This window comes from Nakamurella sp. (genome assembly GCF_044224575.1).
GTDB lineage: Bacteria > Actinomycetota > Actinomycetes > Mycobacteriales > Nakamurellaceae > Nakamurella.
This window is the reverse complement of sequence record NZ_JBGAKE010000008.1, coordinates 112,612-225,054: the sequence shown is the minus strand read 5'-3', so window position 1 is coordinate 225,054 and position 112,443 is coordinate 112,612. Positions and strand designations below refer to the sequence as shown.

The following is a 112,443-nucleotide window of genomic DNA, read 5'->3' as shown; positions in this document are numbered from 1 at the left end:
CCGACTACCGTGACGTGGCGGCTCGCGCCCGGTCCAGCAACGCCGGGTCGTGGGCGTTGACGAGGACCAGGCCAGGGTCTGCGTGGGCCCAAAGTTCCTGCAGCTGGACGTGGTTCGCCCTGACCCGGGACCAGTCGGCGGCGACGAGGCGTTCCATGGCGAGCAACGACCGAGGTGCGCGGCCATGGTCGTCGATCTGGGCCCGGTCGTAGAAGGCGTCGCCGACGTGGAGGACCCAATGGTCACCGGCATCGACGGCGACGGCGGCATGGCCCCGGGTGTGGCCGGGGAGCGCGATGAGCACGACACCGGCCGTGACATCGGTGAGTTCGACTGCACTGGGAAATCCCCGCCATGGCTCCCCTTCGGCAGGGTGGTGCACCATGATCGTGGGCCGGTGGGCTCGCTGGGCGCGCCGGTAGCGGCCCTTCTCGACCTGGGTCCGGGGGTGGAGCGAAGCCTCATTCTCCGCGGCCGTGAGATGCACTCTTGCGTGCGGAAAGTCGGCCAGGCCACCGGCGTGGTCGGCGTCGAAATGGGTGAGGACGATGTCGCGGACATCGCCGGGGTCGTAGCCAAGGGCCTGGACCTGGCGGACGGCCGTTTCATGCTCCGCGAAGACCGGCCGGACGAAGTGTCGAACGAGTCCCAAGCGTCGGCCGGGTGCGGCTGCGTCGAACAGTCCGAGTCCGGAGTCGACCAGGGCCAGTCCGCACCCGGCCTCGACGAGCAGGACGTGGCACACGAGGCCTCTGGGCGCGCCCAAGGGCGCATGGTCCCGCAGTTGAGGTGGTGGACCTTCATCCGAGGGCTGCCGTCATCGCAGCATTCCTGACCGAATCCGGACCGACGGGGCACGCGTCGACGGACCCTTGTCGGACGCGCTTCCAGCGATGCTTCATGATCCTCGAGACACTCAGGTTTCGCGTCCGCTTTCCACGCTCACCCACAAGCCGGGACCCTACAGCCGACCGGTGATCAGCGCGCCGGCAGGATTCGGACATCTGACCGCGGATCCTGAACGGCATCGTCACTCGGCCGAGGGGGTTCATGACTTGACCGGCCACGTCGGGTGCCGGTGGGCCCGCGGCCTTCGGGCAACAGGCCCGGCCGGGATTTCACCCGACAACCGCTGACGGGCCGTCCGAGAGTGCGCCAGGCACAACCCGCAGCTCTGCACCGAGTTCGAACCGGACACCGATCGGAACAACATCGCCAGTCATGCCGATCAGGGGGGCGAACCGGGCTCAGGTGATTGACTGACCTGGGTGAGGCGACCTTCGCGACCAACTCGCCGGACGCTGCCGGCGCGTCTCGCCGAGGCCGCCCCCGTCGGCCGGGTCAGTACCCCCGACGAGGACTACCAGTACGTCTCGCTGCCGCGCAGATGGAACCGTTCGCCGGGCCGTGCGGAGCTGCCCGGTCAGGGCCGGATACCTCAGCTCATGAAGCCGTGCAGCTTGCGATCCCGACCCGCGCGACAAGGTCGGGAAGCGACCACTGACCTGCGCCAAGCGCGCCCGGCAGGATTCGAACCTGCGACCGGAGGATTAGAAGTCCTCTGCTCTATCCAGCTGAGCTACGAGCGCCGGAGGCTCGAGCCTAACGGTTCCGCGGGACATCCACGGCCCGGCCTCCGTGTCCACCCAGTGTGCAGAAAGTGCCCCCATCCGCGGCGTTTGGGGGCACTTTCTGCACACTCGACGCCCGGGCGCCGCGCGGCGGGGGGGCCGGAGTTAGTTCCGTTCCGCCTGCCCGCGCCGCCAGTAGCCCATGAAGGCGACCTGCCGCCGGTCCACCCCGCGGTCGGTCACCACCGACCGGCGCAAGGATTTGACGGCCGCGGCTTCCCCGGCCATCCAGGCGTAGAACGCCTCACCGGACGCGTCGGGGCTGTCCCAGAGGAGTTCGTCGTCGACGTCGATGTCGTCCAGGGGTTGGTCGCCGGCGGCTCGGATCGCGTCGAGCAGACCGGCGTGCCCGTCCAACCAGGCGGCCACGGCCGGCCCGAGGATGTCGCCGTGTGTGCCGGCGCCGCGGGCGAGCCAGTGCAGGCGCGCGTTCACCGGCAGGTCGACCGGGAGCCGGTCCGCCGGGTCGGGCACCTCGACGAACGCCCGGGCGGTGACGTCGGGCCGCCCGGCCAGGGACTCCATGGCGCCACCGGGGCGGAAGTCGATCCCCTGATGCCGGTCGTGACTCCGCACGTCCGGGCCCACCAGGATGATCTCGTCACCGGGCTCGACGGCCCGCAGCCACCGCACGGCCGGACCCGGTTCACCGTGCGCACTCTCGTGGTCGACCAGCACCACGTCGACCTCGCAGTCTCGGGGGCGAACCCGGCGGACCGTGTAGGTCCGCACCACCGGCCGGACATCGTTCGCCATCTCCCGCCACCGCTCGTACCAGGCGTTCCCCGTGAGGTCGTCCAGCATGTCGGGACGCTCGGGGAGGACCAGCTTGATCCGTTGGTCCAACCCGTCGTCACCGAATTCGCGCAGGTCCGGTGCGGTGAAGGTGACCTGCCGGAACGATGGTGTCAGCCGCTCGACCCTGCTGACCTGAACCCGGAACGGCCGATAGGCGGGTCGGCCCGGCTCGAGCGCCGGCATCACGTCCGCAGGTAAGGTTTGCATGTCCTAAGTATGCACTCCGTCACCGGGAGCGACCCCGGTCCCCCGCCGTGCTTCCATGGAACCATGAGCCACTCCATGGTCTCGGAGACCGTCGAGGTCACCGGCCACGACGACACTCCGATCGAGACATACGTGGCGCATCCGGCCAACGACGCCCGCCGGGGCGCCGTGGTGGTGATCCACCACATGCCCGGGTTCGACCGGGCGACCAAGGAGATCGTGCGCCGATTCGCCGAACTCGGCTACGACGCGGCGTGCCCGAACCTCTACCACCGCGAGGCGCCCGGCGCGGACCCGGACGACGCCGCGGCGGCCGCCCGGGCCACCGGCGGGGTGCCGGACGACCGGCTGCTCGGCGACGTCGCCGGCGCCGCCCGCTACCTGCGATCGCTACCCACCAGCAACGGCCGGGTCGGCGTGATCGGGTACTGCTCGGGCGGCCGGCAGGCCGTGCTGGCGGCCTGCCGGCTGGACGTCGACGCCGCGGTCGACTGCTACGGCGCGTTCGTCACCGGCACTCCACCGGAGGGCTACCCGCTTCAGGTCCGCAACCTGGTGCCATTGCTCGGTGACCTGCGCTGCCCACTGCTCGGCCTGTTCGGGAACGACGACCGGTTCCCGTCGCCCGAGCACGTCGACGAGTTGGAAGGGCTCCTGCGCGAGCACGACAAGCAGTTCGAGTTCCATCGCTACGACGACACGGGGCACGGGTTCTTTGCGGTCAACCGGCCGGGTTACCGGGTGGCGGCCGCCAACGACGGCTGGGACCGGATCACCGCCTTCTTCGCCCATCACCTTTCCGGGGAATGAAATGTGCACCTACGCCACTGCCGTCGCCCAGATCACCGGCAGCGCCAAAGGACCGGGTGGGCAATGGTTTCCGGTCAGTCGGATCACCGCGTACTTCGATCATCCGGTGCACGCGATGGCCGAGCACACGCTCAACATCGACTTCGCCGACCCGGCCAACGGCCCTTCCGCGAGGATCGCTCTCGAACTCACCGCGGCGTCGGCCCGTGAGCTGTTGACCGCGATCCGGGCGGCATTGGATGCGGTGCCACCCGAACTGGTGGAGTGATCTGCAGGGGCGCCCGCAGCCGGCCGACGTGGTGAGCATCTCATGCGAGTATCCGGACAGTTCCTCGAACGTCTCCTCGACGGTTGCACCATGGACGGAGGGCCGCCGCCCGCGGCCGGCGTGAGGATGTGAACGAGATGTCGCTGACCCATGACGAGCAACACCGGCTCGACGAGATCGAGTCGAACCTTCGCTCGTCCGACCCGACACTCGCCCGCCGGCTCGCCCCGTCGTTCGACCCGGCCCGCGACCGCCGGGTCCTGATCCGGTGCGTCGTGCTCCTGCTGCTCGGCACCGCGATCATGGTCGCCGGGGCCGCTGGGGTCACCGGCGTCCTGTCCTACGGCACGGTGTTCGCCCTGCTCGGAGTCGGCCTGATGGGGCTGGCTCTTCGCCGGCTGCGACACCTGTACCCGCCGCCTTCCGTACGCGGTCAGTAGCCGTCGGTCGCAGGGTCTTCCGCCGCGGCGGTTCCTCCCCGCCATCTGCGCGGTGCTACCCGAAGCGCCCCTACAGCCAACGGGGCGCGACCACCGGTTCCCCGGTGCTCGACGTCACCCCGTCGCCACCACGACCGGCGGCCCATCGGGCCAGTTGCGCGGCCGTGCCGGTGACCGTCAGCGGGCCGGCGACGGTCAACCCCGATACAGCACGGTCGGTCGGCGCCAGGGTCAGCTCGCCGGCCGTCCCGGACCGGGTCCACCACGTGGTGATGTCCACCAGAAGCCGGTCGACCAGCTCCGGCGGGAAGTCCTCGAACCGCCCGCCGCTGCCCAGGTCGACCGCGTGCAGCCAGACCTCGCGGACCCGCATCCACGGGGTCACGGACACCGGCACCGTCCGGCCCTGGGCGGTCCGGACCGGGAAGTCCCAGCGATCGGCCGGGAATTCCCGCCAGGCCGCGTCAAGGTTCGTCGCCTCGACCCGGTGCAGTTCCCGCAGCGCCGCCGGCGACAACGCCGACCCCTCGGCGATCTCGACGTTGCGGGCGTCCATCGACGCATACATCGGGGTTTCGCGACCCGTTCGGCCCCACTGCACCAACCGGCCCAGCGCGCGGGCATTGAACCCGACATGCGCGACGACGTGCCGCCGGTCCCAGCCGGGCAGCAGCGACGGCGCGTCGAAGTCCACGTCGGGCAGTTCACACAGGAGTCCGTCGTAGTACTCGGTTCCCCGCTGGGCCAGTTCGAGATCGGCCGTCACGGACGCATGGAGTGCGGGCATGCGATCCACCTTGCCACCGCGACCCGGTCAGCCGGCCGCACGACTCCGGGTCGCCCCGGTCAGCACCGTCACCAGCACGACCAGCACCCCGGCGGTCACGTACAGCGGCGCCGGGATGAACGTGTCGGCCAGCACCAGCACCGCCGCGATCGATGTCGCCCAGGGGATGATCCGCGGCCGGCCCGGGTGCGCCCGCAACACCGCGATGACGACCAGGAAGATCGCGACCGGCACGGTGGTCAACGCGGCCGACAGCGGGTAACTGATGCCGTGGGTCTCGTGCTGCTCGTAGGCGACGGCGACCACCAGGCCGGCACCGACCGCAGCGCCGGCGGCGAACAGGAAGTAGTGGCCGTAGCCCCACAGGAACGCCGCCCGGGCCGCGTTCATCTCCGGGGCCGACTCGTGGTCGAAGTAGATCCACCACAGGCAGAACATGGTCACGATGGCGGCGATCGCCATCCCGATGATCGTCGACGACGCCCCCGAGGTCGTCAACGCGTCCTGGAAGGCCAGCGTGGCCGCGGTCACCGACTCGCCCAGCACGATGACCGTGAACAGCCCATACCGTTCGGCGATGTGGTGCGGGTGGTAGGTGGTCGCGGCGGGACGCTCGGCGATCACCGGCACCGTCAGTTCCAGCGCCGCGCCCATCAGGAACCCGGCGATCAGCCAGACGCCGTGCGGAAGAAACAGCAGCAACACCCAGTAGACCTGCACCATCGCGACGCCGACGGCATACCGGGTGGCCGTGCGCCGGTGCGGCGGATCGGCTGCCGCGGCCCGCAGCCACTGGGTGACCAGGGCCAGCCGCATGATGACGTAGCCGATGACGATGACGGTGAAGTCCTGGTCGGCGAACACCCGCGGGATGCCGGCGGCGATGACCAGCGACCCGGCGATCTGGACCAGCACCAGCACCCGGTACGGCACGTCGTCGGTGTCGTAGGCGGAGGCGAACCAGGTGAAGTTCATCCACGCCCACCAGATGGCGAAGAACGTCATCAGGTAGGCGACGACGGCCGAGCCGACGTGGTTCTCGATGAACCCGTGGTCCAGCCCCGCGGCCGCCTGGGCGACGGCGACCACGAAACACAGGTCGAACAGGAGCTCCAGCGGCGTGGACACCCGGTGGGTCTCGCCCGGGTGCCGCGATCGCATGGGGACGTACCACGGCCGGACGGCGGTCTGCTCGGTCACGGATCTGGACCCTAACGAGCCGACCGGGCTACCGGTCACCGGGGCCGCAGGCGGTCCCATCGCCGTTGCCGTCGAGCCCGAGCGGGTCCTTGCCCGGGGTATCCAGCACGATGCCGTCCGGCAGCAGCAACCGGGCCTCGGTGCAGGTCCAGTAGATCGACATGTCGCCGACACCGTGGCCGGCGTGGCTGGGCGGTGTCTGCGGCAGGCACTGGGTTCCGTGTCCGTAGCCGGCGACACAGCCATTGGTCAGCCCGTTAGGGAGGACCTGGGTCGGGTCGACGATGGGAGCGGGTTGCAGTGTCACGCCTGCGGCCTGCTGCTTCACGCCCTCGTTCACCCCGGCCGCGTCGGCGTCGACCCATTGATTGGCCAGGCTCGGCGCGGCGGCGCTGGTCGTCTCGGGAGGCGCCTGGCCGGCGGCCTCGGCCAGGCCGATCTGCCGCCGGTCGGCGGCCGCCGCGTTCGGGTCGTCCGCGCCGGAGCTCGCATTCCCGGCCGGCGGCACGGACGCCGGATCGGCCGGGGTCGACCCATCGGCGGGCCCGGGGGCGACCGCCTGGCCCGGATCAACCGCCGCGGCGCCCGCACCGATCCCGCCCCCCGAATCGGCGCTCGCGGGCGACGCCGGCGTCAACGGGGTCGCGGTGGACGGGGCGCCGCCGCCGCCCAGCACCGACGATGCGCCGTTCGGCCGAGGGACGGATCGGTCGGCACCGACGTTGATCCACAGCATCAGAATCGCGGCCAGTCCCAGCACCAGCAGGGTCCCGGCGAGCCAGGGGCGCCTCATCCGACCTTCACCCACGCGGCGACCGACGGTACGCCCTCGGAGTCGAGCACGGTCAGCATGTAGGGGCCCGGCGGCAGCAGGTTGGCGTTCGCCGGCACCGTCGCCTGCCGGTTCGTACCGGTCCCGGTGATCGGCAGGTCGACCAGCCGCGCGTTGGTGTCGGTCTGGTGCGTGGCCGATGACGGTGCCGTGAGGGACGCCGCCACCACGTCACCGGTGACCGCCAGATTGACCTGCTGACCGTAGGTCAGGGTCGCCGCGGCCGGATTCACGGTCGGCCGGGTGCCCTGGAACAGGTAGGGCGGTGAGTAGACCGAGATCCGCAGTTCGAACGAGTTGTCCGCCGGGTTCGAGCCGAGCACGGCCACCCGCCCGTCGGGCAGCAGAACCGCCGAGGAGTGGTAACCGCGGCCGACCGGATCGTCGGCGGTGTCCAGCCACTTGTTGGCAATCGGATCGTAGGTCGACGACGAGATGACCTCGGCGCCACGGTTGCCATGGGCGCCACCGGTGGCCAGGACGGTCCGGTCGGGAAGGGTCACCAGGTTGATATAGGTGCGACCGCCGCCGGGCACCGACGGCGCCGGCGCGTACTGCGGGGTGGCGCTGTTCAGGTTGATGATGTCGACCAGGTCGGTGCCGTCCGCGTACTGCTCGGTGTTCCCACCGCCGACGATCATCACCTTCTGGTTCTGCGCCGGCGGCAGCAGCACCGAGCCGGCCTGGTCGCGCAGGTTCACCTCGCGCAGCCCGGGCACGTCAGCCACCTTGGCCGTCTTCCAGTCGTAGATGCTCGCGCCGGTACCCGGCCGCTGGTTGCCGAAGGTGTGGCCGCCGCTGTAGAACATCCGGCCGTCGGCCATCAGGAACATGTGCGGGTAGGTACCCCAGTACGTCCAGGTCTGCGGCACCTCGTTGATGCCCAACCAGCGGAACTGGCTGGACGAGAACATTTCGGTGTTCGTCGGGCCGCTGGACTGGGCGTTGAGCCCGCCGGCCGCCCAGACGTCGCCGTTGCCGAGTTTGGTCAGTGTCGGGTACCAGTGTGCGTCGGCCATGTCGGAGATCTTGGTGAACTTCATGGTGGCCGGGTTGAACACGTAGCTGAACTTGGCGCCCTGGAAGTTGATCGCGCCGCCGGTGCCGGGGAAGTTCGCCGTGCCCCCCGCGATGAGCACCCGCCCGTCGGCGAGGGTGACGTGTCCCGAGCAGAACATGTCCTCGGGCACGGTCAGGTTGGTGAACGTGTTGGCGACCGGGTCCCACACGGACGCCTTGAAGGTCCCCGCCCGGAACTGGTCGGCCTGATTGCCGGATCCGGCGATGAGCAGCAGGCGACCGTCCTTGAGCATGGTGGAGTGGATCGTCCGCAGCGGCAGCTGGGTGTCCGAGACGGTCCACTTGCCGATCACCGCCGGGTCGGTCGGGTCGGTCGGGTCGTTCGGGGGCTGATCGTCGTGCAGCTGGAAGGAGTAGCCCGTGGTGTCCAGGTCGCCGTTCGCGTAGATCGACACTCCGAAGCTGACCCGGTCGGTGTCGGCCGGGATCGCCGGGGTCGCCACCTTGACGGTCGACCAGTCCGCCGACGCGGGCAGCGACTGCGGATCCATCCAGTACTGCCAGCCGGCCGGGGTGTGCCGGAACAGGGTGATCGACTGGCCGGCGGCGGTCGACCGGTACTTGACCGAGAAGTCGTAGACCTGGCCGGGTGTGACGGTCGGCGCGCAGCCGGCGGCTTCCCCGGCGATCAGCTTGTAGTCGCCGGATTGCCGGTTGGACATGGAGATGCGCCAGGTGCGGCCGGCCGATCCGGCCGGCACGTCGTTGATCAGTTGCTGGTTGATGGTGTTCTGGCCCCAGCCGACCATCTGGAAACAGGTGGGCACTCCCGCTCCGGCGGACAGGTCGCCGTTGGTCGCCAGTTCGGCGCCCGGGTCCGGCGTGCTGCCGCCGGCCGCCGCGATCGAGTAATCGTCGGTGACGACGGTGCCGTTGCCGACGATCGACAGGCCCCAGCTCAGCTGGTCCGTCCCGGCCGGTAGCGGCGGCGTCTCCACCTGCACCTGGGTGAAATTGGCCGCGGCCGGCAGCGTCTGCAGATCGGTGTAGTACGTCCAACCCGCCGCCGAATGCCGGAACAGCGTCAGGTTCACCTCACGCGTCGAGGTGTACCAGACCCCCAGCTGGTACTGCTGGCCACCCACGACGGCCGGTGCACAACCGGCCGACTGGGTCGGCAACAGCTTGCGATCCCCGGACGTCCAGCCGGCGATCGTCATTGACGCGGCGCGCCCATTCCCGCCACGGCCGGTCACCGCGCTCACCGCCGAGGTGTGCGAACCCCATCCGTAGTCGCTGAAACAGGTGAAATTGCTGGCATCACCGGCCGACAGGTCACCGTTCGGAACTCCGTTCACCGGAGTCGCCTGGCCGGCCACCGCGGCGATCGAGTAGTCGTCGGTGACGACGGTGCCGTTACCGACGATCGACAAGCCCCAGCTCAGCTGGTCCGTCCCGGCCGGCAAGGGCGGCGTCACCACCTGCACCTGGGTGAAGTTCGCCGCGGCCGGCAGCGTCTTCAGGTCCGTGTAGTACGTCCACCCGTCCGCCGAGTGCCGCGCCAATGTCACGTTGACCTCGCGCGTCGAGGTGTACCACACCCCCAACTGGTACTGCTGGCCGGCGACGACCGCCGGCGCGCATCCGGCGGACTCGGTCTGCTGTAGCTTGCGGTCGCCGGACGCCCACCCGCTGATCGTCAACGACGCCGCCCGGCCGACCCCGCCGCGACCGGTCACCGCAGTGACCGACGACGCGTGCGAACCCCACCCGTAGTCGCTGAAACACGTGAACGCGCCCGGACCAGCGGCCGACAGGTCACCGTTCTCGATCCCGTTCACCGGGGCCGCCTGACCGGAGGCGATCGGGCCGAACAACGGCAGGCTCAGGACGGCGACGAGCACGATAGCGACCCGCTGCCGGATCGACATGACGCGCAGTGAGCGCGGTCCCCGGCTCACGCCGCGATCCCCCGGGCCGGTGGCAGGACGTGGAGAACGACCGACCGCAGAGGCCGACCGCACGGCAAACAGGACATACGAGACTCCGACCACGGGGCCACCTTTCGGTGACAAACCCGAATGAGCACGACAGCAACGGACAGTGATGTTCGGCGCAGCCCAGGATCGTCAGATCGGCCGCATTGCCCCCGCCTGATCGCGCTCAGGGCCGACAATAGTCACGCTGCGACACGCAGCCGGTGCCGTGAACCCTGATATTTACCAAGTCGTAACTCTGCGTGCGGCCCTAATCACCCTTTCGGACCGACAAGGGACACATGACGGCCCGGCGCGGCGCGGGCCCGGCGATCGGTCCGGCTCCCTCAGAAGCCGCCGAAGTCACCGCCCCCGCCGAAATCGCCGCCGCCGAAGTCGCCGCCCCCGAAGTCGCCACCACCGCCCATGTCGCCGCCGAAGTCACCGCCCTGGTCACCGGAGTAGTCGGCGCCTTGGTTGTCGGCGTTGCCGGCATCGAATCCCGCGTCGTATCCGGCGTCGTAGCCGCCCTCCCACGCGCCCATGCCGGCCATCCCGGAGAACAGGGTGGACGCGACGAGGTAGGTGCCGACACCCCAGGCACCGGCCACCAGCGCAGGCTTCCACCACGGTTCCGAATACCAGCCACGCGGCACCGGCCGCCCGGCCACCATGCCGCCCGGGTAGTAGTGCTGGGTGGCGCGCCCCGGGTTCGGGGAGGCCTCGTACTCGTGCCCCTCGACGTTGACCCGGCGTTCCTCGGTGACCGCGCCGGCTTGCTGCTGGCCGGGCATGGCCGGCAGATCCGGGCCCGGGTCCAACCCGAGCGAGGTGCGGGCGGCGCGGACGTAGTACAGGCCCTCGTAGGCCGTCTGCTGGGCCAGCCGGTACTGCTGCACCGATGTGGCCTGCTCCACCTGCGAGCCGGCCGCGGTGTACCGCTCGGATGCGTCCGCCAGGGCCTGTCGCGCGGCCGGCTCGTCCCGCGGGTCGAGGGCGTACACCTGGCCGCCGAGCCGTTCGACCCAGCGGCGGGCCTCGGCCCGGGAGTCGTCGAGCGAACGGGTTGCGGTCACGGTCCGCTGGCGCATGTACCACACGCCGGCGACCACGATCGCGGCGATGATCACGATCCACAGGAGCGAGTCCACGTCAGTTCCTTTCGGCTGCCGGCGGCCCGGATGCCCGTCGGTCGTCCCTCCGGGCAACGCCCCGGCTCGGCGAATCGTTCCGCCGGCCGCTCATCGTCGTCGCTTGCGGGTGCCGAAGATCGACCGGCCCAGGGAGCCGCCGAGCGAGCTGCCGAGCGAGCGCATGAAGGAGGTCACCGCCGGATTGCCGAGCACGTCCGCGAGCCCGCCGCCCGGATCCGCCGGCGCCGAGCGGGGCGCCGGGCGCGGCGCCGGTGCCGCCTCGTCGAGGTAGGGGTTGTACGGCTCGGGGGTCAGCGTCGGCCACCCGTCGGCACCCACGGTCGGTGCGGTCGGCGTCGGCACCGGAGCGGACGGTGCCGGTGGCGGGGGCGCGGCGGGCGGGGTCAGCCGGGCGGTCAGCATCTCGTAGGCGGATTGCCGATCCACGTCCGGCCCGTACTTGCCGGCCATCGGCGAGCCGGCAACGGCAGCGGCCACGACGGCGGCCGGGGCCGGGGCCATCAGGGTGCGGGGAGCGCGGACCCGGGTCCAGGCGACCGGGGTCGGCGAGCCCCGCTCGGAGAGCACCGTGACGATGGCCTCCCCGGTGCCCAGACCGGTCAACGCGGCCGACAGGTCGTAATCCTTGGTCACCGGGTAGGTCTTGATGGTGGCTTTGAGCGCCTTCTGATCGTCAGGGGTGAAGGCGCGCAACGCGTGCTGGATCCGGGCGCCCAGCTGGGACAGCACCGGTCCGGGCACGTCGGTGGGCAGCTGGGTGCAAAAGAAGACGCCGACGCCCTTGGACCGGATGAGCTTCACGGTTTGCTGCACGGCCTGCAGGAATGCCTTGGACGCATCGGCGAACAGCAGATGGGCCTCGTCGAACAGGAACACCAGCTTGGGCTGGTCGACGTCGCCGACCTCGGGCATCTGTTCGAACAGTTCGGCCAGCAGCCACATGAGAAAGGTGGAGAACAACGCCGGTTTGGTCTGCAGCCCGGCGGCCTCGAACAGGGTGACGACACCGCGCCCGTTCGCGTCCACCCGCAGCAGGTCGGCGACGTCGAGCTCGGGCTCGCCGAAGAACCGGTCGCCGCCCTGCGCGTCGAGATTGGTGACCGCCCGCAGGATGACCCCGGCGGTCGCCTTGGACACCCCGCCCAGCGCACGTAGGTCCTCCTTTCCCTCGTCGCTGGTCAAGTGCAGGACGACGGCCCGCAGGTCCTTCAGGTCGAGCAGCGGCAGGTTCCGTTCGTCCGCCCAATGCACGATCAGGCCCAGGGTCGACTCCTGCGTCTCGTTCAGGTCGAGCACCTTGGACAGCAGGATCGGGCCGAACGAGTCGATGGTGGCCCGCACCGGCACCGCGGTGCCCTGGCCGTTGAGGGAGAGCAATTGCACGGGCACGCTCGCCGGGGCCCAGTCGTCACCGGTGTCCGCAGCCCGCTCGGCGATCTTCGGGTTGGTCTCGCCGGGCACCATGAGTCCGGTCAGGTCGCCCTTGATATCCGGCATGAACACCGGGACCCCGGCCGCGGACAGCTGCTCCGCCACCAGCTGCAGGGTCTTGGTCTTGCCGGTGCCGGTCGCACCGGCGACCAGGCCGTGCCGGTTGAACATGGACAGCGGGATCCGTACGAGGCAAGTCGGGTCGGCGGTGTCGCCGATCACCACCGATCCGAGGACAACCGCCGGAGCGGCGGTGTCGTAGCCCTGCGCGATCCGCTGCGCGGCCGATCCGTCGCCGCCCGTCGATGCTGTCACCGCCCGAGCATGCGGCATCCGACCGCCATCCGCAGGCGCCACCCCGGACCCGGCCTGCTGTCACTGTCTGTCCTTGTTCTGGGTCGGACTACTGTCACCATCCGTGAACGATCGACTGGTGTGGGTGGACTGCGAAATGACCGGCCTGGATCTGCGGTCGGACCGTCTCATCGAAATTGCTGCGCTGGTGACCGACAGCGACCTGAACATCCTCGGTGACGGCGTCGACGTCGTGATCCACGCCAACGACGCCGCCCTGGCCGCGATGCCCGACGTGGTCACCGAGATGCACGCGAAGTCCGGTCTGACCGATCGGGTTCGCGCCTCGACCGTCTCGGTCGCCGAGGCCGAGAAGATGGTTCTCGATTACATCCGCCAGCACGTGCCCGAACCGAAGTCGGCGCCGCTGGCCGGCAACTCGATCGCCACCGACCGGGGATTCATCGCCCGGGACATGCCGCTGCTGGACGACTACCTGCATTACCGGATGGTCGACGTGTCCAGCATCAAAGAACTGTGCCGGCGGTGGCACCCACGGATCTACTTCGGCCAGCCGGCCAAGGAGATGTCACATCGGGCGTTGACCGACATCACCGAATCAATCCGGGAACTCGCCTACTACCGGGGGACGGCATTCGTGCCGGCGCCCGGCCCGACCGGCGAACAGGTCCTCGCGGTGGCGACCGAGGTGTCGACGCGCTACGCGGACGTCCTTGCTCACCCACCGGCCGAGACGCTGGTCCAGGGTCCCGCCGACACCCTGTAGACTCCTTCCGGTCCGTGCGGCGCAGATGCGGCGCGCAGATCGTGGTGGGCGTAGCTCAGCTGGTAGAGCTCCGGCTTGTGGTGCCGGTGGTCGCGGGTTCGAGTCCCGTCGCTCACCCCACGTTTTCCCGGTTCAGGTCATCGGCGAACGATCTTCGTCGATGGGCCTGACCCCTGGTTGTCGGCCCAGCGATCGAATAGTGGCGTTCAGGGACGCCGAGGGCTGTGGATGCTGGGCCGGGCCACGTCCCCCGGGCGCGGATCATCCTCGATGGGATCCCGAGCCGTCGGCCGCCACCCGGCCGGCAGGGATTCCATCAAGGCCTTGACAGCCCCCATGTGCCGTTCGTACGAACTCTCGTCGAGCCCCATTCGCCCCCCCTTCATGCGTCCCCGGCCTCCGACCGTACGGACCGACCCGGTGGGCCAACAAGATCGGTCACGCTGCAGCGTCCGACAACCACCCGGTCATCCGGCCATTACACAACGCAACGAGGACTTGCCACCCTTTCGTGTGCCCCCACCGAGGGATGACCTCCCACGATGGGGGGACACCACGCCGCGCGACCGTCGTTTCGACTCTTCCGAGCGGGGTTCACACCTTCGGCGATCGGCGCTCCCCGCTACGCGGGTCGGCCCGTCCCGCCGGGTGATCGCGCCACGCCCCACGCGTGGGCTCACCCGCCGGCGAAATAGTCCATGCCCATCGCGGTCCGCACCCGGTTCAGCACGTCGCCGGCGATCGCGGTGGCACGGGCGGTGCCGTCGACGAGCACCCCGGTGAGGTGGCCGGGGTCGGCCAGCAGAGCAGCGCGCCGGCGCCGGACCGGGGCGAGCGTGTCGTTGATCGCCTCGGTCGCCCGACGCTTCAACTCGGCCGCTCCCCCGTCGCCGATCTCCGCCGCGACGTCGGACGGATGCTGGCCGGTGAGTTCGCCGATGATGGACAGCAGGTTGGCCACCTGTGGGCGGCTCGTCGGCTCGAACGTGATCCGCCGGTTCGAATCGGTCTGTGCGCCGCGCACGATCGCGGCGGTCCGGTCGGCGGTGTCGCCCAGGCCGATGGTGTTGCCCCGGGTCTTGGACATCTTCGCACCGTCGGTGCCGAGCAGGTTCGGGGTTCCGGTCAGCAGCGGCTCGGGCGGGGTGAAGACCGTGCCAAAGCGCTCGTTGAACCGGCGGGCGATCAGTCTCGCCGTCTCCAGATGCGGAAGCTGGTCCCGGCCGACAGGGACGACGGTGCCACCGACACCCAGGATGTCCGCGGCCTGGTGCACCGGATAGGTCAGCAGCAGGCCGCCCAGCGGGCGACGGGCCGCCAACGATTCGGCCTTCACCGTCGGGTTCCGACGCAGTTCGGCGTCGGTGACCAGGGACAGGAAGGGCACCATCAACTGGTTCAGGGCGGGCACCGCCGAGTGCGGGAAGATCACCGTCCGGTCGGGGTCCAGGCCGGCGGCCAGGTATTCGGCGACCAGGGTGCGGACCCGATCCCGGAGCGGGCCGGGATCGGATCGATCGGTGATCACCTGATAGTCGGCAATGACGACGACCACCGGAACACCCAGGTTCTGCAGGCGCACCCGGTTGGCCAGGGTGCCGAGGTAGTGGCCCAGGTGCAGCGGCCCGGTGGGCCGGTCGCCGGACAGGACCCGGAACGCGTCCGGGTGCCGGGTGATGCGGTCGTGCAGGGAGATGTCATCGGGGGCGGTGGCGGACCGGTCGAGGACGGTGGTCGTGGTCATGGCGGGCTCCTTCGGTGCGGGGCCGCCACCACGGTCGTTCGCGTTCACCGGAAGGAGAAGCGGTGAGGAAAACAGGTCCTCGACGGCCGCGTTGCGGCGGCCGGAGGTCGGGGACATCACGGAACGCCGTCAGGCGTTCCGCCACCAGCTCTGGTGCGTGGTCATCGACCGGGATGTCATGAGGGCACCATAACAGCAACGAGCGGCCGTCGGCATCCGTGAATTCGGGTGCGGACGGCCGCTCGTCGGGGCTGCGGGCTGGACTCCGGTCGCCATGCCGTGGCTGCCCGGCACGGCGACCGGAAGACTCGTCGGGGCTACTCGCCGCTATCCACCACTGACCACCGCGGGGAGCCGCTCGGACTCCTCGTCGGTGAACAACCGCGACCGGATCAGGAACCGCTGCCCGGTCGGCGACTCCACGCTGAACCCGCTGCCGCGCCCGGGAACCACGTCCACCGTGAGGTGGGTGTGGCTCCAGTACTCGAACTGCGACTCCGACATCCAGAACGGGATCGGTTGCGGCAGGCCCGCATCCAGCTCGGCGAGGCGGACATCGGCGCCGCCTGTCCGGAACTCGCCGAGCGGGTAGCACATCGGGGCGGACCCGTCGCAGCACCCGCCCGACTGGTGGAACATCAGCGGTCCGTGCAACTGCGTGAGCTCGGACAGCAATGCCACCGCCTTGGGCGTGAGCGCGACCCGGGCGACCGGATCCGGTGTCGCGCCACCGGCCACCGATCGGCCCGAATCCTCCGACATGTCATGCGGCATCAGAAGAATCCGACGGCGCTCTGGGCGTAGGAGACCAGCAGGTTCTTCGTCTGCTGGTAGTGGTCGAGCATCATGTGGTGGTTCTCGCGGCCGATGCCGGACTGCTTGTAGCCACCGAACGCGGCGTGCGCGGGGTACTGGTGGTAGCAGTTCGTCCATACCCGGCCGGCCTCGATGCCCCGGCCCACCTGGTAGGCGGCGGAGCCGCTCCGGGTCCACAGACCGGCGCCCAGCCCGTACAGGGTGTCGTTGGCGATCTTCAGCGCATCGTCCTGGTCGGCGAACGAGGTCACCGCGACGACCGGCCCGAAGATCTCCTCCTGGAAGATCCGCATCGAATTGTCACCCTCGAAGATGGTCGGCTTGACGTAGTAGCCGCCGGCCAGGTCGCCGCCCAACTCGTTGCGGTAGCCGCCGGTGAGCACCTTGGCGCCCTCGGCCTTGCCGATCTCGATGTACGACAGGATCTTTTCGAGCTGATCGTTCGACGCCTGCGCACCGATCATGGTGTTGAGGTCGAGCGGATTGCCCTGGATGACCTTCTCGGTGCGGGCCACCGCGTCGGCGAGGAAGTCGGTGTAGATGGAACTCTGGATGAGCGCCCGGGACGGGCAGGTGCAGACCTCGCCCTGGTTCAGCGCGAACATGGTGAAGCCCTCGAGGGCCTTGTCGTAGAAAGCGTCCCGCTGCGCGGCGACGTCCTCGAAGAAGATGTTGGGCGACTTGCCGCCCAGCTCGAGGGTGACCGGGATCAGGTTCTCCGACGCGTACTGCATGATCAGCCGGCCGGTGGTGGTCTCACCGGTGAACGCGATCTTGCGGATCCGCTTCGAGGACGCCAGCGGCTTGCCGGCCTCCACGCCGAAGCCGTTGACGACGTTGATCACGCCGGGCGGCAGCAGGTCGCCGATCGTCTCCATCAGCACCAGGATCGAGGCCGGGGTCTGCTCGGCCGGCTTGAGCACGACCGCGTTGCCGGCGGCGAGCGCCGGGGCCAGCTTCCACACGGCCATCAGGATCGGGAAGTTCCAGGGAATGATCTGCCCGACCACACCCAGCGGCTCATGGAAGTGGTAGGCAACGGTGTCGGAGTCGATCTGCGAGATCGAGCCCTCCTGCGCCCGGATCGCCCCGGCGAAGTACCGGAAATGATCGATGGCCAGCGGGATGTCGGCGGCCAGGGTCTCGCGGACCGGCTTGCCGTTGTCCCAGGTCTCGGCGACGGCGATCTTCTCGAGGTTGGCCTCGATGCGATCGGCGATCTTGTTCAGGATGACCGCGCGCTCGGCCGGCGAGGTGCGGCCCCAACCCGGGGCGGCGTTGTGGGCGGCATCCAGGGCCAGGTCGATGTCCTCGGCGGTGGACCGGGCGACCTCGGTGAACACCTGACCGGTGACCGGGGTGACGTTCTCGAAGTACTGACCCTTGACCGGAGCGACCCACTCCCCCCCGATGAAATTGTCGTAGCGGGGCTTGAAAGTGACCTTGCTGTCCGGCTGTCCCGGAGCTGCATAGACCGTCACATCGACCTCCTCGTCGGTTCAAGCACGTCCCATCCGGGCTGTGCGATGAGCAAGACCGTAGGAGCGGCATCGTTGCGCCAACGTTGCGCCTCGGTGAGCCCGATCACGTGACCGCTGTCACGGGCCGGACGCGCTTTGGACCGGCCGGCCTGTATCACCGGTGGCCGCCGGGTGCTCTTGACCGCACACAGCCTGGGGGGGAATGTGATGAGTGTTTCGACCGGATCGATGACTGCGCCGATCACCGCACGCCGACTGATCGGCCGGGACGCCGGCTTCGCCGCGCGGGCGCTCGACGCCGGTGCCATCGTCGCGCACGCGTTCGCCAACTTCTACGCGATCACCACCCGCGCCGACGAGGCGACGGTGCGCCGGGTCAACCTGATGAAGGGCCGGCCGCCGACCCAGGTCGGCAGCATCACGGCGCCACCGAATGCCATCCGGGATGCCTGGGACTTCGGCGAGTTGCCCACCGGACTGACCCGGCGACGGATCCTGCAACTCGTCGACGCGTTTTTCACCCTGGGGCCGTTCGGGTTTCGTGGACCGGCCGCGGAGCACATCCCGCCGCACCTGACCATGGCCGACGGTCCGATCATCACCACCCAGGTCATTGCGCCCGGATATGCCTGTGCCAGCAGGGACTTTCTGGCGACCGCGCTGCGCATCACCGGGGACGATTTCCTGTACGTCACCTCGGCCAACCGGTCTCGGCACGTCGCCGGGGCAGCGGACTCCCCCGCCCACTGGCGGGCCGCGGGGCTGCGGGCCGAGTTCGGCGCCGAACCCGGGTTCCTGCTGGTCGAGCACGAGAACGAGGCCACCGCCCGGGCCCGATATCCGCGGTACCTGCCGATGTCCACCACGATCCTGGCATTCCATCGGGTCGAGCACGTCACGGGGGACCGGCGACCGCAGCTGGTGCTGGAGCGGCAGGGCTCCATGCCCGTCGATGACGTGCGCGCGGTACTGGACGACTTCGGGTTCGGGCTGGTGTTCGGACCGAGGGCCCGGAACCGGCCCACCGTGCGGGACTACTCGCAGCGGCTGGCCGACCGGTAGTCCCGGCCGGTGGTGACCGCGGGCCCGGACGCCGGCGTCCGGCGGGTCCGGTCAGCGCCGGACCGGCGCGCCGCCGAGTTCCCGTTCGATCCGGAGCAGATGCTCGACCAGCACCGGACGGCTGGACGGGGGCGCCACCCGCACCGCGTGCCGCCAGACCAGGATGTCGTCGCGACTGAACGGGCGGTTCACGAACTTCAGCACGGCCGGGACGTGACCTGAGCCGAGCACCGCCGCGCGCAGGTCACGGTGCAGCGCGTCGCGTTCCGCCTGGACCTCAGGTGACTCCGAGGACGGCAGGATCGGTCCGGCGTAGGCGGCCACCGCTGCCGCGAGGTCACCGCGCACCAGGGCGTTGCGGACGGCGTCCACATCGGTGGCCAGGTGGGTGGTCAGCCGGTACGGGCGGCCGGACAGTCCCAGACCGGGCAGGAGGGCCCGCAGCCGGCTCAGCTCGGCCCGCACCGTGACCGCGGGCACGTCGCGTTCGTGCAGCGCCACGGCCAGCTGATCCGCGCTGTACCCGGAACGGTGCCGGGCCAGCAGGAACAACAGCTCCGAGTGCCGGACCGACAGCTCGGTGCCGGCGGCCGGGTCGTTCCGCGTGGCCAGCATCGCCCGGTCCCGGCCCAGCACCCGCAGTCGCCACTGCCCGGTCAACGTCGGAGTTTTCGGGGTCGACCGACGCGCCGGCTTGGCGTCCCGGCGGGTCAGCGCCAGCATCCGCAGTTCGGTCTCCGCGGCGGCCGCCGCCGCCCGAACCAGGCCCAACACCGCCGGGGCGGCGACATCGTCGCGTCCGGTCAGATCGAGGGCACCGAGCACCCGCCCCGTGGTCGGATCGTGGATCGGCGCGGCGGTGCAGGACCACCCGGCGACGTTGCTGGCGAAGTGCTCGCGGGCGAACACTTGCAGAGAATGATCCAGACGCATCGCCGCGGCCGGCGCATTGGTACCGGCGGTCCGCTCGTCCCAGCGGGCGCCGGCGACCCAGTTCATCGCCTCGGCCCGGCTGCGAAGCGTGGCGTCACCCTCCACCCAGAGCAGCCGGGCATCCGCGTCCGCGACCACGACGATCGCACCGGCCTCCTCGGCCTCCTCGATGAGCAGGCGCCGGATCAGCGGCATCACTGCGGCGAGCGGGTGCGCCGAGCGGTAGGCCTCCAGCTCCGAATCGAGCAGGTCGACCTCGGGCAGCACACCGTCCGGGCTGACCCCACTCGCGCGGGACAGCCGCCAGGAGTCCGCGACGACCGGGCGGACCGACGCGACGTCACCGGTGCTCAGGAAGGCGTCGTAGGCGCGTTCGAGCTTGTTGCGCTCGCTGAGCACGTTGGAGCCGGTGGGCAGCGCGAGGAACGGCCCGGCGGCCGGGCGGCGCGCGCCCGGCTGGGCGGTCGCCGGTGGTCCACTCGCTGACGCCATCGGTTCCTCCGGTGGGCGGGCAGCACCGTCGCAGGACCCGCAGCTGATCCGCCTAGGGTACCCGGCGTTGGCAAGACCCCCGCCGAGCTGCGCAAAGGTGACGGCCACAACCCGTTCGGGCGGCCCCCAGCCGAGTCAAACCTGACACGTCGTGACGGCACACCGAGAACCCGCCCCCGAACCGCGGGCTCCACCGGCGCCGGCGCTCCCCCGCGGCTTCCTGCGCGTGGCCGGCCGCCCTTCCGTGCCGAGCACGGTGGTTTCGCCCACCAAGACACCTGCTGACCAGCGGTTTCGTGTTGTGACCAGTAGCCAGGTACAGTAATCGCCGGTCCCGGGGCAGCCCGAGATCACGCGCCATTAGCTCAATTGGCAGAGCAGCTGACTCTTAATCAGCGGGTTCGGGGTTCGAGTCCCTGATGGCGCACCACGTTTGCCCGGGTGAGACCGAGTACCAACGACGGTCCGTGGGCATTTGCGCGGCGGACCCCCCTCATCCTGGGCCGCCAATGCTCCGCGAGCGCGTCGCGAGCCAGGGCGGGCAACGGATTCGTCCCTGTCGAGCGCACTGGGCTTCGTCGGCAGCACGCCGATCCGCTGCACGCTCCACGGCCCTGCGACGCAGCGGGGGCGCCCGCACGGCCAGCCCACAGATCCCGCGAACCGGCTCGGGCCGATCTGACCAATCTGCGGCCCGGCTCGCCGACCGCCGTGTCGTGGAAGGGCTCCGCTCGGGATCGAAGGAGATGCCGTGGGCTGGGAGCAGGACGTCGGCATCGACATCGGACGTGGGTGCAACTCCATCGGCCGGACGGGGCGCATCGAGCGGGCGGATGACAATTCCCTCGACCGCGGCCACACCGGGGCCAGCTCGTGCACATCAGTGAAGAAGCCGCGGACGATGATGAACATGCACTTGGTCGGTATGGTGAAAGCCAAATTCCCGTCGGCGATCTCGCCGCCGTGGGCTGCGGGGACGATGAGGTGACGGCCACCCTCGCCGCGGCCAGGACCGGGTGTCCCGATGTCCCCGAGGTAGCTCACCCGCCAAGCGTCGGACCGATGAGCGGCCGGTGCCGGAAGTCGTCCATCAAATCCAGCAGCCGGGGTGGCGCCTCGATCACGAGGGACCGGTCGTACGCAGGTCGGCGACGGTCAGTCCGCAGCTGACATCAGAGTTCGGGGTCGTGATCAGCGAGGTCGGACTTGCGGCGATCCTCGAACACCTACTGGACGTCGTACCCCGTGCCCGAGATCCGGCCGAGCCCGGCCTTCATCGCGTGCACGGTGACCGCCGGCAGCGCCCACAGGTACGTCTGGACAGCCCGCTGCGAGCACAGCTCCGCATCCGGTGCCTTGCCGTCGCCGCGCCCGGCGAAGCGTGACTCGGCCGCGCTCGGAGCGGAACGGGTCCGGCCTTCCTGCAGAAACGGCGCCCCGGGGTCGGTGGCACCGCACACCGGGGTGCGCGTGACGGACCCGAGCCGGACGCGATCACCCGCGCTAGGTTCGGCCGGGTCATTCCCGGGGCGTGACCGGGGTTCGCCCCGCGGTGGGTCCCCCCCGACGAGGGCGCAGGAGGAGCCGGTCATGAAATTGCTGACGTCGACGTCGGCGCTGTTCTGGGGGCTGCAGTTCGCGCTGCTCACTCCGGCACTGGCGCTGGTCCTGGTGTCGGTGTACGGGGCGACCGGCACCCAGGTCGGGGTGGTCCTGGCCGTCTATAACGCCAGCGGCTTCCTGGCCGCGGTCCTCGTCCCGGCGTGGGCCGACCGCCGGGGCGACTATCTGCGGCCGATGCTGGGCTGCGCGCTACTGGGTCTGGCGTTGGCCGCCGTGCTGGCGTCCACGTCGTCGTTGACCGTCGCGGTCGCTGCGCTGGCCGCGCTCGGTGGACCCGCCAGTGCCGGCAGCTCGCTGCTGTTCGCCCACCTCAAACACTCCGGGGCCCGCCCGCGCGAAGTGGTGAACAGCCGCGCGGTGTTCTCGGTCGCCTGGGTGGCCGGCCCGCCGGTGGCCGCCCTGGTGATGGGGACATTCGGGGACGCCGCCGTGCTGTTCGCCGTCGTCGCGGTGGCGGTCCTGGTCGTGACCAACACGGTCGTCATGGTGGCTCGCCGACCCGCCCCGCCGGGGCCGTCCACGCCGGGCACCGTGACCGGCGAGTCCGGGGCCGGCTGGCCCAGGAGCTCGGTCGTCGTCGTCATCGTCGCATTCGTGGCTCTGCAGATGGCCAACACCGCGGCGGTGGCCGTGATGGGGTTGTTCGTCACCGACCGGTTGGGTCTGCCGATCATCTGGGCCGGAATCGCGCTGGGTGTCGCGGCGGCACTGGAGATCCCGGCGCTGCTGCTGATCGGGCGGCTCACCAGCCGGGTCTCGAGCCTGACCCTGATCGTCACGGGCTGCGCCGCCGGCATCGCCTACGGGCTCGGGATGACCGTCGTCGGTGGACCCGTCGGGCTGCTGGCCCTGCAGGTGCTCAACGCCTGGTTCGTCGCCGTGGTGGCCGGTGCCGGTCTGACGCTGTTCCAGTGCATGATCCCGCGCCCAGGGCTGGCGTCCGGGACCTACAGCAACACCTTCCGCTTCGGCGCGGTGCTGTCCGGGCCACTCCTGGGGTGGGCATCCTCGAGCGCGATCGGCTACAGCGGCGTCTTCGCCGGGTGCGCCGCAGTGACGGTGCCCGCGCTGGTGGCCGTCCTGGTGGTGGGCCGCAGGCAACGGACTGTGCCCGGCACCCCCACCGCTATCCGCCTGGCGGGGACCACTCGAACCCCGGCCCCGTGACCGAACGGGACACCACGACGCCTCCGGACACCCCGGGCGGCGCCGCCCAGCGGCTGGTCAACGACGCTTCAACCGTGCTGTAGCACGGCGAACGTCCAGGTGGTTCAGGCGGCCGGCTGACCCACCGGCGTGACGACGAGCCACCGTCGCCGAACTCGGTCACGTCGTGACAGGTCACCACGTCCTTGCCTGCAGGGGCGTCGTCGACATGGGGTCAGTGACCTGTCACCCGACGACGTCCGCAATGAGCTCCGAGGCGGCGGGATCAGCGGATGCGGGCAGTTCGACGACGAAGCGGGCACCCCCGGCGGGGGCATCCTCCACCCAGACGGCACCCGAATGCAGGTGAACATGCCGGGCGACCAGGGCGAGGCCCAGCCCGCTTCCGGACTCGTCTCCGCGTTCTCCGGCGTGGCGACCGCGAGCGAACCGCTCGAACACCCGGGTCCTGAGGTCGGACGGCACCCCCGGGCCGGCGTCGTCGACTTCCAACCGGGCCCTGCCCTGCCGTTCGGTGACCGTCACCTTGGCCACGCCGCCACCGTGCCGTTCCGCGTTGTCCAGCAGGTTCGCCACCACCCTGACCAGCCGACGGCGGTCGGCGTAGACCGGGGGCGGCGGTCTCTCCACGACCAGCGGAAAGGTCAGGTTGCTGGTTTCCCTGACCTTGGCGACCAGGATCGCCAGATCGATCGACTCCATCGCCCGGTCATCGACGTCCTGATCGGCGCGCGATATCTCGAGCAGATCCAGGAGCATCTGGCGGAACCGTTCGATCTCGCCGGCGAGCAGATCGACGGCCTGACCGGCCACCGGCGGCATCTCGCCCTGCCGATGCCGAAGAACCTCGATCGCGTTGACCATCGTGGTCAGCGGCGAGCGAAGTTCATGGCTGATATCGCCGGCGAAGCGGGCGTCCAGGCGGACCCGCCGCTCCAGCGCCTCCACCGTCGCGTTGAACGTCGACGCCAAGGGGGCGAGATCCGGGTCGCTCCGCTCGGGCAGCCGGACGTGGAGGTCACCGCCGGCGACCCGGGCGGCCGACTGCGTCAGCTCGGTGAGCGGGCGCAGGGCGCGTTTACTGGTCCACCAGCCGAGGCCGACTCCCAGCAGACCGCTCGCCGCGGTGCCGGCGACCAGCACCAGGATCAGAAAGTTCTGGATCCGCCCGAGCTCCACCAGCGGAAATAGCTCAACGAACACGGTGCCGGCGCTTCCCCCCTGGAGCGAGACCGCCAGCACCCTGATGCCATCGATCTCCGTGACGAGCCACCTGGTCTCACCCGGCTCGGGTGCGAGCAGCTGCGCCGGCAGGACGGCCGGGTCGACCGCCCGCCCGCCGGTGAGCAGGCCCTCCCGCCTGGCCAACAGGATGGACGAACCGGGATCGACGACCAGCCCACTGAGCAACTCGTCGAGGCTGTTGGAGCCGGCGCGCGACGACGCCTCCACCAGCCGGACGTTCACCTGGGCTTGCAGGGTGGCGCTCTGTCGACGCTGTTCGAGCATGTAGGTGGTGGCGAGCTGCCAGGTCGCCACGGCAACCAGGCCGGCCACCGCCACCGACGCCAATCCGAAGGCGATGGCCACCCGCCATCGCAGCGACAACCTGATCCGCCGATTCGTGGCCACGATTGATCAGCCCCTCATGGGGATGAGCTGAAGCGGTAGCCCACTCCGCGCACGGTGGTGATCAGGGCGGGGTTGTCGGGGTCGGCTTCCACCTTGCGCCGAAGCCGACGAACATGGACATCGAGCAGCCGGGTGTCGCCGAAGTAGTCGTAGCCCCACACCCGCTGGAGGAGCTCCTCCCGGGTCACCACCACCCCATCGGCCGTGACCAGCTCGGCCAGCAGTCGAAATTCCGTCCGGGTCAGGTGGACGTCGGCCCCGCCACGGCGAACCCGTCCTTCCATCGGCCAGACCTCAAGGTCTTCGACCTGCACCCGCGACTGAACGGTGCCGTCGCCGATCGGTCGGCGACGACGCAGCAGCGCCCGAATTCGGGCAGCCAGTTCGCTGGCGACCAGGGGTTTGGTCATGTAGTCGTCCGCGCCCGCCTCAAGCCCCGCGATCACGTCGGCGGTGTCCGATCGTGCGGTCGTGATGATGATCGGGAGGTCGCCCCTGGACCGGAGCAACCGGCAGACCGTGAGCCCGTCGACCCCGGGCAGCATCAGATCGAGTAGCACGACGTCGATGTCGGCCGCCTCGAGCCGTTCCAAGGCCAATTCGCCGGATGGTGCGTCCCGCACATCGAATCCCAGGTCGCTCAGGGCCAGCCCGAGCGCCAGGCGGATGCGCTCGTCGTCCTCGACCAGCAACACACGGGTGGTCGGGGAACCAGGCTTCGGTGGTACCGGTGGCATTGTCACAGCATCGCCGACGGCACCAACCCCACGACGATGCCCCCGGTCGACGGTGACGATGCCAACCGGCACACCCCTACGTCGTCCCGACGAGCAGTTGCCCGCGCAGTTCGATGACGCTGTGATATCGACGCTCCGGAAGTCGCAGCAGAGCATCGAGCACCGGCGTGGGCGCGTGCGCGGCCACTGCCGCGGTCAACAGATCTGCTCTGGTCACCGGTCTGACGCAGAATGCTGCCGATACCGCTTCGACCACCTGGTCGACGCACTCGGCCCCGGTCACTCGGCAACCCGGGAAGGACTACCGGCCGGATCTGCCACCAGCGCCGATTCACCGGTGACGAGCGCCTGATCGAGCAGTCGTTGGACCGCGGACCGATGCAAGAACTCGGGGAACGCCTCCTCCGGAACCTGGCCTTCGAGATCCCGCGTGACCGCCGCCACCACTTCCCGGACCACATCGGCCGGAAGCGCCCAAGCCAGAGTGCCGAGAAGGTCGCGTACTTCACGGTCCAGTGCACCGTCGGTGCAGTTCGCCAGAGTCATCGCCGGTCCCTCCTGTGCCCCACCCGTTCCATCGTCGCAACGCGGACGGGATCTTGACCTGACGAACACCTGACGATCGAGTGTTTGTCAGACCTCCGGTTCGGGTAACCCCCGACCGTCCTCCCCGCGCCACGATCGGGGGCGGCAGATGGGCCCGCACTCGGACACCATGACAGCAACGGAAGGTGCCGATGCGAGCAGATGGCCGTGGCGGCTGGAGCGTCCTGCGCGATGCCGTCCGCACCCAGCTCTGGCCGATTCCCGCGATCGGCATCGGGCTGGCCGTGTTGGCCGGGGTGCTGCTCCCCCGGCTGGACGCCCGGATTGACGACAACCTGCCGCCGGCGGTGACGGACTACCTGTTCGGCGGCGGTGCGGACGCCGCCCGAGCGGTCCTCGAAGCCGTCGCCGGATCCCTGATCACCGTGACGTCGCTGACCTTCTCGCTCACCGTGGTCACCCTCCAGCTGGCCAGCAGCCAGTTCTCACCGCGGCTGCTGCGCACCTTCAGCAGCGACCGTTTCGTGCAGATCACCCTCGGGGTGTTCCTGGGCACGTTCGCCTATGCCCTCACGGTGCTCCGCACCGTGCGCACCGCCGCCGACGACCAGGAGCTGTTCGTCCCGCAGATCGCCGTGACGGTGGCCTTCGGACTGGCCGTGGCCAGCGTGTTCGCACTGGTGATCTTCCTGGCGCACCTGGCCAAGGAGATCCGGGTCGAGACGATGCTGGCCACCGTGCACCGGGACGCCACCGGCACCCTGCGCCGAATCCTGTCCGACCGCGACTCAGCTGGGCCGGCGCCCGGCGTTCCGGACATCCCCGCGTCGAGCGAGGTCGTGGCGGCCCCGTCGTCCGGCTTCCTGGTCTGGATCGACGAACCCGCGCTCGTGCGGGTGGCCCGGCAGGCCGACGCGGTCCTGACGATCACCGCGCCACCGGGCAGCTCGCTCATCGAAGGCGTGCCGATCGGGGCATGCTGGCCCCGTCGCGGCGGGACATTCGACGCCGGCTCGCTGCGCGAGCTTCAGGACGGGATCGCCGCGGCCATCCACACCGGACCCGAACGCACCGCCGCGCAGGACGTCGCCTTCGGCCTTCGGCAGCTGACCGACGTGACCGTCAAGGCCCTGTCCCCCGGCATCAACGATCCCACCACCGCGATCCACGCACTCGGACACGCCAGCGCCCTGCTCACCGAATTGGTCGACCGGGACCTCGGCCCCCGCATTCTCGGCGACGACGACGGCCCGATCCGGGTGGTGCTCCACCGGCCCGGCTTCGCCGACCTGCTCGACCTGGCCATCGCCCAGCCTCGCCGCTACGGCGCCGATGATCCGGCGGTGCTCGGCCGCCTGTTCCAACTGCTGGCCGAGGTCGCCTGGCAGGCGACCGACCAGGACCAGCGGCGGAGCATCGCCGAGCAACTCGGACGGTGCCGCGTCACCACCGACGCCCAACCCTTCGACGATGCCGAACGCGCGCAACTGAGCCGGCTTGCCGATCAGGTCATCCAGGCACTCGCGGGTCGCTGGCCCCATTCGGCCTGACCGCATCCGGTCCCGGCCCGCTCCGGGCAGCGGACCGGGTTCGCGAGCGGCGGCGTGGCCGATCGACGACCAGTGCCAGCAGCAGCAGCGCGGCGTGGAAGACCTGGCCGGCGTAGGGAGTCACGTTGGCCAAGGACAGGCCGTTGTCGACGATCGACATCAGCAGCAGGGCCAGCAACGTACCGCCGACCGAACCCCGGCCGCCGGTCAGATGGCCGCCGCCGAGCAGCACCGCCGTGACCACCGTCAGTTCGATCCCGATGCCGGCGGTGGGGAGGCCCGTGCCCAACTGCGAGGTCCGGATCAGCCCGGCCAGCGCCGCAGCCAGCCCGGAGACGACGAACAGGGCGATCACCCAGTGCCGCTCCCCGGGTCCGTCCAACCGCTCGGCGGCCGGCATCGACCCCACCTCACGACTCCGCCGGCCGACGGCCGACCGCGACAGCACGGCCGCCACCAGCGCGATGGCCGCGAAAATCAGCGTGGGCACAGCGATGCCGAGTATCGGCCGAAGGGTGCCCAGCGAGCGAAAGCCGGGCAGGGCAATGGCAAGTCCGCTGGGCACCAGGTAGGCCAGGCCCCGCAGCAGCGCCATCGACGCGAACGTCGCGGCGATGCTGTTCACCTCGCCCTCGGTGACCAGTAGGCCGTTGACCACGCCGATCAGCGCTCCGGTGGCGATGGCCAGGAGCACCGCCGGCAACAGGCCCGAGTCCGGTGCCGTGCCGGCCAGGACGATGCCGACGAAGCCGGCGGCGGCGCCGACCGACAGGTCGACCTGGCCGCTCATCATCAAGAACGTCGCCGGCAGGGCCACGATCCCGACCAGGGCCACGTCGTTGACCAGGTTGACCATGTTGTCCACGGTCAGGAAGTACGGAATGGTGGCGGCGAACGCGACGAAGGCCGCCAGTCCGGCGGCGGCCAGCACCACTCGCGTCAGGACCGCCTGCCGGTCGCGGGATGTCGGCGGCGCCATCATCGAGCCGGACAATCGCCGACGTCGTAGAACTCGGCGATGGAGTCCGCCGTGACGAAGGTCGTCTCGACATACATGTCGGCGGGGACGACCTTTCCGGCAATCGCGTCGAGCAGGGCCGGCACGGCCACCTCGCCATACCGATCGGGGAACAGGGCAGCGTCACCGATCCACCACGGCTCGGCCACGATCCGGCACCTGGCCCGCTGGTCGGCGCCGACGGCGGCCAGGGTGATCCGATCCGCCCGGCTCGCGGGCACGGCCGCCGCGGCACCGAGTGCGGTGCCGTCGTCGACCGCGGCGACCAGGATCTCCGCATCGTCCGGCAGGGCCGTCAGTTCATTGGCGAACGCCTCGTAGGCCCGATCCTGAGTGCTGACGTCCAGCAGCACCGGGCCGGCGGCCGGCATCGGGCATTCGGTGGCGAAACCCTGCTCGATACCGTCGGTCCGCCGCGCGCCCATCGGGTTCGCGGGGTCACCGGCGATGATCACGAAGGCGTCCTCGGGACAAGCCGTCCGCAGCCGGGCCGATCGGCCCAGCGCCTGCCCGACCAGGAAACCCGCCCGTCGATCGTCGGCACCGACGTGCGCTGACTGGCAGCTCACGGGAGCGGCGGCGACGGTGATCAGCGGTACGTCCTGCGGGCCGGCGGCACACAGGGCGTCCCCGACGTCGCCCGGTTGCAGGCTGATCCATCCGTCGACGTGCTGGGTGGCCAGCCGACGAGCGCAGTCCAGCGCCAGGCTCGCGTTCGCCCCGGGGTCACAGCGAATGAGCTCGGCGCCGGCCGCCCGCACCTGGTCGACCACCGAATCGGTCACGGCCGCGCTGAACGGGTCGGAGCCACTTGCTGCGACCATCCCGATGCGGACACCGACGGCACTGTCCGGAGCGACGGTGCGGAAGGTCACCACGGTGCCGGTCGGTTCGGCCGTCTCCGACGCCTGGGTGCCGCCTCCTGTTCCGGTCACCGGCGGCCCGGTCTCCGAGGGTGCGGTCGACGAAGGGGGCGGTGAACTGGCGGTAAGCGGTGACGATCCGGCGCTTGGAGCCGATCCGGTCGTGTCCACACCCGGCTCGATCGAGGTGCAGCCGGCCAGCAATCCGACCGCGATGACCGCGACCAGCCGGGCCGCCGGTCGGCGGTACCACCGCCGCCCCCGTCGGGTGGTGCCGAGGCCCCTCTCGGGCCCCACGGCGACGTAAAGTGACAAGCCACCACCGCCCTGCGTCGTCGACTTTCTCGGAGTGCTCTCCACTCAATCAGAATCGAGGCCGGTCATGCGCTCCGGTCGAGCAGCCAGGATGCTGGCCGCCCTGGTCGCCGGCTCGCTACTGGTCGGCTGCGGCGCTCAAGCCCCGTCGGACCAGCCCGCGGTCGACACTCTGGTCCGCATGTACGACCAACGCTCCGGGGTGTGGCCCACCACCGGGTGGTGGAACAGTGCAAACGCGGTGAACGCGTTGACCAACTACATGATCGTCTCGGGTGATCACCGCTACGCCTGGGTGCTGGACAACACGTTCGCCAAGAAGCGCAATGCCGCACGTGGCAACTTCATCAATGACTTCACCGACGACACCGGCTGGTGGGCACTGGCCTGGATCAGCGCCTACGACCTGACCGGCGACGTCAAGTACCTGCAGACCGCGCAGCGTGACGTGGATTTCATGTGGGGCAATCAGGACGACGTGTGTGGCGGCGGGTTGTGGTGGACGGTCAATCGTGGCTACAAGAATGCGATCTCCAACGAGTTGTTCATCCAGGCGGCCGCCGAGCTGGCGGTGCGCCTGGGCGATGCGGGCGGGGTGTATCTCGATCGCGCCGGCACCGTCTGGGACTGGTTCGAGGCGTCCGGAATGATCAACGATGATCTGCTGGTCAACGACGGTCTCGATGCCGCCACCTGCCGCAACAACCGGGACACCACCTGGACCTACAACCAGGGGGTGATCCTGGGTGGGCTGGTTGCCCTGGCCCGAGCCAGCGGCGACGACTCGTACCTGCGGCGGGCCCGCACACTGGCGGACGCCTCCACCCAGGCCCCCGGTCTGCACGTCGACGGCGTGCTCACCGAACCCTGCGAGCAGACCGGCTGCGACGTGAACGGTCCGAGCTTCAAGGGCATCTACGTCCGCAACCTCGGCGAACTCAACCGGGTCCTGGACGACCACCCCTACAGCGAGTACCTGATCGACCAGGCTTCGACCGCCTACGACCACAACCGCACCGCCGACAACGAGTACGGCCTGCACTGGGCCGGGCCCGTCGACCGGGTCAACGGGGCCACCCAGCAAAGCGCCGTCGACCTGCTGGTCGCGGCGCAACCGATCCCGGACGCCCCGGAAAGCCCGGTCAGCACGTCGAGATGACGTGGCGGCCGGTCGGCAAGCCTCCGGACCGTTGCTCGTCGGACAAGCGTCCCCGGGTGCGGGCCCGCGACCTGATGCAGGAGTTCCGCTGGTCGGCACGCAGACCGACGCGTCGGCCGCGACCCGGCTCCTGCTCGAGCGGGGACGGCCCCGACGCCCGAGGCGCCGCCGATCACCAGCCGTTTGCACGTGCGCAACGATTGCGTCATCCTCGCTCCATGCCGCGCGAGTCCAAAGCCGCACAACAACGTCGTCAACTCGCCAGGCAGATCGATGGGGTTCTTGCGGCCTCGAAGGCCCTGGTGGGGGTGGCCGCGCAATCCGTCGCCGAGGTCGAAGCGACGCTGACCGCGCCGCAACTACGGGCACTGGTGATCGTGGCCAGCCTCGGTCCCATCCACCTCACCGCATTGGCCGCGGCCATGAGGGTCCATCCCTCGAACGCGACCCGGTCCTGCGACCGTCTGGTCGCCGATGGATTGTTGGACCGCAAGGACAATCCGGCGGATCGTCGCCATCTGGCACTGACGCTGACACCGGCCGGCATGCAGCTGCTTGACGGCGTGATGGAACGCCGGCGTGCGGCGATCGCCGAGATCCTGCAGCGGATGCCCGTCGCGAGCCGGGAAAGAGTCGCCGAGGCGCTCGCCGAATTCGCGGTCGCGGCTGATGAACCGACCGATCATCACCTCTGGTCGATGGGCTGGATATCCGGCACCGACGAGGTCGACCCACCCAGGCACTGATCCACCGCAAGGCCCGCGGACCGGTCCGGAGCGCGCAAGGCGGGGGTCCCCGCAGGTTCCGTCCGACGACGCCCAACCGTTGCGGGTTCGCAAGCATTGCGTAAAACTGGCTACGTTGGGCATCACCGAAACGGGCGGCGTGCGCGCTGACGCCGACCTGAGCAATGGTGCGGTGGATGACCGAGAACGTCATCGCCGCAACGTTTCGGAACCTGATTGAGGACTGACCGGATGGGCGCAAGTCCGGTGCATACCAGGCGGGACGAGCCGAGAAACGAGGACGGCCGGATATGAGTGAACAGGTAGTGGTGGTCACCGGAGCCAGCGGCGGTATCGGACGCGCGGTCGCCACGGCGTTCGGCTCCCGCGGCGCATCAGTGGCGCTGCTCGCCCGTGGCGAGAAGGGCCTGGCCGGCTCGGCCGCCCAGGTCCGCGCCGGTGGCGGGCACGCGTTGCCGATCCCGACCGACGTGGCCGACCAGTCGCAGGTCTTCGCCGCGGCCGACCGGGTCGAAGCCGAACTCGGACCCATCGACGTATGGGTGAACGTGGCATTCACCTCGGTGTTCGCGCCGTTCCAGAAGATCCATCCGGACGAGTACCGCAGGGTCACCGAGGTCAGTTACCTCGGGTACGTCTACGGCACCATGGCCGCCCTGCAGAAAATGAAACCCCGTGACAAGGGCACGATCGTCCAGGTCGGCTCCGCGCTGGCCTACCGGGGCATCCCGCTGCAGACGGCATACTGCGGGGCCAAGCACGCGATTCAGGGATTTCACGAGGCACTGCGCTGCGAGCTGCTGCACGAGAAGAGCAACGTGCGGGTGACGATGGTGCAGATGCCGGCGGTGAACACCCCCCAGTTCTCCTGGGTCCTGTCCCGGCTGCCGCGCCATGCGCAGCCCGTGCCGCCGATCTACCAGCCCGAGGTCGCTGCCCGCGGCGTCCTTTACGCGGCCGACCATCCCAAGCGGCGGGAGTACTGGGTGGGCGCAAGCACGGTGGCCACCTTGGCGGCCAACGCTGTCGCTCCAGGCATTCTGGACCGCTATCTCGGCCGAACCGGATTCGCCTCGCAGCAGACCGACCAGCAGCAGCCCGAAGACGCCCCGGCCAACCTCTGGGAACCGGCCGACGGGTCCGACGGCAGGGATTTCGGCGCGCACGGTGTCTTCGACACCAGGGCCAAGTCCACCGTGCCGCAACTATGGGCCTCCCACCATCATGGGCTGCTGATCACCATCGGCGGTGTCGCGGCCACCGCCGCGGCCGTGCTGCTGAGCCGCCGCACATGATCCGGGCTTTACCCAGTCCTCCGGTGGTGACCCGCATCTGGGGCGTCTCGACCGCCGCGGTGGGTGCGGTCGCATTGGTTGCGCCGCAGCAGGTCGCGACGCTGGTCGGCGGGCGCGGCACCGCCCCGGACGCCCGACTGGTCAGGATCCTCGGCGCCCGCCAACTGGCGCAGGGCGCTGCGGTGCTGATCCACCCGGCGCCGGCGCTGGTGGCGGCCGGCTGCGGGATCGACGTCGTCCACGGGGCCAGCATGGTGCTGGCCGCCCGGATCTGGCCCGCTCACCGAACCGCGGCGCTGATCAGCGCGACGGCCGCCGGGACGGTGGCCGTCACCGGGGTCCTGATCCTGCTCGGCCGGTGGCGATGACGACCACCCGATCCCATCGGGACTCACCCCACGAACCGTCCTTCCCGCCGCACGTGCTGCGGGAATACGCGCTGCTGGCCGACGGAGAACGCGGTGCCGTCCTGGGCCCTCGGGGCGACATCGTCTGGATGTGCCTGCCGCGCTGGGACAGCGAGTCCGTCTTCGCCGCACTGCTCGGCGGCCCGGGCGCCTATTCGATCACCCCGGTCGGCCCATATGTCTGGGGCGGCTCCTACGAAGCGAACAGCATGATCTGGCGCAGCCGCTGGGTCACCCACGACGGGATCATCGAGTGCCGGGAAGCCTTGGCGTACCCCGGTGACCCGCACCGGGCCGTTCTCCTCCGCCGGGTCGTCGCCACCGACGCCGATGCCGCAGTTCGCATCAGCCTGGCTCCACGAGCCCGCTTCGGTCGGCACGGCCTCACCCAGCTACGGCGTACCGGCGGTGTCTGGACCGGCCGGAGCGGTCCCCTGCACCTGCGATGGACCGGGGCACCCGAAGGCACCCGCCCGGTCGGTCGGCACCACGGGCTGCAGGCCGATCTGATGGTCCCGGCGACCGAGCACCACGATCTCATCGTGGAGATCAGTGATCAGCCACTGCCGGACCATCCGCCGGACCCGGACGCCGCGTGGGCGGCCACCGCGACCGCCTGGGCCGCCGCCGTGCCCGAACTGGATTCGTGCCTGGAACCTGCCGATGCTCGCCGGTCGTATACGGTGCTGCGGGGGCTGACGTCGGCCAGCGGCGGCATGGTCGCGTCCGCCACCACCAGCCTGCCCGAACGCGTGGAGGCCGGTCGGAACTACGACTACCGCTACGTCTGGATCCGCGACCAGTGCTACGCCGGACAGGCCGCCGCCGCCGCGAGCGCACCCGCCCTGTGCGACGAGGCGGTCCGGTTCGTCGCGGCCAGGATCCTGGACCACGGGCCCAACCTCAAACCCGCCTACACCACGCAGGGGTCGGCGGTGCCGGACCAGCGAACGCTGGACCTGCCCGGTTACCCCGGCGGCCACAACCTCATCGGAAACTGGGTCAATCAGCAATTCCAGCTCGACGCGTTCGGCGAATCCCTGCTGCTGCTCGCCACGGCCGGCCGCGCCGACCGGCTCGACTCCGACCATTGGCAGGCGACGACGATCGCCGCGGACACCATCGCCGCCCGGTGGACCGAACCCGACGCCGGGATCTGGGAGATCGACAACCAACCCTGGACCCACAGCCGGTTGATCTGCGCCGCCGGGCTCCGCGCCATCGCCCGGCTCCCCCACGCGGGGCGGGCCGCCGGCGACTGGCTCGCCCTGGCCGACAGGATCACCGCCGACACCGCCGCCACCTCGGTCCACCCCACCGGCCGATGGCAACGCTCCCCGCAGGACCCGGCACCGGACGCAGCACTGCTTCTCCCGCCGCTGCGCGGCGGCACCGACCCCACCGACCCCCGCACCACGGCCACCCTCGCCGGCTACCTCACCGACCTCACCCGCGATGGCTACGCCTACCGGTTCCGGCACGACGACCGACCCCTGGCCGAGGCCGAAGGCGCCTTCACTCTGTGCGGGTTCCTGGTCGCTCTCGCCCTGCACCAACAACACCGGCCGGTGGAGGCGGCCCGCTGGTACGAACGCACCCGGGCCTGCGCCGGACCACCCGAGCTTTATTCCGAAGAGTTCGATGTTCGGCAACACCAGCTCCGGGGCAACCTTCCGCAAGCCTTCGTGCACGCCTTGCATCTGGAAACCGCCGCCGGCCTGGCACAACCGCCGGACAGGTGACGACCCCACTCGGGCAGCGGCGGAAAGGGGCTGCCGAAATCTGCGGGCCCGAACGCGAATCCATGGGGACGTTTGGTGGACGGGAAGAGTCAATCCGGAAGGAGGCGGAGGTGCCGTATTTCTGATCTGCAGGTGAAGATCAACACCGGAAGATCGCCGTCAACCGACGGCTTCGACTACTGGCCGGCATTCGGTCGCACCGGGAACGAAGCCCGCTGTTTGCGATACGAGTTCTTGCGGACGATGGGTCCGTCGCGGACCGTGCGGAAGTCGCAGCCATTGACCTCCAGACGGTGGCCATCGACCGGCGTGCCGCTCAAGGTCCACTCGGTCGTTCGGGCCGCGAGAGCGGTGGCGGCCGTCCCCCCAGCGGGCGTCCGGGAGCTTGGTCAACACGTCGAGGAAGGCAGCGCGAACAGCCACCGAACCCCTTTACAGGTGGCCGCAGACCTCCTCGCCGCCCGAGGCCTCGAACACGCAGTCATCGGCGAACAAGCTCATCAGCCCCTCGATGTCGTGACGGTTCCACGCATCGATATGCCGGGCCATGATCTCCAGCAGGTTGCTGTCGAACTGCGCCATGATCCGATCCCTTCACGTCCGGGTCGATCGTGGGCCGCGCACCGGAAATGATTGGCGGCTGCTGCCTTATGGGGCAGAGGACTCCGGGCGGAACCGGCGTCGTTGGTATTCCTGGCGGGCGCGGCTGAATCCGAAACCGCCGTCGCCGTGGGGCCCGCACAGGACCGATGTCGTCGTCGCGAAGGCGTCCATCCACGACCGCCATCCTTCGACGTCGTCGGGACCGGCCGGGCTGGCCCCGACGCGGCCGGCTCCGGCGGCACTCGGATCGGGAGGCAGGCTGACAAGGAGATACTCCCGCATCTGATTGAGCGTCAGCCAGAGCTGCCCCGCATAGCTGCAGGAGTCCTCAAGCGCCTGGCGGAGCAGATCCACCTCAGGCCGATCGTCCTCGAACAATTCGGTCCCACGTCGGCGCAGCGGTCGGTGCGGGTCGAGAACCTCCGGGCGCGGGATGTCAGCGATCTCGGTCATCGGACCCTCCTTCGTGCTCGGCCGGAGTGGCCGGCCGCCGGATCTGGGCGCGGTGCCACCCACCACCCGCGTGGGCGTTCAATCCGTCCCCGCCTTCGTTCGCAGCCGTCATCCGCGACTCGGCGCAGACCCCAGCATGGCGCAATCGTTGCGAGTTGACAACCGATGCATGAGCGGGTCATCAGGCAGCCGGCCCAACCCGGGTAGCCGCGGGTTTGCCGAGTTGATCAGCCCCGACCCGGATGGTACCCAGCACGGATCATGGCCGGTGGGCACACACTGCATTCCGTGATTGATGGCTCGACGCATCGGGCACCGAAACGGTTGTGGCGGTCGGCCGTCGGGACGTTGAGCAATCGGTTGCGGTCAGTGCTGAGCACCATCGCGTCCCACGGTGGTCGTTACCGGCGTCAGCTATCCGCGCCTGCACCGGACAGTCACCGTGACACCTCGGACTGAAGGGAAATTCCGTCAGCGCCATCGGCGATGCACTTGCCGCCGCCGGATCAATGGCCTGGCAGATGCTCTGTGCATTGATCTTCGGGGGCGCCCTGTCGGCGGTGATCCAGGCCGTGGTCCGCATATCGACCATCGTGCGATTTGAAGGGCGACACCGGACCGGGCACCCTGGCCACCGCTGCCGGCCTGGGCGCCGCCTCGTCGTCCTATTCCTCTGCCGCGGTCGCGCTCGCCCGGTCCTTGTTCCGTAGAGGCGCGGACTTCACCGCGGCCATGGCATTCGAGATCGCCTCCACCAACCTGGTCATCGAGCTCGGCGTGATCCTGGCCCTGCTGCTGGGTCGGCAGTTCACCCGCTCAGTTCGTCGGCGGACCGTTGATGATCGCTTTCGTGGACCTGCTGTTCCGCTTCTTCCTGCGGGAACGGCTGGTGCGGTCGGCGCGCGGACAATCCGATCGGGGTCTGGCCGGGGCGGTGGAAGGCCACGCCGCGATGGACATGTCGATCCAGCAGGACGGTTCGTTCGCCCGCCGCCTGTTCTCCGGGCCCGGATACACCGCGGTCGCGGACGTGTTCGTCATGGAATGGGCGGCCATCGCACGGGACCTGATCATTGGGCTGCTGATCGCCGGCGCGATGGCGGCCTGGGTGCCCGCCGACTTCTGCAGCAGCACTGCGAGGCCGGTCGCCGACCCAGCCCGCCGCGCGGGCGAGGCCGGCACCGCACCGGCTCAACCCTGCGGCACTCCTCGTCGTCGGAAGCCAACCGCCGCGGCCACGCCAAGGGCAGCCGCAATGGTGCCCAGGACGATGAGCGGCAGCGCCTCGACGGTGCCCAGCGGGGGGTCACCGGCGTGCGTCGTGGGAGACAGGTCGAGGACCCACCCGGCCAGCTGGAGGCCGGGCCCGAGGAAGGCGACGAAGGCGACGAAGGCGACGAACGTCCAGGCCGCGGGGAATGCCCGGGGCCGCAGGCCGAAGATCGCCAGGGCGACCCCGCCGACGACCAACTCGGCCGGCAGGTAGGCGAATCCCGCCCCGACGACGCTACCCAGGTGCACCGCCGTCCCCATCGACCACGCCGTCCCTGCCGCCAGCACGACCGAGGTGACCACCACCATCAGGGCCAGGCCGGTGGTGATGACCACGCCGTGGGCGGTGAGCCATCGCAGGCGGGACAAGGTGCCGGCCAACCGTGGCTCGAGACGTCCGGCCGTTTCCTCCGCGCGGAGGCTGCCGACGGCCTGGACGGCATACCCGCTGGCGATGATGGCGATGTAGAGCTGGGTGACGGCGACGAACCCGTCCTCGGGTTGCACCCCGGACATCCCGATGGCCTGGGCCATGGCCGGGTTCCCGGCGACGGCGTCGATGAACTGCTGCGCGAGTGCGCCCATCATGACGGCGATGACCAGGGCACCGGCGATCCAGCCCAGCGCCGCGGGGCGGTGGATGGCGGTCGCCAGCCCGAGCGGACTGCGCAACCAGGTCGTCGCCCGCGCCGATCCCGCTCGCCCACCGACAAGCGAGCTACCGAGGTCACGGTGGGCCGCGAGGTGGACGGCCAGCGTGGCGAGCAGTGCGCCGACGGCGAGGGGGACGAGCAGGGTCCACCAGCGCATCGCCCCGAACGGCGCGGCCTTCTCCGCCCAGCCCAGAGGTGAGAGCCAGGTGGACCAGGTCCGGGTGACGTCTCCGACGCCCCGGAGCAGGTAGGCTCCGGCCAGGACAAACAGGCTCCAGGCGTAGACACCCCGGGAATGCAAGGTGAGCTGGGCCAGCAGCGCGGCGAGACCGGCGAAGACGAAGGCCAGGGCGCCGAGGGATGCCGCGTAGAGGATCGATGCAGACGCTGGTACGCCCACGCCGATCAACCCGATGGCAAACACCGCGGCGGTGACGGCGATGGCAGCGGCGGCGACAACCAGCCCGGCCAGCACCGGCACATGGCGCGCGACCCGCCCGCCCAGGACCGCCTCGAGCCGCCCCGCCTCCTCTTCCTGGCGAGTGACCCGGGCGACCAAGCTGATCCCGAGCAGCGGGAGGAGGAACGCAGCGAGGAAGCCGAACTCGTCCTGAATGACGCCGCCGAGACTGTCGATGCCCTCGACCCGGCCGTTGATCGCGACGAGGGCGTCACCGGCGGTCGCGGCCTGGGCGTAGGTGTGAACTTTCTCGGGCGTGCCATCAAGGGCCGCGACCGCCGCCGCCGTGCCGATCATGCCGACGATCAGCGCGATCACCCAGACGAGTGTGCCTCGACGATGCGTCCGCCACTGGACACCGAGCATGGCCCGCAGCCCGGTCGCCTTCATCGGGTCGCTCCCTCCGGTTCGCCGCGCTCGGCACCCAAGGGTCCCGCCGTCCCGTGATAGCTGCGCAGGAAAAGTGCGTCCAGGCTCGGCGGCGTGACGGTGAGGGCGTTAATCCCCGCGGCGTGCAGGCTGCCGACGACCGAATCGAGGTGCTCGGCATCCGTGGTGAATCGGATCTCGACCTGGCCGTCGAGCCGCTCGCAGGAATATTCCGCGACCCCAGGAGCATCGGCGAGGCCCGCCGGCGTGCCGAGGGTGACCGCGTGGACCGTGGTACGGGTGTGCCGTCGCAGCTCGGTCAGGGTCCCGGTCGACACTGTGCGGCCCCGGCGGATGATGCTCACCCGGTCGGCCAGAGCCTCCACCTCGCCGAGGATGTGGCTCGACAGCAGGACGGTGCAGCCCTGCTCACGGCGCTCACGAACGACCTCCTGGAATGCCTGTTCCATCAGTGGGTCCAACCCGGAGGTGGGTTCATCGAGAATGAACAGTTGGGCGTCCGTGGCGAGCGCGGCGATCAGGGCAACCTTCTGCCGGTTCCCCTTGGAATAGTCGCGGACACGCTTGGTCGGGTCGAGTTCGAAGCGCTCGATGAGGGCCTGCCGGCGTGTCTCGTCCAGACCGCCTTGAGTCGCGCCGAGAACGTCGAGGCACTGGCCCCCGGTGAGGCCGGGCCAGAGCGCGACGTCGCCGGCGACATACGCGAGCCGTTCGTGCAGGGTCGCGGCCTCGTGCCACGGGTCGCCGCCGAAAAGTTCGACATGACCGCCGCTGGCGCGGATGAGGCCGAGGATCACCCGGATGGTCGTCGACTTGCCCGCTCCGTTGGGACCGAGGAAACCGTGAACTTCACCGGGCGCCACCTCGAGGTCGAGGCCGTCCAGAGCGCGGACCGGGCCGAAGGTCTTGGTCAGCCCCTCGATGCGGATGATGGGTCGGGTCGGGCTCACGGTCTGCTCCTTTCGACGGGTTGCTCATTTCGACGGGGTTGCGCAGAACGCGCTTCGGCGAGAGTCGATCGAGTGCCCACCGTGGCCCCGCCGATCGACCGGGCCGAGCAGCTCGGCACAGCGATGACCATCCGGAGGCGCCCCCATGGTCAGCCGGCCTCGCGCCGGTTGGCCCGTGCGTTGCGGACGGCCCGGGTGGTCAGCAGGTCGTAGACGGGTTCACTGCGCATCGTCATCGCGACCAGCATCGCCACCGCACAGGCCCCGAGTGTCGGGGCGAGCAGAGTGGTCGATCCGGTCATCTCCGACGCAAGCACGATCCCGGTGACCGGCGCGCGGACGCTCGCAGTGAAGAACGCAGCCATCCCGATCAGCGCCAGGCCGGCCGCCTCGGGCGCGTGGGGGTCCAGCTGGTCGGCGACGATGCCAACGGCAAGTCCCAGATGGCTGCCCAGGACGAGCATCGGCGCGAAGAGCCCACCCGGCGTCAGCGCGGCGTAGGACACGACGCCGAGCACGATCCGGACCGCCAGCACCCCGAGCACGACGCCGAGGGTGCCCTGGCCCAGCAGGGCCGACTGGGTGAGGTTGCCGCCGGAGCCGACCAGCCATGGTGCGAACCATGCAATCGCGCCGATGCCCACTCCGATGCCGCCGGCCCGGATCTCGACCGGGATCCGGCTGGTGTCGGCCAGCCGCAGTCCGCCCATGACCAGTGCGTTGTAGCCGACGCCGAGCACCCCGCACAGCAGGCCGACCAGCAGGACCCAGGGTGCCTGCCCGAAGGACGGGGGTCGGAATGCGATCGTGTCAAGCTCGGAGCCGGACTCACCGAGCAGCAGATGGGCGGAGGCGAATCCACTGGCGGTGGCGATGAGAGTGGCCAGCGTGGTGCGCGGTTCGAAGCGCTTGACCAGCTCCTCCAGCACGAACACGCCGCCGGCGATCGGGGCGCTGAACGCGGTCGCCAGGCCGGCCGCGGCGCCCCCGGCGACGAGGATTTGCAGGTGTTCACGCGACGACCGGGTGAGCCGAGCGACGATGATCGCGGCGTTGCCACCCATCTGCACGGAAGGTCCTTCCCGGCCCAGGGCGAGCCCGGCCCCGATGGACAGCAGGCCACCGACATACTTGATGGGCAGGATCCGGGCCGATCCGGGCTCCGTCCGCCCCTCGATCACGGCTTCGACCCGCGGGATGCCGCTCCCCTCGGCGTGCGGCTCCACCCGGTGCACCAGGCTTGCCGCCAGCGCCGTCGCCCCGCCGCAGACCGCCAACACCAGCGAGATTCCCCACCAGTGCAGATGTCCCCAGGCGATCAGCTCGTCCCGCAGCCGCGACGCGTCGGTGAGCAGCACCCGGAAGCTGGCGGCGGCCAGTCCGGTGATCGCCCCGACGACGCTCGCGCCGACCGCGAGTCGGCCCAGGTCAGGTACCGTCCCGGGTTCCCGGATCCGCGACCACGACTCGCGCAGCCAACGGCGCGCGCGGCCAGGAGGTGCAGTGGACATATCGAGCATTATGCAATCAATGCGGTATGCGGGTAAATGGGGAGTGACCGATACTGGTGTGATGACGCGTGCACGGACGGACGATCTGGTGACGGCACTGCTGACGGCTTCCCGGGCGCTGGTCGGCGTCTCGGCGACATCTCTGGCCGCCGTCGAGGAGACCGTGACGTTGACCCAATTCCGGACCCTGGTGCTGCTCTCACAGTATGGGGACACGACCATCGTCAAAATGGCCGAGCGGCTCGGGGTGAACCCGTCGTCGGCGCAGCGGCAGGTGGACAAGCTGGTGCGGATGGGCATGGCCACCCGCACCGAGAACCCCGCCGACCGCCGGGAACTGATGGTTGCCCTGGCCCCGGCGGGGCGGGCCGTCGTCAACACCGTGACCACCAAGCGAAGGCAGGCTCTGGCTCGGATAGTCAGGAAGATGGACCCGACGGACGCCGCTCACCTCACCGACGCGTTGCTGGCCTTCGCGGCGGCCTCTGGCGAGCCGGTGGTCGACGACGCCGTTCGCCTGGGCTGGTAGGCGCTGGTGGGCCGGCAAGTGGCTGCACCTCAACAATAGGGACGTTCGAGGCCCGGTGGCGCACTCGCGATGTGGATCATGATCAGTCCGCTGACCGTGACGTCCCTGGCAATGCAATCGGGTAGCCGGCGGCGACCCGATGCTCGGTGCTTCCGGGACCCCGGCCGTCGCCGCGGTTGCCACGTTCGTGGCGGGAGCCTTCTGGAGCTTTGCCCTGTGGTGGATTGCCGCGGCCACCGTCGTCGCCTGGCACACCGGACGAACAGCCATGACCCGGACAGCGGCTGACTGGGGTTTCGACTTTCCCTCCGCTGCCATGATGTTCGCCACGGTCACCCTGGCTCGAAAATGACGATCGTGGGTGGTCGAGGCCAGTCGGGTTCGCGCTAGGAATCCAGCTGGCACTCGTTTGGGTGGCCGTCCTGATCGGCACCGTTCGTGGGCTCCGCCGCCCCTGGGTTGACCTCGCCTGCCCGCCGGCTTGTCTGCCGGGAAATTCCGGTGCCGTGGCGTGTTCCACGCCACGGTCGACGTCGTTCAACGTGCGAGGCAGGCGGCCGCGACGTTGCTGAAAACCTCAGGTCGTCAACGGCTGGGCCGACTGCCGATCGGGGTGCAGCCGGGTCAACCGGGCGCCCAGGGCGATGAAGCCGGCGCCGAAGATCACGAACGCGACGACATCGACGACCGGCAACCCTGCGATGTCGGCGGCCAGATGGACGAAGGCGCCGAGCGGGAGGAGCACGGCCATCGGCCACCGGGCGAACCCCGAGCGCAACACGGCGACGCAGACGACGACCGGGCCGGGACACGACGACCGAGCAGACCGTCACCGCGACGGTGCCAGCCCCGCAGGCGGCGTACCGCACCACCGGGATGCGGGTGCTGCGCTCGGAGTGGATCAAGACCCGATCGTTGCGCTCGACGTGGATCGCCGTCGCCGCGATCGGGCTGGTGGTCGTGGGATTCGGCGTGCTCGGCCGGGCCGGCCGCGACCGCTCCGGGATGCACCCGCGGCGGTCGCCGCCGGCCGCCGGCACGGCCTGCGGCTGGGCCGGGTCCCACACGGCCCATCTTGATCAGGTGTTGCGGGCCACCGACCTGGTCGTCGCGGTCTGCGACAACGCTCACGAGAATCTCGACCCCCACCTTCCCCGTCTGCACTGGTCGATACCGGATCCGGTCCGGGTCGGCATCGACGAGGCGTTCGACGCCGCCTACGACCAGATCAATCGCCGCATCCACCTGCTCGTCGATGCCACCCCGGCGGGACCCGCCAACGAATCGAGGATCCTGCCGTGAGCAGTCCGACCTGGGAATCCCTGTCCCTGGACCAGACCGTGGCGCTCCGGCAGGCCGCGAACCGGCTGGCCGGCGAGTTCGACGGCGTCTTTGGAGCCGAGACGCCATCGGTTCCGGTACTTCTCGTACGACCAGTTCGCCGGCCGGGCCACCGTGGCCAAGTTCCTGCCGTTGATGGGCGAACGGTTCGCCCGGCAACAACTCAGGGCGCAAGCGGTACGAGGACTGGCCGGTCACGACCCGGCCGGGCAGGACCTGGACACCGTCCGCCGGATCCGGGACGACGTGGAACGCCGCGTCCGCGCCCTGCTCGACGAGCTGCACCTACCCGTGCCGGTGGGATCGGGTCAGCGGGGTCCGGCCATGCGGAAGTAGGCGCCGACGGCGCGGTCCCGGGCGCCGGCCGCCCGGCACGTCGTGTCACAGACCTGGACCCGGCCGCGGGCTTCGTCGAACCGGACGACGGGCCGATCGATGATCGCGACTCGCAGCCGGGCCAGCATCCTGCTCATGACGAACACTCCGATCGCTCAGTCGGTCTGGACCGGTTTGGTGGCGCGGACGATCGCCGCGTGCATCCCCGGGGCCGCCTCGTGGGTGAACGTCACCTCGGCGTCGACGAAGCCGGCCGCGGCCAACCCGCTGAGGTACTCGGTCCGGGACAGGGCGCCGGCGATGCAGCCGACGTAGGAGCCGCGGTCGGCGCGGTCCGCCGCCGACAGCTCATCCTCGGCGACCACGTCGGAGATGCCGATCCGGCCGCCCGGCGTCAGCACCCGGAACATCTGAGCCATCACCGCCGGCTTGTCCACGGACAGGTTGATCACGCAGTTGGAGATCACGACGTCCACCGCCCCGTCGGGCAGCGGGATGTCCTCGATGTGCCCCTTGACGAACTCGACATTGCCGGCGCCGGCCCGGGCCGCGTTCGCCCGGGCGAGCTCGAGCATCTCGTCGGTCATGTCCAGCCCGTAGGCGAACCCGGTGCCGCCGACCCGCTTCGCCGACAACAGCACGTCGATCCCGCCACCCGACCCCAGGTCCAGGACTCGTTCCCCTTCCCGCAGTTCGGCCACCGCCAGCGGATTGCCGCACCCCAGGCTGGCCAGCACCGCCTCCGGCGGCAACTGCGAGGTCTGACCCGGCTCGTACAGGCCGGCACCGAACGGCGCGTCGACGTCGTCGAGCACCGTCGACCCAGCGCTGGCCCCGCACCCACCGCCGCAGCAGTCCGCCGCCGTACCCGCCCCGCCGGCCTCGGTCACGGTCAGCGCCGCCCGCGCGTACCGATCCCGCACCTGGTCCCGTAGACCTTCATCCACCGTCATCCCGTCTCCTCCAAATCAGATCGACAAGCATCGATGCGTCGAGGATGCATCACGCATCGACGCATGTCAATACGTGTGGCAGGATGGGCTTGTGGCCGCCATCCGAACCCGTCCGGTCCTGCCGCTGACCGATCTCGCGGCCTGCTGCAGCCCGTCCACCGGGCAGGTCCTCGATCAGATCGATGCCGAGCGGCTCGCCGGCGTGCTCAAAGCGCTGGCCGAACCGAATCGGCTGCGGTTGGTCTCGATGATCGCGGCCAACGCCGCCACCGGTGCGAGCTGCGTGTGCGATCTGATCGAGCCGGTCGGTCTGAGCCAGCCCACCGTGTCGCACCATCTGAAGGTGCTGACCGACTCCGGCCTGCTGGCGCGGGAGCAGCGTGGCAAGTGGGCCTACTACACGCTGGTGCCCGACGCCCTGGCCGCGGTCGCGGCCGCGATCACCCCCGACTGACCGCCTGGACACCGGTGACTTTCGACCCTGGGCGCGCGGAGCGCCTGGGCAGACACTTCAACTGTGATTGCAGCAACGCAGACTGAAACGGGATCGACCCTGAGCGGCGCCGAACTGCTGGCGGTCGCGGCGGACCCCGTCCGGTGGACCGTCCTGCAGCAGCTGTCCACCACCGGCGCCTGCGTCTGCGATCTGCAAGCCAGCATCCCGATCGCGGCGAACCTGCTCAGCTACCACCTCAAGGTGCTGCGCGAAGCCGGTCTGGTCACCACCAGTCGCCGAGGTCGCTGGATCGACTACGCGCTGGCGCCCGGCGCGCTGAACCGGCTCCGCGCCGCGCTCCCGGGCAGAGCGGAAGAGGCCGTGTCGTGATGAGCATCGCCGAACGGATCCCGACCACCCACCGCGGGCAGGCCTTCGCCCTGATCGTCGCCGGTGGGGCCTGGGCCACGACGTACTGGATCAACGGGTGGCTCTGGGATGCACTGCTGTACAACGGCTTCGGCATGGACCCGGATGGCCGGCTGACCGAGACGCTGCACTTCTTCCTGTACGACACGATCAAGATTGCCCTGCTGCTGGTCCTGATCATCTTCATCGTCACGGTGCTGCGGTCGTACATGAGCATCGAACGCACCAGGGCACTGCTCGGCGGCAAACGCGAAGGCGTCGGCAACGTCCTGGCCGCGGGACTCGGCGTGGTCACACCGTTTTGCTCCTGCAGCGCGGTCCCCGCGTTCATCGGGTTCGTCGCGGCCGGGGTGCCCATCGGAGTCACCCTCAGCTTCCTGATCGCCAGCCCGATGGTCAACGAAATCGCCATCGGGATGATCTTCAGCCTCTTCGGATGGCAGGTCACCGCCGTCTACATCGGCGCGGGACTTGTCATCGCGATCACCGCCGGCTGGATCCTCGGCCGGCTCGGCGTGCAGAAATGGGTCGAACCGTTCGTGTTCGAGACAACACTCGGCGGGCAGACCATCGACCCGGCCGCCGGCCTGACTTTCGACCAACGGATCCAAATGGGCGTCGAAGAAGCCGGCCGCATCCTGCGCAAGATCTGGCCGTACCTGCTGGTCGGCATCGGCCTCGGCGCCGTCATCCACGGCTGGGTACCCACCGACTTCTTCACCACCTACGCCGGCCCCGGCAACCCGTTCGGCGTGCTCGTCGCCGTCGCCATCGGTGTCCCGCTGTACTCCAACGCCGCTGGGATCATGCCCCTGGTCGAGGCCCTCTACGACAAGGGCCTGCCCATGGGCACCCTGCTCGCCTTCATGATGGCCGTCGTCGCACTCAGCCTGCCCGAACTCATCCTGCTGCGCCGGGTCCTCAAACCGCCACTGCTCGCGGCGTTCGTCGGTATCACCGCCGCCGGCATCGTCGCCATCGGCTACCTGTTCAACCTCCTGCTCGCCTGACCGCAACCGCCGACCCGGAAGGAAACAACCATGATCATCAAGGTGCTCGGCCCCGGCTGCAACAACTGCAAGAACCTCGAACGCGTCACCCGCCAAGCCATCGACGACCTCGGCATCGACGCCACCATCGACAAGGTCACCGACTACCCGACCATCGCCCGATACGGGGTCCTGTCAACCCCCGCCCTGGTCATCGACGAAAAACTCGTCCTCTCCGGTCGCGTCCCCACCGTCTCGCACGTGCGAGACATCCTCAGCGCCGCCTCGTGAATCGGCGAACGAAATGGCGCCGGCAGGGCCATCAGACCTGAGCTGCCCTATCCAACCCAGCTGGTTCCAGGCGAGCCCTTGTCGCTCGCATGGGGCCGGCCCGGCACGAGAGCACCGCGCCCGCCGGCAGACCGGGTTCGCTTTCACGCGTCTCCAGATGCTGGCGGTGCGTCGCTTCCGTGTCGGACAGATAGGTAGGGAGTGAAGACAACGACAACACAAGACTGAACCACCCAGCGGCGCAAGACGACAGCACCGGTCGGCCTGTCGACGGCGGCCTGAGTGTGCTGATCCGGCTGAACCTGCGGCGGAACGAATTCCGCTGCTGATCTGGGTGCTGAGCATCAGTGGGGTGACCGCGTCGACGTTCTCGGCGATCGCCGCGCTGTACCCGGACCGGGCGCAGCGGGCCGCGTTGGCCTCGTCGATCACCGGGAAACCGGCGTTCCTGGCCTTGCTGGGCCCGGTGGACTCCACCTAGAACTTCCAGGAAATCTCAACTCCCATAGCGGCAATCACCCGCTTCGCGTCCCGCCCTCAGTCGACCCGATCTTTGTCGAGGTGCCATCTGACGTCGTTGAGCTGCATCGTTTCCGTCATCGAGACGGAAACCCGATGGCGGCCCTGGCCGTGGCGTCGCACATCACCAGGGACAACACTCTCCTGCACGAGCGGACATTGATTTCACGGTGTACTCGAACTCCACCGCCCCGATCGAAAGGGTGATCGACGAGTCACCCGCCGCAGCGGGGGCCGGAGATCGTCGTCAGCCCAGGAGTGCGGGGATGCTGCGGGCGGCGGTGTAGAGGCCGACGGCGATGATCAGACCGGCGAACGCGGTCTGCAGGGTCTGCGGTCGGACCTTCGTCACAATCCGGGCCCCGAGCAGGCTGCCGATCACGGCGGCCCCGGTGAACACGGCGATGACGGTCCAGTCGATCTCGATGCCCGAGCCCGCCCGGGCCACCAGGGACGTGGCGCTGTTCATCGCGATGACCAGCAACGATGTACCTACCGCCACCGGCATCGGGAAATCCAGGGCCAGCACAAGCGCCGGCACCACCAGGAAACCGCCGCCCACGCCGAAGAACCCGGTCATCAACCCGACCGCCAGCGCGGCGACGACCACCTTGGCGGCGCGAGGGCAGGCGCAGATGAACCTGGGCTTGAAGGCGATGATCGGCACGTCGAACGGGACCGGCTCGGCCATGCTCGGGCCGCCGCCTCCGGCCGGAACCCGACGGCGGGTGAGCATGATGGCCGCCACGGCCAGCATCAGCACGGAGAACCCGGCGAGCAGCACGTCCGGGGGCACGGCCAGCGACAGCCGGGTGCCGGCGACCGCCCCGGCGGCTCCGACCAGCCCGAAGACCACCCCCTGCAGGATCCGGACGTGCCCGTCGCGGCGGTGGGCGAGCATCCCGAACACCGCGGTGACCCCGACGATGACCAGCGAACCCGTCGTCGCCGCGCGGGTGTCCATCCCGACCAGGTACACCAGCGCCGGGACGGTGAGGATCGATCCGCCGCCGCCGAGCGCGCCCAGGCTCAGGCCGATCAGCGCTCCGGCCAGGATCGCGACGATCACCACCATCGGATCCCTCGCTCACGCACCGGCGGTGACGGGCAGGCCGGCGCCCGCCGCGTTGGTGTAGTCGTCGTCGACGGCGACCACCCGGCGCCCGCGGGCCAGCAGGATCGACGCGGCGATCGAGGCCCGGTAGCCGGCGGCACAGTGCACCCACAGCTCCCCGGCGGGAATCTCGTCGACCCGGCCCAGCAGCTCGTGCAGCGGGATGTGCAGGGCGCCGTCGATGCGCGATTCGGCGCGCTCCAGATTGCGCCGCACGTCCAGGATGGTGACGTGGCGGTGGTGCCGCACCTGGGCCAGGTCGGCGAAGGTGGCCCGCTCGACGGTGCCGAGCGGACCGTCGGTCCACTCCCGGGGTCCGCCGGTGGCCGCGGCGGCGGGCCGGTCGATGCCGATCCGGACCATCTCCCGCTGCGCCTCGGCGACCTGCCCCGCGGTCTCGCCGAGCAGCGTCACCGGCGTCCCCCACGGGATCAGCCAACCCAGGTAGGTCGCGAACGACCCGTCGAGCCCGAAGTTCAGGCTGCCGGGGGCATGACCGGCGGCAAACGCCGTGCGGGTCCGCAGATCGACCAGCCACTCACCCCGCTCCAACCGCCGGCGCAACTGGCGGGCGTCGGCGAGCTCCGGCGGCGACAGATCCGGCGCGGCCGGACCCGCGGCGTTCGCCGGACCCATCGTGGCGTAGTAGGCCGGGAAGGCATCCAGGCCGGCGAGAAGCTCGGCGACGTAGCAATCCTCATCCTGGGTGAGCACCGGGTTGGTGGACTTCTCGACCCCGATCGTGGAGGCGGTGGCCTCGGTCTGGGTGGACGAGCAGAAACTGCCGAACCCGTGGGTCGGCAAGACCTGCGCCTGCTCGGGCAGCTCCGCCGCCAACCGCTGGGCCGACGCGTGCTGGTGATGCGCCAGATCATGGGTGTGGTCCGGGCCGAGCAGGTCCGGCCGCCCGGTCGACCCGAACAACAGCGACCCGCCGGAGAACACCGCGGTCGCGATGCCGTCCTCCTCGAGCACGTAGGACAGGTGGGTGTAGGTGTGGCCGGGAGTGGCCAACACCCGGGTAGGAAGCCCCGGTGACCTCGGCCAGGGCCAGACCGCCGGTGACATAGTCGTTGTGGATGTGGGTCTCGAAGATGTGGGTAATCCGGACCCCGGCGGCACCGGCCAGATTCAGCACCCGGTCGATGTCGCGTTGCGGGTCGATCACCACCGCGACCCGACCGTCATGTACCAGGTAGCTGCGGTCCCCCAACGTCGGCGTCTCGATCGGCACGATCCTCACCCCCGCACCGAGATCCTCTGCGCCCAAGGGGCTCCGGCCGACCTCGTCATCATGCGCCGCCTCCGTCACGGTGGCCCCACTCCCGCGGCCTCGTTCGACCTTCGTCATCACCACGTCGCGCATCCCTCGGCACCCAACCTTCCTGTCATAGATACCCGGTGGGGTATCTTCCTATGAGCAACTGTACGCCGACCGACGGTATTCCCGGGCCGACCACGGATACCCCACCCGGCATCTGCTCGGGGCCGGAAACAATCCGGCCAGCGCTCCCGTTGATACCCCTGCGGGTATAGTTCCAGTCGTGAGAGGATCGTTCTGAGATGGCAATCACTGCGCTGACCGAGAGCACGTTCGAACGGGTCGTGAGGGGCGACGGGATCGTCCTGGTGGACTTCTGGGCCGCCTGGTGCGGGCCGTGCCGGATGTTCGCGCCCGTTTTCGAGCAGGCCGCGACGGCTCACCCGGACATCGTGTTCGGCAAGGTCGACACCGAGACTCAACGGAACCTGGCCGCCGCGGCCGGTATCCGTTCCATTCCCACCCTGATGGCCTTCCGCGACGGTATCCCGGTCTTCTCCCAGCCCGGCGCGCTGCCGGCGAAGTCCCTCGAGCAGCTCATCGCGGCAGTGCGCGCTCTGGACATGGACCAGGTCCGGGCGCAGGTCGCCGCCGCCCAGGCGAAGTCGGCATGACCGGCATCGAGGACGCGATCGAAGCCTCCTACGCGATCGCGGTCACCGTCGACCGGCCGTTCGCCCAGGTGCTCGACGCCACGCGGGAGGCGTTGGCCGCCGAGGGCTTCGGCGTGCTCACCGAGATCGACATGCAGGCCACGCTGATGGCGAAGATCGGTGCCGATATCGCCCCCCAGGTGATCCTGGGGGCTCGCCGGCACCGTGGGCCCACGCCGCGCTGGCTGGCCGAACCGTCCATCGGGCTCCTGCTTCCGTGCAACGTCGTGGTCCGCAGCGTGGAGGGCGACCGCACCCGGGTGGAGACCATCGATCCGGCCATCATGGTCAGCGTCACCGGCACCCCGGCCTGCAGGCGGTGGCCACCGAGGCGCGTAGCCGGCTGACCAACGCACTGCGCTCGCTGCACCAGCCCCCGCGGGCGACCTGACCACCGACCGGCATCACAATAGACCACCAACCGAAGGAGCCACCATGGTCGAGATCGCCCCGGAATCAATGACCCCCGTGATCAACCGGCTACGCCGCGCCCAGGGCCAGATCGGTGGTGTGCTGCGGATGATCGAAGAGGGACGCGACTGTCAGGACATCGTCACCCAGCTCGCCGCGGTCAGCCGGGCGGTGGACCGCGCGGGATTCGCCGTCATCGCCGCCGGCCTCAAACAGTGCCTCGTCGAGTCCGACGGTCAGGACACCCTGGACACCAAGACCATGGAGAAGCTGTTCCTGTCGCTGGCCTGACCGGCCACCACCGCCGGCGGTCGCGGGTCAGGACAGCGCCAGCACACGGATCAGTCCTCGGGCGGCATCGCCCCCCTCCTGGGCGGCGATGGCCACGGCGGCGGGGATGTCCAGGTCGTTGAGCAGGGCCGCGGTGACCGCGGCGGCGGCGTGCCCGGACCGGTTCGGTCGGCCGGCCGCGACGTACAGGGACTCCAGATCGGCCGTCGCCGCCCCGAGATCCGCCTCGTGGTACTCCCATTCCACCCACCAGGGCCGGTTCAGCAGCAGCATCCGGATGGCGCCCGGCGGGTAGCCGCGGAGCAGATCGCCGATCAGCACGAGGTTGCCGGTCGACTTCGCCATTTTCCGGCCCTGATGGTGCACGGTACCGACATGCATGGTGCCGCGGGCGAACGGCGTCACTACCGTCGCGGCCTGGACCATCGCGGATTGGTAGGCATGGTGCGGGAACGTCAGGTCCTGACCGCCGACCAGCAGGTCAACGCCGGAGCCGAACGTCGCCAGCGCCATGGCCGCACACTCGGCGTGCCAGCCCGGCCGCCCCCACCCCCACGGACTGGGCCACGCCGGGTCGCGCTCCGTGGACGGTCGCCACACCGGCACGTCGAACGGATCCTCGCGCCTCGGGTCGTCGGGATCGTCGCCGAACTCCGCGGACAACTCCCATGCGCGCTCCCGGGACAACCCGGAGGCGGCCAGGGCGCCGCGCCCGCGAAAGTACACCGATCCGTCCCGCTGATAGGCGTGGCCGGTGGCGAGCAACGCCCCGGCCAGTTGCCGCACCTGCGGGACGAAGTGCCGGGCCCGCGGCGTGTGCGCGGGCCGCGCCACCCGCAGGGCAGCCATGTCCTGCTCGAACAGGAACTCCTGGTACACCGCGTAGTCGTCATAGTGCCGGCCGTGCGCGTCCGCGGCCGCGGTCAACACGTCGTCGACGTCGGTGACGTTGCGGCACGACAGGGTGCGCACGCCGATCGACCCCAGCACTGCCTGGGCAGCGTCGGCCCACACGAACGTCGCCGCATGGCCCAGGTGGGTCACGTCGTACGGGGTGATCCCGCACACGTACATCCGGGCCGGGCTGACCACCGGCACCACCGCACCGGCCACGCGGAACTCGGCGCTACGGACGGCCGGGTCCAGGTGTTCGACTCGGCCGGTCAGTCCGACAATCCCCGACGAGTAATCACTGTCAACCGTCATCAGGCGCCTCTCCCTTGCCTTCGCGTGCCGGGCCGCTCAGATGAAGAACGCCCCATTGGACTCGTTCGCCTCGCCGAAGAACATCGCCGCCCCGCCCAGTTCGACGCCGCCGATCAGGTCCTCCTGGGCGATGCTCAGCAGGTCCATGGTCATCGTGCAGGCGATCAACCGCACCCCGGTCTGCTGCGCCGACGCGATCAACTCGGGCAGGCTCGGCACGTGGTGATCCTTCATGATCTTCTTGATCAGCGCCGGTCCGCCGCCGAGCATGTTCATCGTGGACAGCGGAAGGCTGTCCGGCCCCGACGGCAGGACGGCCGAGAACGCCCGGTCCAGCACGTTCTTCTCGCGGGTCGGCGGGTCCTGCCGGCGCAGCGCGTTGAGGCCCCAGAAGGTGAAGAACATCGACACCTCGTCGCCCATCGACGCGGCGGCGTTGGCCAGGATGAACGAGGCCAGCACCCGATCGAACTCGCCGGAGAACACCACGAACGACTTCTTGTCCTTCAGCCGGGCGGCCGGGCCGTCGGGGACGATCCCGAGACTCCCCTTGCGGAACCGGGCGGCGTAGCCGGGTCCCTCGGGCACCAGCTCCAGCATCGAGTGACCGTTCCTGGCGGCCCATGCCGGGGCGTCGAGTCGGAACCCGGGGTCGGACACGTGCGCCAGCACCTCGTCGCCCGGAGCGAGTTCGGCCATCCTGGCCTGCAGTGCCATGATCGGTCCGGGGCAGGCCAGGCCGGTGCAGTCGAGGTCCACCGAGACTCCAGTGGCCGCGACCGGCCCGGCGGCGGCCGCCCGCACGGCATTGATGCCGGTGCGGTCCTCGCCGTAGTTGACCACCGGCTCGATGGTGTCGACGCTCTCCTGCGACGGGACGTCATGGTAGGAGCGGAATGTCGTCATCCCGCCGGACAATGTCCGAACATCGGCGAAGCCGTGTTGCACCAGTGCCCGGTAGGCCAGGTAGCTGCGGAACCCGACCGCGCAGTACAACCGGATCGGCCGGCTCCGGTCCCAGTCCTGCTGGGCCTCCCGCAGGGTCGGCAGCGGGACGTTCTCCGCGCCCGGTAAGTGCCAGATCGCATACTCCTGGGGACCTCGGACGTCGATGATCCGGGCGCCCTCGGTCGCCGCCGGATACTCGCTGGGGTACCACAGTCGCAGGTCCTTCTTCAGCAGGTTGGTCGCCACGAACCCGGCCATGTTGATCGGGTCCTTGGCCGACCCGAACGGGGGCGCGTAGGCCAGCTCCAGGCCCTCCAGGTCATGGACGGTCATCCCGCCCCGCAGGGCCGTGGCCAGCACGTCGAGCCTCTTGTCGACCCCGTCGAAGCCCACGATCCCGGCGCCGAGCAGCTTGCCGGTCACCGGTTCGAACAGCACCTTGAGCTGCATCTTCGCGGTGCCCGGGTAGTAGCCGGCATGCCCGGAAGGGTGGATCTGCACCCGCTCGTAGGGAACTCCGGCCGCGTCGAGTTGCCGCTGGTTGGCGCCGGTGCCGCCGGCGACCATGTCGAACACCTTCACGATCGAGGTGCCCTGCACCGGGTCGAACACCGTGTCCCGGCCGCACATGTTTTCCGCGGCCACCCGGCCCTGCCGGTTCGCCGGCCCGGCCAGCGGGATCAGCCAGGTCCCGGGCAGCACCAGGTGTTCGACCTCGACCGCGTCACCCGCAGCGTAGATGCCGGAGACGCTGGTTCGCATGTGCGCGTCGACCTTGATGCCGCCCCGCGGCCCGAGTTCGATGCCGGCCGCGGCCGCGAGTTCGGTGTTGGGCCGCACCCCGGCGGCGAGCAGGACGAGGTCGGTCTCGACGAATTCGCCGTTCTTCAGTTCGACCCGCAGCCGGCCGCCCGGGGACCGGCTGAACGCGGCCGCCCGGGTGCCCAGCCGCAGCTCGACGCCATGGGACCGGATGTAGCTCTCCATGGTGGTGGTCAGTTCGCGGTCCAGCGGTGGCATGATCTGGTCGGCCAGCTCGACGATCACGACCTGGACGCCGCGCTCGTGCATGTTCTCCGCCACTTCCAGGCCGATGTACCCCGCGCCGATCACCACCGCGTGCGTGATGGGTGGCCGGCCCGACGCGCCCCGCCCGTCGACCGCAGCCTTGATCACGTCCATGTCGCCGATCCGCCGCAACACGTGGATATCGGGATGGTCGACCCCGGGCAGCGGCGGCGTGATCGGCGACGACCCGGGGCACAACGCGAGTTGTTCGTACTGCTCCTCGTACTCGCGCCCGCTGCCGAGATCCCGGACGGTCACCGACCTGCGGTCGGGATTGATGGCGAGAACCTCGGTGGCGGTCCGCACGTCGATCGCCAACGACTCGTGCAAGCTCTCCGGGGTCTGCAGCAGCAGCCGGCTGCGGTCCTTGATCACCTCCCCGATGTGATAGGGCAACCCGCAGTTGGCAAACGACACATGATTCGCCCGCTCGAACACCACGATCTCGGCGAACTCATCCAGTCGCCGGGCCCGCGCCGCGCACGACATGCCCGCCGCAACCCCGCCGACAACAACGATCTTCATGATTCTCCTCATCGGCGCCGGGCCCGCCGACGCACGGCGCATATACCTCAGGGGGTATCACCTCACCTTACGGGACGGGCTCGGATCTCGCCCCGCTCGCCGGGAATTCGGGACCTTCGACCTACCGACCAGGACCAGACCCACGGAGCGCGGCGGCACCGGGTGCCGCAGCTTTCACGGAAGCTTCATGGTCGCCGCGGTCGTGGCTTCACCGCCCCGCCGTTGACTGAAGTTGTCCGCGCAGAAGCGGGACGGAAGAAAGGCGGCAGGACGATGAGGACCATCAGCAAGGCAGCTCTGGCCGGCGGCATGGCGTTGATGCTCGGCGCCGGACTGGCCGGGACAGCGGTCGCGGGACCTTGGGAGAGCACTGTCGGTACGGCCGTCGTGGCAGTGGCGTCGGACGGGAGCCGGGACACCGACCTCGCCTTCAGCCGAGAGGAGGAGCGGATGGCCAGGGATCTGTACACGCTGTTCGGGCAGAACTATGACGCGCCGGTCTTCGATCGGATCGCGGCCAGCGAGCAACAGCACTTCGACGCGGTCGGGACCCTGCTGGTCACCTACGGCGTTGCCGATCCGTCCGCTGATCAGCAGGCCGGAACATATGCCAACGCCGAGGTGCAGGCGCTCTACGACCAATGGAAGGCGCAGGGCCAGCAATCCCAGGAGGCCGCATTCGCCGTCGGAGTCGCGCTCGAGCAGGCCGATATCGCCGACCTCGAGAAGCTTCTTGCGCGGAATACGGACGCAGACGTGCAGCGGGTGTTCACCCACCTGCTGGCCGCCTCGCGGCACCATCTCGCGGCGTTCACCGGCACCGCCGACGGCGCCGTCTGCTCCGGAACCGGTGGCGGAATGGGTGCCATGAACGGGACGGGTGCCGACGTTCGGCAGGGCATGGGCGGCGGCTTCAGCATGGGCCGCACCGACAATTGACATACTCCGCTGCATCGCCGACCGCCCTCAGCCCTCACGGTGGGGGCGATCGGCCTTCGGCAGGTCGATCGTCCTGCCCGGAGCCGCCTGGATCAGGTAGCGGTGACATTCCGGTGACGGGCCCCATGATGACCCGCCAGTTGCGCCGGGCGGGACCGGAAAGTCCGAGTTGGGGTCGGGACGTGACATCTTGGTCGCAGTCGTTCAGTCTGACTCCCCGGCCGCCCGAGCAGTGTTCTCAGCGGTGATCACGCGCGTCGCGACCCCAACCCGGCCCTGGACATCACCCTGTTCCGCAGTTTCCGGTGACCAGTCTGTGCCCGACGACCCAGTCATCAGACCGCAGTCAGCTCACCAGATGCTCGGCGCTCTCGGTCCGTCGACTCGCACGCAGCGGCAGGGACACCGTGAAGCGCGCCCCCCTTCCCGGGCCGCCCGAGGACGCGGTCACGTCTCCACCGTGGCCGCGGGCGATGTCCCGGGCAATGGTCAGGCCGATCCCCGACCCGGCCGACCGGCGGGGCTGACCCGGGGCCCGGTAGAAACGCTCGAAGACCCGACCGAGGTCCTGCTCGGCCAGACCCACGCCGGTGTCGCTGACCCAGACCTGACCAAAGCGGCCGCCCAGACGTGCGGCGACCGTGACGGTTCCACCGGCGGGAGTGGCCAGCAGCGCGTTGCCGAGCAGGTTCGTCAGCACCTGGACGATCCGGTCCGGGTCGGCGCTGACCGCTACCGCCTGGTCGGCGTCGACGATCAACGAGACCTGCGCGTCCCGGAACTGTGGGGCGAGCCGGGCGGCCGCGCGACGCGCGAGGTCGGCCAGGTCCGCATCGACCGGATGCAGGTCCAGTCCCTGCTCCTGGGCCCGGGAGAGACTGGATAGGTCCTCGGCCAGCCGGTGCAGCCGGCGTAGTTCGTCGCTGAGTGAACCAAACGTGTCCGGAGTCGGCGCGAACACACCGTCGATCAGGCCCTCGACATATCCGTCCAGGGCGGTCAACGGGGTGCGCAGTTCATGCGCGACATCGCCGAGCAGCCGGGTGCGCCGGGCCTCGGTGTCCGCGAGTGCGGAACCCAACGTGTTCACATCGGTCGCCAGCGCGGCCAGTTCCGGCTCGGCCGGCACCGGCACGCTGACCTGGTATTCGCCGGCCGCGATCTGCCGGGTCGCCGCCCGCACCGCGTCGAGCGGGCGCATCAGCCGGCGGGTGACGAACCAGGCCACAAGCACGGCGGCCGCCACGCTGGCCGTGACCCCGACGACCAGGGCCGTGGTCAGAGCGGACCGGAACGCATCGCGCAGACCGGCCTGCACGCCGGCTCCCGACCCCATACCCATGCCGTTACCGCTGCCGTTCATCATGCCCACCTGGTGATCGAACAGCGCCGGCGCAAGGAGCCACACCGTCAGGTACGACACGACGGCCCCCACAGAAGCCACCACGGCGTAGGACGAGAACAACCGCAATGGCATTCGCATCGTCATCGGGGACTGCCCACGAACTTGTATCCCACACCCCGAACGGTGGCGATCAGGCGCGGCTCGGCGGCCGGGTCGCCCAGCCGGGACCGCAGACTCCGGATGTGCACGTCGACGACCCGCTCGTCACCGTAGAAGTCGTACCCCCACACCCGCTCGAGCAGTTGCGCGCGGGAGAACACCCGCCCGGGCGCCCCGGCGAGCGCCGCGAGCAGGTCGAACTCCAGGCTGGACAACGCGACCGACGCTCCGTCCGACTGCACCTCCCGGGCCGCCAGATCGATGGACAGGCCGCGGAACCGCAGCACGGCCTCCTCGCCGGCTCGCCCGCCGCGATCCCGTCGAAGCACCGCCTTGACCCTGGCGATGACCTCCCGCGGGCTGAACGGTTTGGTGACATAGTCATCGGCCCCCACGCCGAGCCCGACGAGCTTGTCGACCTCCTCGGCCCGCGCCGTGACCAGAATGACGTAGGCATCGCTCATGGTCCGCAGCCTCCGCAGGACCTCCAGACCATCAATCCCCGGCAGCATCACGTCCAGCAGCACCAGGTCCGGCGGGTCGCAGCGAACCAGTTGCAGTGCGGCCTCCCCGTCGGCGGCTTCGACGACCTCGAACCCGTCGGCCTTCAGGTAACCGCGCAACACGGTCCGGATGTGCGGCTCGTCGTCGACGACCAGAACCTTTCGCATGACGCTCCTTCGGCCGGTATGACGATGCGGCTCGCGGGCCGCCCGCCGGTCGGGGCCATCGTCCTTGATACCCCATAGGGTATCAGGGAGGCTGACGACGTCCCTCCAATATCCGAGGGTCGACGTACACCATCTCCACCTCGAAAGGGCGAAACCTGATGTGCAGTCCTGCCACCTGCCGTTCCTGCGGCAAGGCCAGCCACACCGGATGTGGTCAGCATGTCGATCAGGTGCTGGCCGGCGTTCCCGCGCACCAGCGCTGCACCTGTCCTCCCACCGCACGATCCGCCGGGAGCGGTTCGATGCTGTCGCGGCTGTTCGGACGCTGATCTCTTGAGCGCGACCAGCGAGTCGAACCCAATCCGAGTGAATCGGCCGGCGGCGTCCCGCCCGTTGGTGTTGACCCCCACCGCCCAGTTGGCCGCAGACCGCAGTGACGGACTTAGGTATGCACACGGTGAACGCACCGCCGCGCAGGACGTCGCCTTCGGCCTTCGCCAGCTCACCGACGTCGCCGTCAAGGCCCTGTCCCCGGCATCAACGATCCCACCACCGCGATCCACGCCCTCGGACACGCCAGCGCCCTGCTCACCGAGATGTGGGCCCACGAAGGGGGTTTCGCTGATGTGCTGACCATGACCTTTCCGACCGTCAAAGCCTTCGAGAACGAGCGGAATCGGTCCGCGGACGCCCTGGCCTGAACTGCTCGACCGAGCCAAAGCCACCGGTCGCCTCTGCCCGGACCTCGCCCACCAGGACGTGCCGCTGATCCTGATGGCCAATGCCGGCGTTATCACCGCCACCCGGGACGCTGCCCCCACCGCCTGGCGACGCCTGGTCGGCTACCTCCTGCGGGCCTTCACCACCGCGGCCGGGCAGGCCGCGGAGCCGCTGCCCGACCCACCGACCCCCCGGCCGATGTACCGGGCGCTGCTGCGAACCAATGGTGAAACCCAATAGCCAAGGTCCAAAACCAAGTCATCCTCGCCGAACTCCACTCGCGGGTTGGATCACCCCATGACCGACGACACCGGTACCGCTGACGCCCACGTGGAGGCGCTGCGTTCGTCCGTTGCCCGGCTCCGTGACCTGGCCTCCACGATCAGCGAGAGCCAGCTGACCGACCGGGCGTACCCCACCGAGTGGAGCATCGCCGACGTGCTGTCCCACATCGGTTCGGGGGCGGTGATCCGGCGCCGCCGACTCGAGGACACCCCCGCCCGTCAGGCCACCCCCGACGACTTCGCGGCCGGCGTCTGGGATACCTGGAACGCGAAACCCCCGACGGCGCCACGCAGCGACGCGCTGACCGCGGATGCCGACCTGCTCGCCCGCATCGACGCCGCGACCCCTGCTGAACGCTCACCTTCACAATGGGGCCGATGGTGTTCGACTTCGTCCAGTTCGTCGACCTGCGCCTCAACGAGCACGCCATGCACACCTCGGAGGTCGACGTCACCCTCGATCCCGATGCTGTCATCCCCCCATCAGCTGCCGGGATTGTTGTCGACAACCTCGACCTGATCGCCCGCTTCACCGCCAAACCGACCGGCGATACCACCACCATCACCGCGGTCACCAGTGAGCCCGAACGCCGCTTCACGGTCGAACTCACCCCGAAAGCGGTCACCTTGACACCGACCGCGGCGAACCCGGCGACCACGACCGCCGACCTGCAAATCCCCGCGGAAGCGTTCGCCCGTCTCGTGTCCGGGGCGGCTCGACCCTGAGCACACCCCGCCCGGCCAGACCAGCCCCGCACTCGGGATCCTCCGACAAGCCTTCCCCGGTCCGTGACCTCTTCGACACCGCCAGCCTGGCCGATGTGCGTGGCTCGTCAGCCGATCCCTGAACGGCACGGTCCAGCATCACGACGAGTCCGTTGTCTCGATGCGGCTATTACTCGGCCGTGACCATCGGTGACGGTATGCCACGGTGTTATCGACGGCACGGCGTTGCACAACCACCATGTCGACGCCGACCGCCATGCTGATGTCTGACTCCTCCCGTCCCGGCTCGGCGATCCGGCTCGCGTGTCGTCAGGTTGGTGTCCCGCCGTCCATCTCGGCCTGTCGGACCCAATCCCGCGACGCCGCCGTGGATCCCGAACTGGACGGCAACCCGTGCTCGTCGCCGGATCACGTCGGGCGTCCAACGCCATCCGAGTCATTCCGCTCAGGCGCGTCAGGCAAGCCGATTGGAGCCACCAGCTACGTGGCCAGCCGACCGGATTGCCTGCGGACACGGCTTTCCGGACCGACTCCCGATCTCAGCTTGACCCGATCCCCGCCACGCACCTGCCCCTGCCTCGGACCGGTGGGTCATGGCGGTGTTGCTTATTGACCAGCTGGTCAGTATTATTGACCTCATGGTCAATACTTCTGTGTCGCGCCCGATGACGCGAATGCGTGTGCTGGTCGGAATCTACGTGGCCGTGGTCGTGCTGACGATCGTCCTGCTGGCCGTGCTGTCGGTCGTGGCCCCCACGCAGGCGACGACCGAAGCCTGGGTCCATGCGGTCATCGTCGCGGTCTTCGGGGTGCTGCTGCCCCTGCGGCTGCGGGCGGCGGGGCGCGGAAGTGCTGGCGCATTGCGGGCGGTGGGTCTCATCAGCGCAGTACTGCTGCTGGTCAACATCATCGAAGCGCTCATCCCCGGGCTGTTCCCGGGCTGGATGCGCGTTCAGATGGTGCTCATCGCGGCCTTGATGGCAGGTGTCATCCTGTCTGTCATGCAGGAGCGGGTGTGACGGAACCACCGACGCGCCGGCGGCTCGGGCCGCAGGAGCGCCGCGCCCAGTTGATTGCTGCTACCGGCGAGGTGCTGGCCGAGCTGGGCTACCAGGCCGCGACCGCCGATGCGATCGCCACTCGTGCCGGGGTGTCCAAGGGGCTACTGTGGCACTACTTCTCCGACATCGACGCGTTGTTCGAGGCGACCGCCCACCACACCCTCCTGGAGCTACGCCGGGCCGTCGGCGCCCGTCTGGATCTCGCCGCCCCTGCCCCGGACGTCATCCGCGCTGCGGTGCGCGGCGCAGCGGACCTCCGGCACACCCATGCCGCCCACCGGCGGGCATTGGAGGCGATCGTGCTCAACCTCCGCACCGCCGATGGCGGAATGCGGCTCGGAATCAAGGACTTCGAGGACACCTACCTAGAGCAGGAGGCGATCTTCCGCCGCGGACAGGCCGACGGAGATTTCCGCGCCGACCTCGACCCCCGCGTCATGGCGGTGACCTACCAGGGGGCAGTCGACGCGATGCTCGGCTATCTCGACGCCCACCCCGACGCCGACACGGCCGGTTACGCGCGGACCGTGGCCGAGATCCTCTTGGGCGGCATGACCGCCCCCTCCTCCACCAACGCGCCGCCGGCGGCACCGACCCGGACGCGACGACCGTCGTCCAGACCCCCCGCAGTGCAGGGGAACTCATCCAGAGCCGGCGGGTCGTCCTCCTGAGGTCGACGCAGGGCTCGACCTTCCGACTCCGGTTGGCCCCATCGCCCCAGCACCGTCCCGACGAGCGGTGCGCAAGCGCTGGGAAGCGGCGACGCACGTCCAGCCGCTGCGCGACAGCCAAGCCGCCAGTAGCCTGGCGGGCGCCCTGACAGCTGCGCGGTCCGGACTCACACCGGCAAGCGACGACGAGCACGAACAACAAGATCACCCCGGTGACCTGACGAGGCCCCCCCCTGTTCCGCTGGTCGCCCGGGATGTCGAGACTATGAGGCGTCGAAGGCCTCCAACATCACACCGATGATGTCGTCGGTCGGCTTGTTCGAAACAAGGACGGCGTCATAGCCATTCGGGAATCGGACGACACCCGTACTGAGGCCCCGGCCGTCACCCGTGGTGAGGCCCCCATTGTGATGGTAGGCAACGCCGTAGGTTGTGCCTCCGGGGTACCAGCCCAGCAAGCAAGTGGTCATGAATTGGACGAGGGGAAACGGCAGGGCCCGACCCTGCCGAAAGCCCATCAAATAGGTCAAGAGCGAATTGGCCGACGAGATCCAGCCGCCTGGCCCAATGCACTGCATTTCCGGCCAGTAGTAGCCTTTTTCTGTCGGATTTTCAGGATCATAGCTCAGCGTTGCCGAATCAGGCGGGTCGGGAGTGGGGCTGAAGGTCGAGAGATCGATCTTGAGCCGCGCGAGAATCTCTGACTGAATCCAGGTGACGTAATCCTGAGAGGAGCCCTGCTCGGCGCACACGCTGTCGACAAGCGCCTGGAGGATGGTGAAATTGGTATTCGAGTAGACGTAGAGTTGGCTCTCGATGAGCGGATTGGCCTCGAGGTAGAGTCCGACGAATTCGTCGGCGCTCATGCTGTTCTCCGTGTAGAGCGTACCGTTTTCGGGCAAGCGCGACATCATGGTCAACAGCTCGGAGATCGTGACCGTGCCGACGCCCGCGGCCGGCACCAGTGTCGGATACAGCGACTGCAAATAGGGCCAGACCAGATCGTTGACCGAGGCAATACGACCTTCTTGGATGGCCTTGAACACAGCGGCCGCAGTCAAAGTCTTCGACACGCTGGCGAGGTTGCAGCGACTGTCGGTCGTGAACGGGATCCCTTGCCCGTCGGCAGTGTCCTGAGGCATCCGCGCATAGCCCCAGGCGCCGCTGTCGACCTTGGCGCCGTTCAGGCCGGCCGCCCATGCGTACCCACCGGGTACGTTGGCGAGATAGTGGTCGAAAACCGATGCCCACTGTGGGGTGGGAACCGCGCCCTGCACACTTGGCTTGACCGGCGACACGGTCGCTGGCGCGGTGACGGGGCTTGAATTCGACGACACGGGTTCCTCCCTGCTGGCTGCGAATCTGGCTCCACCGGGTGCCGGCTCGGCAGTGAACTCAGATGTCGTTCCGATGGTCCAGTTCACACCTGCATTCACGATGCGTGCAGGCGCCCGGCAAAGCATCGTCACCCCCCGATCAGCGCACAAGGCCACCCGGCGGAAAGTACCCGGTCGCCGCTTCGCCGCGTGACGCAACTACTCCGCGCCAACCTCGTTGCGGTGACCGGCCGCTGTCTGTATTGTCCCTTTATTCCGCCTTCGCGAACGCTCATCTCCGATCCAAGACCGAGCGGATGGCGCCGAGAGTGGCTGAGAGTGTTGATATCTCATTGGAGCGATCCGGCCGGCACGAGGATCGAGGTCAGGGCAAAGTGCAGTGACGACAACGTCATCGCCGCCACCATTGGGGGTGGGATGTCCACGAAGGAGGCCGAGTTCGGCCGCAGGCCCGACCGAATCGGCTGCCGTCCAAACAGTCATCGAGCACGCGCAAAGAGCGGGCGCTCATCGCAGGGACGAACGGAATCTCCGGCGGGCCGATCTCTCCTGGAGCAGTTCGTTCCCGCGGGGACCTGTTCGATCTCCTCATCACGCTCTGCGAATCGGATTCACCATCGACAGAATGTCCGCTGGGGATCGGCCCCGTGGACCTACTCCTACACCGGCGCACCGGTGGCCGTCACCGTCCCGGCCGGCGCCACCGGCGTGACGGCGGTGGCGGTGGCGGCGGCACCTGGGCCGGCGCCGTCGCCGTCTCCGGAATCACCGACGGCACCGGCGCGGCGGCCGGCAACGGGTCGATCACCCTCACCCGGCAGTACTCGCATCTGAGCCTGTGAGCGGCCTGCGGGTGCACGATCTCGGGCCGCTCGAGGTGACGACACTGCAAACCTGCTCGCGATGCTGGTGAACCGCTCGCTGCTGACCTCTGCGCCGCGGCCCGGCCGGGCGGTCCGACGTTGTTCCGGCAGCTCGTCGTCGTCCGGCCGCACGCCGCCCACGAACTGGGCGGCGAGTCCGGGGCGACCGCGGCGACCCTGGACCAGCGCGACACCTGGGTGGCGGCACTGGCCACCATGTGGAGTGCCGGACCGACCGCCTGCACCTGCGCCGCCGCTACCGGATGGTTGACGACGACTACGCGACCGTCCCGGGCCACCCTCCGGCGCGGCCTCGTGGAACGGCCCTCCCCCGCTGCCGCCCGCACTGCGGCCCGGCTGCACGGCCCGATGCCCGGTGTTCGCGGCGGTGTCCTGATCGACACCCGGGCGTTGCGCTCCGTGCGGTCGGACGGCCGCTCCGCGGTCCTGGGCGCGGGGGCGACCTGGGCGGACGTGAACACTCGCAGCGGTCGTCGACCCGCATGACGCCCTCGCCGTCGCCTGGGTCCATCTCGGACTCGCCGCCGCCGCCGCGCAGAGCCCAGAACAGGTCCGGCTCGGCCGAGGGTCGACCTCGCGGACGGAACCGTCCGCGGTGACCAGCCGCAGCCGCCGGACCTGGTCGTACGCCCGGCCGAGCGACCACCCTCGGGCCCTCGCCGGAACTAGGCTGCGACTGGCGCTCGCGACACGGACGGTCGCACGCGGATCCCGTACGTCATGATCGCGCCCACCGCGGACAGCGCGACGGCGGCGCTGAACAGCAGCCAGAACTCGCCGACGAAGGCCACCAGACCTGCTCCGACCAATGGCCCCAGCAGCTGACCGAGCTGCGCCGAGACGTTCACGAGGCCGAGATCTCGGGCGTGGTCCTCCGGGTCCTTCAGCAGATCGGTTGCGAGCGCCAGGCTCACCGTCATGTAGGCGCCGTAGCCCACGCCCATCAGCGCTGCCGCGATCATCGTCATGACCAGGGATGGGCTGATCAGGATCACCACACCCCAGGTCGTCCCGAAGAGGGCGGCCAGGGCAGTCAGCGTGCGCCGTCGGCGCAGTGGATTCGCGCTGGGGCGGTCGGCGACGATCCCCGCAGTGATCGCCGAGATCACGTTGAACACCGTGTACACGATGATGAGGTGGAGCAGGTCGTCCTCCGCCTCGGCCGCGGGCACCTTCGCTCCGTACAGCAGGAAGAAGAGCAGCAGCGCGGTGCCGAAGGCGTTGCCAATGTTCACGACCAGGCGGCTGCCCAACAGCCACCGGAAGTTGCGGTCGCGTAGGGACGAGGGGCGGCGGGCGGTCGAGCCGCGGGTCGGGACGGCAATCCGGTGCGAGGGCTCATCCGGCAGCCACAGGGCGGTACCGACGCCGAGCACGGTGACGCTCGCCGCCATCACCAGATACGACTCGAAGATCCCGAGTCCGATCAGCACGACGGTCCCCACGCCGATGACGACGCCGAGCGCCTGCGCCGAGGCCGCAGCGGCCGACGCCGCACCTCGCTGGGTGTCCGGGAGCTGGTCGGCGATCATCGCGGTGAAGGCCGCCGCGGCCACGGAGACACCCACCGAGACGACAATCCATGCGCCGCCGATCGCGACGGGTCCGGTCGCGATGCCGGTGAGCACCAGGCCCACCGCCGCGAGCAGGGATCCGCCGATGGCCCAGGGTCGTCGGCGACCCCAACGGGAGCGGGTGCGGTCGGACCAGACGCCCGCCACCGGCGCGGCGATGACGCCGATGAATCCGCCAACGGACAGCACCACGCCGGCCCACAGCACACCGCCGATCCAGTTCTCACCCAGGGTGCCGGTCTGCAGTTGCAGAGGCAGCAGGAGCTGGATCGGCGTGAGCTGGACCGTCCAGATCGCCAGCCAGGCGAGCGTGAAAAGGGTCATCCAGAACGGGCCGACCCGCTTCGACGGGCCTGCGCCATGCGGGTCCGGGACGGGTGTCATGCGGGTGCCTCCTTGCTGAGCGCGAGACCAGCCGGTGCTGGCTGTCGACGGGTCGATCCGTCCCGAGAGCGCAGTCTGCTCCTCGCTCGAGAACGTCTTGACGCCGTACCGACCATCTGCGCGGCCCGCACATCGGCCTTCGCGTGAGTGAACGCCGGTCCGGAACGGGTCGTTGCCCGGATTGAATTGGTCGGCGAACTTCCCCTCCACGCGCACATTGTGCAGCGCAATGGAGTGATTGGGGTCCATTGCATTGCCCTCACGGGAGCGGCGTTCCTACGCTCGTCGAGGTTCGGTGGCCGCTGTGCCCGCCTTGCCGAACCGCCGGACGCGCCCCCGGCACGTGTCGACCAGCACTGCCACCGGACGGAATGTGGAGAATCATGAGAGTCATCAGTACGCCGGAGGCACCGGCGCACACCGGGCCGGTGCCGCAGGCCGTCCTGGCCGGCGGCTGGATCTACGTCTCCGCCCTGTTCGGCGCGCAGGCCCGGAGCCGGGTGATTCCTGACGATGCCCGCGCCGAGGCCGAGCAACTGTTGGCCAACCTCACGGCGATACTCGCGGCCGCCGACGCCGACCTGAGTCACGTGGTGCGGGTCGGCATCGTGATGCGGAACCTGCAGCGGGACCGTCCCGCATTCAACGAGGTCTGGGCCGAGCGATTCGGGTCGCACCGGCCCGCCCGGTCCGCGATCGAGGCCGCCGATTTCGGTCGCCAGGGGGAGAACGCCCGGTACATGCTCGAGGTGACCGCCTATCGCGGCTGATGCCGGCGGCCTCAACCGGGCGCACCGGCCCGACCTGGTGGCCACGGGCTGGAGCGGGCCCCGGTAGGTGGAGGCCAACACCCCCGAGTTCGGTGACCTGCCGATCGACGAGGCGGCGTCGCGGGTCGCTCGCACGGCCGAAGCCGTTCTCGACGCGGCCGGCGCACCGCGCACCGCTTCCCCTGCCGACCTGATCCATCGACCGACCCCATCCACCGCCCCGGAGGACGACACCATGACCGGCACTTCCACCATCACCCCTGACGACATCGCCCGGGTCCTGATCGCCGGAGAGCGGAACCGCACCGAGGTACCGCAGTTCAGTGCGACCTACCCCGACATCGACGTGGCCACCGCCTATGCCGCGCAGCGCGCGTTCGTCCAGTCCAAGCTCGATGCCGGTGAACGGCTCGTCGGCTACAAGCTCGGCCTCACCAGCCGCAACAAGCAGCAGGCGATGGGCGTCGACTCGCCCCTGTACGGGCGGGTGACCAGCTCGATGCTGTCCACCTACGGCGACCCGATCAGGTTCGACCGGTTCATCCACCCGCGGGTCGAATCCGAGATCGCCTTCCTGCTCAAGGACGACGTCCGGGCGCCGGCCACGGTCACGTCGGTCCTGGCCGCCACCGACCTGGTGTACGGCGCCGTCGACGTGCTCGATTCCCGGTACCAAGGATTCAAGTTCACCCTGACCGACGTAATCGCCGACAACGCCAGTGCCGGAGCGTTCTACCTCGGCCCGATCGCCCGCCGGCCGGCGGAACTCGAACTACACCTGCTGGGTTGCATCGTCCGCGTCGACGGGCAGGTCACCATGACCGCGGCCGGTGCCGCCGTCATGGGGCACCCCGCGGCATCCGTCGCCTGGTTGGCCAATCGCCTGGCCGAGGAAGGTGACGCCCTTAAGGCCGGCCAGCTCGTCTTCTCCGGCGGCGTCACCGCCCCCGTCCCGGTCGTTCCCGGCGGCAGCGTCACGTTCGAGTTCGACGGGCTCGGCGCGATCGAGGTCTACGGGAGCTGACCGGCGACGTGTCTGCGGAGGCCGATTGTTCGCCGGCCGGCCGGCCACGGCGAACGCATCGAACGGCGACCGGTGGCCGAACAGCAGGTCCGCGGCCGGTATTCGGGGCGACGGGCCAGATTCCGGTCCTCACCACGGCGGCAACTTCGGCAACTCTCCCTCGTACTGCAATCCCTCCTCCACCCGTTCACGCGTCAGGAATGCCAGCAGCTCCTCGTAGTAACCCTCGATCCGAAAGGAGCCGTCGCCGACGGTCCACTCGTCGCCCTCGCCGGCGATGATCCGCAGGCCGGGTGAGTCCGGGTTGCCCTGGAGCCGGCGAACGTAGACCTCGATCGCGTCCAGCACGGAATCCGGGTCGGCCTCGTGCAACTCCCAGGTGGTGCCCAGGTCGTCGTGGTGGAGGATCAACTCCGTCGTCCGCCGCGCCGGCAGCGAGAATGCATCGATCTCGCCGGCCGGCCACGTCGGCAGCGTCCGCACCCGCACGCCGCTCTTCAGCGCCTGAAACGCCCCCAGCAGGCGTTCATTGGCCTGCTCCAGGTCGGCCGCCAGATCGGCGGCCGATTGCCTGGCCCCGGCTTCGATATCGGCGTCCCGCTGCGCCGCCGACTCGTAGTCCGGACTTTCCTGGCCGGTGACGGCCCAGGTGGCGAGGTTCGTCATGGCGTCCGCGCCCCTGGCCAGGTGAGCGATGACGTGCGCCCGGGTCCACCCCGCGCACCGGGTCGGCCTTTCGAGTTCGTCATCGGCCAGGCTGGCCACGGTGGCCATCACCATGCCCGACTCACGCTGCATCCGGCCGATGTCGCCGGCCAGGCTCTGAACAGTCTTGATCATGTCGCTGCTGCCCTCCACTCTACGATTCCGGGTGCCGTCATCCCCAGCGGTGCCCGCGGGACGGCACCGGGACGACGCGGCGATTGCTGAGCCAAGATGGTCGAATCCGACGCACAGGCGTTCCCGCGGGCCCCATCCCGTTGGCGCGGCAGGTCGACCCGAGGACCGATGTGAACGAGGAAGAGCTCCGCCCAGGCGATGTCAGCCCAGGGCGGACCCACCCGTCAGATTCCGATCCGGACTCGGGATGTCCTGGGATTGAGATTCACGCTGACCACTGGCCGACAACTGCCGGCGAAATTCGAGTTCACGCTTCACCTTCTCCGGCTTGCCCACGAACGCCTCGCGCCACAAATCCGCAGAATTGAACTTCACCGGCTTCTTCGGCGACGAAGTGCTCGATCTGATCCCAAAAGTCGTGGGGATCTTGCGGGTGGAATAGCCGCAATCGGGACAGTCCGGCGCCTCCCCGGCCATCGGCACCAGCGCTTCAAAATCGTGGCCGCTCTCACAGCGGAAAACGTAGATCGGCATTGACGGACCGCCACCTTTCAACCTGACTGCCGTCCCAACTTACCCGGACGCCACGTCGCTCGACCCGACCTATCCTACTCTCCGATTCAACACCTGGTCCACCTTGTCATAATACCGACCGACCTAGGTTGCTACCCGGCGCGAAGAGCATCCCCGCCATGGCAACGTCATTGGAATGAGCGCCGCCGACCACCTCTGCCACCCGCCACCGGACCGTAACTTCGTCCGGGACTTACGTAGCGACAGCTTCTTCGTCACAGGCAGTCTCGCGTGAGCAATTCGGTTGACGGCAGGAGTGTCACCAGCAAACTGGCGGCCATTCTGCGAACATTCTCGACCGGGCGCGCGCATTCTCTTTCCGACGTGGCCAGGTCGGCCGGCATTCCGGTATCCACAGCACATCGACTCGTGACCGAGCTGGTGGAGTGGGGTTTCCTGGACCGCGCACCGGACAAGCGCTATTGTGTGGGATTCCTGCTGACTCAGATCGGAACCAACGTCTGGCAAATGCCCAGATTCCAAAGTCAGGCGGAACTGGTTCTGGACGATCTGTCCTCCGCGGTGGACAGCACCGTTCGGTTCGGGGTGATCGAGGGCAACACAGTCAAATGCCTGGAGAAGAGCCCGAAGCCAGCCGGCCCGGCAGTATCCGCGTCCTGTCGCCTACCGATTCACGCTACCGCCTCCGGCAAGATTATTTTGGCCTTCTCCGAGCCTGAAGCGGTCAACCGGGTGATCCGACAGGGATTGCCGCGATACACTCCGGCCACGATCGTGACCGGCGCATCGTTACGGCGCGAACTTGCCCTGGCACGGATGAATCAGCTGGCCTGGGCCCGAAAGGAACTCGGGCCCGAGACTACCTCGATCGCGGCTCCGGTATTCGCGCCCGGCGGTCGAGTGGTTGCTGCGCTGGAGGTCTCGGCCGCCGGTTCGGCACAGCAGTACCGCATGCAGGCACTACGGCCGGCCCTGGTGGTCGCCGCGCGGGCGTTGACCCGACAGTTCGCCATCAATCAGGCCCACGGCATCAACCGGTCCGCAGACGCAGCCGGCGATCTTGCCCGGCCGATCGCGCGCGACGGACGGCTGGCCTGATCTCGTCCCGCCGTGGACCATGGCCAGCACCGGCGGCCGCCTCGATCGACACCGTTCGAAGGCGATGACAGCGGCCCTGCTCGTTCGACCCCACCGGGGCAGAACGAGCAGGGCCGCACGACGACGATCAGTCCTCGTCCGGAAGATCCGGTGGGGCGAAGACGACCAGCATCTTCAGATCCTCGACCACATCGATGAAATGGTGCTCCTCGCCGTGGTCGACCGAGATGATGCTGCCGGCCTCGACCGGCACCCGGTCGTCCACGACCTGCAGGGTTCCTTTGCCCTCGAGCACGATGTAGACCTCGTCGGCCATGTGCGGATGTTGACGGTCGACGGCCCCCACCGGCAGGATGAAAAGTCCCAACGACATTCCTCGACGCCGCAGGAATTCGTTGTACCCTGCGCCCGCTCCGTACTTTTCGATCAATTGGTCCTGGGTGAACGCCAGGTAAGACCCGGACATCGAAACCTCCGCTTTCTCGGCTTACGTTCTGGATTGTTCTTGCCCGACGGCGGCCGCGCCCGCCTCGGCGATTCGTACATCCTGCTCGCTGGACCCGCCGGAAATGCCGATCGCACCGACCGTCCGGCCGTCGGCCACCAACGGCACACCGCCTCCGAAGACGGTCAATCGGTCGGTCTTCACGATGCCGTGCAGCAGTGCCGGCTCCGATTCGAGCATTCGCCACCACTCGCTGGTGGGCAGGCCCCCGAAGGCCGCGACCGAATAGGCCTTGTCCTGGGCGATCTGCACGCACAGCAGGGGTGCGCGATCCATCCTCGCCATTGCCAGCAGATGTCCTGCCCCGTCGGTGACCGCGATGCAGACGTCGACCGCCAGCTCCTCGGCCCTGATCAGGGCGGCGGCGATCGCTCGCTGAGCCGCGGCGAGCGTCGCAGTCGGGGCCATCAGGTAGTCCGTGGTCACTCTGGTCTTCCCTTTCGGACGTCGGTCATCCCAGATCCCCGCCGGCGACCGGCAGCCGGGTACCGGTGATGTACGAGGCCTCCTCCGACGCCAGGAACAGGATCGGGGCCGCCTGTTCGGCCAGGGTCCCGTAGCGGTGCATCAGCGAGGAATCGACGGTCTGGTCGACGACGGCCTGATACCAGCGCTTCTCCGTCTCCGACCGGGCGCCCGGGCCGCGCTCGACCCGCCGTGCGGGGGCCTCGATACCACCCGGCGCCGTCGCCGCGATCCGGATCCCGGACCCGGTGTATTCCATGGCCAACGATGCGGTGAGCGCGTTCACCCCACCCTTGGCCGCGGCATACGGAACTCGGTTGACCCCCCGGGTAGCGACGGAGGACACATTGACGATGGTGCCCTTGCGCCTGGCCAGCATGTAGGGCAACACCGTGTGACAGCACCACAGCGTCGGGAACAGGGACCGGCGGATCTCGGCCTCGATCTGGTCCGGTTCGTAGTCGGCGTATGGACGGGCCCAAATCGTGCCGCCGACGTTATTGATCAGCACATCGATGCGGCCCTGCCAGTCGTTCGCCTGCTGCATGACGGCAGCGCATCCCGCGTGCTGTTCGAGATCGGCGATCAGCGATGTGGTGTGAAGCCCCTCGGCATTGAGCGTGGCGCTCAGGTCGTGGACCAGTTCCGAGCGATCGACCATGACCACGGCCCCGCCCTCCCGGGCGGCGCGCGTGGCCACTGCTTCTCCCAGCCCCTGCGCAGACCCGGTCACCACCAGGACTGTGTCCGCGAACCGACCGGCGAAGTCCATGTCAGACCTTGCTTCCGGACTTCTCGATACCGGCCCGCATGGTCGCCTTCGCGTGATCGTTGTGCTCGACGATGATCGTTCGCAGGCCGTCGATGTCGTTCTGCGCGAACGCCTCCACCATGTTGATGTGGTCCTGGGTGATGTCCCCGACCAGATCGACCGACGGGGTGAGCACCTGTCCCATGTATTCCTGAACCAGCAGGGTGCGATAGGCGTCCGCCAGGGTCTTGTTGCCCGTCGCCTCGATCGTGAACAGGTGGAACTTGGAGTTGGCGTCCCGGAACCCCGCCGCATCGACGAATCGGCCCTCCTTGATGAACTCGCCCGTCGCCGAGGCCAGGCCACGGAACTCGACGAGCTGGTCCTCGGAGAGCTTGCCGATCACCAGTTGCGCGGCCCCGAGTTCGAGTGCCATCCGGGCGTCGAAGGCCTCGTCGGAATCGACGACCTTGACGTGGGATTCGCCAATCTCACTGACCACGCCGCTGCCGGCGAACTTCTCGTAGTAGAAGCTGGCCGGGGTGATGCCCTCGTCGGACAGGAACGTGCGAACGGCGTCGACCATCGGTGGCGGACCGCACAGGTAGATGTCGACCACACCGCTGTTCAGGTGGGCGGGCGTGATGTACCGGGTGACGTATCCCTTGTTGGGATAGGAGCTGTCCTCCGCGGCCACGCAGCATGTGTAGGTGAAGTTCGGGATCCGCTGGGCGTATCCCTCGAGTTCGTCGAGCCGAACCAGATCGACGTCGTTGGTCACCCCGAAGATCAGGTGAATGGGGTGGTCGGATCCGGCGGCCTCGATCTTGTGCAACATCGACAGGAACGGGGCCAGCCCGGTGCCACCGGCCAGGAACAGGGCCGGCCGTTTGATCTCACGCAGGTAGAAGCTGCCGAGCGGGCCGTTGAACTCGATGGCATCGCCGACCTTCGCACGATCGCGGAGGTAGGTGGTCAGCACCCCGTGCGTGGTGTTGCGGATGAGGAATCCCGCCTCGTCCGCCGAAGGCCCCGAGCTGAACGAGAACGAGCGCGCCTGGTCGGTGCCCGGCACCTGGATGTTGACGTACTGGCCGGGCAGGAATCCCAGAAGGCCCCGGTTCTCCAACGCTATCGAGAAGCCGATCGCGGTGTCCGACAGTCGTTCGATCGCGGACAGTGTTCCCTTGAATGTGCTCAGGCTGGTCTTCGCGACGTCCGAAGTCGCCGGGATCCGGATGATGCAGTCGGATTCAGGGACCATCTGGCAGGTCAGCACATACCCGGCCGCGGCCTCGTCGTCGGTCATCGCCTCCTCGATGTAGTCCCCGCCGTCGTAGCTGCCCGATTCGCAGAACGATTTGCAGGTGCCGCAGGCCCCGTCCCGGCAGTCCAGCGGAATGTTGATGCGCTGCCGGTAGGACGCGTCGGCAACGACCTCGTTGGAGCGGCATTCGATGAATCGGGTGACGCCGTCTTCGAAATTGAGTGCAATCTGGTAAGTCACGAGATCCCCATTGGAGTGTTGGACGACCCTAGATGTGATAGATGTCCACCACGTGGTGGATGTAATCGTTCTTCAGCACGACCCGCTTATTCTTAATCAACGGTCGGGGTCCGCCGGACGCAATGGTGTAGAACGCCGTCCCGAAGTAGGTGTCGATGTTCTGGTACCGGTAGTAAAGAGTCAACCAGTTGAATCGCACGTCGACCGAGTCCGCGCTCTGGCTCACGATCTCGACATTGCTGATGTTGTGGCTGGTGCGTGGCTCGGGCAGGCTGGTGGCGCTCGATCGGTCCGTCTTGATCCGGAAGACCCGGTCCTCCAGGCCACCCCGGTTGTTGTAGTAGATCAACGAGATCTCTCGCTGCGGATCGGTGACCAGCGTGTCGTCATCGTCCCAGGCGGGCATCCAGAATTCGCAGTCCGTGGCATAGCATTCCAGCCACTTGTCGAACTCCCGGTCGTCCAGGTAGCGCGCCTCGCGGTAGATGAATGCTTCGATCTCCGGCAGTGTCATCGTCATCGGTGATCAGCTCCGTCCTGGTCAGTTGGCTCGGCCGTTGCCGGCGCTGCCGTTGGGCCGGCCGTCGCTCAACGCGAGCTCGGCATCCATCTCGGCTTGAACGGCCTTCTGCATTTCTTTCTGCCAGTACGAGTGCTGGGTGATGTACAGACCCTCGTCCTCGGTCTTGACCCCGCTGGACACCGGGTCGAGGCCCAGCTCCTTGGCCTCGTCGTCGCCGCCCTCGATCCAGTGCACGGCGCCCCGGCTCATGTCGTTCCACGGGGCGGCCGTCGCCAGGAAGGTCTTCTGGCACGACCGGAACTCCTCGCAGTCGTCGGGCGTCGCCATGCCGCTGGCGTTGAAGAAGTCCTCGTACTGGCGGATCCGGGCGGCCCGAGCGCCGTCGCTCTCACCCTTGGGCGCGATGCAGTAGATGGTGACCTCGGTCTGATCCACCGAGATCGGACGGAAATGCCGAATCTGCGAACCGAACTGGTCCATGATGTACACGTTCGGATAGAGGCAGAGGTTCCGCGAGTACTTGAGCATCCAGTCGGCCCGCGCCTCACCGAATTGCTCGATCCACTGGTCCCGCCGGTTCCACAGCGGCCGGTCCTCCGGGTTGCCCCATTCGTTCCAGAGGAGCACATGCCCCTTGTCCCACGAGTAATAACCGCCCCGCAGCTTGCCCCATTGACCGGCATCCATCGCCTTGGTCTCGGTGGCCGACTCACCGCTGCTGCGCCGCGCCGTCGTCGCGGCATAGTTCCAGTGGGTGGCACTGACGTGGTACCCGTCTGCGCCGTTCTCGGCCTGCAGCTTCCAGTTGCCGTCGTAGGTGTAGGTCGACGAACCGCGCAGCACCTCGAGCCCGTCCGGAGACTGGTCGACGACCATGTCGATGATCTTGGCGGCGCCACCGAGGTGCTCGGTCAGCGGGGGGACGTCGGGGTTCAGACTGCCGAACAGGAAGCCACGATAGGACTCGAACCGCGGGACCTTGGTGAGATTGTGCGAGCCCTCGGTATTGAACTGCTCGGGGTAGCCGGCGCCCCGGGGATCCTTGACCTTGAGCAACTTGCCCGAGTTGTTGAACGTCCAGCCATGGAACGGACAGGTGAACGTCGACCGGTTGTCCTTCTTGCGGCGGCAGAGCATGGCACCGCGATGGCTGCACGCGTTGATCAGCGCGTGCAGCTCGCCGGTCTTGTCCCGGGTGATGACGATCGGCTGCCGGCCCATGTAGGTCGTCAGGTAGTCGTTGTTGTTGGGCAACTGGGTCTCGTGAGCCAGGTAGATCCAGTTCCCCTCGAAGATGTATTTCATCTCGAGTTCGAAGATCTCCGGATCGGTGAAGGCCTCCCGTCGACCCCTGAACAGGCCCTTCTCCGGGTCGTCGACAATGGCTGAATCGATCTTGGACTTGACGTCCTCGAGCGTGACTGTCATGCGTGCAGTCCTTTCCAGTCCGTTCGTGGCGGCGGTACGTGCTTGCGAACCGTTGACGCCCGAAACCGGTCGAGCCGGCGGCGAGCGGACAACGCGGCGTGCCCGACGTGAACGGCCCTGCCGCGGCAGGGCCGCCGGCGGGCGCAACACATCTTCGGCGTCGATTGGCCTGCGACCGGCGGGGCTTGGTCAGCTTGCCCGGCGATCGGCGCCTTCGCGCTGGGTGAATGCCTAGGAGTGCGCCGGAGCGAACCCGGCCGGCCGGCTTCGCCGCGCCGCCCCGGGCCCTCATCGCGGACCGCGCGGGTCGCACGAGCGGTCCCCGGTACGCCGCACCCTCGGCCGCTGAACCGATTTCACCAGTGCGGACAACGCCGATCACGGACTCGATGACGGGGCGGTCGGGTCGGCCTACCGCCTGGTACCACCAGGGCAAACCTAGGCCTTTGCCCTGGGCCAACCGACCCGCGGACGTGGCAGCCTGACCTCGGGCGTCTGCGCGACCTGCGCGGCGGACCCGTCTCGCTCGCCGCATCGCATTCGGTCGCCACTTCGACCGTCCGGTGCGCGAACGAGGTCGGTGGCCCGCTTCGTCCAACGACAGCCGAGGAGTGTGTGCAGTGCCGAGCGGACATGTCGCGGTGGCCGAACTGGCCGACGCGCTGTGGCGCGCGGAAATGAACCGAACGGCCATTCCACCTATCACGGACGGGATCTCGATGTTCAGCCCGTCCGATGCGTACGCCGTCCAACGGATCAACGTGACGCGGCGGCTGGAGCAGGGATCGGTCGTTCGCGGCCGGAAGGTCGGGCTCACTTCCCGGGCCTCGCAAGCGGTGCTGGGCGTCACGGAGCCGACATTCGGTGTGTTGCTGTCCGACATGTTCCGTGAGGACGAGGACGAACTGGCGCTCGGCGATCTGGTGCAGCCGCGGGTCGAGGCCGAGCTGGCATTCGTCCTGTCCACGGATCTGTCCGGACCGGGTGTCACCACCGTGACCGCGATGCGGTCGGTGGACTGTGTCGTGCCGGCGATCGAGGTCGGTGATAGCCGCATCACCGATTGGCGGATCCGGGTGTCGGACACCATCGCCGACAACGCGTCGTCCGCGCGGGTGGTCATCGGACCCGGGTTCGCCCCCCTGACACCGGCCCTGGATCTGGGCCACCTCGGAGTCCTGTTCTACCGCAACGGTGTTCCGATCGACAGCGGGGCCGGTGCGGCGGTGATGGGCAACCCGGTCCGGGCCCTGGCGTGGTTGGCGAACAAGCTGGCCGAGTACGGCGAGTTCCTGCGGGCCGGCGACGTCGTGCTGGCCGGAGCGCTGCACCGGATGGTGCCGGTCCGGGCGGGCGACGAGTTCTGCGCCGAGTTCGCCCGCCTCGGCGCGGTCGGCGTGCGGTTCACCGGTGGTGCGTCATGACCGACCCCCGGGCGATGGCCGATCGACTGATCGAGGCGGAACGCGGCCGTTCGGGCATCTTGCCGTTCACCCGGGCGAATCCATTCCTCGGCCCGGAGACCGCCTATGCGGCTCAGGAGCTGTTCTACGGACAGCGACTGGCCGCCGGTGAGCGGCTGGTCGGACTGAAGTTGGGCCTGACCAGCCGGGTCAAACAGCTCGCGCTCGGCATCGACAGCCCCGTCTACGGCCATCTGACCAGCGCAATGGTCGTGCCGTTCGGCGAGCCGGTCCGACTCGACGAGTTGATCAGCCCGAAGATCGAGCCCGAACTGGCCTTCGTGATGGGTCGCGAGATCGGCGATCACCTCGGTCTGGCGGAGGTTCTGGCGGCGGTCGAGGCGGTCATGCCGGCCCTGGAGATCGTCGATTCCCGGTACCGCACGGCCTTTCGGCTGGTGGACTCGGTCGCCGACAACGCCGGGGCCGCCCGGGTCGTCCTCGGCGCCGCGGCGCGTCCACCCCGGGAGCTGGCCGACCTGAAGCTGCTGGGGTGCGTGTTCCGGCATTCACGAGGCATCGACACCGCGACCGGCGGGGCGGCCATGGGGCATCCGGCGGCCGCGATCAGCTGGCTGGCCCACCAATTGGTCCGCCGCGGGCGGAGCATCCAGCCCGGCCAGGTGATCCTGTCCGGTGGATTGACCAGCTCGATCCCGCTGCGCCGGGGCCAGTCCGTCCGGGCCGAATTCGACGGGCTCGGATCGGTCCAGGTGCGAGTGGCATGAGCGAGCCTTGGCCGGCGACTCGTCAGGCACCACTGCCGGGCACGTTGCCCGTGGAGGCCGACGACGCCGGACCGTTGCCCACCGTAACGATCGAGCCGGACGGCATCGCCGCAACGGCGGCCGCGGACGAAACCGTGCTGGCGGCGCTCGGTCGGGCCGGCCTGCGCTACCGGGTGGGCTGCCGGCGCGGTGGCTGCGGGATCTGCAAGGTGCAACTCGTCATCGGCGAAGTGCGCTACGAGCGGCCGATCGCCGCAAGCGTGCTGAGCAGCGACGAGCGGGTGGCCGGCATCTGCCTGTCATGCCGGGCCGTACCGATCACCAACATCGTGATCGAACTCCAGGAGGGAGACCGCTTGCGAAAGGTTCTCGGATTCGCCTTTCCCAGGACGACCTCGGCCGCCGGCCGAGCTGACAATCACACCACGAAAAGGAAGGAAGACCAGCCGTGAGCGCAGTCATTCGGCTCGGATACGTGCACATTCGAGTCACCGATCTGGAAGAAGCCCGCAACCACTACTCGAACACCCTCGGGATGGAGGTCGTGGCCGAGGAGCCGGGCAAGCTCTGGCTCAAGTGCTGGGACGAATGGGACCACCATTCCCTGGTCCTCGAGGAGGGTGGCGTCGGCCTGGTCAAGCTCGGCTACAAGGTCGAGAGCCCGGACGACCTGGAGACCTTCGAGAAACGGGCGCAGAACTTCGGCGCCAGCACCGGGCGGGTCAGCGCCGGAGAGAATCTCAAGGTCGGCGAGGCCGTCCGGATCACCCTGCCGTCCGAGCACGCCCTGGAGCTCTACACCGACATGGAGTTCGTCGGAACCGAAACCGGGTCGCTCAATCCGGAGGCCTGGCCCCGGCACGTCCGGGGCGTCGGCACGCACTGGATCGATCACGCCCTGGTGCCGTGCGACGATCCCGGGCTCATGGAGCGCTTCTTCACCGAGGCTCTGGACTTCCGGACCGCGGAGCGGGTGGTGGAGAGCATCGAGCAGCCGAACGTGATCGGCTCCTGGATGTCCTGCGGCGAGTCCCCGCACGACATCGCCTTCATCAAGGGCCCGAACGAGAAGCTCCACCACTTCGCCTACCATCTGGAGGACTGGAGCGCGATCCTGAAGGCCGGCGACATCTTCTCGATGGACGACGTGCCGATCGACATCGGCCCGACGCGGCACGGCATCACCCGCGGGACGACCATCTATTTCTTCGATCCGTCGGGCAACCGCAACGAGGTCTTCGCCGGCCTCGGGTACCGGGTTCAGAAGGACTTCCCGACCATCAACTGGACCGTCGACCAGCTCGCGAAGGGCATCTTCTACCATGCACGTGAACTGAACGACGCCTTCACCAGCGTGTTCACCTGATCGATCCGGCTGGAACGGTCAGGGTCGACGACGCACCCCGGGTGCGGTCGTCGGCCCCGACCCACCCGGCACCGGAACGTCAGCGACGAATTCTTTCCTCGATGCCGAGCTTGGCCTGGATATGGGCGACATGCGATCTGACGGCGCCGATGCCGATGAACAGCTCGGCGGCCACCTGCCGTTCGTCCAGGCCGCACCGGAGCAGCCGATGAACCGCGTCCTCCTGCGGCGTCAATCGCAGCCGCGCCGCCGGCACTGGCACACCGGACTCGGCGGGCCGACCGATCTGTCGGGGATCGAAGTCGAGCATGGTCCCGCGGCCGAGCACGGTGACGAGGTCGGCCGGGCCGGGGACGTCGAGTTTGGCGCAAATTCGCGCGAGATGGGCGCGCAGGGCCACTGCACCGATGCAGAGTTCGGCCGCCACCTGCCGTTCGTCCATGCCCTCCACCAGCATTCTGCCGATCGTCGCCTCCTGGGCGGTCAGCCGGCGATGCGCACCGAACTCGCAGGGCTCCGTCGCTCGAATCCGCAGGGGCACGGTCTCTTCCGACGCACGGCGGATCGGATCGGCGCGGGAGCTTCCTTGAATCGTCCGCGTCATCTCGGCCCGGACCCGCGCCACGGGCCGGAGCCGCGCAACGGCGCGCGGCTCGGCATCCGGACGACCGATCGTCCCCGCTCACCTGCCGAACGGGGATGCGGCTGCGGGCGCAACGGTGGTCGAATCATCATTCCAATCGGCGTCGATCGGTGTGCGGCGGAATTCGATGATACCCAACGGAGCGCGCAGTGGTAGATGAACAACCTCGTCGAGCGCGGCTGATCGAACGCCCGCCGAGGCCGCTGGCCGGGGGCCGGCAGCTGGTCGCGGATTTCGGTGCGACCTCCGTGACCAACGGATTCATCGCGATCATCTTCTCGGTGACGGGTCCGGTCGCGGTCATCCTGGCGGTCGGCACCGAAGGCGGCCTGGGCAATGCCGAGTTGACGTCCTGGGTCTTCGGCGTGTTCGTGCTCAACGGCATCCTGACGATCCTGGCCTGCTGGCTGTACCGGCTGCCGATGGCGTTCTTCTGGACGATTCCCGGGACGGTGCTGGTCGGCCCGGCGCTGTCCCACCTGACCTGGCCGGAAGTGGTCGGAGCGTTCATGGCGACCGGGGTCTTCATGTTCGCCCTCGGCCTGACCGGCTGGGTGGGCCGCCTGATGTCGGCCATCCCGTTGTCGATCGTGATGGGCATGGTGGCCGGCGTCTTCCTGCGCTTCGGCACCGGGTTGGTGACCTCCGTGCAGGCCGACGTCTGGATCGCTGCGCCGATGGTCGTGACCTGGGTCCTGCTGTCCGCCCTGCGCGGACCGGGTCGGTGGATGCCACCGATCATCGGTGCACTCCTGGTGGGTGTGGTGATGGTGGTCGTGCTCGGCCGCTTCCAGCCGGCCCCGGGCGACCAGAGCTATCTGGCCCAACCGGCTCTGGTGGTCCCCCAGTTCTCGATCCAGGCAATGGTCGAGCTGGTCGTCCCGCTGGCCATCACCGTCCTGGTGGTCCAGAACGGGCAGGGGTTGGCGGTGCTCAAGACTGCTGGCCACACCGTTCCGGTCAACTTCGTCACCCTGGCCTGCGGCGCCTGGTCCGTCCTGGTGGCAACTGTCGGCGGCGTCTGCACCTGCCTGACCGGGCCCACGAACGCACTGCTGGTGGCCTCCGGCGAGCGCACCCGGCAGTACACGGCCGGGATCGTCAACGGCCTGCTGGCGATCGGATTCGGCCTGTTCGCTCCGTTGTTCACCCGGGCCATGCTGGGCATGCCGCCGGCGTTCATCGGTGTCCTCGCGGGGCTGGCCATGCTCCGGGTGCTGCAGGTCGCGTTCGTCACGGCCTTCGGGGGTCGGTGTTCACTCGGCGCGCTGGTGACCTTCATCGTGACGGTCTCCGACGTCACCATCGCCAACATCGGGGCGGCGTTCTGGGGCCTGGTGGCCGGGATCGCCACCTCGCTGATCCTGGAACGGGGCGATTTCAGAATCCATCGCGACGCGTCATGAAGCCGTCGAAGAACTCGTTCAGCTCGCCGTCCGGACGTCGCACCCGGCCTCGCGTCAGGTGATCGGTGGCAGGGCCGGGCCGACGGTGCCCAGCTTCTCCCTGGCGATGATCGGCTCCACCGGCCAGGTGATGTTCGGCGGCGGCCACTTCTGACCGGTCTTGCGCAGAAAATCGTCCGGCGGCTGGTAAATCGGCGGTTGCAGGTCGGCCGGCAGCAGGCTCGCCCAGGTGACGCCCTTGGTGCGTTCGGCATGTTCGGCCCGTACCTTGGCGAGCAGATCCGGCTGCACGATCAGATCGATCGCGGTCGCGGCCAGGTACCTGGCGGCAGCCAGCAGGCCCGCGTGGGCGATCGCGCTGCCGCTGCAGGCCGTAGTGGCCCAGTTGTGGAACGGAACCCCCGGCGGCCAGATCGCGGCGAAGAAGCCGATGCGTGGGGTGATCCAACTGACGTCGCCGACGTCCGACGACGGCCCGCCGACGAATGTCGGATTCGGCGGCGCGAGGGGGACGATCGCCTGCGGAAGTCCGACCTGGTCGCGACCGAGCTCGCCTTGCAGGCTCTTGGCGAACGCCACCTCTTGGTCCCCCACGGTCGGCGGACCGATGGCATTCATGTTGGCGTAGACGATCTCGGCACCCGCCTTGTTGCCGATCGTGTTCCAGATGCTCGAGTTGAGTCGATAGGACAGATGAGTCTGGCTCGCCGATGCAGCCGCCTCGGCACACTTGACCACCTTGTCGTAAAGGATCTTGGTCCGGTCCGGGCTGCCCTCACGGACGTAGTACCAGATCGAGCACAGGTCCGGGGCGACATTCGGGCCGCCGCCGCCGTTGACGATCGCATAATGCATCCGCGCGGAGGGCGCGACGTTGTTCTGCCGCAGATACTCGGTCATGTGCGCCATCAGCAGCGCGCCGTCCAGGCCGCTCTTGTTGCCCAGCGGGCTCCCCCCGTGGCCGGCCGCGCCGAGAAAGCTGAAGGTGGCCGAGGTCAGGGTGGCCAATGGCACCCAGCTGGCGTCGGTGGTCGGCCCGGGATGCCAATCCAGGAAAACGTCCAGCCCCTGGTAGAACCCGTCGCGAACGGCGTAGGCCTTGCCCACCAACTGCTCCTCACCGCTGGAGCCGAAGTACTTCAGGGTCGCGTTCAGCCGGTGCCTGCGGAGCGCCTTGGCGGTCGCGATGGCCGCGCCCGCCGTGGCCGCACCCAGCGTGTTGTGCGCGTCGCCGTGCCCGGGACCGTAGGTCGGGGCGTAGGGATCGTCGTTGTAGATGGACGGTTGGTGGGTGGTCTCGCCCTGAGTCTGCGACAGTCCCGGCAGGGCGTCGTACTCGCCGTTGAAACCCAGCACCGGACCACCCGACCCCTGCTGGTAGGTCGCGACGAAGGCCGCCGGCAACCCCGCCGTCCCCCATTCGATCCTGAACCCGTTGCGCGAGAGCATCTTGGCGATCGCCATCGACGATTCCCACTCGCGCAGGGACAGTTCGGCATACCCCCAGATCTCATCGCTGAGCCCGGTCACCGCGGCGGCGTTGTCGTTGATCCAGGACAACGCCGTGTCCTTGGCCGGGGACTTCGGTGCATCATCCGCAGGGGGCTCGTAGCTGCCGGCGACGTACCCCTTGGCCAGGTCATATCCGGCCGTCGCGGCATGGACGGGATCGGAGGTCGCAAGCCCGAGGACGCCCGCCCCGGCCGCAACACCGAGCCCCTGCAGGAGCCGGCGCCGATTCACCTCGTGCGCAGCGACGGTTCGGATGCTCTCCAGATCCACGATGGTCCCCTCAGTGGTCGGCACGATGAGCGAGCGTGGCGAGCCGACGCCCATAGCGGCAGTCGCGGAGGCGATGTGCCCTTCGATGCCGATCCGGAACGTCGGAAATGCATCGCCCACTCGTGTCAGGGCAGGCTATTCGCGCCGACCTGTCCTTCGCCCCGGGTACTCGCCCGGGGTGCGGTGTCCAGGGCGCTCAGCCGGCCGAACCAGGGTCCTGCTCCTCCTCGCCTTCGACGTCCCGAAATTGCGCGGCCAGCTCCGCCCGCGAGTTGATGTTCAACTTGGCGTAGATGTGGGTGAGATGAAACTGAACGGTCTTGATGCTGATGAACAGTTCAGACGCCACCTGGCGGTTGCCCATCCCCATCGCCACGAGCCGGGCCACCGCGGATTCCTGGGCCGTCAGACGGCTCGGATCGAAGGTGCTGCGCTTGGCCGGAGCCAGCCCGCAGGCCGCCAGCTCGCGGTCGCACCGGTCGAGGTAGGGCCGGGCCTGCAGCCGGCTGAACCGGTCCCGAGCTCCCTGCAACTGATGGGCGGCGGCGCGCCGCTGGCCCGCTCGGCGCAGCACCTGGCCGTAGGCGAACTCCAGCAGTGCACGCTGGAAAGGCAGTGGCAGCGGGGCGATGTCGGACAGGCCGCGGGTGAAGGCCGCCTCGGCCGCCGGGATGTCCCCGCGGGCCGCCGCCCACCGGCCGCGCACTCGGGCGAGCCTGGCCACCATCGAGCGGCGGCCTCGACGCGCGGCCGCGTCCTCGTGGGCGGAAAGGAACTCATCGACCTCGTCCAGGCGTCCCGCGCTGACCAGCGCGTCACCGTAGAGGTCTTGCCAGGGCCAGAACCCGGGCTCGTCGACACCCTCCCGAAGGGCCAGGTCGACGACCGGTTCCAGGGCCCGCAGCACCCCCTCGTGATCGGCGCGGGCGACGGCCAGGTGGGCCCGGGCAAGCCCCGCCGCCACCTGCATCAGCTCGTAATCGCCCGGATTCGCGCCCGCCAGCTGAGCGTGTTCCTCCGCAGCGGTCCACGCCCCGCGCGCGGCGGGCACGAGGATCGCCGCCAGATGAGCAAGGGGTCGCAGCCATTCGTGGCCGGTCTCCTGCAACAACGACACCGCTCGTGACGCCGGCGCGGTGGCGTCATCCCACGCGCCCAGGGCGAAATCGGTGTGCGCCAACCAGACATAGGACCAGACGGCGATCCGGACGTTGCCGGCGTTGAACGAAGCCGCGGCGGTCGGTGCGAGAATCGCTCGGGCGCCGACCACATCGTCATCGACCAGCCGGAGCCAGCCGGTGGCCATCCGTACCCGGTCGTCAGGTGGCGGGTTCGGCATCCGGGTCAGTTCGGACCGCACCGCCTCGTAGGAGCGCAGCCCACCGGCGAGATCGCCGTGCAGTCCCAGTCCCAGTCCCAGCAGTGCCTCGGCCTCGACCCGCACCGGATCCTCGCGCGAGGACATGTCGATCGCCCGCCGCGACCACCTGGCCACCTCGGAACCCTGCAGGCGACCCACCGCGTGCAGAGCCAGTCGCTGGCAGACCACGGCCGCCACTCCGGGATCCGCTTCGGAGTCGGCACTTTCCCAGGCCGCTCGGAGCAACTCGTCCGCCTCGGCCAGCCGCCCCCGCAACACGGCCAGGTAGCCCTGGGTGGCCTGGCTCATGGCGTTCGGCTGGAATCCGACGAACTCCTCGGCGAAGGCCTCGGCCTGTTGCAGGTCACCTGCGCCGATCATGGCGTCCACGGCCTTCAACAACAGTTGCTCGCGATCCTCCCGCCCCCCGCTGAGCCGGGCCGCCTCGAGGAAGGCCGATGCCGCGGTCGCCCACGCTCCCTCCGCCGCGCGGTTGCGCGCAAACTCCGACAGCTGCTCCACCAGCTCGGGATCCGGCTGGGTGGCCGCCATCACCCGGTGATGCAGTGCGGCCGCCTCGTCCTGCACCAGGCGGGCCGCCGCCAGATGCAGATCGACCAACCGGGCGGGCCCCAACCGGCCATGGACAGCGGCCCGGACCAGTGGATGGACGAAAGTGACACCCCCCAATCCCGGTTCGTCGTCGACCAGGCGCAGCAGATTGAGTTCGGTCGCCTCCTCCAGGGCCGGAATGATCTCCTCGACACCCGCCATCTCGGCCAGGTCGGCGAGCGTGGCGTGCGCGCCCAGCACTGCGGCCGACTCGACCAGGCGTCGCGCCGGCGGGGAGCACGCCTCGATCCGGCGGATGACCTGCGCGGCGAAGGTCCGGGGCGCGGGAAGCACCGGCTCCCAGCTCTTCCAGCGATCCTGCGGCACCTCGGACAGCAGCGAGGTGATGTACAGCGGGTTGCCGCCGGTGTGCTCGTACAGCCGGCGCGCGGCGCGGCCGGAAATGGCGGGCACGCCGAGCAGTCCGGCCAGTACCGGGATGTCGGCGGCCGGCAGGGGTGCCAGCGCGATGGTCCGGCCGGTTCGACCGTCGGCCAGTCGCCGCAACCCCTCGGGGAGCCGCTGGGCGTCCTCGGGCCGCTCGGCCAGCAGGGTCAGCACCCGGGCATCGACCAATCGCCGCGTCACGAACAACAGCGCACGCAACGAATCCAGATCAGCCCAGTGCACGTCGTCGACGACCAGCACAACCGGCGAGGTGGCCTCCAGGTCCTCGATCGCCTCGAGCACCCGCTGGCCGACCCCGACCGGTTCCTCGACCGGCAGGGAGCGTTGGCGATCGGCCAGCAGCCGAGCCCGGCTGACCTTGGTCGATCGCATCAACTGATCGACCACCCCGAAGGCGACGAACGCCTCCCACCGCTCACCGGCCGCCCTCAGCACGGTCAGATCGGGCTCGGCGGCCAGCAGGCGGTCGATGATGGCCGACTTGCCGATCCCCGCCGGGCCCTCGATCAGCACGACCCGGGGGGACCCCGACCGCGTGGCCGCCAACTCCTCCTTGAGCACTGCGAGCTCGGCGGTTCGCCCAACGAACGAGTTCGTATGGCTGAAGGCCTGCATCCCACTCCTCGGTCCCGTGTCGTCGCTGCGCACGATCCATCAGCTCGTTGTCCTCGAGGCAACACCGCGAGCGATCCCCCCGGGGGACCGCCGGGGTCGCACAGGTCCGGGCACCAGGTTTGCGTTCACCGGCGCGCACGGTTGGCCGGCGAGGACCCGACCCGAACCCGCGGATGGCTGGCTCCCATCAGCTCGACACCGACTCTAGTCGCCGCCACCCCGCTCGTCACAACCATCGCTGACGGCGGAACAAGTACCACAGGACGATGCCGGTGACCAGCATCAACACCAGCGCCGCCGGGTACCCGTACGCCCAGTTCAGTTCGGGCATCGAGACGAAGTTCATACCGTAGACCCCGGCGATCACGGTCCAGGAGACGGCGATGGTGCCGAAGGCGGTGATTTTCCGAACGAATCTGTTCAGCTCGTTGGACACCCGGGTCTGCAGGAGATCCAGCACCTCCTGGAGATACTCCCGTTCGAGATCCGCAGAGTTCTTCAGATGGCCGTACCGCTGCTTGAGCAGTCCGAGCAGTCGGGTATCGACGGGCAGCAACCGGTCGTCGACCTCCAGCGTGTCGAGCAGACCGTCGTAGAGCTCGTAGGCCTGCGCGGCGTTGATCCGGATGATCTGCAGGTCGTGCCGGAGTTCGAACAGGTCCTGCAGGACGCTCTCGGCCACGAGCGGATCGCTGACCATCACCCGGCTCTCGAGATCGGCGACCCGCCGCGCCCCACCGGCGATGATCTCCTCCTGCCCCCTGAGCATCACGCTCCGGATGGTCGACAAGAGGTCGAATGCCGACGTCGGCCTCAACAGATTCCGATCGACCTGGCCGCGAACGGCGTCGATGTCGCGATTCACCTCCGCCCGATCGAGCGACCGGGTCGCGGGCCCGAAGACCGTCCACAGTCCGTGCTCGGTGAGGAAGACCTTGAGGGGCTGGAAATGCAGCAGACCGTCGGTCCCCCGCACCAGGCCATTGATCGCACTGAAGTGATGATCCGGATACATGTGGAGCTTGGGCACGGGCGTACGGCTGGAAATGTCCAGCAGATCCTCGGGCCGCGGACGCACCCAGGCCGTCAACGCGTCGATCCCGGGCTCGTCTCCATTGTCGCAATGCACCCACAGGACGCCGTCGGGCCGACCGACATAGGCCGACAGCTCCGACGAGTCGATCTGTACCGGCCCCTCCGGGCCGATCCATCGGATCTCCATCGATCGGGCCGGTCACCCTCACCGCGCCGTCGGCGTCGCGCCGGAGGGCACGCGGCGATCGAGCCACTCGATCGAACCGACATCGCTCGGGATCCCGGCACCCGGTCCGGTCGCCCACCGTCGGCCTCGCCGATCCGGCGCCTCCGGCGGGTGTTCGGTCCCGTCCGCACCGGCTGCGATCCTCGACCGACAGTGCTCACACGGGCGCTCGAACTCCCTGGACAGACCGGATGCGGCGACGGAGAGCGCGGGCCACACGCACTCGAACGCGCCCGCCGGATCGCCGACGTCGACCTCCAACGCCGCGACGATCCGTCCGCCGGTCCCGAAGACCGGTGCGGCAATCGTCCCGCCGTCGGTTCGCAGCTCGCGGTCGGCCCACGCGAATCCGTTGACCCGAGCCTTCTTGACGACCCACCGCAGCTGTTCGGGGTCGACCATGGTGCGCGAGGTAAAGGCGGTCAACCGACGGTCGAGGATCTGCCGCAGTTCCCGATCCGCCAGGTAACCCAACAGCACCTTGCCACCCGCCGTGGCATGCACGGGCAGCGTCGCCGCCGCCGAGAACTGGCTGACCGGACCGTGTCGACGCTTTTCGATGAAGCTCACCGCGCCGAACTCGAGGATGCCGAACCGGACATCCGCGCCGACCGCCCGATGCAGGTCCTCCAACCACGGCGCGCCCCGATCACGCATGTTCCTGGTCGAGCACCCCGTGTGACCCAGCAAGGATTGCAGCGCCTGTCCCGGGCGATAGGTTCGACCGTCCGGGTCCTTCTCGAGAACCAGCCAGTCGGCCAGGTCGTTGACCATGCGATGGGTCGTCGAGATCGGCAAGCCCGACAGGCTCGCAATTTCCGACAGACTGTGCGACCCACCCCGCCGAAAGGTCATCAGGATCGCACTGAACTTGCTGACCACGGACCGCCCTGGCTGGCTAGAATTTCCCGCCATCACACACCTTTTCAAACCACCCCTACCGGAATACCCACACCGCAGGCCGGTCGGCCACCGCAGCCCGGCCGCCCCCGGGTGAGCCGAGGGCATTCATCCACATGCGTCGTCACTCCGGCGGGCGGGCCAGCAGGATCGAGCAGTGCGGTTGCTGCCTGATCACCTGGTCGGCGACCGTCGAGCCCCGGTAGTGCTGGTAGCCCAGCACGATGAGGTCGACCTGCAGGTCCCGCGCCCGCTGGACGATGACCTGCGCCGCATCGTGTTCCGTGGCGTTGACCAGCTCGCCGTGGACCGGGATCCCGGCCCTGGCCATCTCGTCGACCGCGCGCTGCACGATCTCGCGCTCGTGCACGTCGACGTCGTCCTCCCCGGGCAGCACCCCGAGGCCGGACCCGGCGCTGATGTCCGAGGCGACGACGTGCCCGCGGGCAACATGCAGCAGGTGCACGGTGCCCCCGGACATCCTGGCGAACTGAATCGCCCGGCGCATCGAGTTGTCGGGACTGTCCAACGCCGTGTCGATCGCGATGAGCATCCGGTCGTACATCGTCAAGGTCTCCTGTCAGGCGTGGGAGGTCTCACTTCGTCCAGGTCGGGGTCCCGGCCTCAGGACGTCGCCGCCGCCGACGGCTCGATCGGCGTGGAGTGGATCTCCATCGGCCGGTTGGGGCGCTGCACCAGCAGCGTGATCAGGGCGCCGACCATACCGATCCCGGCCAGCACGAAGAAAATGGTGCTGACTGCCAATCCGGCCGCCAGCAGAAACCCGCCGAGCAATGGTCCGGCCACCCCGCCGAGGCGGCCGAAGCCGGCGCACCAGGCCACCCCGGCGCCGCGCATCGGGGTCGGGTAGTAGCCCGCGGTGAACCCGTAGATGAGGATCTGGGTCCCGCTGGTCCCCAGGCCGACGATGCTCACGAAGATCAGGAGCAGCGCGAGCGGCAGGCTCAAGGTCATCAGCAGCATCGCCCCGGCACCGATGACGAAGCTGGCCACCACGACCGGCTTGGGCCCGAACCGATCCGCCACCCGGGAACCGATCAACGCGCCGACGATCGCCCCACCGTTGAGCACCAGCAGGAAGGACAGGGAGCCCTTGGTGTTGAACCCGGCTCCCTCCATCAGGACCGGCAACCAGGTGTTCAGCGCATAGACCAGCATCAGCGCGGACGCGCTCATGAAGCCCAGGAGGATCGTCGGCAACCAGTAGCCGCGGCTGAACAACCCGGCAAAGCCGACCTTCTCGCGCTTGGCCGCCTCCTGGGCCGCGGTCGGAGCCTCCGGCAGCGGCACGCCGGTCCGTTCCGAGAGCGCCCGCGCCTGATCGATCTTCCCCCGGGAGACCAACCAGGCCACCGACTCGGGCATCCGAAAGATCGCCAGCGGCAGCAGGACGAGCAGCGGCGACGCCCCGATCATGAACATCCCGCGCCAGCCGATGGAGTCCAACAGCATGATCGCCAGCAGGGCCGACAGCAGGCTGCCGATCGGGACCCCGGAGTAGGTGATCGCGTTGCAGAGGTTCTTCTTGCCGGCCGGTGCGATCTCGGCCACCAGCGCCCCCGTGGTCGCCACCAGGGCGCCGACGCCCAGGCCGGTGACAAATCGCATCACGCCGAACATGGTCGAATTCGACACCAGGGCGGTCACCAGCATCCCCACCGAAAACCATGCGTAAGCCGTCAGCATCACCTTGCGCCGGCCGACGATATCGCCGACGGAGCCGGCCAGGAGCGCGCCGACCAGGGTTCCGATCAGCGCATAGCTGCCCAGCGTTCCGGCCAACGCGGGCGTGACCTCGCCGATCTGCGTGGGGTCCTTGAGGAAGGTCGACACCACCGCGCCGTAGACGACCAGGTCGTATCCGTCGAAGATCAGGCCGATGGTCGAGATCGTCACGACCCAGACCACCGTTCGACTTCGTCTCGCGTTGAGTTCGTCCTCCGTGATTTGCCGAGCTGTGCTCATCGGGCCTCTCCTTCGGTTCTGCGGCGGTGCAACGAGGCGCCGGCGTGCGCACCGGTCCGGCATCCCCGCGGTCGAGGGTGGCGGCGATGGCGAACCGGGTGGTGTCGGGTCCGACGCGGCGGTGTGGTCGGTCCGTCAGAACAATGGGGACTGGGCCCGTCTCACGCAAGATGCCTTTCCGTCGAACGGAACGACTCGATCGCGCCGAGCGACGCCGTCGTCAGCCGCCGTGGGCGCGCCGACCGCCCGAGCCTTCCGTTGGACGGAACCTGGGCTTGATCACCCCCGCGCCGGCCGTCATCGTCGGTCGACAGCCGTTGCTCGGCGGCGAAACCTGGGGCACAACCTCGGGTCCGGTCGTCGGCCGCTGCAGGTGGACAACAGGAAGGGATACAGACGGATGGCCGATCGTACCTACGGAATCAGCGAAATCGTCGGAACCTCGACGTCCGACGTCAACACCGCCATTCGCAATGGCGTTGCTCGGGCAAATCAGACCCTGCGTCACCTGGATTGGTTCGAACTGGTCAACGTGCGCGGCGCCGTTCACGACGGCGAGGTCAATCACTATCAAGTCACCCTCAAGGTCGGTTTCCGGCTCGAGGACCCCGAAGGCTAGCCATTCCACCGGATACCGGCGGCTGTGCGGATCAATTGCCGGCCAGGGTGGTCCACTCACTCCACGGGATGGCCCAGTCGTAAATGTCGCCGTCGGCCGGGGACAGCTGGACACTGGTGCCGGACACCTCGACGGGGTCGCCGTAGATGGCGGTCTGGAAGTAGGCCTGGGCGTCCTGCGCGGACAGGTTGATGCAGCCGTGGCTGACGTTGTCCACCCCTTGATCGGCGACGGTGGCCTGGTTCTGGTGGATGAACTCGCCGTTGTCGCTGATCCGCACCGCCCAGTGCTCGGTGACGTCGGTGTAGCCGTAGGCCGGGTTGCTCATCGTGGTGGTTTCCTTCTTGTCCATCACGATGTGGGTGCCGGAGCGGGTGACCCGGTTCGGGTCGCCGATGACATCACCGCTGCCGTACGAGGCGTCGTATGTCGCCACCGTCACCCCGTTCTGCTGGACCACCATGGTGTGGGCGTTCGCATCGGCCTTGACCACCTGATTGCGGCCGATGGTGAAGTCGCTGGTCACCGTGTCACCACCGAACGTGCCACCGCCGAGGTCCAGGCCGTAGAGGTCGGAGCTGACGTGCACGGTGGTACCGGCCGGCCAGTAGTCCTTGGGTCGCCAGTCCAGCGAGGGCCAGGTGTCGCCGTCGTGCGTGATCCACGCCCAGGCGCCCTCGACCTTCGGGGTGGTGGTGATGCTGACGTGCTGCTCGATCAGCGAGCGGTCGGCCGGTGCCGAGCCGAACCGGATGATGACCGGGGCCGCCACCCCGACCACCGCGTTGTCCCCGGGGGAGATCTTGCTGGTGATCTTGTCGGCCGGGCTCACGGTGGTGTAGCTGCCGTCGATGGGGACAGCCTTGCCGTCGGAGCCGGTAGCGGACCCGGTGACGCTGTACGTCTTGCCGTAGCCGAGCGGCTCGGCGAGTGTCCACGACGTCCGGTCCGGAGACAGCGTTCCCTTCACCTCGGCACCGGTGGGGCTGGTCAGCGTCAGCGTGCTGATGGTGCCCCGAGCGACGGAGATGGTGACCGGCTGCGCCGGCGACAGGTCGGTCCCGCCCAGCGCTGGTGAGGCCGTCACCGCCGCGATCGGCGTTGCCTCCGCGGCCGGGACGGCCTGACCGCCCAGTGGCCCGGCGCACGCACCGGTCACCGCCAGGACTGTTGCCGCGACAACTGCGGCCACGACCCGGATCGGGCGCCTCGGGTGCATCATTCGCTGTGTCCTCCGTATCGTTGACATCGGCCGACCCGGAAAAGCGAGGGATCACGCCGACCGACAGACGCCACGGCCCGGAATCCGTTGGCCGTCGCAGCGGTGACCAAGCCCACTGCGAGGAAGGCCAACCGCCGCGCAGACCGGGACCTTGGACCCATGCCCGCCCGCTGGGCGCGTGTATAGCGTCCTGGGTGTGCGTACAGTCCCCGGCCCGCACGACCGTCCCGCATCGGATCTCACCGCTCGGGCCAAGGTTCGCGATGCCGCGATCGCCTGTTTCGCCGAGCAGGGTTTCGGCGCCTCGTTCCGCGCGATCGCGGCACGCGCCGGGGTCTCACCCGGCCTGATCACCCATCATTTCGGCTCGAAGGAGCGCCTGCGGGCGGAATGCGACGCCGAGGTGCTGCGCCGGTATCACGGGCTCAAGTCCGGCAGCATCGCCGACTCCAGCGGCTATCTGTTCGACCACCTTGCCGAACCGGGCCCGGCGGCGCAGCTCACGGTGTACCTGCTGCGGGCGATCCATGCCGGGGGGCGTCCTGCGCAGGAATTCCTGGAGCACCTGATCGACAGCGCCGGCCAGATCATGGCGCACGGTGTGACCGCCGGGCTGGTGCGCCCCTCACGCGACGAGCAGGCCCGAACCCGTTACCTCGCCTACCAGACGATGGGCGCGATGCTCATCCAGTTCCTCATCGCGCCCGACCCCTCGCCCGAGGCGTTCGTGGAATCGATGCGCAACAGCCGGCAGAACCAGATCCTGCCGACTCTCGAGCTGTTCACCGAAGGGCTGCTGGCCGATCGCAGCATGCTCGAGGATTACCTGCTCTACCTCGAACGGGCGCCGGACGCCGCCGCCGATCCCGGCTCCCGGACCGCCTGACGGCACACACCACATTTTTCGCCCAACAACTCTGCCAAGGAATCAGCATGAGCAATCAGTTGGCTGTCGAGATCGAGGGATTGACGAAGTCTTTCGGCCGCGCCCAGGCGTTGCGCGGCCTCGACCTGCAGGTCCCCACCGGTCAGGTCACCGGCTTTCTGGGGCCCAACGGCTCGGGCAAGACCACGACGATCCGCATCCTGCTCGGCCTGCTCAAGGCGGACGGCGGTCGCGCCTCGATGCTCGGCGGCGACCCGTGGTCCGACGCGGTGCGGCTGCACGAACACCTCGCGTACGTGCCCGGCGACGTGACGCTCTGGCCAAATCTGACCGGCGGCGAGGCAATCGACATCCTGTGCCGGTTGTCCGGCCCGCTCGATCCCCACCGTAAACGGATGATGCTCGAGCGTTTCGAACTCGACCCGACCAAGAAGGCTCGCACCTACTCCAAGGGCAACCGTCAGAAGGTTGCCCTGGTCGCGGCGCTGGCCTCGGACGCGGAGTTGCTGCTGCTCGACGAGCCGACCAGCGGCCTCGACCCGATCATGGAGACCGCCTTCACCGAGTCGATCCGGGAGGTGAAGGCGCGGGGCCGGTCGGTCCTGCTGTCCAGCCATATCTTCGCCGAGGTCGAAAAGCTCGCCGACCGGGTGGCGATCATCCGGGACGGGGTGACCGTCGAGACGGGCACCATGGCGCAGCTGAGGCACCTGACCCGCACACAGGTGACGGTGGTGCTCGACCAGGGGGCGGCCGACCTGGCCAGCATGCCCGGCGTCCACGACTTCGAAACCTCCGGCGGAAAAACCACCTTCGCAGTCGATGAGGCCGAGCTGCCCGGCGTGCTCGCTGCCCTGGCGGCGCGCCGGCCGCGCGCCCTCGTCGCGAACCCGCCCTCGCTCGAGGAGCTGTTCCTTCGCCACTACGGCGACGAACTGGCCGGACTGGCCGCCGGGAGCCAGAGATGACCACCGCCGGCCAAGCGCCCCCTTCGGTGCCGCGGAGCCTGCGGGACGACCCTCCGTCCACCCGCCGACGGACACCGGTAGACGGGTACCGCGGCCTGGGCCCGATGGTTCGCCTTGTCCTGCGCCGCAACCGGGTGCGCCTGATCGTCTGGGTGGTCGCGCTCGTCGGGATGTATCAGTACATCGTCAGCTACTACCGGACGGTCTTCCCGAATCAGCAGTCGCTCGACGACTTCGCCGCGCTCTCCAACACCCCCGGGATCAAAGCCCTCACCGGGCTCTCGTCGGCGGCCAGCACCATGGGCGGCGCGGTCTGGACCAAGGGGTGGATGACCGTCGTGCTCGCCCTGGCGATCGGCGCGGTCTTCCTCATCACGCGCAGCGGCCGGGCCGACGAGGAAGCGGGTCGCACCGAGTTGCTGCGCTCGCGCGCCCTGGGCGTCCACGCCTACTCGACGGCATCCTGGCTGGTCACCGGCGCCCTGTGCGTCGCGGTCGGCATCCTGCTCGCGGTGGTGTCGATCGGCGGGTCCCTCGACCCCGCCGGAACGGGTGTCGCCGGGTCCCTGATCCTCGGTGCGTCGGTGGCCGGCATCGGCCTGGTCGGGGTTGGCGTGGGCGCGGTGGTCGGGCAGGTGTCTTCCACCTCACGCGGCGCCAACTCGCTCGGTTCGACCGTGCTCATCGCGCTCTACGTGCTGCGCATGATCGGCGACATGGGCAACGGCGCGCTGTCGTGGCTGTCGCCGGTCGGCTGGGGCCAGCAGATGCAGCCCTACGGGGGCAACCGGTGGTGGCCGTTGCTGCTGCTGCTCGCGCTCACCGCCGTTCTGCTGGTGGCGGCCACTCAACTCGAGGCCCGGCGCGACTTCGGCGCGGGACTCGTGCCGCAGCGCCCCGGACGGGCCGGAGCGCCGGCCCGCTACGCCACGCCGCTCGGGCTGGCCCTGCGGCTGCAGCGCAACCCGATCATCGGCTGGACCGTCGCGATCGTGCTCGGCGGCGCCCTCATGGGCTCGGTCGTCCAGGCGATGACCGACCTGCTGGCCGACGCCGGCCCGGGTGCCGAGAATCTGCTGCGCGGAACCGGTGTCGCCGCCCTGCTAGCGCTACTGGTCAGCATGATGGCCCTGATCACCGTCATCTTCGCCCTGCAGACCACGCTGTCCCTGCGCTCCGACGAGGCGTCCGGGATCATCGAGCCGCAGCTCGCCGGCGCGCTGTCCAGATGGCGGTGGACCCTTGAGCGGCTGGCCATTCCGGTGGTGTGGTCGGCGGTGTTGCTCACCCTCGGCGGATTCCTGATCGGCGAGGTCTACGGCGCCTCCCTGCACGACAGCTCGCAGGGCGGGCGGCTCGCGCTGGCCGCGCTGGCGTACTGGCCCGCGGTCATGGTCTTCGTCGGGCTCGCCGTCCTGCTCTGGGGCTACTTCCCGCGGCTGGCGATTCCGATCACGTGGGGTGTCATGGCGGCGATGTGGTTCATCACCATGTTCGGTGAGGTGTTCCGCTTGCCGCCGTGGTTCCTGGACCTGTTGCCGTTGTCCGCGACCCCCTACGCGCCGCTGGAGCCACTGACGTGGGCCCCGTTGGCAATCATGACGATCGTCGCTGTCGCGTTGACGTGGATCGGCACCAATCGGTTCGCGCAGCGGGACATAGCGCCGGCCTGAGCACCCGGCGACGGACCTCTGCCGCAGGTGTCGATGGCCCGCCCGATGCGCGCGGGCCTTTCGACTCTGTCCACGCCGAAAGGGATCTGGCGAAATGGGCGCTGAGGGAGGAACGTCATGACTGCACCTGGACTGCGCCGGCGCCGATCGTGACGTCGATGGACGCCGCGATGTTCCGGGCCGACGGCGCGATCAACCTGCCCTCCGGCCAGGTCCTGCTGGCTCTGGTCCCGGTGCTCGCGCTGGTGCTGGGCGTGGTCGTGTTCGCGCTCGTCGATCTGATCCGCCGGCCGGCGGTGGCCTACCTGCCCAAGCCGGTCTGGGCGGTGATCATCGCCATCGTTGCGTTGCCGTTCGGCGCCATCGCGTACCTCGTCGCCGGCCGCCAACCCAAGAGCGCTCCACCCGCACCCCCGGGCGGACCCGATTCGCACCATGACGATCAGGCCCATCCCGAGCCACCCCGACCGGCATCCGCCGTCGCGGCCGCGCCGGTCCGGGTCCCGAGCCCGATCGGCCGCGTCACCCGCCCGGCCCCGACCGACCCGACCGTGCTGGTGCAGACCGATGGCTTGACCCGGGATTTCGGCGGGAAGGGCCTCTTCGATGTCGACCTGGCAGTGCCCCGCGGGTGCATCTACGGTCTCGTCGGGCCGAACGGATCGGGCAAGACCACTCTGTTGTCGATTCTCGACGGCACCCGCCGAGCCGATCGTGGAACTGTGCGGGTGGGATTGCCGCGCAAGCGGATCGCTGTGTGCCCGGATGTCCCCGAGTTCGACGGATGGCTCACCGCGGTCGAGGTCGTCGAACTTGCCGCGGCGATGATCGACCTCGATCGGTCACCCGGGGCGGCGACCGACGCGCTGACCGTCGCGGGATTGGGCGATGATCTGGACCGCCGGGTCGGCGCATTCTCCCGCGGCATGCTGCAGCGTCTCGGCCTGGCCTGTGCCCTGGTGGGCGACCCGGAACTGCTCATCCTCGACGAGCCGACGTCGGCGCTCGACCCGGCCGGCCGCGCCAACATGCTCGACCTGGTGCTGGGCATGCGCGGTCGCCGCACCGTGATCTTCTCCAGCCACATCCTTTCCGACGTACAACGTGTCGCCGATCAGGTGGGTGTCCTGCGCAGCGGCCGCCTGCTGTATCAGGGCCGGACCCAGCAGCTCATCGACGAACGGCTGCAACCGCGCTGGCTGGTACGGGTCGCCGGGGACGTGCCGGCCGTCCGGGAAAGGCTGGCCGCCGAACCGTGGGTGACCAGCGCCGTGCCCGTCGGACCGGACGCCGTCCGGATCGACGCGGTGACGATCGAGGACGGGGAGCGTGGAATCCCAAGGGTTCTCGCGTCCGGTGGGTTCCGTCTGGTGTCGTGTGAGCCGGTCGCCGCCGATCTCGAGGCGGCCTTCCTCGCACTGACACATGTCGGAGGAGCCTGACATGATCACATCAGCGACGGCGACGGCCACGACCCCCAGGCCAGCGGTCCGGCGGGCGGTCGGTCCCTGGCGGGTCGAGTGGCTGCGTCTGTTCCGAACGCCCCGCTGGATCGCGCTGTTCGGCGTGTACCTGGTCTTCGGCCTGCTCGGACCGGTGACGGCGAAGTACCTGGCCGACATCCTGCAGCGGGTGCAGTCCGAGATGACCATCCTCGTTCCGGCGCCGCAACCCCGGGACGGCATCGTGAACTACCTGGGTCAGGTCACCCAAACCGGCCTGGTGGTGGTCGTCGTCATCGCGGCCGGAGCGTTGGCCTTCGACTCCCGGCGGGGCATCGCAGTCTTCCTGCGGACCCGGACGAGCAGCATGTGGCGGCTGCTCGAACCACGGCTGCTGGTGCCGATCGTCGCCGCTGTGCTCGCCTATGCGGTCGGTCTGCTGGCGGCCTGGTACGAGACGGCCCTGCTGCTGGGACCGCTGCCCCCCGGGCCGATGCTCGCCGGTTTCATCTGTCAGGCCGGCTACCTCGCCTTCGTCGTCACCGTCGTCGCCGCCGCGGCGGCGGTGACCCGGGGGGTCCTCCCCACGGTCGGGACCGCGCTGGGTGGGCTGATCCTGCTGTCCGTCGCCGGAAGTGTGTCGGCGATCCATCGCTGGCTGCCCTCGACGCTGGCCGGTGCACAGGCCGAACTGCTGACCACGGCGACGATGTCCGATTTCGTGCCGGCACTGGTCGTGGCCGCAGTCGCCTGCGTCGCGTTAACCGGGTTCGCCGTCCACCGGCTCGGCCGACGCCAGCTCTGATGGTGCGCTGATTCGTCGGTCAGGGCCTTCCTGACGGGCGCGTCGATGGGCGACCGTCAGTTCCAGAATTCGGCGAGCCGCCCCGCCGCGGCCAGTCCTTGGCGATGACCCGCTCCGGCCGCGGCCGGGCGCAGGGACGGATTCATTGCATTGGTGCCGAACAGGTACTCCGAGTCGGGCTCCGGACAGATGGCTTCGACCCGGCTGCCGCCCTCGCGTAGCTCATCGACCTGGTGGGCAAGATGCGTTCCCCATGATGCGGGCGTCAGCGATCGCCCACCGAACGGTGAGAGCACCAGCACGCTCCGGTAACCGGCGGCCAGATCGGCGTTCTCGGCATTGGCCCGGTAACCGCCGTCGAGGTAGCGGTGGTCGCCGACCCGGTAGGGCAGGCCGCTGGAGCAACTGGCCGCGACCGCATCGACCAGGTCGACCCCGCTGTGCCGGTCGAAGACGACCGGTTCGCCGGTCGCCGCGTCGATCGCCGTGATGAGCACGAGCCGGCGCGGCCAGCGGGCGTCGGGCAACCGGGCCGCGACCGTGGCCCGCCACCGGGCCGACCAGGATCCGTCCGACGCCTCGTCCAGCTCCAGGGCCGCGTCGCCCAGGAGCCGGCGCAGGTCGGCCGCGTCCTCGGCGGCAGCGATGATCTTGGTGATCCTGTCCAGGTGGTTCTGCACGGGCCGGTTCGCCGGGCGGCCCGAACCGGCGGCCGCCGCACCGGACAGGTGCGGGGGTGGCGCGGTCAGCGCGGCGGCCAACAGATCGACCGGGTCCGACCCGGCCAGCTGGGCGGCGGCCGTCGACCCGGCGGACGTCCCGACGGTCAGGTCGGGGCCGGTGACGTCCAACCCGGCCTCGAACAGGCCGGCGACGACGCCGATCAGCCAGGCATTGCCGGTCGATCCCCCGCCACCGAGGACCAGTGCTCGGCGGCCCGCGCCGGGGAGCCGCCCGGTCGCGTCGACCGGCCGCTGGTCGCGTCCGGTCATCGCTCCGTCGGACGGTGCCGTCGAAATGGTGGGAAATTGCTCAGCAGGTGTGCTGTTCATGGGGAGTGCCTTCCGCGAGGTTGCCTGGCGGGCGCTCCCGGTGGCGACCTAGGTCAGTCGCGCGATCGTGGACGGCAGCGGAGCACCCACTTCGAGTTCTGCATACATGGGTCTCACCTCCGGCCGGTTGATCACGATCGGGCCCAGGCTAACATGCGACGGTGGCCCGGGCGACGCCTTTCGGTGGGAGTCATCGCCGCCGCAACGGCTCGGCCCGGTGCACCCACCACGCCAGCACGACCACGATGATCCCGCAGGCCAGCATGACGGGTTGCAGGACGAAATAGCGCTGGAAGATCAACCACTGGGCGACGATCCAGCCGATCTGGGCGGTCCCGGCGATCAGCGATGCGGCGAACGCCCAGCTGCGACGGGTGATCTCGGCGAATCCGGCGGCCCCCATCGGCAGCGCGACGATCAGCAGCAGCAGCACACCCGGCCAGAACCAGGACGTGAACGGAGTTCGTTCCAACCATTCCGGCAGCATGCCGATCGCGTTGTTCGCGATCAGTCCGACACCGCCGAAGACGGCGCCGGCCGTCACGAACCCCTCCAGGCAGATCAGCGCGGCGCGGGCGAACGGGCGGGCCACGGTGCGGACGGGTTCGGTCGTCGGGACGCTCATGGGTCCTCCTCACCGGGTGGAAAAGGGTCACCCCCAGCCAATACCGGTGCCGTCCGGCCCGACAGGAGCGGACGGCGTGCGTCGGCGGGTCGAAGGTCCCGGTATCCGGTCGGCGGCGACGGGCTCGAGGCGGAAAGGGGACTTTCTTCCCTGCCGGGCGGCAACCCACCCGACGACAGTGGTGCCAGTTCATGCGACGTGGCGCGGGGTCGTGGCATGACGACACCGACCGAGTCCTCGGAGGGGCCATGAACGCACGTCCGACCCGGCCCGCGCACCGCGCGCCGTTGGCGATGAGGGTCTGGGGCAACCCGCTGGCCCGCGGCTCCGACCGCGCCGAGGTGGTGCTGACGGTCGGCCTGGTGATCGCCTGGCTGCTGAGCATTCCGCTCATCGCCACGATGGCGAGTGCCCAGTGGCCGAGCGTCGAGTCACAGGTGGCCGACGTCCAGCACAGCGTGACCGCCACCGAGGCGGTCCTGCTGTCGGACGCCGATGTCGTCATCGCCGATCCGCATTCCGCCTCGGTGGTTCAACCCACCGCCACCGCCACCTGGTCGGGTCGCGACGGTCGGCCGGTCAGCGGGTCGATCGTCGTCCGGGTCGGGGCCCGGATCGGCGACCATCAGACGATCTGGCTGGACGAGCAGGGGACGGTGGTGGACCGGCCGATGACCACCCAGACCGCGGCCGGACTTCTCGTCCTGGCCGCGGCGGGTGGCTGGCTGGCCTTGGGGGTCCTGTTCCTGGCATTCCGGCGGGCGACCGGGTGGAGCCTGGACCGGCGCCGACGGCAGATGTGGGAGGCCGAGTGGGCGTCGTTCGACGCCGGTTCGCGGTCCACCTGAAGCGCGCCGCGGCAGCGACCCGACGCCACCCGGGCCGATCGTTGCAGCCCATCGACTCCCTGACATCCGTTCAGGGACAGCAGATTCGATCCGTCCCGACGGAGGAAGCAGGTGCAGCCATGTTGATCCGCGAGATCATGTCGAGCCCCGCCGTCACCATCAGCTCCGCGAGCACCGTCCAGCACGCGGCAAGCACGATGCGAAGCAGAGGTTTCACCGCTCTGCCGGTCATTGACGAGGACGGTCGACTGGTCGGGATCGTCACCGAGGCAGACCTTCTCGACGGCCGGGTGGAGCCCGACGAGCGACGCCCGCATGACCTGCGCCGTCATCGGCGCCGCGGTGACAGCGTCGTCGACGTGATGACCAGCCCGGTCGAGTCGTTGACGCCCGGCGCGGACGCGGCTGACGCCGCCCAGATCATGCTGGACGAACGCATCCGCTGCCTGCCGGTCGTCGACGGCCGCAGCGTGGTCGGAGTGATCACCCGGCGGGATCTGCTCGGCGCGATCACCTGAGCCGGCGGAACCGCGAACGGACGACCGGCATCCTTCAGCAGAAATCGAGGCGGATGACAATGTCCAGAACCCTGGTGGCCTATGCCAGCCGGATGGGTGGCACGGAAGGGATTGCCCGGGCGGTGGCCGACGAGCTGCGCCGCGGGGGGCTCGATGTCGACCTGATCCCGGCGGCCGATGTGCGGGACGGGGCCGGGTACGACGCGGTCGTTCTCGGCAGTGGCCTCTACGCCGGACGCTGGTTGCGACCGGCACGCGCCCTGCTCAAGAAGCTGGCCGCCAACCGGAAGCTCGGCCATCCGGTCCCGGTCTGGCTGTTCCACAGTGGGCCGCTCGGCCCCGGGCAGGCACACACGACGGTGCCGGCGCCGGGCAAGGTGGCGGCGTACGCGATCGCGCTGGGTGCGAACCCGCCCACGACATTCGGTGGCCGGATCGAGCCGGCGACGGCGAAGGGAATCGTGGCCGGCAGCATGGCCAAGAGCGACCTCGCCGGTGACTACCGGGACTTCGCGCAGATCACCGACTGGGCTCGGAAAATCGCCGTCGAACTGGCGGCGTCGACCACCGGCGCCACTTCCTGACCGCAACGCACTCGATGAGTCAACCGGTATCGAACAGAAGGGAACGAGAACATGCGTGCCGCCGTCGTCACCGCATTCAACCAGCCGATCGAGGTACAGGAACGGCCGATCCCGACGCCGGGGGCCGGTCAGGTCCTGGTCAAACTGGAGAGTTGCGGCCTGTGTCACACCGACATCCACGCCGCCCGCGGTGATTGGCCGGTCAAGCCGTCGCTGCCGTTCGTGCCCGGACACGAAGGCGTCGGTCGGATCGAGATGTTCGGTCCCGGAGTGGCCAGCCGGCGCCTGGGCGAGCGCGTCGCCCTCGCCTGGCTGGGCTCGGCCTGCGGGGCCTGCCGTTACTGCGTCTCCGGGCGGGAGACCCTGTGCGAGAGCCAACAGAACACCGGATTCTCCATCGACGGCGCCTTCGCCGACTATGCCGTCGCGGACGCCCGTTTCGCCGTGCCGGTGCCCGATGCCGTCAGCGCGCTCGACGCAGCCCCGCTGACCTGCGCCGGGGTGACCACCTACGCGGCGGTGAAGGCCGCCCGAGTGGTGCCCGCGGAGCGGGTGGCCGTGTTCGGGATCGGCGGACTCGGCCACCTGGCCGTGCAGTACGCCCGACTGGTCGGTGCCGAGGTCATCGCCGTCGATGTCGTCGACGAGAAGCTCCGGATGGCCAGCGAACTCGGCGCCGACCATACGGTCAATGCGGCCCGGCACGACCCGGTCGCCGCCATTCGGGCGCTGGGCGGAGCAGACGTGGCGATCGTGTTGTCGGTGGCGCCGGCCGTCTTCGCCCAGTCGTTCGCGTCGCTCAACCGCGGCGGCCGCCTGGTCCTGGTTTCCCTACCCGCCGATGGTGAACTCACCCTTCCGGTGTTCGACACCGTGCTCAAGGGCATCTCCGTGATCGGGTCGATCGTCGGCACCCGCGAGGACCTCGTCGAGGTCTTCAGGTTGCACGCCCTGGCCCGGACGACCGTGATCGCCCAGACCCGCCGGCTCGAGGACGTCGAGAAGTCGATGGCCGATGTGCTGCACGGGACGGTCCCGGCCCGGCTGGTCTTCGATCTGCGTGCGGACGATGCGCGGCAGCCGGCGGCCTCCGGTCTCGGGCACGCCGTCGGGTGAACTCGAGTGCGGATGGCCGAACGGGGTCGGGGTCAATGAGCCGGACCGGCAAGGCGGGATCGGTCGCCGCGCCGATTGCCCGGCGAGCACGCGGGGAACTGGCCGAGGGACTACCGAAACCCGAGGAGCAATGACCGTGCCGGTTCTCATCCGATGACGACGTCAGCGCGAACCACCAACGGCGATCTGACCCGTGCCGCCTTCGTGACCATCAGCGAGATCACCTGCGTGATAGGGAGTTTGGTGGGCGCCGGCGTCCTCGGCGGGCCCGCCGTCGCGGAATCGGCCGGCGGGGCCCTGGCCGCCGACGCGACGCTGCTCGCCCCCGCCGGGCCGGCATTCGCGATCTGGTCGGTGATCTACCTCGGCCTGGCCGCCTACACGGTGGTGCAGTGGCTCCCCGGCCGGCTGCCCGCTGCGCTCCACCGGCGCATCGGGTGGTGGGTGGCCGCGTCGATGCTGCTCAATGCGGGCTGGCTGCTCGTGGTGCGGGCCGGTTGGCTGCCGGTCAGCGTCGTGATCATCATCGTTCTTACCCTCGTGCTGGGCGTGGTGGTTCGTCGACGCAGCGGAACGGCGAGCGCCCACCGGCTGGACGCCGTCGTCGTCGACGGTACGATCGGGCTCTATGTCGGCTGGGTCAGCGTGGCCACCTGCGCCAACGTCACGGCCTGGCTGATCACCACGGGTATTCGGCCCGCTCCTGGCATCGCCCAACTCGCCGCCGTCCTCGTTCTGGTGGCGGCGCTTGGCATCGGGCTGGTGCTGATCCGGACCGGGCGCGGGAATCCGGCGATCACGCTGGCCATGGTCTGGGGCATCGGTTGGATCGCATTCGGCCGGCTCTCCGGAGCGCCGCCGTCGGTGATCACCGGGGTGGCGGCCATCGTCGTGGCCGTCGTCCTGCTGACGGCCGGGATCTTCGGCTTTGTCCGGCGTGTGAGGCCGGGGCAGGCGACGGGTCAGTCGACCGATTCCTCATCCCCTGGGGCATGGTCGGAAACCATCCGGTAGGCCACGGCCCTCGCCCGACCCCCGCCACCGTCGATCCGCAGGGTTCGGTGGTACGTGCCCAGCACGCGGTGCCAGCGTCCGCGGATCTTCACCGAGTCTCCGGGCGAGATCGTCGCCGGACCGTGATCCTGGATGCGCCCGGCCGCGATCTGCCATTCGCGCACCTTGCGCCAGTGGCCCAGCTCGCCGAGCAGTCGGGCGCGCTGCTCGATGAGCAGCATCCGATGAGATCCGCTCGCCGGTGGGATCGTTGTGCTGATCGCCGTTCCGTCGGACCGGTAACCGACGGTCCGGACCGAACCGCTGAGGCGGCGCTGCAGCCACCGCAGATCGGCGTCGATCCGGGCGATCCGGCCGGCGACGGTGACCGGGTCGTACCGGGCACCGACAACGGCCACCGCCGGGGTCGTTCGATCCGGAAGTGCGTTCTCCATCAAGGCACCTCACGATCGGCCGGGCCGGGACGGCTCGAGGCAGGTCCGATCAGTTCGGCCAGGTCGTCGACGACGTGGTCGGCGCCGTTGGCGAACAGGTCGCGGCGACCCACACCACGGTCGACGCCGGTGACCCGGAAGCCGCCGGCCCGGCCGGCCCGGACCCCGGAGATCGCATCCTCAACCACGGTCGTGCGGGAGGGTGCGGCCCCCAGCAGCGCCGCGGCATACAGGTAGGTGTCGGGCGCGGGCTTGCCCGCGAGCCCGCGCCCGGACGCGACGGCACCGTCGACGACGACCTCGAATCGGTGCCGGAGACCACCAGCGCTCAGCACGGCCGCCGCGTTGCGCGAACTGGACACCACCGCCATCGGAACGCTCCGATCACCCAGCCAGTCCAGCAGCGCGACCGATCCCGGGTAAGGTCGCACACCCTCGGTGCGCATCAGCTCGGCGAACACCGCGTTCTTTCGCCGACCCAGGCCGACAATCGTGGCCCGGTCCGGTCCGTCATCCTCTCGGCCCTCGGGCAGATCGATGTCCCGGGACCTGAGCACGGCCCGCACTCCCTCCAATCTCGGCCGACCGTCGATGTGCGTGTAGTAGTCGGTGTCGGTGTATGGGTCCGGGGACCCGGATCGGCCGCCGAGGAACTCGGCGAACATCCTGGCCCAGGCCCGCTCGTGAACAGTGGCGGTATCGGTGAGCACGCCATCGAGATCGAACAGGATCGCGTCGGAGTCCTCGACCCGAACCGTCGACGCGGCCCGTTCGGCCTGGGGCACATCTGATTCGGTGTCACGCATCGAATTCGTCCGGCCCCTCAGCCGTGCATGTCTTCGAGCTGCCTACCCTTGGTCTCCTGGATGAACCGCATCACGAACAGCAGTGACAGCAGGGCGAATCCGGCGTAGAGACCATAGGCGAGGGCCAACGACACGTCCTTGAGGCCGGGGAAGGACACGGTGATGATCCAGTTGGCCACCCATTGCCCCCCGGCGGCCAGGGACAGCGCCGCGGCCCGCATCCGGTTCGGGAACATCTCGCCCAACAGCACCCAGACCACCGGACCCCAGGACATCCCGAAGAAGATCACGAACAAGTTGGCCGCGACAAGTGCGATGGGGCCCTGTGCGCCGGACAGCACCGGGGCGCCGTTCACCACGTCCGCCGTGCCGAAGATGAACGCCATGGTGGCCAGGTTGATGGTCATGCCGATGGAGCCGATGATCAGCAGGGGCTTCCGGCCGAACCGGTCGATGGTGGCGATCGCGATGAGGGTGGTCAGAATGTTGATCACCGCGCCGATCACGGTGATCACGAACGCCTGACCCTCGTCGAACCCGACCGCCTCCCAGAGGATGTTCGAGTAGTAGAAGATCACGTTGATGCCGACGAACTGCTGGAAGATGGACAGGGCGAGACCGATCCAGACGATTCCGGCGATCTTGCCACCGGGGGCTCGCAGGTCCTTCCAGGACGGCTCGGTCTCCCGTTCCATGGTCGACCGGATGCGTGCGATCTTGTCGTCCAGGTGCGCGTCGCCGATCAACTTGCTCAGGATCGCCTTCGCCTCGGGAATTCGATGCTTGGCGATCAGGAACCGGGGCGACTCCGGGATGGTCAGGGCCAGCACGCCGTACAACACCGCCGGCACGGCCATCGCGATGAACATCCAGCGCCAGGCCTCCCACCCGAACCAGAGGATCTCGGTGGAACCGCCCGCGGCCCGGGCCAGGAGGAAATCGACGAGCAGCGAGATGAAGATGCCTGTGACGATCGCCAGTTGCTGCAGCGACGCCAGCCGGCCGCGAATGCGGGCCGGCGCGATCTCGGAGATGTAAGCCGGCGCGATCACCGAGGCCATGCCCACGCCGAGTCCACCGATCACGCGACCGATGATCAGCCACCACAAATTCGGGGCCAGGCCGGCGACAATCGCGCTGATCAGGAACAACGCGGCCGCCACCTTCATGACAGCCAGCCGCCCGAGGTGATCGGCCAGCCGGCCCGCCATCAACGCCCCGGCGGCCGCACCGAGCAACGCCGAGGCCACGGCGAATCCGAGCGATGCCGCGTCGGCCTGGAACTGGTGCTCGATCGCGGACACGGCACCATTGATGACTGCGCTGTCGTACCCGAACAGAAACCCGCCGAGGGCGGCGACGCTCGCGATCCGCACCACCCCCCGTCCGGCGGAATCGTCGTCGTAGATCGATCCGGCCGCACTGAAAGCGGCTCCGTGCTCACCCATTCCGCGCTCCTGCCCATTCCTTGTCGAGTTGGACGACCGTTGTCCCGCCCGCGGTGAGAACCACCGGTTCCCCGCGGACGAGGATGGTGACGGGTTCGACCCGGTCGCCGATGAGGTCGAACGTGGCGGCGGCGTGCCCGATCGCGACGGCGATCGGTGATCCCTGCCAGTACAGCCGGAACCGGATCTGCTGCCAACCTTCGGGCAGCCACGGGTCGACATGCATCTGCCCGTCGATGACCCGGAATCCGCCGAATCCGTGCACGACGATCTGCCAGGTGCCGCCGGCCGACGCGATGTGCATGCCGTCCCTGGTGTTGCCCTGGTTGTCGTGCAGGTCGACGAATGCGGACCTGGTGAAGTACTGGACCGCCCGACGGGCGTCGCCCACCTCGATCCCCATGATCGCGTGGATCGCCGGGCTCAGGGACGATTTGTGCAAAGTGCGCTTCTCGTAGAATTCGAAGTTCGCGAGCTTGACCGCTCGGTCGAACTCGCCGGGCAGCATGTGCATCAGCATGACCACGTCCGGCTGCTTGAGCAGCATGGTGTCTTCGCAATTGAAGTGATGCAGTCCGTCGGGGTACTTCGGCATGTCGTTGCCGTCCCATTCGGTGATCGGCACGTCCCGGCGCTCGAAGTAGCCGTCGAACTGTTCGACCACGCCGCCGACGACCCGAGGCTCGGCGATTCCGTCGGCAACCTGACGCCAGCACAGCGGTTCCCGCGGCAGCAATCCGATCTTGGTGACGATCTCGGCGAGGGCCGCCGGATGCCGGGCCGCCAGTTCGTCGTACACCTCGGCGGCCCGCTGCAGATGCCACCGGGCCAGGTGGTTGGTGAAGGCGTTGTTGTCCACGTGGGAATGGAATTCGTCCGGCCCCATGACTGTGCGCAACGCGAAACGTCCCGCCACCTCGTCCCATTCCGCCCGATCCGCCCAGAAGCGGCTGGTCTCGAACAGGATTTCGGCGCCGAAGTCGAGCAACACACTCTCGTCGCCGGTCGCCTCCAGGTAGGTCAGGATCCCGTAGGCGACGTCGGCCGACACGTGGATCTCCTGGTCCCGGGTCCAGAACCGGTTCAGGCCGTCCGGAGTCTGGACCGGGCACTCCTCACGGCCCGTGTCCGCCGACTCCCATGGGTACCGCGCGCCGGCGGTGCCGGTCTCGCGGGCGAGTTGCCGGGCACCGTCCAGGGTGTGATGGCGATACTCCAGCAGGTTCCGCGCGGTCCGGGGCCGGGTGAACAGGAAGAACGGCAGCATCATGACTTCGGTGTCCCAGAAGACGTGGCCCCGGTAGCCCTCCCCGGACAGGGATTTCGCGCCGATGTTGACCGTCGGGTCGGTCTCGTCGGCAGCGATCAGCAGGTGGTAGATGCCGAACCGAACCGCCCGGGTGGCGTCGGCATCACCGACGATCTGAACGTCGCAATCCGCCCACCTGTTGTCCCAGACCTCGCGGCTGGCCGCCAGGCCGGCGTCGAACCCCGATCGGCGATGCCCGGCGAGTCGAGCCAGTGCGTCGGCGCGGACGGCGGTGCGGCCGCGCCGCGACGTGCCGATCACGACCAGCTTGTCCAGCACGACGGCCTCGCCGGCGGCAGCCTGGATGTCCAGCTGCTCGGCGATCCGATCGGAACCGCGCCGCACCGTACGGCGGACGGGCGGTATCGTCGCGCAGACCGATGCGGCGTACCCGATGGTGATGTCGGTCTCGAGCGTCCGCACCTCGAGATACAGTGCGTCGCCGTCCTCGCCGCGCGCCACCGGATCCAGATGTCGCGACTGTGACCATTTCTGCCACGCGGTCGCCGGATCGAAGACGGTATCCGCGGGGTACACCGGCAGCAGTTCCAGGTTCGTCCGCCGGCCGTCGATCCCACTCTCGACGGTGACCAGCGCGCTGGAATCGGTGGTGATCTCGACCCGCACCCCGCACAGATCGGGGTCCACCAGGCTGGCGAATCGAACGGTCCGCAGGGTCGTGCGCCGGCCGCGATCGTCCTCGAAGACCGTTCGCCGGTGCAGGACCCCACCGCGAAAGTCCAGGGTTCGCTCGTGTTCGACGACCGCGCAGGACTGCACGTCCATCCTGGTTCCGTCGACGAACACCGCGAGGTCGAGCCAGTCCGGGGCGTTCACCAGATCGCGGACCTGGGCGTCGTGGTGGTCGAAGACGCCGTTGATGAACACTCCGGAACGGTCTCCGAGGCGGCCCTCCTCCAGTACACCTCGGGTACCGATGCGGCCGTTGCCGACCGTGAACAGGGTCTCGAAGACGTCGGCGGTCGTCGGGTCGAAGCCGGACTCGGTGACCAGCCAATCCGTTCCGCTCGAATCGGGTCGCCCGCAGCTCGCCCTCATACCGCGTACTCGAGTTGTCCGTAGGCCTCGGCGAGTTGCTGCTCGGTCTGCGCCAGCGACAGGTAGACAGACAGGTCGGTTCCCGAGCACCGTTGCGCGCCCATCGCATTGCCGTACTGGGCGGCCCGGACGAAGTCCTGGTGCCGCAGGTAGCCGAAACCCATACCGGCGGCGAACGAGTCACCGCAGCCGGTGGTGTCGATGACATGGTCGACTTGGAGGCGATCGACGAACTCCTCGCACAGCCGCCCGGCCGCGTCCAGGTAATACACCGCGCAGCCGTGCTCGTCCAGGGTCACGCACACGCATTTCACCCCCCGATGCAGGCAGTGATTGGCGAAGGCCGGCAGCTCGGCCATCCGCAGCGGCGCCCCGGTGGTGATCCCGGTCGGTGAGAGGGGTGAGGGAAACCAGCTGCACCCGGCCTCTTCCAGGTTCATCTTCAGGATGTCGATGTGCGGCAGCCAGGAGTCCCGGTCGATCCAGAGTCGATGGTGCCGCGTCCCCCCTTTGGTCAGGGTGTTCGTCGGGCCGTGCGCATCGAGCAGGATGGCGGCCGAACTGTGCGCCTTGATGTGGGCCAGAGTGGATTCGGAGACCTGGTAGTCGGTGATCGGCACGCACACGAAGGCGTCGGCGTCGAGGGCGAACTCGACGTCCTCCGGGACGATCTGGGACATGAAGCCGGTTTGCCGCTCGATTCGCTTGTTCTGGTCGATGTACTCCAGCTCGACGACGTCACCGCGCCCGGTGGTGGCCCGCACTCCCGTCAGGTCGACGTTCGGGAACTGTGACAGCTCCCGTCTGATGGCCTCCTCATCCTTCCGACGCACGTGCACGATCGGGCAGATCCGACCCTTGCCGTTCATCAACGACGCCAGCGCCGCCACGGTGTACAGGACGCAGCCGTACTTCTCGATGACGTCACCGCGGTGCGTGGTAATCCGATCGTAGGGAATGGGACCGAGAACCGCGACGGTAGCGCTGAACTCCGACAAATCGTGCCTCCGAGGGTGACCGCGGCGCGCGTGAATGCGAAACCGGCTGATGTACAACGATCTTCTGCCCGTGATTGAGCGACGAACGAGTTCGGATTCGGCTGCCTCGTCCCAGGCGTATTAGACACCGACCCGACCGGGTGTGCGACATCACGAAATCCAGCCCCTGCGCCTCAAGCGGCAGAAGTACCGGGTCAATTGTGTTCGTGTTGACGCAGGGACGGCCGGTCACCGAGGCCCGACTGAATGGTAAATCGCGTTACCGGACCCTCCCGCGCGCCTCCCCCGCCCCTGCCGGCCGGCCCGCGCGAGAAATGCATGGAGTACGGCAGAACGACGGACCGATTTCTTCCGCTCAGACCCCGGCCCGGGACAGCAGCACCTCGGGGAGGAGCGGCGAGCCGGTCCGGCATCGGTGCACATCCGCCGGCCCACCTCCGACGGCCCGGGGCCGGGCGGTCGGTGGACGGACGGCCCGCCTGGTCCAGGCTCCGCCTCGCGGGCACGACGGCGGGCGTGACCTGTCTCACACCCGGATGCTTCATATGATTTTTGGTTGCTTACCGGAGTAAATATGCTAGCGTTGCCCTCGATGACGACCGCAAGGATGCCCTCATCCCGCCGCCACCGCTCACGCGAACTCCTGCTGGAGGTAATAAGACGCGAAGGCGGTGTGACGCGGGCTGACTTATGTCGCTTGACCGGCTTATCTCGCAGCGCCGTCGCCGACTCCGTTCTCGATCTGCTCAACGAGCGGCTGGTCGTCGAGGATGTGCTCGAGGCCGGCGGCCGCGGGGCGGGTCGCGGACGCCCGTCCGCCCTGTTGGTGGTCGCACCGCCAAGAGGCGTCGTGCTCGGCATCGACTTCGGACATACGCACGTATCGGTCGCGGTCGCCACCACGGACGGGCGAGTGCTGGCGGATCAGCATTCGGACGTCAATGTCGACGGCCAGGCCTCGGCCGCCCTGGACGTCGCCGCGGGTGCGGCCCATCGGCTGCTCAGCCAGCTGGACCTGTCGATCCTCGACGTGCGCAGCATCACCGCGGGCATCCCCGCGCCCCTTGATGTGCGGACGAGGCGAATCAAGTCCTCCACGATCATGACGAGTTGGGCGCAGCTCGAACCGGAACGCGAACTCGGCAGCCGGCTGGGCGGTCCGGTCGTCGTCGCCAATGATGCCGATCTCGGCGCCGGGGCCGAGGTTCGGTTCGGCGCGGCCAAGGGCTTTCGGGATGTCGTCTACGTCAAGGCCGGCGAGGGAATCGGGGCCAGCCTCATTCTGAACGGAGCTCCGTACCAGGGATCACACGGCATCGCCGGCGAGATCGGGCACACCAATGTGACCAGTCAGGAAGGATGGTGCCGGTGCGGCAACCGCGGCTGCCTGGAGACCGTGGTGTCGAGCACGGTGGTGGAGGAGCGGCTCAAGGCGGCCGGCCTGGACTCGGTCCCCGACCCGGATTTCCCGCTGTCCCGCAGCAACGAGGATCCGACCATCACCCGGATCGTGATGGCTTCCGGCCGCATCCTGGGCCGGGTCCTGGCCGACATCTGCAACTGCCTGAACCCCTCGATGATCGTCCTCGGTGGTGTGCTCGGCACCGCCGGTCAACCGCTCGTCGAGGGCGTCCGGGAGTCGATCAATCTGTATTCACAGCCGGCCAACGCAGCGCTCGTCGAGGTCCGGACCGCACAACTGGGGCTCCGCGCGGAACTCATGGGCGCGGTGGCGCAGGCCTGCCAGCGGGCGGTCTACCAGGGTTGACGCGACAACGCGTGTCGCCGGACGAGCGCGCCACGCTCGGCACGGTCAGGGTCAGTGCGGCTTCTTCGGGTTCTGCACCTGGTAATAGATGCGGAATTCCGGGTAAGTCTGTGCCGCCTCCTTGACCACGTACTCGTTCTGACCGGACGCCGCGTCGAACAGGTTGTAGTTCGCCTGGGCCACCCCTTTGCTGTAGACCGAATGCCGGTCGTCCTTGAGGGTCGAGAGATCGTCGGCCCGCAGGTCGCCGCGTTGCAGCATCGCGTGGGCCTTCTTGGTCCGGCCGAGCGCGACCCGGGAGTAGAGCATCTCGTACGTCTCGTCCTTGTGCACCTGACAGTCGTAGTCGGAACACACGGGGCAGCGGGCGTAGGTCATGGCCTTGGACATGACGTCGGCGAAATACACGCCCTGCCCCAAGGGTCCGTACCTGGCCTTCTTCGCTCCGGGCTTCGCCTTGTTCGCCGAGAACGACGGATCGAACCCGCTCTTCTCCAGGATGTCCATGACGAACGGCGACGTGCCGTGGAACAGGTTCACCTCGCCCGCGGGGTCCTGGCCCTTCGCGTCGTGCACCTGCGAGCGGTGGCCGCCGAAGGCGACCTTGCGCAACGGCTTGACGGTCCCGGTGGCCTTGAGTTCGCCCCGGATGTTCTGCACGGCCGCCTGGTAGGCCGACCACAGGGCCTGGTTGGCGATCACCTCGATCCGATCGATGACGACCGGCCGGGACCGCGGCGCCGCCGGACCCTTTCGCGTGCCCTCGCGCAGCCGTCGATCCATGATGGCCAGCCGGTCGTTTTCCTCTTTCGTCCGGGCCGGCTTCGCCGCCAGATCGTCGCGGGCCTTGCGGATCACCTCCATGCGGGTGCTCTCCCCGGCCGGCGAGGTGTACGGGCTGTCCTTGAGTCCGACCGCCACCGCCTCCGCGATCCGGTCGAACTCCGGATGCCCGGCCCGGATCTCGGCCTTCATCAGGTTCGCGTCGATGGACACCCAGTCGAGATCGGCCCAGTACTGCGGCGCGTTCTTGAATCCGGCCAGGCGCTTCTTGACCTCGCCGGGCGACAGCACCTGCTTGCTCACCGGGCCGGACGCGGAGCCGTCGATCTCCGAGGCGAGCGCGTCCTCGGCGAATCGGACCCGCCGTGGTTGCCGGTCCTTGCCGCTCTTCGCCGACGGCGCCTGGGCTTGGGCCAACACATGGGGTTGCAGCGCCGCGGTCAGTGCCGGACCGACGTGCTCGTCAGACAGCGGCAATGTCAATGCGGCAATCTCGTTGAGCACGTCGGCATCCGTGACCGCAGGATTGGCGCCGTGCGCGAGGTCACGCAGGAACTGCTGCCCGGCGGCGTCCGAGTTGGGCGGGGGGGCCTGCGGGTTGACCAGGGCGGCCAGCTGCCCGACGGCCGTCCGGGCGGCCCGCCAGATCGAGACGTACAGGCAATCGCCGTTGCCCGGCACCGGGTTCGACCGGAACCGCAGCGCCTGACCCTGGGCCGGGGTGTAGCTGAAGCGCCCCCGGGCCGCGGGCACCAGGATGTTGTAGTGGTCGCCGCTGTACCGCAGGTAGATCGGGGCGCCCTGGCCATAGGACTTCATCTGATCGGTGTCGCTGTCGGCGCCGCCGCTGGTGGAATAGTCCACGACGTTGATCCGGATGCCGAGGCCGGTGGCGATCGGCGCGAGGTCGCTCTCCCGGCCCCACATGGCGCTCGCCAGGTTGTCCGTGCGGTAGGCGTGCACGAGGGCGTGCCGTTGTGGCGCGGTCAGCGTGCCGGTATCGACGAACCGGCCGATCCGGCCCGGATCTCCCTGCAGGGTGTGCGCGAGCTCGTGGGCCAGCAGGTGCCGGCCTTGGTCGGTGCCGACGTCGGGCAGCCCGTCCGGTAGGTAGACGTCCC

The 112,443-nt window shown here is 69.0% G+C and carries 111 protein-coding genes, 3 tRNA genes and 3 pseudogenes (1 of these 117 only partly in view); 57 read left to right on the top strand and 60 right to left on the bottom strand.

What is annotated here, in order from left to right; genetic code table 11:
- Positions 1-4: 4 nt before the first annotated feature.
- The 3 genes from ACILSK_RS11865 to ACILSK_RS11855 form a co-directional block, all read right to left on the bottom strand.
- Entirely contained in the window at positions 5-745 is a 741-nt protein-coding gene (locus ACILSK_RS11865) for an MBL fold metallo-hydrolase (protein WP_395727375.1), read from the bottom strand.
- 770 nt (positions 746-1,515) lie between these two features.
- Positions 1,516-1,589 (bottom strand) — tRNA-Arg (locus ACILSK_RS11860).
- A gap of 147 nt (positions 1,590-1,736) precedes the next feature.
- Positions 1,737-2,636 (bottom strand): siderophore-interacting protein, encoded by a 900-nt coding sequence (locus ACILSK_RS11855; protein WP_395727358.1) that lies wholly within the window; start codon positions 2,634-2,636, stop codon positions 1,737-1,739.
- Positions 2,637-2,699: 63 nt separating this feature from the next.
- On the opposite strand from ACILSK_RS11855, the gene ACILSK_RS11850 reads away from it, so the two are divergent.
- From ACILSK_RS11850 to ACILSK_RS11840, 3 genes are all read left to right on the top strand, one after another.
- Positions 2,700-3,446: a dienelactone hydrolase family protein gene (locus tag ACILSK_RS11850; protein WP_395727357.1), complete on the top strand. Its 747-nt coding sequence runs from the start codon at positions 2,700-2,702 to the stop codon at positions 3,444-3,446.
- 1 nt (position 3,447) lies between these two features.
- Positions 3,448-3,714, top strand: coding sequence for a DUF6295 family protein (locus tag ACILSK_RS11845; RefSeq protein WP_395727356.1), 267 nt, complete (start codon positions 3,448-3,450; stop codon positions 3,712-3,714).
- A 137-nt stretch (positions 3,715-3,851) separates the two neighbouring features.
- Complete coding sequence (locus ACILSK_RS11840) at positions 3,852-4,154, top strand: DUF3040 domain-containing protein (protein WP_395727355.1); 303 nt, start codon at positions 3,852-3,854, stop codon at positions 4,152-4,154.
- 70 nt (positions 4,155-4,224) lie between these two features.
- Here ACILSK_RS11840 and ACILSK_RS11835 read toward each other — a convergent pair whose 3' ends face one another.
- The 6 genes from ACILSK_RS11835 to ACILSK_RS11810 all read right to left on the bottom strand — a co-directional run bounded on the left by ACILSK_RS11835 (position 4,225) and on the right by ACILSK_RS11810 (position 12,887).
- Positions 4,225-4,941, bottom strand: a complete 717-nt coding sequence (locus ACILSK_RS11835) for a maleylpyruvate isomerase family mycothiol-dependent enzyme (protein ID WP_395727354.1) — start codon at positions 4,939-4,941, stop codon at positions 4,225-4,227.
- 27 nt (positions 4,942-4,968) lie between these two features.
- Entirely contained in the window at positions 4,969-6,141 is a 1,173-nt protein-coding gene (locus tag ACILSK_RS11830; protein ID WP_395727353.1) for a low temperature requirement protein A, read from the bottom strand.
- Between the two features lie 28 nt (positions 6,142-6,169).
- Positions 6,170-6,934 carry a hypothetical protein gene (locus tag ACILSK_RS11825; protein WP_395727352.1) on the bottom strand — a complete coding sequence of 255 codons (765 nt, stop codon included), beginning with the start codon at positions 6,932-6,934 and terminating at the stop codon, positions 6,170-6,172.
- Positions 6,931-9,954 carry a galactose oxidase-like domain-containing protein gene (locus tag ACILSK_RS11820; RefSeq protein ID WP_395727351.1) on the bottom strand — a complete coding sequence of 1,008 codons (3,024 nt, stop codon included), beginning with the start codon at positions 9,952-9,954 and terminating at the stop codon, positions 6,931-6,933. The genes ACILSK_RS11825 and ACILSK_RS11820 overlap by 4 nt, the downstream gene beginning before the upstream one ends.
- Positions 9,955-10,316: 362 nt before the next feature.
- The gene (locus tag ACILSK_RS11815) at positions 10,317-11,120 is read right to left on the bottom strand and encodes a hypothetical protein (protein ID WP_395727350.1); all 804 of its coding nucleotides are present in this window, start codon (positions 11,118-11,120) and stop codon (positions 10,317-10,319) included.
- A 90-nt stretch (positions 11,121-11,210) separates the two neighbouring features.
- Positions 11,211-12,887, bottom strand: a complete 1,677-nt coding sequence (locus tag ACILSK_RS11810) for a helicase HerA-like domain-containing protein (RefSeq protein ID WP_395727349.1) — start codon at positions 12,885-12,887, stop codon at positions 11,211-11,213.
- 85 nt (positions 12,888-12,972) lie between these two features.
- On the opposite strand from ACILSK_RS11810, the gene orn reads away from it, so the two are divergent.
- Entirely contained in the window at positions 12,973-13,635 is a 663-nt protein-coding gene (gene orn / locus ACILSK_RS11805) for an oligoribonuclease (RefSeq protein WP_395727348.1), read from the top strand.
- A gap of 44 nt (positions 13,636-13,679) precedes the next feature.
- A tRNA-His gene (locus ACILSK_RS11800) sits at positions 13,680-13,755 on the top strand.
- A gap of 556 nt (positions 13,756-14,311) precedes the next feature.
- Here the strand turns inward: ACILSK_RS11800 and trpS are convergent.
- The 3 genes from trpS to adh all read right to left on the bottom strand — a co-directional run bounded on the left by trpS (position 14,312) and on the right by adh (position 17,676).
- Positions 14,312-15,379, bottom strand: coding sequence for a tryptophan--tRNA ligase (trpS, locus tag ACILSK_RS11795; RefSeq protein WP_395727347.1), 1,068 nt, complete (start codon positions 15,377-15,379; stop codon positions 14,312-14,314).
- A 327-nt stretch (positions 15,380-15,706) separates the two neighbouring features.
- Positions 15,707-16,141 (bottom strand): DUF779 domain-containing protein, encoded by a 435-nt coding sequence (locus ACILSK_RS11790; protein WP_395727374.1) that lies wholly within the window; start codon positions 16,139-16,141, stop codon positions 15,707-15,709.
- An 11-nt stretch (positions 16,142-16,152) separates the two neighbouring features.
- On the bottom strand, positions 16,153-17,676 hold the full coding sequence (gene adh / locus ACILSK_RS11785; RefSeq protein WP_395727346.1) for an aldehyde dehydrogenase: 1,524 nt from the start codon (positions 17,674-17,676) through the stop codon (positions 16,153-16,155).
- A gap of 207 nt (positions 17,677-17,883) precedes the next feature.
- Here adh and ACILSK_RS11780 point away from each other — a divergent pair, with 207 nt between their 5' ends.
- The gene (locus ACILSK_RS11780; protein WP_395727345.1) at positions 17,884-18,738 is read left to right on the top strand and encodes a hypothetical protein; all 855 of its coding nucleotides are present in this window, start codon (positions 17,884-17,886) and stop codon (positions 18,736-18,738) included.
- A gap of 51 nt (positions 18,739-18,789) precedes the next feature.
- Here ACILSK_RS11780 and ACILSK_RS11775 read toward each other — a convergent pair whose 3' ends face one another.
- Positions 18,790-20,163: a GAF domain-containing protein gene (locus ACILSK_RS11775; RefSeq protein ID WP_395727344.1), complete on the bottom strand. Its 1,374-nt coding sequence runs from the start codon at positions 20,161-20,163 to the stop codon at positions 18,790-18,792.
- A 354-nt stretch (positions 20,164-20,517) separates the two neighbouring features.
- Here ACILSK_RS11775 and ACILSK_RS11770 point away from each other — a divergent pair.
- Positions 20,518-20,593: transfer RNA gene (locus tag ACILSK_RS11770), tRNA-Lys, on the top strand.
- 321 nt (positions 20,594-20,914) lie between these two features.
- Positions 20,915-21,151, top strand: a complete 237-nt coding sequence (locus tag ACILSK_RS11765; RefSeq protein WP_395727343.1) for a hypothetical protein — start codon at positions 20,915-20,917, stop codon at positions 21,149-21,151.
- 238 nt (positions 21,152-21,389) lie between these two features.
- Here ACILSK_RS11765 and ACILSK_RS11760 read toward each other — a convergent pair whose 3' ends face one another.
- Positions 21,390-21,623 (bottom strand): hypothetical protein, encoded by a 234-nt coding sequence (locus ACILSK_RS11760; RefSeq protein WP_395727342.1) that lies wholly within the window; start codon positions 21,621-21,623, stop codon positions 21,390-21,392.
- A gap of 130 nt (positions 21,624-21,753) precedes the next feature.
- Here ACILSK_RS11760 and ACILSK_RS11755 point away from each other — a divergent pair, with 130 nt between their 5' ends.
- Complete coding sequence (locus ACILSK_RS11755; RefSeq protein ID WP_395727341.1) at positions 21,754-22,953, top strand: MFS transporter; 1,200 nt, start codon at positions 21,754-21,756, stop codon at positions 22,951-22,953.
- 225 nt (positions 22,954-23,178) lie between these two features.
- Here ACILSK_RS11755 and ACILSK_RS11750 read toward each other — a convergent pair whose 3' ends face one another.
- The 4 genes from ACILSK_RS11750 to ACILSK_RS11735 all read right to left on the bottom strand — a co-directional run bounded on the left by ACILSK_RS11750 (position 23,179) and on the right by ACILSK_RS11735 (position 25,868).
- Positions 23,179-24,585 (bottom strand): ATP-binding protein, encoded by a 1,407-nt coding sequence (locus tag ACILSK_RS11750; protein ID WP_395727340.1) that lies wholly within the window; start codon positions 24,583-24,585, stop codon positions 23,179-23,181.
- Between the two features lie 14 nt (positions 24,586-24,599).
- Positions 24,600-25,322, bottom strand: coding sequence for a winged helix-turn-helix domain-containing protein (locus tag ACILSK_RS11745; protein WP_395727339.1), 723 nt, complete (start codon positions 25,320-25,322; stop codon positions 24,600-24,602).
- Positions 25,323-25,398: 76 nt separating this feature from the next.
- On the bottom strand, positions 25,399-25,539 hold the full coding sequence (locus ACILSK_RS11740; RefSeq protein ID WP_395727338.1) for a DUF2795 domain-containing protein: 141 nt from the start codon (positions 25,537-25,539) through the stop codon (positions 25,399-25,401).
- A gap of 62 nt (positions 25,540-25,601) precedes the next feature.
- Positions 25,602-25,868: a hypothetical protein gene (locus tag ACILSK_RS11735; protein ID WP_395727337.1), complete on the bottom strand. Its 267-nt coding sequence runs from the start codon at positions 25,866-25,868 to the stop codon at positions 25,602-25,604.
- Positions 25,869-26,059: 191 nt separating this feature from the next.
- Here ACILSK_RS11735 and ACILSK_RS11730 point away from each other — a divergent pair, with 191 nt between their 5' ends.
- Positions 26,060-27,418, top strand: coding sequence for a DUF2254 domain-containing protein (locus ACILSK_RS11730; RefSeq protein ID WP_395727336.1), 1,359 nt, complete (start codon positions 26,060-26,062; stop codon positions 27,416-27,418).
- On the opposite strand, the gene ACILSK_RS11725 is transcribed toward ACILSK_RS11730, so the two are convergent.
- Positions 27,378-28,400, bottom strand: a complete 1,023-nt coding sequence (locus ACILSK_RS11725; protein WP_395727335.1) for an ABC transporter permease — start codon at positions 28,398-28,400, stop codon at positions 27,378-27,380. The genes ACILSK_RS11730 and ACILSK_RS11725 overlap by 41 nt on opposite strands.
- Positions 28,397-29,371: a sugar ABC transporter substrate-binding protein gene (locus ACILSK_RS11720; RefSeq protein WP_395727334.1), complete on the bottom strand. Its 975-nt coding sequence runs from the start codon at positions 29,369-29,371 to the stop codon at positions 28,397-28,399. The genes ACILSK_RS11725 and ACILSK_RS11720 overlap by 4 nt, the downstream gene beginning before the upstream one ends.
- Positions 29,372-29,681: 310 nt before the next feature.
- On the opposite strand from ACILSK_RS11720, the gene ACILSK_RS11715 reads away from it, so the two are divergent.
- The 5 genes from ACILSK_RS11715 (at position 29,682) to ACILSK_RS11695 (ending at position 34,963) form a co-directional block, all read left to right on the top strand.
- Positions 29,682-30,773 (top strand): glycoside hydrolase family 76 protein, encoded by a 1,092-nt coding sequence (locus ACILSK_RS11715; protein WP_395727333.1) that lies wholly within the window; start codon positions 29,682-29,684, stop codon positions 30,771-30,773.
- 218 nt (positions 30,774-30,991) lie between these two features.
- On the top strand, positions 30,992-31,519 hold the full coding sequence (locus ACILSK_RS11710; RefSeq protein ID WP_395727332.1) for a MarR family winged helix-turn-helix transcriptional regulator: 528 nt from the start codon (positions 30,992-30,994) through the stop codon (positions 31,517-31,519).
- A gap of 290 nt (positions 31,520-31,809) precedes the next feature.
- A complete protein-coding gene (locus tag ACILSK_RS11705; RefSeq protein WP_395727331.1) occupies positions 31,810-32,814 on the top strand; it encodes an SDR family oxidoreductase in 1,005 nt (334 codons plus the stop codon).
- A 23-nt stretch (positions 32,815-32,837) separates the two neighbouring features.
- On the top strand, positions 32,838-33,182 hold the full coding sequence (locus tag ACILSK_RS11700; protein ID WP_395727330.1) for a hypothetical protein: 345 nt from the start codon (positions 32,838-32,840) through the stop codon (positions 33,180-33,182).
- Positions 33,179-34,963, top strand: coding sequence for a glycoside hydrolase family 15 protein (locus tag ACILSK_RS11695; RefSeq protein ID WP_395727329.1), 1,785 nt, complete (start codon positions 33,179-33,181; stop codon positions 34,961-34,963). Before ACILSK_RS11700 ends, ACILSK_RS11695 begins: the two co-directional genes overlap by 4 nt.
- A gap of 432 nt (positions 34,964-35,395) precedes the next feature.
- Here ACILSK_RS11695 and ACILSK_RS11690 read toward each other — a convergent pair whose 3' ends face one another.
- Positions 35,396-35,545, bottom strand: a complete 150-nt coding sequence (locus tag ACILSK_RS11690; protein WP_395727328.1) for a YybH family protein — start codon at positions 35,543-35,545, stop codon at positions 35,396-35,398.
- Between the two features lie 66 nt (positions 35,546-35,611).
- Positions 35,612-36,019 carry a hypothetical protein gene (locus tag ACILSK_RS11685; protein WP_395727327.1) on the bottom strand — a complete coding sequence of 136 codons (408 nt, stop codon included), beginning with the start codon at positions 36,017-36,019 and terminating at the stop codon, positions 35,612-35,614.
- 509 nt (positions 36,020-36,528) lie between these two features.
- Here ACILSK_RS11685 and ACILSK_RS11680 point away from each other — a divergent pair.
- Positions 36,529-37,151, top strand: a pseudogene (locus tag ACILSK_RS11680) (permease); the annotation flags it as partial.
- 59 nt (positions 37,152-37,210) lie between these two features.
- Here ACILSK_RS11680 and ACILSK_RS11675 read toward each other — a convergent pair.
- The 3 genes from ACILSK_RS11675 to ACILSK_RS11665 all read right to left on the bottom strand — a co-directional run bounded on the left by ACILSK_RS11675 (position 37,211) and on the right by ACILSK_RS11665 (position 41,255).
- Entirely contained in the window at positions 37,211-38,794 is a 1,584-nt protein-coding gene (locus ACILSK_RS11675; RefSeq protein ID WP_395727326.1) for an ABC transporter permease, read from the bottom strand.
- Positions 38,791-39,744, bottom strand: a complete 954-nt coding sequence (locus ACILSK_RS11670) for an ATP-binding cassette domain-containing protein (RefSeq protein WP_395727325.1) — start codon at positions 39,742-39,744, stop codon at positions 38,791-38,793. Before ACILSK_RS11670 ends, ACILSK_RS11675 begins: the two co-directional genes overlap by 4 nt.
- A gap of 149 nt (positions 39,745-39,893) precedes the next feature.
- A complete protein-coding gene (locus tag ACILSK_RS11665) occupies positions 39,894-41,255 on the bottom strand; it encodes a ClC family H(+)/Cl(-) exchange transporter (protein ID WP_395727324.1) in 1,362 nt (453 codons plus the stop codon).
- Between the two features lie 61 nt (positions 41,256-41,316).
- Between ACILSK_RS11665 and ACILSK_RS11660 the strand changes: the two genes are divergently transcribed.
- Together ACILSK_RS11660 and ACILSK_RS11655 are read left to right on the top strand one after the other, a co-directional pair.
- Entirely contained in the window at positions 41,317-41,784 is a 468-nt protein-coding gene (locus ACILSK_RS11660) for a MarR family winged helix-turn-helix transcriptional regulator (RefSeq protein WP_395727323.1), read from the top strand.
- A 139-nt stretch (positions 41,785-41,923) separates the two neighbouring features.
- Positions 41,924-42,136, top strand: coding sequence for a hypothetical protein (locus tag ACILSK_RS11655; protein ID WP_395727322.1), 213 nt, complete (start codon positions 41,924-41,926; stop codon positions 42,134-42,136).
- A gap of 225 nt (positions 42,137-42,361) precedes the next feature.
- Here the strand turns inward: ACILSK_RS11655 and ACILSK_RS11650 are convergent, their stop codons facing one another.
- On the bottom strand, positions 42,362-42,535 hold the full coding sequence (locus ACILSK_RS11650) for a hypothetical protein (protein ID WP_395727321.1): 174 nt from the start codon (positions 42,533-42,535) through the stop codon (positions 42,362-42,364).
- Between the two features lie 89 nt (positions 42,536-42,624).
- Here ACILSK_RS11650 and ACILSK_RS11645 point away from each other — a divergent pair, with 89 nt between their 5' ends.
- Positions 42,625-43,086, top strand: a complete 462-nt coding sequence (locus ACILSK_RS11645; protein ID WP_395727320.1) for a low molecular weight phosphatase family protein — start codon at positions 42,625-42,627, stop codon at positions 43,084-43,086.
- A 90-nt stretch (positions 43,087-43,176) separates the two neighbouring features.
- The gene (locus ACILSK_RS11640; protein ID WP_395727319.1) at positions 43,177-43,461 is read left to right on the top strand and encodes a hypothetical protein; all 285 of its coding nucleotides are present in this window, start codon (positions 43,177-43,179) and stop codon (positions 43,459-43,461) included.
- Here ACILSK_RS11640 and ACILSK_RS11635 read toward each other — a convergent pair.
- Positions 43,434-43,598 (bottom strand): hypothetical protein, encoded by a 165-nt coding sequence (locus ACILSK_RS11635; protein WP_395727318.1) that lies wholly within the window; start codon positions 43,596-43,598, stop codon positions 43,434-43,436. The genes ACILSK_RS11640 and ACILSK_RS11635 overlap by 28 nt on opposite strands.
- A gap of 18 nt (positions 43,599-43,616) precedes the next feature.
- On the bottom strand, positions 43,617-44,414 hold the full coding sequence (gene arsM, locus ACILSK_RS11630; protein ID WP_395727317.1) for an arsenite methyltransferase: 798 nt from the start codon (positions 44,412-44,414) through the stop codon (positions 43,617-43,619).
- A gap of 91 nt (positions 44,415-44,505) precedes the next feature.
- Between arsM and ACILSK_RS11625 the strand changes: the two genes are divergently transcribed.
- The 5 genes from ACILSK_RS11625 (at position 44,506) to ACILSK_RS11605 (ending at position 47,040) form a co-directional block, all read left to right on the top strand.
- Entirely contained in the window at positions 44,506-44,868 is a 363-nt protein-coding gene (locus ACILSK_RS11625) for an ArsR/SmtB family transcription factor (RefSeq protein ID WP_395727316.1), read from the top strand.
- Positions 44,869-44,931: 63 nt separating this feature from the next.
- Entirely contained in the window at positions 44,932-45,240 is a 309-nt protein-coding gene (locus ACILSK_RS11620) for an ArsR/SmtB family transcription factor (RefSeq protein WP_395727315.1), read from the top strand.
- Positions 45,240-46,289, top strand: coding sequence for a permease (locus ACILSK_RS11615; protein ID WP_395727314.1), 1,050 nt, complete (start codon positions 45,240-45,242; stop codon positions 46,287-46,289). Before ACILSK_RS11620 ends, ACILSK_RS11615 begins: the two co-directional genes overlap by 1 nt.
- A 30-nt stretch (positions 46,290-46,319) precedes the next feature.
- Positions 46,320-46,559, top strand: a complete 240-nt coding sequence (locus ACILSK_RS11610) for a thioredoxin family protein (protein ID WP_395727313.1) — start codon at positions 46,320-46,322, stop codon at positions 46,557-46,559.
- 352 nt (positions 46,560-46,911) lie between these two features.
- The gene (locus ACILSK_RS11605; protein WP_395727312.1) at positions 46,912-47,040 is read left to right on the top strand and encodes a hypothetical protein; all 129 of its coding nucleotides are present in this window, start codon (positions 46,912-46,914) and stop codon (positions 47,038-47,040) included.
- Between the two features lie 285 nt (positions 47,041-47,325).
- Here the strand turns inward: ACILSK_RS11605 and ACILSK_RS11600 are convergent, their stop codons facing one another.
- Positions 47,326-48,153, bottom strand: a complete 828-nt coding sequence (locus ACILSK_RS11600) for a sulfite exporter TauE/SafE family protein (RefSeq protein ID WP_395727311.1) — start codon at positions 48,151-48,153, stop codon at positions 47,326-47,328.
- A gap of 12 nt (positions 48,154-48,165) precedes the next feature.
- A pseudogene (locus ACILSK_RS11595) lies at positions 48,166-49,558 on the bottom strand (rhodanese-like domain-containing protein).
- 197 nt (positions 49,559-49,755) lie between these two features.
- Between ACILSK_RS11595 and trxA the strand changes: the two are divergent.
- From trxA to ACILSK_RS11580, 3 genes are all read left to right on the top strand, one after another.
- Positions 49,756-50,127: a thioredoxin gene (gene trxA, locus ACILSK_RS11590; RefSeq protein WP_395727310.1), complete on the top strand. Its 372-nt coding sequence runs from the start codon at positions 49,756-49,758 to the stop codon at positions 50,125-50,127.
- The gene (locus tag ACILSK_RS11585) at positions 50,124-50,513 is read left to right on the top strand and encodes a DUF302 domain-containing protein (RefSeq protein WP_395727309.1); all 390 of its coding nucleotides are present in this window, start codon (positions 50,124-50,126) and stop codon (positions 50,511-50,513) included. The genes trxA and ACILSK_RS11585 overlap by 4 nt, the downstream gene beginning before the upstream one ends.
- Before the next feature lie 88 nt (positions 50,514-50,601).
- Positions 50,602-50,868, top strand: coding sequence for a metal-sensitive transcriptional regulator (locus ACILSK_RS11580; protein WP_395727308.1), 267 nt, complete (start codon positions 50,602-50,604; stop codon positions 50,866-50,868).
- Between the two features lie 27 nt (positions 50,869-50,895).
- On the opposite strand, the gene ACILSK_RS11575 is transcribed toward ACILSK_RS11580, so the two are convergent.
- Both ACILSK_RS11575 and ACILSK_RS11570 read right to left on the bottom strand, forming a co-directional pair.
- Positions 50,896-52,074 (bottom strand): cysteine--tRNA ligase, encoded by a 1,179-nt coding sequence (locus ACILSK_RS11575; protein WP_395727307.1) that lies wholly within the window; start codon positions 52,072-52,074, stop codon positions 50,896-50,898.
- Positions 52,075-52,110: 36 nt separating this feature from the next.
- Positions 52,111-54,615: an FAD-dependent oxidoreductase gene (locus tag ACILSK_RS11570; protein ID WP_395727306.1), complete on the bottom strand. Its 2,505-nt coding sequence runs from the start codon at positions 54,613-54,615 to the stop codon at positions 52,111-52,113.
- A gap of 273 nt (positions 54,616-54,888) precedes the next feature.
- On the opposite strand from ACILSK_RS11570, the gene ACILSK_RS11565 reads away from it, so the two are divergent.
- Entirely contained in the window at positions 54,889-55,554 is a 666-nt protein-coding gene (locus ACILSK_RS11565) for a DUF2202 domain-containing protein (protein ID WP_395727305.1), read from the top strand.
- Between the two features lie 346 nt (positions 55,555-55,900).
- Here ACILSK_RS11565 and ACILSK_RS11560 read toward each other — a convergent pair whose 3' ends face one another.
- Positions 55,901-57,043 carry a sensor histidine kinase gene (locus tag ACILSK_RS11560; RefSeq protein WP_395727304.1) on the bottom strand — a complete coding sequence of 381 codons (1,143 nt, stop codon included), beginning with the start codon at positions 57,041-57,043 and terminating at the stop codon, positions 55,901-55,903.
- Positions 57,040-57,729 (bottom strand): response regulator, encoded by a 690-nt coding sequence (locus ACILSK_RS11555; RefSeq protein WP_395727303.1) that lies wholly within the window; start codon positions 57,727-57,729, stop codon positions 57,040-57,042. The genes ACILSK_RS11560 and ACILSK_RS11555 overlap by 4 nt, the downstream gene beginning before the upstream one ends.
- A gap of 219 nt (positions 57,730-57,948) precedes the next feature.
- On the opposite strand from ACILSK_RS11555, the gene ACILSK_RS11550 reads away from it, so the two are divergent.
- The 6 genes and pseudogenes from ACILSK_RS11550 (at position 57,949) to ACILSK_RS11525 (ending at position 61,191) form a co-directional block, all read left to right on the top strand.
- Positions 57,949-58,362, top strand: coding sequence for a DUF2254 family protein (locus ACILSK_RS11550; protein WP_395727302.1), 414 nt, complete (start codon positions 57,949-57,951; stop codon positions 58,360-58,362).
- A 126-nt stretch (positions 58,363-58,488) separates the two neighbouring features.
- Positions 58,489-58,689, top strand: coding sequence for a hypothetical protein (locus ACILSK_RS11545; protein ID WP_395727301.1), 201 nt, complete (start codon positions 58,489-58,491; stop codon positions 58,687-58,689).
- 57 nt (positions 58,690-58,746) lie between these two features.
- Positions 58,747-59,052 (top strand): annotated as a pseudogene (locus tag ACILSK_RS11540) (maleylpyruvate isomerase N-terminal domain-containing protein); the annotation flags it as partial.
- A 59-nt stretch (positions 59,053-59,111) separates the two neighbouring features.
- Complete coding sequence (locus ACILSK_RS11535) at positions 59,112-59,459, top strand: hypothetical protein (RefSeq protein WP_395727376.1); 348 nt, start codon at positions 59,112-59,114, stop codon at positions 59,457-59,459.
- A gap of 593 nt (positions 59,460-60,052) precedes the next feature.
- The gene (locus ACILSK_RS11530) at positions 60,053-60,478 is read left to right on the top strand and encodes a hypothetical protein (RefSeq protein ID WP_395727300.1); all 426 of its coding nucleotides are present in this window, start codon (positions 60,053-60,055) and stop codon (positions 60,476-60,478) included.
- Positions 60,475-61,191, top strand: a complete 717-nt coding sequence (locus ACILSK_RS11525; RefSeq protein WP_395727299.1) for a TetR family transcriptional regulator — start codon at positions 60,475-60,477, stop codon at positions 61,189-61,191. Before ACILSK_RS11530 ends, ACILSK_RS11525 begins: the two co-directional genes overlap by 4 nt.
- Positions 61,192-61,454: 263 nt before the next feature.
- Here the strand turns inward: ACILSK_RS11525 and ACILSK_RS11520 are convergent, their stop codons facing one another.
- Positions 61,455-62,615: a serine hydrolase domain-containing protein gene (locus tag ACILSK_RS11520; RefSeq protein ID WP_395727298.1), complete on the bottom strand. Its 1,161-nt coding sequence runs from the start codon at positions 62,613-62,615 to the stop codon at positions 61,455-61,457.
- A 560-nt stretch (positions 62,616-63,175) separates the two neighbouring features.
- Here ACILSK_RS11520 and ACILSK_RS11515 point away from each other — a divergent pair.
- Together ACILSK_RS11515 and ACILSK_RS11510 are read left to right on the top strand one after the other, a co-directional pair.
- The gene (locus ACILSK_RS11515) at positions 63,176-63,370 is read left to right on the top strand and encodes a hypothetical protein (protein WP_395727297.1); all 195 of its coding nucleotides are present in this window, start codon (positions 63,176-63,178) and stop codon (positions 63,368-63,370) included.
- A 120-nt stretch (positions 63,371-63,490) separates the two neighbouring features.
- Complete coding sequence (locus ACILSK_RS11510) at positions 63,491-63,898, top strand: hypothetical protein (protein WP_395727296.1); 408 nt, start codon at positions 63,491-63,493, stop codon at positions 63,896-63,898.
- A 179-nt stretch (positions 63,899-64,077) separates the two neighbouring features.
- On the opposite strand, the gene ACILSK_RS11505 is transcribed toward ACILSK_RS11510, so the two are convergent.
- Complete coding sequence (locus ACILSK_RS11505; protein ID WP_395727295.1) at positions 64,078-65,370, bottom strand: MFS transporter; 1,293 nt, start codon at positions 65,368-65,370, stop codon at positions 64,078-64,080.
- A gap of 383 nt (positions 65,371-65,753) precedes the next feature.
- Between ACILSK_RS11505 and ACILSK_RS11500 the strand changes: the two genes are divergently transcribed.
- Positions 65,754-66,140 carry a RidA family protein gene (locus ACILSK_RS11500; protein WP_395727294.1) on the top strand — a complete coding sequence of 129 codons (387 nt, stop codon included), beginning with the start codon at positions 65,754-65,756 and terminating at the stop codon, positions 66,138-66,140.
- 67 nt (positions 66,141-66,207) lie between these two features.
- Positions 66,208-67,164, top strand: a complete 957-nt coding sequence (locus ACILSK_RS11495; RefSeq protein ID WP_395727293.1) for a 2-keto-4-pentenoate hydratase — start codon at positions 66,208-66,210, stop codon at positions 67,162-67,164.
- Between the two features lie 129 nt (positions 67,165-67,293).
- Here ACILSK_RS11495 and ACILSK_RS11490 read toward each other — a convergent pair whose 3' ends face one another.
- Both ACILSK_RS11490 and ACILSK_RS11485 read right to left on the bottom strand, forming a co-directional pair.
- A complete protein-coding gene (locus ACILSK_RS11490; RefSeq protein WP_395727292.1) occupies positions 67,294-68,004 on the bottom strand; it encodes a maleylpyruvate isomerase family mycothiol-dependent enzyme in 711 nt (236 codons plus the stop codon).
- Between the two features lie 201 nt (positions 68,005-68,205).
- The gene (locus ACILSK_RS11485; protein WP_395727291.1) at positions 68,206-68,538 is read right to left on the bottom strand and encodes an FmdB family zinc ribbon protein; all 333 of its coding nucleotides are present in this window, start codon (positions 68,536-68,538) and stop codon (positions 68,206-68,208) included.
- A 270-nt stretch (positions 68,539-68,808) separates the two neighbouring features.
- Between ACILSK_RS11485 and ACILSK_RS11480 the strand changes: the two genes are divergently transcribed.
- Positions 68,809-69,636 (top strand): IclR family transcriptional regulator, encoded by an 828-nt coding sequence (locus ACILSK_RS11480; protein WP_395727290.1) that lies wholly within the window; start codon positions 68,809-68,811, stop codon positions 69,634-69,636.
- A 127-nt stretch (positions 69,637-69,763) separates the two neighbouring features.
- On the opposite strand, the gene ACILSK_RS11475 is transcribed toward ACILSK_RS11480, so the two are convergent.
- The 6 genes from ACILSK_RS11475 to benA are packed head-to-tail and all read right to left on the bottom strand — an operon-like array spanning position 69,764 to position 74,815.
- Complete coding sequence (locus ACILSK_RS11475) at positions 69,764-70,102, bottom strand: cupin domain-containing protein (protein ID WP_395727289.1); 339 nt, start codon at positions 70,100-70,102, stop codon at positions 69,764-69,766.
- Positions 70,103-70,123: 21 nt separating this feature from the next.
- Positions 70,124-70,567, bottom strand: a complete 444-nt coding sequence (locus ACILSK_RS11470) for a heme-binding protein (protein WP_395727288.1) — start codon at positions 70,565-70,567, stop codon at positions 70,124-70,126.
- A 25-nt stretch (positions 70,568-70,592) separates the two neighbouring features.
- Positions 70,593-71,378 (bottom strand): 1,6-dihydroxycyclohexa-2,4-diene-1-carboxylate dehydrogenase, encoded by a 786-nt coding sequence (locus ACILSK_RS11465; RefSeq protein ID WP_395727287.1) that lies wholly within the window; start codon positions 71,376-71,378, stop codon positions 70,593-70,595.
- Between the two features lies 1 nt (position 71,379).
- On the bottom strand, positions 71,380-72,864 hold the full coding sequence (gene benC, locus ACILSK_RS11460; protein WP_395727286.1) for a benzoate 1,2-dioxygenase electron transfer component BenC: 1,485 nt from the start codon (positions 72,862-72,864) through the stop codon (positions 71,380-71,382).
- A gap of 28 nt (positions 72,865-72,892) precedes the next feature.
- Positions 72,893-73,384 (bottom strand): benzoate 1,2-dioxygenase small subunit, encoded by a 492-nt coding sequence (benB, locus tag ACILSK_RS11455; RefSeq protein WP_395727285.1) that lies wholly within the window; start codon positions 73,382-73,384, stop codon positions 72,893-72,895.
- Between the two features lie 21 nt (positions 73,385-73,405).
- A complete protein-coding gene (gene benA / locus ACILSK_RS11450; RefSeq protein WP_395727284.1) occupies positions 73,406-74,815 on the bottom strand; it encodes a benzoate 1,2-dioxygenase large subunit in 1,410 nt (469 codons plus the stop codon).
- A 620-nt stretch (positions 74,816-75,435) separates the two neighbouring features.
- On the opposite strand from benA, the gene ACILSK_RS11445 reads away from it, so the two are divergent.
- The 4 genes from ACILSK_RS11445 to ACILSK_RS11430 are packed head-to-tail and all read left to right on the top strand — an operon-like array spanning position 75,436 to position 78,372.
- Positions 75,436-76,239, top strand: a complete 804-nt coding sequence (locus tag ACILSK_RS11445; RefSeq protein WP_395727283.1) for a 2-keto-4-pentenoate hydratase — start codon at positions 75,436-75,438, stop codon at positions 76,237-76,239.
- Positions 76,236-77,006 carry a 2-keto-4-pentenoate hydratase gene (locus tag ACILSK_RS11440; RefSeq protein ID WP_395727282.1) on the top strand — a complete coding sequence of 257 codons (771 nt, stop codon included), beginning with the start codon at positions 76,236-76,238 and terminating at the stop codon, positions 77,004-77,006. The genes ACILSK_RS11445 and ACILSK_RS11440 overlap by 4 nt, the downstream gene beginning before the upstream one ends.
- Entirely contained in the window at positions 77,003-77,458 is a 456-nt protein-coding gene (locus tag ACILSK_RS11435; protein WP_395727281.1) for a 2Fe-2S iron-sulfur cluster-binding protein, read from the top strand. Before ACILSK_RS11440 ends, ACILSK_RS11435 begins: the two co-directional genes overlap by 4 nt.
- The gene (locus tag ACILSK_RS11430; RefSeq protein WP_395727280.1) at positions 77,455-78,372 is read left to right on the top strand and encodes a catechol 2,3-dioxygenase; all 918 of its coding nucleotides are present in this window, start codon (positions 77,455-77,457) and stop codon (positions 78,370-78,372) included. Before ACILSK_RS11435 ends, ACILSK_RS11430 begins: the two co-directional genes overlap by 4 nt.
- Before the next feature lie 79 nt (positions 78,373-78,451).
- Here the strand turns inward: ACILSK_RS11430 and ACILSK_RS11425 are convergent, their stop codons facing one another.
- Entirely contained in the window at positions 78,452-78,976 is a 525-nt protein-coding gene (locus ACILSK_RS11425; RefSeq protein ID WP_395727279.1) for a LuxR C-terminal-related transcriptional regulator, read from the bottom strand.
- Between the two features lie 188 nt (positions 78,977-79,164).
- Between ACILSK_RS11425 and ACILSK_RS11420 the strand changes: the two genes are divergently transcribed.
- Positions 79,165-80,421 carry a benzoate/H(+) symporter BenE family transporter gene (locus ACILSK_RS11420; RefSeq protein ID WP_395727278.1) on the top strand — a complete coding sequence of 419 codons (1,257 nt, stop codon included), beginning with the start codon at positions 79,165-79,167 and terminating at the stop codon, positions 80,419-80,421.
- Between the two features lie 54 nt (positions 80,422-80,475).
- Here ACILSK_RS11420 and ACILSK_RS11415 read toward each other — a convergent pair whose 3' ends face one another.
- The 6 genes from ACILSK_RS11415 to ACILSK_RS11390 all read right to left on the bottom strand — a co-directional run bounded on the left by ACILSK_RS11415 (position 80,476) and on the right by ACILSK_RS11390 (position 89,345).
- Positions 80,476-82,227 carry an amidohydrolase gene (locus ACILSK_RS11415; protein WP_395727277.1) on the bottom strand — a complete coding sequence of 584 codons (1,752 nt, stop codon included), beginning with the start codon at positions 82,225-82,227 and terminating at the stop codon, positions 80,476-80,478.
- Between the two features lie 172 nt (positions 82,228-82,399).
- Entirely contained in the window at positions 82,400-85,198 is a 2,799-nt protein-coding gene (locus tag ACILSK_RS11410; protein WP_395727276.1) for an AAA family ATPase, read from the bottom strand.
- Between the two features lie 226 nt (positions 85,199-85,424).
- Positions 85,425-86,420 (bottom strand): magnesium transporter CorA family protein, encoded by a 996-nt coding sequence (locus tag ACILSK_RS11405; RefSeq protein ID WP_395727275.1) that lies wholly within the window; start codon positions 86,418-86,420, stop codon positions 85,425-85,427.
- 18 nt (positions 86,421-86,438) lie between these two features.
- Positions 86,439-87,374 carry an IclR family transcriptional regulator gene (locus ACILSK_RS11400; protein WP_395727274.1) on the bottom strand — a complete coding sequence of 312 codons (936 nt, stop codon included), beginning with the start codon at positions 87,372-87,374 and terminating at the stop codon, positions 86,439-86,441.
- Positions 87,375-87,483: 109 nt separating this feature from the next.
- Positions 87,484-87,924, bottom strand: coding sequence for a universal stress protein (locus ACILSK_RS11395; RefSeq protein WP_395727373.1), 441 nt, complete (start codon positions 87,922-87,924; stop codon positions 87,484-87,486).
- 59 nt (positions 87,925-87,983) lie between these two features.
- Positions 87,984-89,345, bottom strand: coding sequence for an MFS transporter (locus ACILSK_RS11390; protein ID WP_395727273.1), 1,362 nt, complete (start codon positions 89,343-89,345; stop codon positions 87,984-87,986).
- 400 nt (positions 89,346-89,745) lie between these two features.
- Between ACILSK_RS11390 and ACILSK_RS11385 the strand changes: the two genes are divergently transcribed.
- Positions 89,746-89,964 carry a dodecin gene (locus ACILSK_RS11385; protein ID WP_395727272.1) on the top strand — a complete coding sequence of 73 codons (219 nt, stop codon included), beginning with the start codon at positions 89,746-89,748 and terminating at the stop codon, positions 89,962-89,964.
- A gap of 31 nt (positions 89,965-89,995) precedes the next feature.
- Here the strand turns inward: ACILSK_RS11385 and ACILSK_RS11380 are convergent, their stop codons facing one another.
- Positions 89,996-91,123 (bottom strand): Ig-like domain-containing protein, encoded by a 1,128-nt coding sequence (locus ACILSK_RS11380; RefSeq protein WP_395727271.1) that lies wholly within the window; start codon positions 91,121-91,123, stop codon positions 89,996-89,998.
- 259 nt (positions 91,124-91,382) lie between these two features.
- Between ACILSK_RS11380 and ACILSK_RS11375 the strand changes: the two genes are divergently transcribed.
- The 5 genes from ACILSK_RS11375 to ACILSK_RS11355 all read left to right on the top strand — a co-directional run bounded on the left by ACILSK_RS11375 (position 91,383) and on the right by ACILSK_RS11355 (position 96,960).
- A complete protein-coding gene (locus ACILSK_RS11375; RefSeq protein WP_395727270.1) occupies positions 91,383-92,072 on the top strand; it encodes a TetR family transcriptional regulator in 690 nt (229 codons plus the stop codon).
- Positions 92,073-92,119: 47 nt separating this feature from the next.
- Positions 92,120-93,040: an ABC transporter ATP-binding protein gene (locus ACILSK_RS11370; protein ID WP_395727269.1), complete on the top strand. Its 921-nt coding sequence runs from the start codon at positions 92,120-92,122 to the stop codon at positions 93,038-93,040.
- A 104-nt stretch (positions 93,041-93,144) separates the two neighbouring features.
- On the top strand, positions 93,145-94,713 hold the full coding sequence (locus tag ACILSK_RS11365; RefSeq protein WP_395727268.1) for an ABC transporter permease: 1,569 nt from the start codon (positions 93,145-93,147) through the stop codon (positions 94,711-94,713).
- 158 nt (positions 94,714-94,871) lie between these two features.
- On the top strand, positions 94,872-96,155 hold the full coding sequence (locus ACILSK_RS11360; protein ID WP_395727267.1) for an ATP-binding cassette domain-containing protein: 1,284 nt from the start codon (positions 94,872-94,874) through the stop codon (positions 96,153-96,155).
- 1 nt (position 96,156) lies between these two features.
- Complete coding sequence (locus ACILSK_RS11355; RefSeq protein ID WP_395727266.1) at positions 96,157-96,960, top strand: hypothetical protein; 804 nt, start codon at positions 96,157-96,159, stop codon at positions 96,958-96,960.
- 56 nt (positions 96,961-97,016) lie between these two features.
- Here the strand turns inward: ACILSK_RS11355 and ACILSK_RS11350 are convergent, their stop codons facing one another.
- Both ACILSK_RS11350 and ACILSK_RS11345 read right to left on the bottom strand, forming a co-directional pair.
- Positions 97,017-97,952 (bottom strand): patatin-like phospholipase family protein, encoded by a 936-nt coding sequence (locus tag ACILSK_RS11350; protein ID WP_395727265.1) that lies wholly within the window; start codon positions 97,950-97,952, stop codon positions 97,017-97,019.
- A 250-nt stretch (positions 97,953-98,202) separates the two neighbouring features.
- Positions 98,203-98,637, bottom strand: coding sequence for a hypothetical protein (locus ACILSK_RS11345; protein ID WP_395727264.1), 435 nt, complete (start codon positions 98,635-98,637; stop codon positions 98,203-98,205).
- 248 nt (positions 98,638-98,885) lie between these two features.
- Between ACILSK_RS11345 and ACILSK_RS11340 the strand changes: the two genes are divergently transcribed.
- The 5 genes from ACILSK_RS11340 (at position 98,886) to ACILSK_RS11320 (ending at position 102,717) form a co-directional block, all read left to right on the top strand.
- Entirely contained in the window at positions 98,886-99,485 is a 600-nt protein-coding gene (locus tag ACILSK_RS11340) for a hypothetical protein (protein WP_395727263.1), read from the top strand.
- Between the two features lie 119 nt (positions 99,486-99,604).
- Positions 99,605-100,003 carry an HPP family protein gene (locus ACILSK_RS11335; protein ID WP_395727262.1) on the top strand — a complete coding sequence of 133 codons (399 nt, stop codon included), beginning with the start codon at positions 99,605-99,607 and terminating at the stop codon, positions 100,001-100,003.
- 53 nt (positions 100,004-100,056) lie between these two features.
- Positions 100,057-100,587, top strand: a complete 531-nt coding sequence (locus tag ACILSK_RS11330; protein WP_395727261.1) for a flavodoxin domain-containing protein — start codon at positions 100,057-100,059, stop codon at positions 100,585-100,587.
- Positions 100,588-100,638: 51 nt separating this feature from the next.
- A complete protein-coding gene (locus ACILSK_RS11325) occupies positions 100,639-101,703 on the top strand; it encodes a zinc-dependent alcohol dehydrogenase (RefSeq protein ID WP_395727260.1) in 1,065 nt (354 codons plus the stop codon).
- Between the two features lie 153 nt (positions 101,704-101,856).
- Positions 101,857-102,717, top strand: coding sequence for a tryptophan-rich sensory protein (locus ACILSK_RS11320; RefSeq protein WP_395727259.1), 861 nt, complete (start codon positions 101,857-101,859; stop codon positions 102,715-102,717).
- On the opposite strand, the gene ACILSK_RS11315 is transcribed toward ACILSK_RS11320, so the two are convergent.
- From ACILSK_RS11315 to ACILSK_RS11295, 5 genes are read right to left on the bottom strand one after another with little or no spacing between them, the layout of a single operon-like run.
- Positions 102,666-103,151, bottom strand: coding sequence for a hypothetical protein (locus ACILSK_RS11315; protein ID WP_395727258.1), 486 nt, complete (start codon positions 103,149-103,151; stop codon positions 102,666-102,668). The two genes, ACILSK_RS11320 and ACILSK_RS11315, sit on opposite strands and share 52 nt — an antisense overlap.
- A complete protein-coding gene (locus ACILSK_RS11310) occupies positions 103,151-103,957 on the bottom strand; it encodes an HAD family hydrolase (RefSeq protein ID WP_395727257.1) in 807 nt (268 codons plus the stop codon). Before ACILSK_RS11310 ends, ACILSK_RS11315 begins: the two co-directional genes overlap by 1 nt.
- A 17-nt stretch (positions 103,958-103,974) precedes the next feature.
- Complete coding sequence (locus tag ACILSK_RS11305; RefSeq protein ID WP_395727256.1) at positions 103,975-105,405, bottom strand: sugar porter family MFS transporter; 1,431 nt, start codon at positions 105,403-105,405, stop codon at positions 103,975-103,977.
- The gene (locus ACILSK_RS11300) at positions 105,398-107,773 is read right to left on the bottom strand and encodes a glycoside hydrolase family 65 protein (RefSeq protein WP_395727255.1); all 2,376 of its coding nucleotides are present in this window, start codon (positions 107,771-107,773) and stop codon (positions 105,398-105,400) included. Before ACILSK_RS11300 ends, ACILSK_RS11305 begins: the two co-directional genes overlap by 8 nt.
- On the bottom strand, positions 107,770-108,771 hold the full coding sequence (locus ACILSK_RS11295; protein WP_395727254.1) for a carbohydrate kinase family protein: 1,002 nt from the start codon (positions 108,769-108,771) through the stop codon (positions 107,770-107,772). The genes ACILSK_RS11300 and ACILSK_RS11295 overlap by 4 nt, the downstream gene beginning before the upstream one ends.
- Positions 108,772-109,468: 697 nt before the next feature.
- Here ACILSK_RS11295 and ACILSK_RS11290 point away from each other — a divergent pair.
- Complete coding sequence (locus tag ACILSK_RS11290; RefSeq protein WP_395727253.1) at positions 109,469-110,539, top strand: ROK family protein; 1,071 nt, start codon at positions 109,469-109,471, stop codon at positions 110,537-110,539.
- Positions 110,540-110,590: 51 nt separating this feature from the next.
- Here ACILSK_RS11290 and ACILSK_RS11285 read toward each other — a convergent pair whose 3' ends face one another.
- Positions 110,591-112,443, bottom strand: partial view of a DUF4157 domain-containing protein gene (locus ACILSK_RS11285; protein ID WP_395727372.1) — the 3' portion only. 496 nt of this gene lie beyond the right edge of the window; only the last 1,853 of its 2,349 coding nucleotides appear in the window; its start codon lies off the right edge, out of view; it ends in the stop codon at positions 110,591-110,593.

Bases quoted from the DNA above. Each gene is read 5' to 3' on its own strand.
- ACILSK_RS11855 (WP_395727358.1), bottom strand. From the start codon at position 2,636: ATGCAAACCTTACCTGCGGACGTGATGCCGGCGCTCGAGCCGGGCCGA.
- ACILSK_RS11850 (WP_395727357.1), top strand. From the start codon at position 2,700: ATGAGCCACTCCATGGTCTCGGAGACCGTCGAGGTCACCGGCCACGAC.
- ACILSK_RS11845 (WP_395727356.1), top strand. From the start codon at position 3,448: ATGTGCACCTACGCCACTGCCGTCGCCCAGATCACCGGCAGCGCCAAA.
- ACILSK_RS11840 (WP_395727355.1), top strand. From the start codon at position 3,852: ATGTCGCTGACCCATGACGAGCAACACCGGCTCGACGAGATCGAGTCG.
- ACILSK_RS11835 (WP_395727354.1), bottom strand. From the start codon at position 4,941: ATGCCCGCACTCCATGCGTCCGTGACGGCCGATCTCGAACTGGCCCAG.
- ACILSK_RS11825 (WP_395727352.1), bottom strand. From the start codon at position 6,934: ATGAGGCGCCCCTGGCTCGCCGGGACCCTGCTGGTGCTGGGACTGGCC.
- ACILSK_RS11810 (WP_395727349.1), bottom strand. From the start codon at position 12,887: ATGCCGCATGCTCGGGCGGTGACAGCATCGACGGGCGGCGACGGATCG.
- trpS (WP_395727347.1), bottom strand. From the start codon at position 15,379: ATGACCACGACCACCGTCCTCGACCGGTCCGCCACCGCCCCCGATGAC.
- ACILSK_RS11790 (WP_395727374.1), bottom strand. From the start codon at position 16,141: ATGTCGGAGGATTCGGGCCGATCGGTGGCCGGTGGCGCGACACCGGAT.
- ACILSK_RS11780 (WP_395727345.1), top strand. From the start codon at position 17,884: ATGAGTGTTTCGACCGGATCGATGACTGCGCCGATCACCGCACGCCGA.
- ACILSK_RS11775 (WP_395727344.1), bottom strand. From the start codon at position 20,163: ATGGCGTCAGCGAGTGGACCACCGGCGACCGCCCAGCCGGGCGCGCGC.
- ACILSK_RS11755 (WP_395727341.1), top strand. From the start codon at position 21,754: ATGAAATTGCTGACGTCGACGTCGGCGCTGTTCTGGGGGCTGCAGTTC.
- ACILSK_RS11745 (WP_395727339.1), bottom strand. From the start codon at position 25,322: ATGCCACCGGTACCACCGAAGCCTGGTTCCCCGACCACCCGTGTGTTG.
- ACILSK_RS11735 (WP_395727337.1), bottom strand. From the start codon at position 25,868: ATGACTCTGGCGAACTGCACCGACGGTGCACTGGACCGTGAAGTACGC.
- ACILSK_RS11730 (WP_395727336.1), top strand. From the start codon at position 26,060: ATGCGAGCAGATGGCCGTGGCGGCTGGAGCGTCCTGCGCGATGCCGTC.
- ACILSK_RS11725 (WP_395727335.1), bottom strand. From the start codon at position 28,400: ATGATGGCGCCGCCGACATCCCGCGACCGGCAGGCGGTCCTGACGCGA.
- ACILSK_RS11715 (WP_395727333.1), top strand. From the start codon at position 29,682: ATGCGCTCCGGTCGAGCAGCCAGGATGCTGGCCGCCCTGGTCGCCGGC.
- ACILSK_RS11710 (WP_395727332.1), top strand. From the start codon at position 30,992: ATGCCGCGCGAGTCCAAAGCCGCACAACAACGTCGTCAACTCGCCAGG.
- ACILSK_RS11705 (WP_395727331.1), top strand. From the start codon at position 31,810: ATGAGTGAACAGGTAGTGGTGGTCACCGGAGCCAGCGGCGGTATCGGA.
- ACILSK_RS11695 (WP_395727329.1), top strand. From the start codon at position 33,179: ATGACGACCACCCGATCCCATCGGGACTCACCCCACGAACCGTCCTTC.
- ACILSK_RS11690 (WP_395727328.1), bottom strand. From the start codon at position 35,545: ATGGCGCAGTTCGACAGCAACCTGCTGGAGATCATGGCCCGGCATATC.
- ACILSK_RS11685 (WP_395727327.1), bottom strand. From the start codon at position 36,019: ATGACCGAGATCGCTGACATCCCGCGCCCGGAGGTTCTCGACCCGCAC.
- ACILSK_RS11675 (WP_395727326.1), bottom strand. From the start codon at position 38,794: ATGAAGGCGACCGGGCTGCGGGCCATGCTCGGTGTCCAGTGGCGGACG.
- ACILSK_RS11665 (WP_395727324.1), bottom strand. From the start codon at position 41,255: ATGTCCACTGCACCTCCTGGCCGCGCGCGCCGTTGGCTGCGCGAGTCG.
- ACILSK_RS11660 (WP_395727323.1), top strand. From the start codon at position 41,317: ATGACGCGTGCACGGACGGACGATCTGGTGACGGCACTGCTGACGGCT.
- ACILSK_RS11655 (WP_395727322.1), top strand. From the start codon at position 41,924: ATGCTCGGTGCTTCCGGGACCCCGGCCGTCGCCGCGGTTGCCACGTTC.
- ACILSK_RS11650 (WP_395727321.1), bottom strand. From the start codon at position 42,535: ATGGCCGTGCTCCTCCCGCTCGGCGCCTTCGTCCATCTGGCCGCCGAC.
- ACILSK_RS11635 (WP_395727318.1), bottom strand. From the start codon at position 43,598: ATGAGCAGGATGCTGGCCCGGCTGCGAGTCGCGATCATCGATCGGCCC.
- arsM (WP_395727317.1), bottom strand. From the start codon at position 44,414: ATGACGGTGGATGAAGGTCTACGGGACCAGGTGCGGGATCGGTACGCG.
- ACILSK_RS11615 (WP_395727314.1), top strand. From the start codon at position 45,240: ATGAGCATCGCCGAACGGATCCCGACCACCCACCGCGGGCAGGCCTTC.
- ACILSK_RS11610 (WP_395727313.1), top strand. From the start codon at position 46,320: ATGATCATCAAGGTGCTCGGCCCCGGCTGCAACAACTGCAAGAACCTC.
- ACILSK_RS11600 (WP_395727311.1), bottom strand. From the start codon at position 48,153: ATGGTGGTGATCGTCGCGATCCTGGCCGGAGCGCTGATCGGCCTGAGC.
- trxA (WP_395727310.1), top strand. From the start codon at position 49,756: ATGGCAATCACTGCGCTGACCGAGAGCACGTTCGAACGGGTCGTGAGG.
- ACILSK_RS11585 (WP_395727309.1), top strand. From the start codon at position 50,124: ATGACCGGCATCGAGGACGCGATCGAAGCCTCCTACGCGATCGCGGTC.
- ACILSK_RS11580 (WP_395727308.1), top strand. From the start codon at position 50,602: ATGGTCGAGATCGCCCCGGAATCAATGACCCCCGTGATCAACCGGCTA.
- ACILSK_RS11575 (WP_395727307.1), bottom strand. From the start codon at position 52,074: ATGACGGTTGACAGTGATTACTCGTCGGGGATTGTCGGACTGACCGGC.
- ACILSK_RS11570 (WP_395727306.1), bottom strand. From the start codon at position 54,615: ATGAAGATCGTTGTTGTCGGCGGGGTTGCGGCGGGCATGTCGTGCGCG.
- ACILSK_RS11565 (WP_395727305.1), top strand. From the start codon at position 54,889: ATGAGGACCATCAGCAAGGCAGCTCTGGCCGGCGGCATGGCGTTGATG.
- ACILSK_RS11560 (WP_395727304.1), bottom strand. From the start codon at position 57,043: ATGACGATGCGAATGCCATTGCGGTTGTTCTCGTCCTACGCCGTGGTG.
- ACILSK_RS11555 (WP_395727303.1), bottom strand. From the start codon at position 57,729: ATGCGAAAGGTTCTGGTCGTCGACGACGAGCCGCACATCCGGACCGTG.
- ACILSK_RS11550 (WP_395727302.1), top strand. From the start codon at position 57,949: ATGTCGATCAGGTGCTGGCCGGCGTTCCCGCGCACCAGCGCTGCACCT.
- ACILSK_RS11535 (WP_395727376.1), top strand. From the start codon at position 59,112: ATGGTGTTCGACTTCGTCCAGTTCGTCGACCTGCGCCTCAACGAGCAC.
- ACILSK_RS11530 (WP_395727300.1), top strand. From the start codon at position 60,053: ATGGCGGTGTTGCTTATTGACCAGCTGGTCAGTATTATTGACCTCATG.
- ACILSK_RS11505 (WP_395727295.1), bottom strand. From the start codon at position 65,370: ATGACACCCGTCCCGGACCCGCATGGCGCAGGCCCGTCGAAGCGGGTC.
- ACILSK_RS11500 (WP_395727294.1), top strand. From the start codon at position 65,754: ATGAGAGTCATCAGTACGCCGGAGGCACCGGCGCACACCGGGCCGGTG.
- ACILSK_RS11490 (WP_395727292.1), bottom strand. From the start codon at position 68,004: ATGATCAAGACTGTTCAGAGCCTGGCCGGCGACATCGGCCGGATGCAG.
- ACILSK_RS11485 (WP_395727291.1), bottom strand. From the start codon at position 68,538: ATGCCGATCTACGTTTTCCGCTGTGAGAGCGGCCACGATTTTGAAGCG.
- ACILSK_RS11475 (WP_395727289.1), bottom strand. From the start codon at position 70,102: ATGTCCGGGTCTTACCTGGCGTTCACCCAGGACCAATTGATCGAAAAG.
- ACILSK_RS11465 (WP_395727287.1), bottom strand. From the start codon at position 71,378: ATGGACTTCGCCGGTCGGTTCGCGGACACAGTCCTGGTGGTGACCGGG.
- benB (WP_395727285.1), bottom strand. From the start codon at position 73,384: ATGACGATGACACTGCCGGAGATCGAAGCATTCATCTACCGCGAGGCG.
- benA (WP_395727284.1), bottom strand. From the start codon at position 74,815: ATGACAGTCACGCTCGAGGACGTCAAGTCCAAGATCGATTCAGCCATT.
- ACILSK_RS11440 (WP_395727282.1), top strand. From the start codon at position 76,236: ATGACCGACCCCCGGGCGATGGCCGATCGACTGATCGAGGCGGAACGC.
- ACILSK_RS11435 (WP_395727281.1), top strand. From the start codon at position 77,003: ATGAGCGAGCCTTGGCCGGCGACTCGTCAGGCACCACTGCCGGGCACG.
- ACILSK_RS11425 (WP_395727279.1), bottom strand. From the start codon at position 78,976: ATGACGCGGACGATTCAAGGAAGCTCCCGCGCCGATCCGATCCGCCGT.
- ACILSK_RS11410 (WP_395727276.1), bottom strand. From the start codon at position 85,198: ATGCAGGCCTTCAGCCATACGAACTCGTTCGTTGGGCGAACCGCCGAG.
- ACILSK_RS11405 (WP_395727275.1), bottom strand. From the start codon at position 86,420: ATGGAGATCCGATGGATCGGCCCGGAGGGGCCGGTACAGATCGACTCG.
- ACILSK_RS11400 (WP_395727274.1), bottom strand. From the start codon at position 87,374: ATGGCGGGAAATTCTAGCCAGCCAGGGCGGTCCGTGGTCAGCAAGTTC.
- ACILSK_RS11395 (WP_395727373.1), bottom strand. From the start codon at position 87,924: ATGTACGACCGGATGCTCATCGCGATCGACACGGCGTTGGACAGTCCC.
- ACILSK_RS11390 (WP_395727273.1), bottom strand. From the start codon at position 89,345: ATGAGCACAGCTCGGCAAATCACGGAGGACGAACTCAACGCGAGACGA.
- ACILSK_RS11385 (WP_395727272.1), top strand. From the start codon at position 89,746: ATGGCCGATCGTACCTACGGAATCAGCGAAATCGTCGGAACCTCGACG.
- ACILSK_RS11370 (WP_395727269.1), top strand. From the start codon at position 92,120: ATGAGCAATCAGTTGGCTGTCGAGATCGAGGGATTGACGAAGTCTTTC.
- ACILSK_RS11365 (WP_395727268.1), top strand. From the start codon at position 93,145: ATGGTTCGCCTTGTCCTGCGCCGCAACCGGGTGCGCCTGATCGTCTGG.
- ACILSK_RS11360 (WP_395727267.1), top strand. From the start codon at position 94,872: ATGGACGCCGCGATGTTCCGGGCCGACGGCGCGATCAACCTGCCCTCC.
- ACILSK_RS11355 (WP_395727266.1), top strand. From the start codon at position 96,157: ATGATCACATCAGCGACGGCGACGGCCACGACCCCCAGGCCAGCGGTC.
- ACILSK_RS11350 (WP_395727265.1), bottom strand. From the start codon at position 97,952: ATGACCGGACGCGACCAGCGGCCGGTCGACGCGACCGGGCGGCTCCCC.
- ACILSK_RS11345 (WP_395727264.1), bottom strand. From the start codon at position 98,637: ATGAGCGTCCCGACGACCGAACCCGTCCGCACCGTGGCCCGCCCGTTC.
- ACILSK_RS11340 (WP_395727263.1), top strand. From the start codon at position 98,886: ATGAACGCACGTCCGACCCGGCCCGCGCACCGCGCGCCGTTGGCGATG.
- ACILSK_RS11335 (WP_395727262.1), top strand. From the start codon at position 99,605: ATGTTGATCCGCGAGATCATGTCGAGCCCCGCCGTCACCATCAGCTCC.
- ACILSK_RS11330 (WP_395727261.1), top strand. From the start codon at position 100,057: ATGACAATGTCCAGAACCCTGGTGGCCTATGCCAGCCGGATGGGTGGC.
- ACILSK_RS11325 (WP_395727260.1), top strand. From the start codon at position 100,639: ATGCGTGCCGCCGTCGTCACCGCATTCAACCAGCCGATCGAGGTACAG.
- ACILSK_RS11320 (WP_395727259.1), top strand. From the start codon at position 101,857: ATGACGACGTCAGCGCGAACCACCAACGGCGATCTGACCCGTGCCGCC.
- ACILSK_RS11315 (WP_395727258.1), bottom strand. From the start codon at position 103,151: ATGGAGAACGCACTTCCGGATCGAACGACCCCGGCGGTGGCCGTTGTC.
- ACILSK_RS11310 (WP_395727257.1), bottom strand. From the start codon at position 103,957: ATGCGTGACACCGAATCAGATGTGCCCCAGGCCGAACGGGCCGCGTCG.
- ACILSK_RS11305 (WP_395727256.1), bottom strand. From the start codon at position 105,405: ATGGGTGAGCACGGAGCCGCTTTCAGTGCGGCCGGATCGATCTACGAC.
- ACILSK_RS11300 (WP_395727255.1), bottom strand. From the start codon at position 107,773: ATGAGGGCGAGCTGCGGGCGACCCGATTCGAGCGGAACGGATTGGCTG.